General features: G+C 73.3%; 94 protein-coding genes, 2 tRNA genes and 2 riboswitches (2 of these 98 running past the window's edge). Of the genes, 63 read left to right on the forward strand and 33 right to left on the reverse strand.

What is annotated here, in order from left to right:
- The 5 genes from IQ279_RS05075 to IQ279_RS05095 all read left to right on the forward strand — a co-directional run.
- Positions 1-35, forward strand: the 3' end of a protein-coding gene (locus tag IQ279_RS05075; RefSeq protein WP_206347058.1) for a penicillin-binding transpeptidase domain-containing protein. It extends 1621 nt beyond the left edge of the window; the window shows 35 of its 1656 coding nt (coding positions 1622-1656); its start codon lies beyond the left edge, outside the window; the stop codon is at positions 33-35.
- Positions 36-249: 214 nt separating this feature from the next.
- Positions 250-900 carry a hypothetical protein gene (locus IQ279_RS05080; protein WP_206347059.1) on the forward strand — a complete coding sequence of 217 codons (651 nt, stop codon included), beginning with the start codon at positions 250-252 and terminating at the stop codon, positions 898-900.
- A 169-nt stretch (positions 901-1069) separates the two neighbouring features.
- On the forward strand, positions 1070-2890 hold the full coding sequence (locus IQ279_RS05085; RefSeq protein ID WP_206347060.1) for an ABC-F family ATP-binding cassette domain-containing protein: 1821 nt from the start codon (positions 1070-1072) through the stop codon (positions 2888-2890).
- A 242-nt stretch (positions 2891-3132) separates the two neighbouring features.
- The gene (locus IQ279_RS05090) at positions 3133-5049 is read left to right on the forward strand and encodes an outer membrane protein assembly factor BamB family protein (RefSeq protein ID WP_206347061.1); all 1917 of its coding nucleotides are present in this window, start codon (positions 3133-3135) and stop codon (positions 5047-5049) included.
- A gap of 253 nt (positions 5050-5302) precedes the next feature.
- Positions 5303-6004 carry a response regulator transcription factor gene (locus IQ279_RS05095; protein WP_206347202.1) on the forward strand — a complete coding sequence of 234 codons (702 nt, stop codon included), beginning with the start codon at positions 5303-5305 and terminating at the stop codon, positions 6002-6004.
- Between the two features lie 61 nt (positions 6005-6065).
- Here the strand turns inward: IQ279_RS05095 and IQ279_RS05100 are convergent, their stop codons facing one another.
- Complete coding sequence (locus IQ279_RS05100; RefSeq protein ID WP_206347203.1) at positions 6066-6353, reverse strand: hypothetical protein; 288 nt, start codon at positions 6351-6353, stop codon at positions 6066-6068.
- 239 nt (positions 6354-6592) lie between these two features.
- On the reverse strand, positions 6593-8266 hold the full coding sequence (locus IQ279_RS05105; RefSeq protein WP_206347062.1) for a sodium:solute symporter family protein: 1674 nt from the start codon (positions 8264-8266) through the stop codon (positions 6593-6595).
- A 118-nt stretch (positions 8267-8384) separates the two neighbouring features.
- Here IQ279_RS05105 and galT point away from each other — a divergent pair, with 118 nt between their 5' ends.
- From galT to IQ279_RS05125, 4 genes are all read left to right on the forward strand, one after another.
- Positions 8385-9509 carry a galactose-1-phosphate uridylyltransferase gene (gene galT / locus IQ279_RS05110; protein ID WP_206347063.1) on the forward strand — a complete coding sequence of 375 codons (1125 nt, stop codon included), beginning with the start codon at positions 8385-8387 and terminating at the stop codon, positions 9507-9509.
- Positions 9506-10513 carry a UDP-glucose 4-epimerase GalE gene (gene galE, locus IQ279_RS05115; RefSeq protein ID WP_206347064.1) on the forward strand — a complete coding sequence of 336 codons (1008 nt, stop codon included), beginning with the start codon at positions 9506-9508 and terminating at the stop codon, positions 10511-10513. The genes galT and galE overlap by 4 nt, the downstream gene beginning before the upstream one ends.
- Positions 10514-10578: 65 nt before the next feature.
- Entirely contained in the window at positions 10579-11751 is a 1173-nt protein-coding gene (gene galK / locus IQ279_RS05120; RefSeq protein ID WP_206347204.1) for a galactokinase, read from the forward strand.
- Between the two features lie 362 nt (positions 11752-12113).
- Positions 12114-12863: a response regulator transcription factor gene (locus IQ279_RS05125; protein ID WP_206347065.1), complete on the forward strand. Its 750-nt coding sequence runs from the start codon at positions 12114-12116 to the stop codon at positions 12861-12863.
- A gap of 34 nt (positions 12864-12897) precedes the next feature.
- On the opposite strand, the gene IQ279_RS05130 is transcribed toward IQ279_RS05125, so the two are convergent.
- Positions 12898-13392: a MarR family winged helix-turn-helix transcriptional regulator gene (locus IQ279_RS05130; RefSeq protein ID WP_206347066.1), complete on the reverse strand. Its 495-nt coding sequence runs from the start codon at positions 13390-13392 to the stop codon at positions 12898-12900.
- A gap of 71 nt (positions 13393-13463) precedes the next feature.
- Between IQ279_RS05130 and IQ279_RS05135 the strand changes: the two genes are divergently transcribed.
- Both IQ279_RS05135 and IQ279_RS05140 read left to right on the forward strand, forming a co-directional pair.
- Entirely contained in the window at positions 13464-14297 is an 834-nt protein-coding gene (locus IQ279_RS05135; RefSeq protein WP_206347067.1) for a methyltransferase domain-containing protein, read from the forward strand.
- 132 nt (positions 14298-14429) lie between these two features.
- A complete protein-coding gene (locus tag IQ279_RS05140; protein ID WP_206347068.1) occupies positions 14430-14801 on the forward strand; it encodes a VOC family protein in 372 nt (123 codons plus the stop codon).
- A 38-nt stretch (positions 14802-14839) separates the two neighbouring features.
- Here IQ279_RS05140 and IQ279_RS05145 read toward each other — a convergent pair whose 3' ends face one another.
- Positions 14840-15508: a TetR/AcrR family transcriptional regulator gene (locus IQ279_RS05145; protein WP_206347069.1), complete on the reverse strand. Its 669-nt coding sequence runs from the start codon at positions 15506-15508 to the stop codon at positions 14840-14842.
- Between the two features lie 7 nt (positions 15509-15515).
- Positions 15516-16526 (reverse strand): acyl-CoA desaturase, encoded by a 1011-nt coding sequence (locus tag IQ279_RS05150; RefSeq protein WP_206347070.1) that lies wholly within the window; start codon positions 16524-16526, stop codon positions 15516-15518.
- 339 nt (positions 16527-16865) lie between these two features.
- Between IQ279_RS05150 and ppc the strand changes: the two genes are divergently transcribed.
- Positions 16866-19595: a phosphoenolpyruvate carboxylase gene (ppc, locus tag IQ279_RS05155; protein ID WP_206347205.1), complete on the forward strand. Its 2730-nt coding sequence runs from the start codon at positions 16866-16868 to the stop codon at positions 19593-19595.
- Between the two features lie 160 nt (positions 19596-19755).
- On the opposite strand, the gene IQ279_RS05160 is transcribed toward ppc, so the two are convergent.
- The 9 genes from IQ279_RS05160 to IQ279_RS05200 form a co-directional block, all read right to left on the reverse strand.
- Complete coding sequence (locus tag IQ279_RS05160) at positions 19756-20604, reverse strand: LAVTG motif-containing sortase-dependent surface protein (protein ID WP_206347071.1); 849 nt, start codon at positions 20602-20604, stop codon at positions 19756-19758.
- A gap of 211 nt (positions 20605-20815) precedes the next feature.
- Positions 20816-21370, reverse strand: a complete 555-nt coding sequence (locus tag IQ279_RS05165; protein ID WP_206347072.1) for a hypothetical protein — start codon at positions 21368-21370, stop codon at positions 20816-20818.
- Between the two features lie 98 nt (positions 21371-21468).
- Positions 21469-22059, reverse strand: coding sequence for an aminoacyl-tRNA hydrolase (gene pth, locus IQ279_RS05170; RefSeq protein ID WP_206347073.1), 591 nt, complete (start codon positions 22057-22059; stop codon positions 21469-21471).
- A 117-nt stretch (positions 22060-22176) separates the two neighbouring features.
- Positions 22177-22767 carry a 50S ribosomal protein L25/general stress protein Ctc gene (locus IQ279_RS05175; protein ID WP_206347074.1) on the reverse strand — a complete coding sequence of 197 codons (591 nt, stop codon included), beginning with the start codon at positions 22765-22767 and terminating at the stop codon, positions 22177-22179.
- Positions 22768-22992: 225 nt separating this feature from the next.
- Positions 22993-23970 (reverse strand): ribose-phosphate diphosphokinase, encoded by a 978-nt coding sequence (locus IQ279_RS05180; protein ID WP_206347075.1) that lies wholly within the window; start codon positions 23968-23970, stop codon positions 22993-22995.
- Positions 23971-24060: 90 nt separating this feature from the next.
- On the reverse strand, positions 24061-25527 hold the full coding sequence (glmU, locus tag IQ279_RS05185; protein ID WP_206347076.1) for a bifunctional UDP-N-acetylglucosamine diphosphorylase/glucosamine-1-phosphate N-acetyltransferase GlmU: 1467 nt from the start codon (positions 25525-25527) through the stop codon (positions 24061-24063).
- Between the two features lie 198 nt (positions 25528-25725).
- On the reverse strand, positions 25726-26724 hold the full coding sequence (locus tag IQ279_RS05190; RefSeq protein WP_206347077.1) for a coiled-coil domain-containing protein: 999 nt from the start codon (positions 26722-26724) through the stop codon (positions 25726-25728).
- A 240-nt stretch (positions 26725-26964) separates the two neighbouring features.
- Positions 26965-29394 carry an SUKH-4 family immunity protein gene (locus tag IQ279_RS05195; protein ID WP_206347078.1) on the reverse strand — a complete coding sequence of 810 codons (2430 nt, stop codon included), beginning with the start codon at positions 29392-29394 and terminating at the stop codon, positions 26965-26967.
- A gap of 6 nt (positions 29395-29400) precedes the next feature.
- Complete coding sequence (locus IQ279_RS05200; RefSeq protein WP_206347079.1) at positions 29401-30405, reverse strand: SMI1/KNR4 family protein; 1005 nt, start codon at positions 30403-30405, stop codon at positions 29401-29403.
- Between the two features lie 282 nt (positions 30406-30687).
- Between IQ279_RS05200 and IQ279_RS05205 the strand changes: the two genes are divergently transcribed.
- Positions 30688-31194, forward strand: a complete 507-nt coding sequence (locus IQ279_RS05205) for a YwqJ-related putative deaminase (protein ID WP_206347080.1) — start codon at positions 30688-30690, stop codon at positions 31192-31194.
- Entirely contained in the window at positions 31191-31703 is a 513-nt protein-coding gene (locus tag IQ279_RS05210) for an SUKH-3 domain-containing protein (protein WP_372445070.1), read from the forward strand. Before IQ279_RS05205 ends, IQ279_RS05210 begins: the two co-directional genes overlap by 4 nt.
- Positions 31704-31754: 51 nt before the next feature.
- On the opposite strand, the gene IQ279_RS05215 is transcribed toward IQ279_RS05210, so the two are convergent.
- Positions 31755-33146 (reverse strand): sensor histidine kinase, encoded by a 1392-nt coding sequence (locus tag IQ279_RS05215; protein WP_206347081.1) that lies wholly within the window; start codon positions 33144-33146, stop codon positions 31755-31757.
- 179 nt (positions 33147-33325) lie between these two features.
- Between IQ279_RS05215 and IQ279_RS05220 the strand changes: the two genes are divergently transcribed.
- The 8 genes from IQ279_RS05220 (at position 33326) to IQ279_RS05255 (ending at position 46476) form a co-directional block, all read left to right on the forward strand.
- The gene (locus IQ279_RS05220) at positions 33326-34021 is read left to right on the forward strand and encodes a hypothetical protein (protein WP_206347082.1); all 696 of its coding nucleotides are present in this window, start codon (positions 33326-33328) and stop codon (positions 34019-34021) included.
- An 11-nt stretch (positions 34022-34032) separates the two neighbouring features.
- Positions 34033-34104, forward strand: a tRNA-Gln gene (locus IQ279_RS05225).
- Positions 34105-34548: 444 nt separating this feature from the next.
- A complete protein-coding gene (locus IQ279_RS05230) occupies positions 34549-35337 on the forward strand; it encodes an ABC transporter ATP-binding protein (RefSeq protein WP_206347083.1) in 789 nt (262 codons plus the stop codon).
- The gene (locus tag IQ279_RS05235) at positions 35334-37910 is read left to right on the forward strand and encodes an ABC transporter permease (protein ID WP_206347084.1); all 2577 of its coding nucleotides are present in this window, start codon (positions 35334-35336) and stop codon (positions 37908-37910) included. The genes IQ279_RS05230 and IQ279_RS05235 overlap by 4 nt, the downstream gene beginning before the upstream one ends.
- A 306-nt stretch (positions 37911-38216) precedes the next feature.
- Entirely contained in the window at positions 38217-41786 is a 3570-nt protein-coding gene (gene mfd / locus IQ279_RS05240; RefSeq protein ID WP_206347085.1) for a transcription-repair coupling factor, read from the forward strand.
- A gap of 117 nt (positions 41787-41903) precedes the next feature.
- Positions 41904-42887 (forward strand): aldo/keto reductase, encoded by a 984-nt coding sequence (locus tag IQ279_RS05245; protein WP_206347086.1) that lies wholly within the window; start codon positions 41904-41906, stop codon positions 42885-42887.
- A gap of 201 nt (positions 42888-43088) precedes the next feature.
- Positions 43089-44420, forward strand: a complete 1332-nt coding sequence (locus IQ279_RS05250) for an ATP-grasp domain-containing protein (RefSeq protein ID WP_206347207.1) — start codon at positions 43089-43091, stop codon at positions 44418-44420.
- Positions 44421-44448: 28 nt separating this feature from the next.
- A complete protein-coding gene (locus IQ279_RS05255) occupies positions 44449-46476 on the forward strand; it encodes a CocE/NonD family hydrolase (protein WP_206347087.1) in 2028 nt (675 codons plus the stop codon).
- Between the two features lie 76 nt (positions 46477-46552).
- Here the strand turns inward: IQ279_RS05255 and IQ279_RS05260 are convergent, their stop codons facing one another.
- Entirely contained in the window at positions 46553-47170 is a 618-nt protein-coding gene (locus tag IQ279_RS05260; RefSeq protein WP_206347088.1) for a DUF4352 domain-containing protein, read from the reverse strand.
- A gap of 188 nt (positions 47171-47358) precedes the next feature.
- On the opposite strand from IQ279_RS05260, the gene IQ279_RS05265 reads away from it, so the two are divergent.
- The 5 genes from IQ279_RS05265 (at position 47359) to IQ279_RS05285 (ending at position 53443) form a co-directional block, all read left to right on the forward strand.
- On the forward strand, positions 47359-48531 hold the full coding sequence (locus IQ279_RS05265) for an N-6 DNA methylase (protein ID WP_206347089.1): 1173 nt from the start codon (positions 47359-47361) through the stop codon (positions 48529-48531).
- Between the two features lie 167 nt (positions 48532-48698).
- Entirely contained in the window at positions 48699-49388 is a 690-nt protein-coding gene (locus tag IQ279_RS05270; protein WP_206347090.1) for a hypothetical protein, read from the forward strand.
- Positions 49385-50800 carry a serine/threonine-protein kinase gene (locus tag IQ279_RS05275; RefSeq protein WP_206347091.1) on the forward strand — a complete coding sequence of 472 codons (1416 nt, stop codon included), beginning with the start codon at positions 49385-49387 and terminating at the stop codon, positions 50798-50800. Before IQ279_RS05270 ends, IQ279_RS05275 begins: the two co-directional genes overlap by 4 nt.
- A gap of 179 nt (positions 50801-50979) precedes the next feature.
- A complete protein-coding gene (locus IQ279_RS05280) occupies positions 50980-51963 on the forward strand; it encodes a glycosyltransferase family 2 protein (protein WP_206347092.1) in 984 nt (327 codons plus the stop codon).
- Positions 51964-51994: 31 nt separating this feature from the next.
- Positions 51995-53443, forward strand: coding sequence for a polysialyltransferase family glycosyltransferase (locus IQ279_RS05285; RefSeq protein ID WP_206347208.1), 1449 nt, complete (start codon positions 51995-51997; stop codon positions 53441-53443).
- A gap of 208 nt (positions 53444-53651) precedes the next feature.
- Here IQ279_RS05285 and IQ279_RS05290 read toward each other — a convergent pair whose 3' ends face one another.
- Positions 53652-54857, reverse strand: coding sequence for an acyltransferase (locus IQ279_RS05290; RefSeq protein ID WP_307792216.1), 1206 nt, complete (start codon positions 54855-54857; stop codon positions 53652-53654).
- 300 nt (positions 54858-55157) lie between these two features.
- On the opposite strand from IQ279_RS05290, the gene IQ279_RS05295 reads away from it, so the two are divergent.
- The 6 genes from IQ279_RS05295 (at position 55158) to IQ279_RS05320 (ending at position 61968) form a co-directional block, all read left to right on the forward strand.
- A complete protein-coding gene (locus IQ279_RS05295) occupies positions 55158-55808 on the forward strand; it encodes a SurA N-terminal domain-containing protein (protein ID WP_206347093.1) in 651 nt (216 codons plus the stop codon).
- A gap of 135 nt (positions 55809-55943) precedes the next feature.
- Complete coding sequence (locus tag IQ279_RS05300; RefSeq protein ID WP_206347094.1) at positions 55944-57347, forward strand: hypothetical protein; 1404 nt, start codon at positions 55944-55946, stop codon at positions 57345-57347.
- A complete protein-coding gene (locus tag IQ279_RS05305) occupies positions 57344-59662 on the forward strand; it encodes a polysaccharide pyruvyl transferase family protein (RefSeq protein ID WP_206347095.1) in 2319 nt (772 codons plus the stop codon). The genes IQ279_RS05300 and IQ279_RS05305 overlap by 4 nt, the downstream gene beginning before the upstream one ends.
- On the forward strand, positions 59659-60729 hold the full coding sequence (locus IQ279_RS05310) for a nucleoside triphosphate pyrophosphohydrolase (protein ID WP_206347096.1): 1071 nt from the start codon (positions 59659-59661) through the stop codon (positions 60727-60729). The genes IQ279_RS05305 and IQ279_RS05310 overlap by 4 nt, the downstream gene beginning before the upstream one ends.
- A gap of 28 nt (positions 60730-60757) precedes the next feature.
- Positions 60758-61120, forward strand: coding sequence for a DUF6479 family protein (locus IQ279_RS05315; RefSeq protein WP_206347097.1), 363 nt, complete (start codon positions 60758-60760; stop codon positions 61118-61120).
- Positions 61121-61248: 128 nt separating this feature from the next.
- The gene (locus IQ279_RS05320) at positions 61249-61968 is read left to right on the forward strand and encodes a lysoplasmalogenase family protein (protein ID WP_206347098.1); all 720 of its coding nucleotides are present in this window, start codon (positions 61249-61251) and stop codon (positions 61966-61968) included.
- A 623-nt stretch (positions 61969-62591) separates the two neighbouring features.
- Here the strand turns inward: IQ279_RS05320 and IQ279_RS05325 are convergent.
- The 3 genes from IQ279_RS05325 to IQ279_RS28455 form a co-directional block, all read right to left on the reverse strand.
- Positions 62592-62999, reverse strand: a complete 408-nt coding sequence (locus IQ279_RS05325) for a DUF4190 domain-containing protein (protein WP_206347099.1) — start codon at positions 62997-62999, stop codon at positions 62592-62594.
- A gap of 565 nt (positions 63000-63564) precedes the next feature.
- Positions 63565-63687: a hypothetical protein gene (locus IQ279_RS28450; protein ID WP_277402493.1), complete on the reverse strand. Its 123-nt coding sequence runs from the start codon at positions 63685-63687 to the stop codon at positions 63565-63567.
- A gap of 5 nt (positions 63688-63692) precedes the next feature.
- Positions 63693-63818 (reverse strand): hypothetical protein, encoded by a 126-nt coding sequence (locus IQ279_RS28455; protein ID WP_277402494.1) that lies wholly within the window; start codon positions 63816-63818, stop codon positions 63693-63695.
- A 299-nt stretch (positions 63819-64117) separates the two neighbouring features.
- Here IQ279_RS28455 and IQ279_RS05330 point away from each other — a divergent pair, with 299 nt between their 5' ends.
- Together IQ279_RS05330 and IQ279_RS05335 are read left to right on the forward strand one after the other, a co-directional pair.
- Positions 64118-66082, forward strand: a complete 1965-nt coding sequence (locus IQ279_RS05330; RefSeq protein ID WP_206347100.1) for a M48 family metalloprotease — start codon at positions 64118-64120, stop codon at positions 66080-66082.
- A gap of 86 nt (positions 66083-66168) precedes the next feature.
- Positions 66169-67608: an MFS transporter gene (locus tag IQ279_RS05335; RefSeq protein WP_241027574.1), complete on the forward strand. Its 1440-nt coding sequence runs from the start codon at positions 66169-66171 to the stop codon at positions 67606-67608.
- Positions 67609-67678: 70 nt separating this feature from the next.
- Here IQ279_RS05335 and IQ279_RS05340 read toward each other — a convergent pair whose 3' ends face one another.
- Positions 67679-68107 carry a DUF4190 domain-containing protein gene (locus IQ279_RS05340; RefSeq protein WP_206347102.1) on the reverse strand — a complete coding sequence of 143 codons (429 nt, stop codon included), beginning with the start codon at positions 68105-68107 and terminating at the stop codon, positions 67679-67681.
- A 146-nt stretch (positions 68108-68253) separates the two neighbouring features.
- Between IQ279_RS05340 and IQ279_RS05345 the strand changes: the two genes are divergently transcribed.
- The 7 genes from IQ279_RS05345 (at position 68254) to IQ279_RS05375 (ending at position 75716) form a co-directional block, all read left to right on the forward strand.
- Positions 68254-69519 carry a cytochrome P450 family protein gene (locus IQ279_RS05345; protein WP_206347103.1) on the forward strand — a complete coding sequence of 422 codons (1266 nt, stop codon included), beginning with the start codon at positions 68254-68256 and terminating at the stop codon, positions 69517-69519.
- 195 nt (positions 69520-69714) lie between these two features.
- Positions 69715-70698 carry a transglycosylase family protein gene (locus IQ279_RS05350; RefSeq protein ID WP_307792221.1) on the forward strand — a complete coding sequence of 328 codons (984 nt, stop codon included), beginning with the start codon at positions 69715-69717 and terminating at the stop codon, positions 70696-70698.
- Positions 70699-70933: 235 nt separating this feature from the next.
- Positions 70934-71104: riboswitch (cyclic di-AMP (ydaO/yuaA leader) on the forward strand.
- Between the two features lie 6 nt (positions 71105-71110).
- Positions 71111-71821 (forward strand): LysM peptidoglycan-binding domain-containing protein, encoded by a 711-nt coding sequence (locus IQ279_RS05355; protein WP_206347105.1) that lies wholly within the window; start codon positions 71111-71113, stop codon positions 71819-71821.
- Positions 71822-72084: 263 nt separating this feature from the next.
- Positions 72085-73374, forward strand: a complete 1290-nt coding sequence (eno, locus tag IQ279_RS05360; RefSeq protein ID WP_206347106.1) for a phosphopyruvate hydratase — start codon at positions 72085-72087, stop codon at positions 73372-73374.
- Between the two features lie 175 nt (positions 73375-73549).
- On the forward strand, positions 73550-74068 hold the full coding sequence (locus IQ279_RS05365) for an FtsB family cell division protein (protein WP_307792222.1): 519 nt from the start codon (positions 73550-73552) through the stop codon (positions 74066-74068).
- Between the two features lie 104 nt (positions 74069-74172).
- Complete coding sequence (locus tag IQ279_RS05370) at positions 74173-74730, forward strand: DUF501 domain-containing protein (RefSeq protein ID WP_206347107.1); 558 nt, start codon at positions 74173-74175, stop codon at positions 74728-74730.
- Positions 74727-75716 (forward strand): Ppx/GppA phosphatase family protein, encoded by a 990-nt coding sequence (locus IQ279_RS05375; RefSeq protein ID WP_307792223.1) that lies wholly within the window; start codon positions 74727-74729, stop codon positions 75714-75716. The genes IQ279_RS05370 and IQ279_RS05375 overlap by 4 nt, the downstream gene beginning before the upstream one ends.
- Before the next feature lie 52 nt (positions 75717-75768).
- Here the strand turns inward: IQ279_RS05375 and IQ279_RS05380 are convergent, their stop codons facing one another.
- Positions 75769-76227, reverse strand: coding sequence for a hypothetical protein (locus tag IQ279_RS05380; protein ID WP_206347108.1), 459 nt, complete (start codon positions 76225-76227; stop codon positions 75769-75771).
- Between the two features lie 446 nt (positions 76228-76673).
- On the opposite strand from IQ279_RS05380, the gene IQ279_RS05385 reads away from it, so the two are divergent.
- Entirely contained in the window at positions 76674-78056 is a 1383-nt protein-coding gene (locus tag IQ279_RS05385; RefSeq protein ID WP_206347109.1) for an NAD(P)/FAD-dependent oxidoreductase, read from the forward strand.
- Positions 78057-78479: 423 nt separating this feature from the next.
- Here IQ279_RS05385 and IQ279_RS05390 read toward each other — a convergent pair whose 3' ends face one another.
- The gene (locus IQ279_RS05390; RefSeq protein ID WP_206347110.1) at positions 78480-81014 is read right to left on the reverse strand and encodes an ABC transporter permease; all 2535 of its coding nucleotides are present in this window, start codon (positions 81012-81014) and stop codon (positions 78480-78482) included.
- 71 nt (positions 81015-81085) lie between these two features.
- The gene (locus tag IQ279_RS05395) at positions 81086-81877 is read right to left on the reverse strand and encodes an ABC transporter ATP-binding protein (protein ID WP_206347111.1); all 792 of its coding nucleotides are present in this window, start codon (positions 81875-81877) and stop codon (positions 81086-81088) included.
- 375 nt (positions 81878-82252) lie between these two features.
- Between IQ279_RS05395 and IQ279_RS05400 the strand changes: the two genes are divergently transcribed.
- The 3 genes from IQ279_RS05400 to IQ279_RS05410 all read left to right on the forward strand — a co-directional run bounded on the left by IQ279_RS05400 (position 82253) and on the right by IQ279_RS05410 (position 84128).
- Positions 82253-82334 (forward strand) — tRNA-Leu (locus tag IQ279_RS05400).
- Positions 82335-82713: 379 nt separating this feature from the next.
- Positions 82714-83583 (forward strand): Bax inhibitor-1/YccA family protein, encoded by an 870-nt coding sequence (locus IQ279_RS05405; RefSeq protein WP_206347112.1) that lies wholly within the window; start codon positions 82714-82716, stop codon positions 83581-83583.
- 188 nt (positions 83584-83771) lie between these two features.
- The gene (locus tag IQ279_RS05410; RefSeq protein WP_206347113.1) at positions 83772-84128 is read left to right on the forward strand and encodes a hypothetical protein; all 357 of its coding nucleotides are present in this window, start codon (positions 83772-83774) and stop codon (positions 84126-84128) included.
- Here the strand turns inward: IQ279_RS05410 and IQ279_RS05415 are convergent.
- The 3 genes from IQ279_RS05415 to IQ279_RS05425 all read right to left on the reverse strand — a co-directional run bounded on the left by IQ279_RS05415 (position 84112) and on the right by IQ279_RS05425 (position 87949).
- On the reverse strand, positions 84112-85101 hold the full coding sequence (locus IQ279_RS05415) for a hypothetical protein (RefSeq protein WP_206347114.1): 990 nt from the start codon (positions 85099-85101) through the stop codon (positions 84112-84114). The genes IQ279_RS05410 and IQ279_RS05415 overlap by 17 nt on opposite strands.
- Before the next feature lie 312 nt (positions 85102-85413).
- A complete protein-coding gene (locus IQ279_RS05420) occupies positions 85414-86634 on the reverse strand; it encodes an acetyl-CoA C-acetyltransferase (protein ID WP_206347115.1) in 1221 nt (406 codons plus the stop codon).
- A gap of 223 nt (positions 86635-86857) precedes the next feature.
- Complete coding sequence (locus IQ279_RS05425) at positions 86858-87949, reverse strand: SGNH/GDSL hydrolase family protein (RefSeq protein WP_206347116.1); 1092 nt, start codon at positions 87947-87949, stop codon at positions 86858-86860.
- A 215-nt stretch (positions 87950-88164) separates the two neighbouring features.
- On the opposite strand from IQ279_RS05425, the gene IQ279_RS05430 reads away from it, so the two are divergent.
- From IQ279_RS05430 to IQ279_RS05440, 3 genes are all read left to right on the forward strand, one after another.
- Positions 88165-89574: a cystathionine beta-synthase gene (locus IQ279_RS05430; protein ID WP_206347117.1), complete on the forward strand. Its 1410-nt coding sequence runs from the start codon at positions 88165-88167 to the stop codon at positions 89572-89574.
- Positions 89575-89896: 322 nt separating this feature from the next.
- Positions 89897-90820: a MurR/RpiR family transcriptional regulator gene (locus tag IQ279_RS05435; protein ID WP_206347118.1), complete on the forward strand. Its 924-nt coding sequence runs from the start codon at positions 89897-89899 to the stop codon at positions 90818-90820.
- A 206-nt stretch (positions 90821-91026) separates the two neighbouring features.
- Positions 91027-91653 carry a hypothetical protein gene (locus IQ279_RS05440; RefSeq protein WP_206347119.1) on the forward strand — a complete coding sequence of 209 codons (627 nt, stop codon included), beginning with the start codon at positions 91027-91029 and terminating at the stop codon, positions 91651-91653.
- Here the strand turns inward: IQ279_RS05440 and IQ279_RS05445 are convergent.
- A complete protein-coding gene (locus IQ279_RS05445) occupies positions 91634-93211 on the reverse strand; it encodes a type III PLP-dependent enzyme domain-containing protein (protein WP_206347120.1) in 1578 nt (525 codons plus the stop codon). The two genes, IQ279_RS05440 and IQ279_RS05445, sit on opposite strands and share 20 nt — an antisense overlap.
- A gap of 111 nt (positions 93212-93322) precedes the next feature.
- Between IQ279_RS05445 and hutU the strand changes: the two genes are divergently transcribed.
- Genes hutU through hutI form a run of 4 tightly spaced genes read left to right on the forward strand, consistent with a single transcriptional unit; the run spans position 93323 to position 98875 of the window.
- Entirely contained in the window at positions 93323-95029 is a 1707-nt protein-coding gene (gene hutU, locus IQ279_RS05450) for a urocanate hydratase (protein WP_206347121.1), read from the forward strand.
- A 23-nt stretch (positions 95030-95052) separates the two neighbouring features.
- Complete coding sequence (locus tag IQ279_RS05455) at positions 95053-96261, forward strand: allantoate amidohydrolase (RefSeq protein WP_206347212.1); 1209 nt, start codon at positions 95053-95055, stop codon at positions 96259-96261.
- A gap of 56 nt (positions 96262-96317) precedes the next feature.
- Entirely contained in the window at positions 96318-97664 is a 1347-nt protein-coding gene (locus tag IQ279_RS05460) for a formimidoylglutamate deiminase (RefSeq protein WP_307792230.1), read from the forward strand.
- Positions 97664-98875, forward strand: coding sequence for an imidazolonepropionase (gene hutI / locus IQ279_RS05465; protein WP_206347122.1), 1212 nt, complete (start codon positions 97664-97666; stop codon positions 98873-98875). The genes IQ279_RS05460 and hutI overlap by 1 nt, the downstream gene beginning before the upstream one ends.
- Before the next feature lie 207 nt (positions 98876-99082).
- Here hutI and IQ279_RS05470 read toward each other — a convergent pair whose 3' ends face one another.
- Positions 99083-99997, reverse strand: a complete 915-nt coding sequence (locus IQ279_RS05470; RefSeq protein WP_206347123.1) for an RNA polymerase sigma factor SigF — start codon at positions 99995-99997, stop codon at positions 99083-99085.
- Between the two features lie 256 nt (positions 99998-100253).
- On the opposite strand from IQ279_RS05470, the gene IQ279_RS05475 reads away from it, so the two are divergent.
- The 3 genes from IQ279_RS05475 to IQ279_RS05485 all read left to right on the forward strand — a co-directional run bounded on the left by IQ279_RS05475 (position 100254) and on the right by IQ279_RS05485 (position 102334).
- The gene (locus IQ279_RS05475) at positions 100254-100637 is read left to right on the forward strand and encodes an STAS domain-containing protein (RefSeq protein ID WP_206347124.1); all 384 of its coding nucleotides are present in this window, start codon (positions 100254-100256) and stop codon (positions 100635-100637) included.
- 214 nt (positions 100638-100851) lie between these two features.
- Entirely contained in the window at positions 100852-101367 is a 516-nt protein-coding gene (locus IQ279_RS05480) for an ATP-binding protein (RefSeq protein ID WP_206347125.1), read from the forward strand.
- Between the two features lie 136 nt (positions 101368-101503).
- The gene (locus tag IQ279_RS05485; RefSeq protein ID WP_206347126.1) at positions 101504-102334 is read left to right on the forward strand and encodes a hypothetical protein; all 831 of its coding nucleotides are present in this window, start codon (positions 101504-101506) and stop codon (positions 102332-102334) included.
- A gap of 60 nt (positions 102335-102394) precedes the next feature.
- Here the strand turns inward: IQ279_RS05485 and IQ279_RS05490 are convergent, their stop codons facing one another.
- A complete protein-coding gene (locus IQ279_RS05490; RefSeq protein ID WP_206347127.1) occupies positions 102395-103894 on the reverse strand; it encodes a peptide MFS transporter in 1500 nt (499 codons plus the stop codon).
- Between the two features lie 420 nt (positions 103895-104314).
- Between IQ279_RS05490 and IQ279_RS05495 the strand changes: the two genes are divergently transcribed.
- Positions 104315-104992: a response regulator transcription factor gene (locus IQ279_RS05495; RefSeq protein ID WP_206347128.1), complete on the forward strand. Its 678-nt coding sequence runs from the start codon at positions 104315-104317 to the stop codon at positions 104990-104992.
- A gap of 97 nt (positions 104993-105089) precedes the next feature.
- Positions 105090-106430 carry a sensor histidine kinase gene (locus tag IQ279_RS05500; RefSeq protein ID WP_206347129.1) on the forward strand — a complete coding sequence of 447 codons (1341 nt, stop codon included), beginning with the start codon at positions 105090-105092 and terminating at the stop codon, positions 106428-106430.
- On the opposite strand, the gene IQ279_RS05505 is transcribed toward IQ279_RS05500, so the two are convergent.
- The gene (locus IQ279_RS05505; protein ID WP_206347130.1) at positions 106356-106898 is read right to left on the reverse strand and encodes a GtrA family protein; all 543 of its coding nucleotides are present in this window, start codon (positions 106896-106898) and stop codon (positions 106356-106358) included. The genes IQ279_RS05500 and IQ279_RS05505 overlap by 75 nt on opposite strands.
- Positions 106899-107030: 132 nt before the next feature.
- Here IQ279_RS05505 and IQ279_RS05510 point away from each other — a divergent pair, with 132 nt between their 5' ends.
- From IQ279_RS05510 to IQ279_RS05525, 4 genes are all read left to right on the forward strand, one after another.
- Positions 107031-108200, forward strand: a complete 1170-nt coding sequence (locus tag IQ279_RS05510) for a 5-(carboxyamino)imidazole ribonucleotide synthase (protein WP_206347131.1) — start codon at positions 107031-107033, stop codon at positions 108198-108200.
- Complete coding sequence (gene purE, locus IQ279_RS05515; protein ID WP_206347132.1) at positions 108197-108742, forward strand: 5-(carboxyamino)imidazole ribonucleotide mutase; 546 nt, start codon at positions 108197-108199, stop codon at positions 108740-108742. Before IQ279_RS05510 ends, purE begins: the two co-directional genes overlap by 4 nt.
- A gap of 1 nt (position 108743) precedes the next feature.
- Positions 108744-109940: a dipeptidase gene (locus IQ279_RS05520; RefSeq protein ID WP_206347133.1), complete on the forward strand. Its 1197-nt coding sequence runs from the start codon at positions 108744-108746 to the stop codon at positions 109938-109940.
- 284 nt (positions 109941-110224) lie between these two features.
- Positions 110225-110445, forward strand: a riboswitch (cyclic di-AMP (ydaO/yuaA leader).
- Between the two features lie 4 nt (positions 110446-110449).
- Positions 110450-111760, forward strand: coding sequence for a transglycosylase family protein (locus IQ279_RS05525; RefSeq protein ID WP_206347134.1), 1311 nt, complete (start codon positions 110450-110452; stop codon positions 111758-111760).
- A 191-nt stretch (positions 111761-111951) separates the two neighbouring features.
- Here the strand turns inward: IQ279_RS05525 and IQ279_RS05530 are convergent, their stop codons facing one another.
- Both IQ279_RS05530 and IQ279_RS05535 read right to left on the reverse strand, forming a co-directional pair.
- Positions 111952-112332 (reverse strand): VOC family protein, encoded by a 381-nt coding sequence (locus IQ279_RS05530; protein WP_206347135.1) that lies wholly within the window; start codon positions 112330-112332, stop codon positions 111952-111954.
- A gap of 294 nt (positions 112333-112626) precedes the next feature.
- On the reverse strand, positions 112627-113967 hold the full coding sequence (locus IQ279_RS05535) for a UDP-glucose dehydrogenase family protein (protein ID WP_206347136.1): 1341 nt from the start codon (positions 113965-113967) through the stop codon (positions 112627-112629).
- Between the two features lie 203 nt (positions 113968-114170).
- Here IQ279_RS05535 and IQ279_RS05540 point away from each other — a divergent pair, with 203 nt between their 5' ends.
- Positions 114171-115343: the 5' portion of an acyl-CoA dehydrogenase gene (locus IQ279_RS05540; protein ID WP_206347137.1), read on the forward strand. It continues 6 nt past the right edge of the window; 1173 of the gene's 1179 nt are visible here — the first part of the coding sequence; its start codon is at positions 114171-114173; the stop codon falls past the right edge of the window.

Consider the following 115343-nt stretch of genomic DNA (forward strand, 5'->3'; position numbering starts at 1 on the left):
CGGTCGTCCGCCAGGTGCTCAACTCCGTCGGCTGACCCCGCCCTTCGGCACCCGTACGGCCCGCGCGGGACGGCATCGCGCGGGCCGTACCCGTCCCGGGGAGGAGGTCTGACGGGACTCCGGGCGGGGCGGCGCGTGAACTCTGTGTGACGGACACCTCCCCGAAGCCGTCGCGGAACGATACGGTACGGCCCCGAAACGCAAGGCCGACGCCGCGTGAGAAGGCGGCTTCGGAAGAAGGGGGGGCCCGTGCCCACTGACTACGCGTGCCAGGCGGCGGCCGAACAGGCCGCCCGCGGCATCGCGCCCGTACGGGCGCTTCTGCTGCCCGCCCAGCGATCCGCTCCTGCGCAGCAGGAAGAGGTCCCGGTCGTCATCCGGTCGTTCATGGGCCCCGGTGCGGGCGGCAGGCCGCCCGCACCGGAGGACTCCGCGCCGCGCGTCGAGCCCGTCGGCGCCCCCATGGGCGCCGCGGTCCTGCTGAGCTTCCTCGACGGCCTGCGGGCGGACCTGAGCGGTGCGCTGGTCGACTGGTACTCCTCGATCTCCGCGCAACTCCCCGTGACGCTGGGCGCGCCGGACGCGGAGCCGTCGGAGCGGAGCCCGGCGCGGCTGCCGAACGGCTGGCAGTCCCTGGCCGATCTGCAGAGCAACGCCCAGGACGTGCTGACCGTCCTGTCGAGCCGGCCGCGCGACGGCCGGCAGGTCGGGCCCGCGGAGCTGAGCTGGCGGCTGGCCCTGCTGGAGGACGCGTTCTCCGGTGCGCTGCGCCGGATGGGCGTCCCGGAGCAGCCGGCGGCGGACTGCGCCGCCGAGCTGGCGACCGCCACCGGCTCGCTGTTCGGCCTCAACCGGCCGACCCCGCGCTCGGCCCCGGCCCAGCACAGCCCGTCGTACTGAGCCGGCGGCCTCCGCGGGGCGCCCGCGGCGGCTGCGCGGGGCCGCGGCCGGTGGTGCGGTCGGCGTGGGGCGGGCATGAGCGTGCCCACCCGGGCTGCGACTAGGCTGAGAGGCTGACCAGCCCACCCGAAGACCACACCAGCCCGGCGCGCCGGGCAGCGGGAGCCCCATGGCCACGAACCTCGTCAATCTGGAAGCCGTCGGCAAGGTGTACGGCACCCGTGCGCTGCTGGACGGCGTCTCCCTCGGCGTCAGCGAGGGAGACCGGATCGGCGTCGTCGGGCGCAACGGCGACGGCAAGACCACCCTCGTGCGCATCCTGGCGAAGCTGGAGCCCGCCGACGACGGCCGGGTCACCCACACCGGCGGGCTGCGGCCGGGAGTACTCACCCAGCACGACTCGCTCGACCCGGCCGCCACCGTCCGGCACGAGGTCATCGGCGACATGGCCGACCACGAGTGGGCCGGGAACGCCCGCGTCCGCGACATCCTCACCGGACTCTTCGGCGGCCTGGACATGCCCGGCTTCCCGCAGGGCCTGGACACCGTCATCGGCCCGCTGTCCGGCGGCGAGCGGCGGCGCATCGCGCTGGCGAAGCTGCTCATCGCCGAGCAGGACCTGATCGTGCTGGACGAGCCCACCAACCACCTCGACGTCGAGGGCATCGCCTGGCTCGCCGGGCACCTGCGCGCCCGGCGCTCGGCGCTGGTCTGCGTCACCCACGACCGCTGGTTCCTGGACCAGGTGTGCACGCGGATGTGGGACGTGCAGCGCGGCACCGTCCACGAGTACGAGGGCGGCTACAGCGACTACGTCTTCGCCCGCGCCGAGCGCGAGCGCATCGCGGCCACCGAGGAGGCCAAGCGGCAGAACCTGGTCCGCAAGGAGCTGGCCTGGCTGCGGCGCGGCGCCCCGGCCCGCACCAGCAAGCCCCGCTTCCGCGTCGAGGCCGCCAACGAGCTGATCGCCGACGTGCCGCCGCCGCGCGACAGCGCCGAGCTGATGAAGTTCGCGAACTCCCGGCTGGGCAAAACCGTCTTCGACCTGGAGGACGTGACGGTCCAGGCCGGGCCCAAGGTGCTGCTCAAGCACCTGACCTGGCAGCTCGGCCCCGGCGACCGGATCGGCCTGGTCGGCGTCAACGGCGCCGGCAAGACCTCGCTGCTGCGGGCGCTGGCGGACGCGGCGTACAGTGGCGGCGAGAAGCAGCCGGCCGCCGGCCGGATCAAGGTCGGCAGGACGGTGCGGCTGGCGTACCTCTCCCAGGAGGTCGCCGAGCTCGACCCCGCCTGGCGCGTGCTGGAGGCCGTGGAACGGGTGCGCTCGCGCGTCGATCTGGGCAAGGGGCGCGAGATGAGCGCCTCCCAGCTGTGCGAGCGCTTCGGCTTCGGCAAGGACAAGCAGTGGACGCCCGTCGGGGACCTCTCCGGCGGCGAGCGCCGCAGGCTCCAGATCCTGCGGCTGCTGATGGACGAGCCGAACGTGCTGTTCATGGACGAGCCGACCAACGACCTGGACATCGAGACCCTGACCCAGCTCGAGGACCTGCTCGACGGCTGGCCCGGCTCACTGGTCGTCATCTCCCACGACCGCTACTTCGTCGAGCGGACCACGGACCGGGTGCACGCGCTGCTGGGCGACGGCACGCTGCGGATGCTGCCGCGCGGGCTGGACGAGTACCTGGAGCGCCGCGAGCGGCTGCGGCAGGCCACCACCGCGCCCGGCGCCCCGGCCGCGGCTCCGGCGGGGCAGGCGGCCCGGCCCGCCGCCAAGTCCGCCGCCCTCTCGCGTGCGGCGCAGAAGGAGTTGCAGCGCATCGAGCGCAGGCTGGAGCGGATCGAGGAGCGCCAGACGGCGCTGCACGCCGAGATGGCCGAGCACGCCACCGACTTCGAGAAGGTCGCCGGGCTCGACGCCGAGCTGCGCGAACTAGCCGATGAGCGCGACGACTTGGAGACGCGCTGGTTGGAACTGGCCGAGGAGGGCTGACCGGAGGCGAAAGGGGAGGCCCCGGCGGACGATAACGGCCAGGTCGCGGGCCGGTCTCACCTGATGGCCCGGAGCGGGAACCGGAGGCGGCTTCACGGGTGTCCGGTGATAGAAAGAATTTCCTTCCGACCGTCGGCGCCAGGAGCCGGCAACAGCCGAGAAGTGGCGGGCCGTGTCCGAATCGCCCTGCCCCATGGGGGCGAGGGGCTGGGCAGCCGGTCCGCGCGTGAATGAGGAAACCCATGTCGCAGCCGCCTCCGCCACCAAATCAGCCGCCGTCCGGCGGCTTCGGCCCCCCTCCGGAGCAGCCGGACGACGGACCGGAGCAGCCGGAGGGGGCGGATCAGCAGGAGCAGCAGGAGAAGCAGGACCAGCCGGAGAAACCCGAGGAGCAGGCGCAGCCGGAGAAGGCGGAACAGGGGAAGGCTCCGCGGGTTCCGCTGTCCAAGGCGCCGCAGCCTCCGGCCGACCAGCCGGATCGGCCGGGGCAGCCGCCGCAGGCCCCTCCTCCGGGCCCGCCTTCGTACGGCTACCCGCAGCAGCCCGGCCAGTTCGGCCAGGCGCCGCAGTTCGAGCCAGGCCTGCCCCCGTCGTACGGATATCCGCAGCAGCCGGGTCAGACGCCCCAGGCGCCGTACGGCCAGCCCCCGGCGTACGGGCAGCCTCCCGCGTACGGCCAGCCTCCCGCGTACGGACAGCAGCCCGGATACGGCCAGTACCCGACGCAGCCCATGTACGGCGGCGGTGTGCAGCCGCCCGGCGGCGGTGGCGGCAAGAACGCCAAGATTCTGGCCGTCGTCGCCGCGGTCGTCGCGGTCCTGCTCGTCGCGGGCGGCGGCGTCTGGTTCCTGACCAAGGACGACGGCGGCACCGAGGCCAGGAAGGGCGACAAGGGCACCACCCGGGGCGCGGACGGCGGCTCGGACGACTCCGGCGGCTCCGGTGACTCCGGCGGTTCCGGCGGCGAGAAGGGCCTGATCGACGCCGAGCTCGCCTGGACGGTCGACCCGCCCGAGGTGGACAAGCAGGACATCATCGCGGAGACGCCCGGCACGTGGTTCGTGGGCGACAACCTCGTCAAGGCCACGACGAGTTCCACCACGGCCTACGACATGAGGACCGGCAAGACGGCATGGTCCATCGACATGCCCCGCCCCAAGGACTGCACCGCCGCCTTCGAGATGTCGGAGAACAGGACCGTCGTCCAGTACGGCCGGCGCTGCGAGTTCGTCATGGGCATCGACTTGGCCGCGGGCAAGAAGCTGTGGAACAAGGAACTGCCGTCCAAGCGCGACAGCTCCTCGGAGTTCAGCTACACGGAGATGGCGGTCAGCGGCGACATCGCCGCGGCGTCCTGGATCGGTAACGCGGTCGGTTACGACCTGGCGACCGGCAAGGAGCTGTGGCAGCAGGAGGAGGGCTCCGACTGCAAGGACCGCGGCTACTCCGGCGGCGGCCAGCTCGTCGCCAAGCTGGAGTGCGGCTTCGGCGGCTCGCAGAAGGTCCAGGGAGTGGGCCCGGGCGGCAAGAAGAAGTGGGAGTGGGAGGTGCCCGACGGCATCGACGTCCGCAAGGTCCTCTCCACCGACCCGCTGGTCCTCGGGGTCAACGCCGGCGGCGAGTCCAGCATCGACATCACCGACGTGATGGTCCTCTCGGACAGCGGCAAGCTCAAGGAGAAGATCACCATCAAGAAGGACCGACACGAGCTGGGCTGCCGGGGCATCACGCTCAGCAACTGCCCCGGCACGGTGGTGGACGGCGAGACCATGTACATCTCCTCGAAGCCGCACCAGGGCGGCGAGTACGGGCAGACCAGCGAGATCATCGCCTTCGACCTCACCACGGGGAAGTCGAAGTGGCTGGGGGAGCCGATATCGGGCGGCCGGATCGTCCCGGTCACCGTGGAGGACGGCGCGCTGCTCGCCTACGAACTGCCCGGCTACGACAAGCCGGGGCAGGTCGTCGCGCTCGACCCGGGCAACGGCAAGCCGTCCCCGCGGATGAAGCTGCCGGCCGACAGTGTGAAGAAGGAGTACGACATGGCCAACGGCTCCGATGTACACCCGTTCTGGAAGGACGGCCACTTCTTCCTGGTGAACCACAGGTTCTACGCCTCCGCCGGTCTGAGCGACCTGGCGATAGCCGCCTACAGCTGAGGTTCCGAGGCCCTGCCCGGCCCCTGCGGCGGTCCGCCGCCAGCGACGGCCCCGCGCCCCTCCCCGTGGAGGGACGCGGGGCCGCCCGCTCGGGTCCGAGGGAGTTCCCGCCGGTTCTTGCCGGAAGGGACGCGGGACGCCGGGGGAGCGTGTAGCTTCCGGGGGCAAGACGGAGCCGGGCGGCTCGCAGGGCCGTACGGGAGCGCGGCCCTGCCCCGGAGGACCGGGCCCGATGGAACCGACAGGGGTGTGGATGACCGTGCGGCTCATGGTGGTCGACGACCACCGTCTGCACGCCGAGGCGCTCGCCTCGGCGCTGAAGTTGCGCGGGCACCGGGTGCTCGCGGCCGCCGCGCCGGCCGCGGGGGCGGCTGAGCTGGTGGTCAGCAGGGCCCCCGAGGTGTGCCTGTGGGGCACCGCGTCGCCCGCCGAGCCCGGTGCGTTCGACCCCGTGGCCAGGATCAGGCGGGAGCGGCCGCAGACCGCCGTGGTGGTGCTGGGCCCGGTGCCCAGCCCGCGGGGGATAGCGGCGGCGTTCGCGGCGGGGGCGTCGGGCTACATACGGCACGACGAGCGGATCGAGGGCGTCGAGCGCGGCATGGTCAGGGCACGTGCCGGGGAGGTGGCGGTGGCGCCGCAACTGCTGCGGGCCGCCTTCGCGGAGCTGCTCAACCCGAGGGCCGAGCCGGACGACGAGGGCGTCAGGCTGCTGCGGATGCTCACCCCGCGCGAGGCCGAGGTGCTGGTGCGGGTGGCGGAGGGGGAGGACACCCGGGCGATCGCGACGGGCATGGGGATCGCGCCCAGCACGGCCCGTACTCATGTGCAGCGGGTACTGATGAAGCTCGGGGTCGGATCGCGGCTGGAGGCGGCGGCGCTGGCGGCCCGCACCGGGCTGCTGGACCGGGTGGCCGGCGGGCACGGAGGCACGGACCGGGGCGCGGGGCCGGGCTGACGCGCCGGCCCCGCGCCCGTATCCGCTGTGCCCCGGCCCGTGCGGCGGCGGACGGCGCCGGTCAGCCCTCCGCGGGCGGCCCGGCTCCGGGGCCGCCGCCTTCGGCCTCCCGCCGGGACGGCGGCGGAACCGTCGGGCTCAGCCGCAACCAGAGCAGGAACAGCAGTCCCAGCACCAGCATCGACAGCCCGGCCCAGAGGTTGATGTTGACGTCCTGGGCCTTGGCCAGGTCGGCGTCGGAGACGAAGAACCCGGCGATGGTGACCAGGAGGCCGTAGACCACGAACAGCACGCCGATGACACGGCGGATGTCGAACAGCCGGGCGGCGCTGGCCGACCGCTCCTCCAGGTCGCGCTCCTCCTCCCGCCAGTCCGGCTCCGGATCGCCCTTGCCGGCGCCGGGGACACCGGGGTCGGCGGGGTCGGCCGGGTCCGGGGGACCGGAGGGGGTGCGGGGGTCCGAGGGGCCGCGGTACTCGTGGGCGCCGTGCGGACCGCCCGCACCGTCGCCGCCGTTGCCCTCGTTGCCGCTGTTGCCGTCGTTCGTCACGGTGGATCACATCCTTCGCTGTGCGGTGCGCGGGGCGCTCAGAAGGAGAAGGGGAGGTAGCAGAGGGCGGCGAGGATGATCGCGCCCCAGCCCAGCAGCGCGGGCCTGCGGTACCAGGCCTCGTCGCCCTCGGCCGGGGGCTCGGCCACACCGGGGGCCCGGGTGCCGTACACCAGGCCGGCCAGCCGCTCGACGGGCTTGGGCCTGGTGAGGGGGGTGACGACCACGACGACGAGCGTGCCCACGACGAAGGCGACGATGGCGGAGACGAAGTTGGCGCCCTGGTCGGTGGGGATGTCGAGCAGACCGCCCCGGTAGAACCAGAAGTAGTTGACCATCGCCGCGACGGTGCCCGCCAGCAGCCCCCAGAAACCGGCCGCGGCCGTCATCCGCTTCCAGAACATGCCGATGATGAAGACGGTGAACAGCGGCACGTTGAAGAAGGAGAACAGTGTCTGGAGGTAGTTCATGATGTTGCTGAACGTCGCCGCGATGAACGCCGTCCCCATGCCCAGCAGCACGCCGATCGCGGTGACCACCCGCGCGGTGACCACGTAGTACGAGTCCGGGCGGCCCTTGACCAGGTAGGGCCGCCAGATGTCGTTGGTGAAGACGGTGTTGAAGGCGGAGACGTTGGCGGCCATGCCGGCCATGAAGGCGGCGAGCAGGCCGGTCACCGCGATGCCCAGCACACCGTTGGGCAGCAGGTCGCGCATCAGCAGGGGGACCGCCTCGTTGTACTCCAGGCCGTCGCCCTGCCCGATGTCCGGCGCCACCACCAGCGCCACCAGACCGGGGATGACGACGATCGCCGGGATGAAGATCTTGGGGAAGGCGGCGATCAGCGGGGTGCGCTGGGCGGCGGAGAGGTTCTTGGCCGACAGGGCGCGCTGGACCTCGGCGAAGTTCGTCGTCCAGTAGCCGAAGCTCAGGGCGAAGCCGAGGCCGAGCACGATGGTGAGCCAGTTGGCGCCCAGCGGGTTGTCCGAACCGATGCCGGTCCCGCCCCAGGCGGAGACGAAGTTGTCGCCCTGCGAGGCGGTGAGCGAGTCGCTCAGCCCGCTCCAGCCGCCCACGCGGACCAGGGCCAGGACGGTCAGCGGGATCAGTCCGGCCAGGATCACGAAGAACTGCACGACCTCGTTGTAGATGGCCGAGGACAGGCCGCCCAGGGTGATGTAGAGCAGCACGAACAGGCCCGAGACCACGATGGACACCCACTGCGGCCAGCCCAGCAGCGCCTCCAGCACGATGGCCAGCGCATAGAGGTTGACACCCGCGATCAGCACCGAGGCGGCCGAGAAGAGGACGCCGCTGAGCAGGTGGGACGAGGACCCGAAGCGGTGCAGCAGGAACTCGGGGACCGAGCGCACCCGGGACCCGTAGTAGAAGGGCATCATCACCAGGCCGAGGAAGACCATCGCAGGGATGGCGCCCACCCAGTACCAGTGCACGGTGTAGACGCCGTACTGCGCGCCGTTGGCCGCCATGCCCAGGATCTCCAGCGCGCCGAGGTTCGCCGCGATGAAGGCGAGGCCGGTGACCCAGGCGGGCAGCGAGCGGCCGGAGAGGAAGAAGTCCAGGCTGGTCCTGATGCTGCGCCGGGCGGCGAACCCGACTCCGAGGACGACGAGGAAGTAGATGGCCAGGATCGTGTAGTCCAGGGCGTTCGTGGGGAGCCGAAGGTCCTGGGCCAGCTGGTACGACGGCATGAGCAGGTCGCCTCCGTGGCGTGACGGGACCGCTGCGGGGGAGGCCCCTTGACGTCAATGTTCACTCATGATTTTTTATGTTCGATTATGTTTGGGTCGCAGTATAGGGAGACCCCAGGTGAAAAAGACCCCGACCCGCCTCGCCGACGGCCGTGAACTCGTGTACTACGACGTTCGTGGCGACGACGGCGCCACGAGAGGCGATGCCGTGGACCGGCGTCCCCTGGCCGCCGTCGCCGCGGCATCGGAGATCCGCCACGACCCCCTGCTCGGTGAATGGGTCGCGGTCACGGCCCACCGCCAGGCCCGCACGTACCACCCGCCGGCCGACGAATGCCCCCTGTGCCCGTCCCGGGACGGCCGTATGACGGAGATCCCGGCCGAGGACTACGAGGTGGCCGTCTTCGAGAACCGCTTCCCCTCCCTGGCCGGCCCCCCGGGGCCGGAGGAGGCCGAGGACGGAGGAGGCCTGTTCGTCCGGGCGCCGGGCGCCGGGCGCTGCGAGGTGGTGTGCTTCACCTCCGACCACGACGCCTCCTTCGCCGATCTCACCGAGGAACGGGCCGCCCTGGTCCTGGACGCCTGGACCGACCGCACCGCCGAGCTGTCGGCGCTGCCGGGCGTGCGCCAGGTGTTCTGCTTCGAGAACCGCGGCCGGGAGATCGGCGTCACCCTCGGCCACCCCCACGGCCAGATCTACGCCTATCCCTTCGTCACCCCGCACACCGAGCGCACCCTGCGCTCGGCCGCCGCCCACCGGGAACGCACCGGCGGCAACCTCTTCGACGACGTCGTGTCCGCCGAGCGCGCCGACGGACGGCGCGTAGTGCTGGAGACCGGCCACTGGACCGCCTTCGTGCCCCACGCCGCGCGCTGGCCGTACGAGGTGCACCTGTACCCCCGGCGGCGGGCGGCGGACCTGACGGAACTGGGCGAGGACGCCCGCGCCGAGTTCCCCGGCGCCTACCTGGAGCTGCTGCGGCGCTTCGACCGGATCTTCGGCCCCGGCGAGCCGCCCGCCCCCTACATCTCCGGCTGGCACCAGGCACCGCTGGGCCCGGACGGTGAGAAGGACTGGGCCGGACGGGCGGACTTCGCACTGCACCTGGAACTCTTCACGATCCGCCGCACGTCCGGGAAGCTGAAGTACCTGGCGGGCTCGGAGTCGGGCATGGGGGTCTTCATCAACGACGTGCCGCCCGAGACCGCGGCGCGGCGGCTGCGGGAGGTGGCGAGCCGGTGAGCGGCACGTATCTGGTGACCGGCGGGGCCGGCTACGTCGGAAGCGTCGTCGCGGCGCACCTGCTGGAGGCCGGGCACCGGGTGACGGTGGTGGACGACCTGTCCACCGGCTTCCGCGCGGGCGTGCCGGCGGGCGCGGACTTCGTACAAGGACGCATCCAGGACGCCGCCGACTGGCTGGACCCCTCCTGTGACGCGGTGCTGCACTTCGCGGCCAGCTCCCAGGTCGGCGAGTCCGTCGTCCGCCCCGAGAAGTACTGGCACAACAACGTCGGCGGCACGATGGCGCTGCTGGACGCGATGCGCGGGGCCGGGGTGCGCACCCTGGTCTTCTCCTCCACCGCCGCCACCTACGGCGAGCCGGAGGAGATCCCCATCCGCGAGGACGCCCCCACCGCCCCCACCAACCCCTACGGCGCCTCCAAGCTCGCCGTCGACCACATGATCGCCGGCGAGTGCGCCGCCCACGGCCTGGCCGCCGTCTCGCTGCGCTACTTCAACGTGGCCGGTGCCTACCGCGGCGCGCACGGCACCCTCGGCGAGCGGCACGAACCCGAGTCGCACCTCATTCCGCTGGTGCTCCAGGTCGCGCTCGGGCAGCGGGAGGCGATCTCGGTCTACGGCGACGACTACCCCACCCCCGACGGCACCTGCGTACGCGACTACATCCACGTCGCCGACCTCGCCGAGGCCCATCTGCTGGCGCTGGACGCCGCGCAGCCCGGGGAGCACCTGGTGTGCAACCTGGGCAACGGCAGCGGCTTCTCCGTCCGCGAGGTGATCCGCACCGTCCGCGAGGTCACCGGCCACCCCGTCCCCGAGAAGACGGCGCCGCGCCGCGGCGGCGACCCGGCGTTCCTGGTCGCCTCGGCGGAGCGGGCCAGGCGGCGGCTGGGCTGGCGGCCCTCGCGCACCGACCTGAAGGACATCGTCGCCGACGCCTGGGCCTTCGCCCGGGGCAGGGCGCTGGACGCCGCCGGCGGCGGTGAGGGGAGCGGAACGTGAACGGGCCACTGGACCCCGGGGCGGACGCCGGGACCGACGCCGGGACCGAGGCCGAGGCGGAGGCGCTGAACGCGGCCCAGACGGCCGAGGCCGCCGACGGCTTCCGCGCGGTCCACGGCGGCGAGCCCGCCGGGATCTGGGCCGCGCCGGGCCGCGTCAACCTCATCGGCGAGCACACCGACTACAACGACGGCTTCGTCATGCCGCTGGCCCTGCCGCACACCACCCGGGTGGCGGCGGCCCGCCGCGACGACGGCGTGCTGGGCCTCCACTCGGCAGAGGTGTCGGGCGGCACGGTGCGCCTGCGGGCCGAGGAGCTCGCCCCGGGCGCGGCCGACGGCTGGGCCGCCTACCCGGCCGGGGTGGTGTGGGCGCTGCGCGAGGCCGGCCTGCTGTCCGGCCGGGAGGGGGGCGCCGACCTCTACATCCGCAGCGATGTGCCCACCGGCGCGGGCCTGTCCTCCTCGGCCGCGCTGGAGGTCGCCACGGCGGTGGCCCTGAACGACCTGTACGGCCTGGAGCTCGCCCCCGAGCGGATCGCCCTGCTCTGCCGGCGGGCCGAGAACGAGTTCGTCGGCGTCCCCTGCGGGATCATGGACCAGATGGCGTCGGCCTGCTGCGCGGCCGGGCACGCACTCCACCTCGACACCCGGGACCTGACCGCCCGCCAGATCCCGTTCGACCTGGCCGCCGGGGGCCTGCGGCTGCTGGTGGTGGACACCCGCGTCAAGCACGCGCTGGGCGACGGCGAGTACGCCCGGCGCAGGGCGGGCTGCGAGGAGGCCGCGACGGCCCTGGGGGTGGCGGCCCTGCGCGACGTCCCCCACGGGGAGCTGGACGCGGCGCTGGCCCGGCTGGCCGATCCGGCGCTGCGGCCCCTGGTGCGCCATGTGGTCACCGAGAACCGGCGGGTGGAGGAGGTCACCGGCCTCCTGGACGCGGGCGACCCCCGCTCGATCGGCCCGGTCCTGACCGCCGGGCACGCCTCGCTGCGCGACGACTTCGCCGTCTCCTGTCCCGAGCTGGACCTGGCGGTGGAGACGGCGAACGCGGCGGGCGCGCTGGGTGCCCGGATGACCGGCGGCGGCTTCGGCGGTTCCGCGGTCGTCCTGGTGGAGGCCGCCGGTGCGGAGGAGATCGGCACGGCGGTCGCCGAAGCCTTCGACGCGGCGGGCCACCTGGCCCCGCGGCTGTTCGAGGCGGTCCCCTCGGCGGGAGCGCGCCGGCTGTACGGCTGAGAGCGCCGGCCCGCGGGCCGGGCGCGCGGTGCGGGATGCGGCGCGCCGTGCGGTGACCGCGATGTGCCGGAAGCGGTCGGTCCGCGCCGTACCGGACGCCACCGACCGCGCACGTCCGGTCGCCGCGAGCCGCGGGGCCGGTCGGTTTTCGACAATCGGCCTCCCCGGCCGTATCCCGGCCGTACGCTGATGGACGGCACCGGCCGCCGGGGGCCGGTGCGCACCAGGGGGCGGCACACGCCGGACGCGGCGCACGGGGGCCGGGTACGAGCAGGGGCACGGCGGCGGGCGTGCGGCCCGCCCGGTCCCGTACCGGGTGCCGCGCCCGGTGCGGGCGGGCCTTTCGGCGGCAGGGGGTGTGCGTGCAACGTATCCGGGTTCTCGTGGTGGACGACCACCGCATATTCGCCGAGTCCCTCGCCGCGGCACTCGCGGTGGAGCAGGACGTGGAGGCGGCCGCGGCCGGCAGCGGCCCCGCGGCGCTGCGTGCCCTGGAACGGGCGGCGGCCGACGGTCGCCGCTTCGACGTCCTGCTCATCGACGCCGACCTCGGGGGCGCTGCGCCGGAGGCCGCCGAGGCGCCGGCGCCCGGTGCGGCCGCCGACGCGTCGACCGCGTCCGGCGGTATCGCCCTGGTCTCACGGGTCCGCACCGACCATCCCGAGGCCCGCACCGTGGTGCTCGCCGAGCGCGACGACCCGCGCCGCGCGGCCGCCGCGCTCCAGGCGGGGGCGTCGGGCTGGGTCGCCAAGGAGTGCTCGCTCTCCCGGCTGCTGCAGGTGGTCCGGGGGGTGCTGCGCGGCGAGACGCATCTGCCGCCCGCCCTGCTGACCGGGGTGCTGCGCGAGCTGACCGCGACGCGCAGGCACCGCACCGAGAGCGAGCGGCTGGTGGAGTCGCTGACCCCGCGCGAGCACGAGGTGCTGCGCTGCATGGTGGCCGGGCTGGGCCGCAAGGCGGTCGCCGAGCGGCTGTACCTCTCCCCGCACACCGTCCGCACCCATATGCAGAACGTGCTGGGCAAGCTGGGGGTGCACTCCACGCTGGCCGCGGTGGCGCTGGCCCGCAAGGCGGGCGTCGGCCCGGTGGACCTGGAACATGTGACGACCTAGTCCCACTCCCCTCCGGGCCCGTGCCGCGGCCCTGTCAGGGGAGGTTGTCGAAGGGCGCGGTGAGCTGCCGCAGCAGCCCGGCCAGCTCCGCCCGCCGGCTGGAGGGGAGTTCGGCGAGGATGGCCCGCTCCTGCTCCAGCAGACCGGCCAGGGCCCGGTCGGCCCGGTCGCGTCCGGCCTCCGTCAGCCGGACCAGCACGCCGCGCCGGTCGCTGGGGTCGGGCAGCCGTCCCACCAGCCCCTTCTTGGCCAGCCGGTCGATGCGGTTGGTCATGGTCCCGGAGGTGACCAGGGTCTGGGTCAGCAGCTGGCCGGGGGAGAGCTGGTAGGGCGCGCCGGCCCGGCGCAGCGCGGTCAGCACGTCGAACTCCCATGGCTCCAGCCCGTGTTCGGCGAAGGCGATGCGGCGGGCCCGGTCGAGGTGGCGGGCGAGTCTGCTGACCCGGCTGAGCACCTCCAGGGGCTCCACATCGAGATCGGGGCGCTCGCGGCGCCACGCTGCCACCAGTCGGTCGACCTCGTCCTCCATATGGACAGTGTAGTAGTTCTGTCGACGTGAAGTCTCTTGATGTCGAGACAAATCTGGCGGACCCTGCTGCCATGGAATCCGCCGACCCGCTCCGGCGCACCGGCACCCCGGTGTGGGATCCCGCGCAGTACCGCCGCCACACCGGCCACCGTCTGCGTCCGCTCCACGACCTGCTGGCCCGCGTCCCCCCTCTGCCCTCGCCCCGGCCCCGCATCGCCGACCTGGGCTGCGGCCCCGGAGACGCGACCGCGCTGCTGGCCGAGTACCGGCCCACGGCCGCCATCACCGGCTACGACCTGTCCGAGGCGATGCTCGCGGAGGCCCGCGCTTACGCCGGGCCCACCTCCGGGGGCGGTGCCGTGGACTTCGCCCGCGCCGACCTGGCCTCCTGGCGCCCCGGTGAGCCGCACGACCTGATCGTCTCCAACGCGGCGCTGCACTGGTGCCCCGGACACATCACCCGTTTCCCCGACTGGATCGCGGCGCTGCGTCCCGGAGGCGTCCTGGCCTTCCAGGTCCCCGGCAACTTCGCCGCTCCCGGGCACACCCTGCTCGCCGACCTGTGCGCCTCCCCGCGCTGGCGCGACCGCCTCGGAGCCGGAACCCGCCGCACCCCCGTCGCCGAGCCGGTCGAGTACGCCGAGGCGCTGGCGGCGTCCGGCTGCGAGACGGACGTGTGGGAAACGACGTACGTGCACGTCCTCACCGGCGAGGACCCGGTGCTGGAGTGGATGAAGGGCGCCGCCCTGCGCCCCGTCCTCACCGCGCTCGACTCCGACCCGGCCGCACGCGGGGCCTTCCTGGCCGAGTACCGCGACCTGCTGCGCGAGGCCTACCCGCCCGGCCCCCACGGCACCCTCTTCCCGTTCCGCCGGATCTTCGCCGTCGCCGTCAGAAGTACCTGAGGGCGCGAGCACCCCGCGAACCCGCCCGGAACCCACCGCCCGGAACCCACCGCCCGGAACCCACCGCCCGGAACCCACCGGGCGGAATCCACCGCCCGGAACCCACCGGGCGGAATCCAGAGAGGAGACACCGTGATCGAGGCGCTCGACCACGTACAGCTCGCCGCTCCGCGCGGATCCGAGGAGGCCCTGCGCGCCTTCTACACCGGGTTGCTCGGCATGGCGGAGACTCCCAAGCCGCTCGCCCTCGCGGCCCGCGGCGGCTGCTGGTTCGAGGTCGGCTCCGTCCGGCTCCACCTCGGAATCGAGGACGGCTTCCGGCCCGCGCTCAAGGCCCACCCCGGCCTGCGGGTGAGGGACGCCGAAGCCCTGGCCGCCCTGGCCGCCCGCCTGGCGGACGCCGGCCACCCGGTCACCTGGGACGACTCCGTCCCCGGTGTGCGCCGCTTCCACAGCGCCGACCCCGTCGGCAACCGGCTGGAGTTCCTCCATACGCACGGGTGATCGGGTGCGGAACGGGGAGGGGACCCGGTCGCGGGGCTTCAGCTGCGGCGGTGGCCTATCAGGCGCGGCTTGGGCTCCAGGCCGTCCAGCCCGTGCCAGGCGAGGTTCACCAGATGGGCGGCCACCTCGGGCTTGTCGGGTTTGCGGGCGTTCAGCCACCACTGGCCCGTCAGGGCCACCATGCCCACCAGGGCCTGCGCGTACAGCGGGGCCAGCTTCGGGTCGAAGCCGCGCGCCTTGAACTCCAGGCCCAGGATGTCCTCCACCTGGGTGGCGATGTCGCTGATCAGCGAGGCGAAGTTGCCCGTCGACTGGGCCACCGGCGAGTCCCGCACCAGGATGCGGAACCCGTCGGTGTACTGCTCGATGTAGTCCAGTAGCGCGAACGCCGCCTGCTCCAGCAGCTCGCGCGGATGACCGCCGGTCAGTGCCCCCGTCACCATGTCCAGCAGCCGCCGCATCTCCCGGTCGACCACGACCGCGTACAGCCCCTCCTTGCCGCCGAAGTGCTCGTAGACCACCGGCTTGGAGACCCCGGCCTTCGCCGCGATCTCCTCCACCGACGTGCCCTCGAAGCCGCGTTCGGCGAAGAGCGCGCGACCGATGTCCAGCAGCTGCTCGCGGCGCTCCTCCCCCGTCATCCGGCGGCGGGTCCGCCGGGTGGGTCGTGAGAGCCTGCCCTTGGTACTGCTGTCGTCGGTCGCCACTCCTCCATCATGCCGCTTCGGCGGCTTCCTCCCGGCGGCGGGCGTCGATCCGCTTCCGCGACGGCCAGCGCACGTCGTACGCCCAGCCGGCCTTCTCGAACCAGCGGATCAGCCGGGCGCTGGAGTCGATCTGGCCCTTCAGCACACCGTGCCGGGCACAGGTCGGGTCCGCGTGGTGCAGGTTGTGCCAGGACTCCCCGCAGGAGAGCACCGCCAGCCACCACACGTTGCCCGAGCGGTCGCGCGACCTGAACGGGCGCTTGCCCACCGCGTGGCAGATGGAGTTGATCGACCAGGTGACGTGGTGCAGCAGCGCCACCCGCACCAGCGAGCCCCAGAAGAACGCGGTCAGCGCACCCTGCCAGCTCATCGTGACCAGCCCGCCGACCACCGGCGGAAGGGCCAGCGACACGGCCGTCCACAGCACGAACTGGCGGGAGACGCGGCGGATGACCGGGTCCTTGATCAGATCCGGGGCGTACTTGTGCTGCGGCGTCTGCTCCTCGTCGAACATCCAGCCCACATGGGCCCACCACAGGCCCTTGAGCAGAGCGGGGACGGTCTCGCCGTAGCGCCACGGGGAGTGCGGGTCACCCTCGGCGTCGGAGTACTTGTGGTGCTTGCGGTGGTCGGCGACCCACCGCACCAGCGGACCCTCCACGGCCATCGACCCGGCGATCGCCAGCGCGACGCGCAGCGGCTTCCTCGCCTTGAAGGCGCCGTGGGTGAAGTAGCGGTGGAAACCGATGGTGATGCCGTGGCAGCCCAGGAAGTACATGCCGACCAGCAGCCCGAGGTCCAGCCAGCTCACCCCCCAGCCCCAGGCGAGCGGAACGGCGGCCACCAGGGCGACGAAGGGGACGGTGATGAACAGCAGGAGGGTGATCTGTTCGACGGAACGGCGCTGCTCGCCGCCGAGCGTGGCCGAGGGGAGCGGTTCCCCGGGCGCCGCGGCGGATTCGGCTGTGCCCGCTGTGTCTTGGGATTTCGTGCGAAGCACGTCCGGACTGATCGTCATAGAGAACTCTCGTTTGAAGCTGGGGGACGGGGGGTGCGTTACTTACGGTCCCGTAACCTACGCAATCGTAAGTATGGCAGCCGTGAGTGTGGGGGCAAGAGGGCCGCATGGTGGACTGGATGATCCGCACACTTCGGGGGCGGCATATCCTGGGGGTCGTCGGACAACGCGGTCCGTGACCTGCCAGAAGCATCGCCGCAAGGAGCCGCACCTGTGAGCAGTGCCGACACCTCCCCGAACCCGGTTGGCAAGAACCCTTCCCCGGCCGGAGAGGTCCCCCCGGCGGGCCGTCCGGGTACCCCGGACGCCCGAAAGGAATCCAGCGCCCCCGAAGCCCCACTGGAGGCCACTCCCGAAGCCCGTGCCGAGACCAGCGCCGCCCTGCGGGCCGACATCCGCCGGCTGGGCGACCTCCTCGGCGAGACGCTCGTCCGCCAGGAGGGCGCCGAGTTGCTGGAGCTCGTCGAGCGAGTACGCGCCCTGACCAGGACCGACGGCGAGGCCGCCGCCGCCCTGCTCAGCCGCACCGACCTCGCCACGGCCACCAGGCTCGTACGGGCCTTCTCGACCTACTTCCACCTCGCCAACGTCACCGAACAGGTGCACCGCGGCCGTGAGCTGCGCGCCCGGCGGGCCGCCGAGGGCGGAAACCTCGCCCGCACCGCGGACATGCTCAAGGACGCCGACCCCGCCCACCTGCGGGAGACCGCGGCGAACCTCGGTGTGCGCCCGGTCTTCACCGCCCACCCCACCGAGGCCGCCCGCCGGTCGGTGCTCACCAAGCTCCGCAAGGTCGCCGAGCTGCTGGAGAACACCGACCCCAACGAGCGCCGCCGCACCGACCTGCGGCTCGCCGAGAACATCGACCTGATCTGGCAGACCGACGAGCTGCGCGTGGCCCGCCCCGAGCCGGCCGACGAAGCGCGCAACGCCGTCTACTACCTCGACGAGCTGCACCGCGACGCCGTCGGCGACGTCCTGGAGGACCTCGCCGCCGAGCTGGAGCGCGCCGGAGCCCCGCTCCCGCCCGCCACCCGCCCGCTGACCTTCGGCACCTGGATCGGCGGCGACCGCGACGGCAACCCCAACGTCACCCCCGCCGTCACCTGGGAGGTGCTGCTGCTCCAGCACGAGCACGGCATCACCGACGCCCTGGAGCACGTCGACGAACTGCGCGCGGCCCTGTCCAACTCCATCCGCATCAGCGGCGTCACCGACGAGCTGCGGGAGTCCCTGGACCGCGACCTCGAACTCCTGCCGGAGATCAGCCCCCGCTACAAGCGCCTCAACGCCGAGGAGCCCTACCGGCTCAAGGTCACCTGCATCCGCCAGAAGCTGCTCAACACCCGCGAGCGCCTGGCCGAGGGCGACCCGCACGTGCTCGGCCGCGACTACCTGGGCACCGGCGAACTCCTGGCCGACCTGGAGCTGGTCCAGAACTCCCTGCGCGAGCACCGCGGCTCGCTGGTCGCCGACGGCCACCTGGAGCGCGTGCTGCGCACCCTGGGCGCCTTCGGCCTCCAGCTGGCCACCATGGACGTGCGCGAGCACGCCGACGCGCACCACCACGCCCTCGGGCAGCTCTTCGACCGGCTCGGCGAGGAGTCCTGGCGCTACGCCGACATGCCCCGCGACTACCGGCGGCGGCTGCTGGCCAAGGAACTGCGCTCCCGCCGCCCGCTGGCCCCGCAGCCCGCGCCGCTGGACGCCGCCGGAGCCAAGACCTTCGGTGTCTTCACCACCGTCCGCAGGGCGCTGGACACCTTCGGCCCCGAGGTCATCGAGTCCTACATCATCTCCATGTGCCAGGGCGCCGACGACGTCTTCGCCGTCGCCGTCCTCGCGCGCGAGGCGGGACTGATCGACCTGCACGCCGGCTGGGCCCGCATCGGCGTCGTGCCGCTGCTGGAGACCACCGACGAGCTGCGCATCGCCGACGAACTGCTGGACTCGATGCTGTCCGACCCCTCCTACCGGCGCCTGGTCGCCCTGCGAGGCGACGTCCAGGAGGTCATGCTCGGCTACTCCGACTCCTCCAAGTTCGGCGGCATCACCACCTCCCAGTGGGAGATCCACCGGGCCCAGCGGCGGCTGCGCGACGTCGCCCACCGCCACGGGGTGCGGCTGCGCCTGTTCCACGGCCGCGGCGGCACCGTCGGCCGCGGCGGCGGCCCCACCCACGACGCGATCCTCGCCCAGCCCTGGGGCACCCTGGAGGGCGAGATCAAGGTCACCGAGCAGGGCGAGGTCATCTCCGACAAGTACCTCATCCCCTCCCTGGCCAGGGAGAACCTGGAGCAGACGGTGGCCGCCACCCTCCAGGCGTCCGCCCTGCACACCGCGCCCCGCCAGTCCGACGAGGCGCTGGCCCGCTGGGACGCGGCGATGGACACCGTCTCCGAGGCCGCCCACAGCGCCTACCGCGCGCTGGTGGACGACCCGGACCTGCCCGCGTACTTCTTCGCCTCCACCCCCGTGGACCAGCTCGCCGACCTCTACCTCGGCTCCCGCCCCTCGCGCCGCCCCGACTCCGGAGCCGGCCTGGACGGGCTGCGGGCGATCCCGTGGGTGTTCGGCTGGACCCAGTCGCGGCAGATCGTGCCCGGCTGGTTCGGCGTCGGCACCGGCCTGAAGGCGGCGCGCGAGGCCGGGCTCGACAGCGTGCTGGACGAGGCCTACGGGCGCTGGCACTTCTTCCGCAACTTCCTGTCCAACGTCGAGATGACGCTGGCCAAGACGGACCTGCGGATCGCCCGGCACTACGTGGAGACGCTGGTGCCGGCCGAGCTGCGGCACATCTTCGCCACCATCGAGGCCGAGCACGAGCTGACGGTGCGCGAGGTGCTGCGGATCACCGGCGAGCGGGAGCTGCTGGACGCCCAGCCGGTCCTCAAGCAGACCTTCGCCATCCGCGACGCCTACCTGGACCCGATCTCCTACCTCCAGGTCACGCTGCTGGCACGGCAGCGCGAGGCCGCCGAGCGCGGCGAGGAGCCCGATCCGCTGCTGGGCCGCGCCCTGCTGCTGACGGTCAACGGCGTCGCGGCGGGCCTGCGCAACACCGGCTGACGCGCGCCGCGCCCCGCACCCTGTCCGCGTCCCCGGGACGCGGACAGGGTGCGGACGGGGCGCGGACGAGCGTGTGAACGGCGAAGGGGCCCTCTCCCGGCCGGGAGAGGGCCCCTTCGTCCTGTCCGCGGCCGTGCGTCTCGCGCAGGACCTGCGGGAATCAGCCCTGGGTGGCCTTGCGGCGGCGCATCACCAGGTAAGCGCCCGCGCCCAGCAGCGCCGCGGCGGCCGCCGCGAGCGCGGCGACGGGGGCCTCGGAACCGGTCTCGGCCAGGTTGCCGCCCTCGCCCGTCGAGGCACCCGGCTCCTCGCCGCCGGCGACGCCCTCGGTGGTCTCGCCGGTCGAGCCCTCGGCGGTGGACCCCTCGGTGCCGCCGGTGGTCTCCTCGCCACCGGCGGCGCCCTCGGTGGTCTCACCGGTGGTGCCTTCGGTGGTCTCGCCCGTGGTGCCCTCGGTGGTGCCCTCCGTGCTGCCGCCGGTGGTCTCCCCACCGCCGCCGGTGGTGGTGCCCGCGGTGGTCTCGCCCGTGGAGCCGGTGGTGGTGCCCGCGGTGGTTTCACCGGTGGTCTCGCCCGTGGAGCCGCCGGTGGTGTCGGTGGCGGGGCAGGTGTGGGACAGGTTGAACTTGTCGTCCTTGACGCTGCCCTTGATCTCGGCCTCGATGTCGACGAGCTTCGCCCCGGGCTCGGAGGCCACGTAGGCGTGCTTGTCGGACGGCGGGCCGAACTCGGTGATCGTCTGGGTGCCGCCGGGCTCGAAGGTGACCGTGAGCTTGACGAACTCGGGCTTGTCCTTGCCGCCGCCCGGCAGGACGAAGTGCCAGCCGTCCTTGTCGGCCGGGATGCTCTCGGGGCACTCGCCCCTCTCGAACTCGGCCGCGGTGATGGGCAGCGGCTGACGCAGTTCGGGGGAGGAGGATCCCGTCGCGAAAGCGGGGGCGGCCGGAGCAAGCGCCATGCAGGACGCCGCGACCACAGCTGCCGCACGCGTGGAAGTGAGAATGCGCATGAACTACCACCTTTGGTGGCGGGGGACATCTGGGACGTGTGGGGGAAGAGAGGGGGGTGGGCGTAGCTTTTCCCGCCGCATGGAACCGGTCAAGCGCGCTACGCCGCATCTGTCCCCATGTGTCACCTCTGCCCCAGAGGGTGTCGTGTAACAATCAGATCAATATCAAGATCGAAATGCTTAGGGGCGCGCAAAACCGGGAGGGCGCGGCTCAGAGCAGCGTGAACGCCACCCCCATCAGCGCGACCCCCAGCAGCCCGGCCCCCCATGCGGCGCGCCGCATGCCCAGGCCGCCCCCGATCACCGGCGATGCCAGCACCAGAGCACCCGCCAGCGGCAGCCATGCGTACAGCACACCGGCGGTACCGGTGCGCACCACCTCGGCCCTGCCGGACCCGTCCGGCCCGTCCGGACCCTCCCGGCCCGGCCACAGCGCCACCGGGAGCCGCTCACCGGCCTCGTACGACACCGGCGCCTCGACGGCGACCTCCGCCCGCGCGCCCCCGCCGCCGCCCTCCGGCGCGAACGGCCCCGTGCACGTCCACCCGTCGCACTCGGCGACGGTCATCGTGCCGCGCACCGCACCGCGCTCGGCCACCGCCTGCCGGGTCCCGTCGAGGGAGACCCACACGCCGGCCATCAGCAGCACCGCCGCGACCACGCCCATCAGCGCCGCCCTCGCCAGCAGCAGCAGGCCGTACGCGCTCTCACCGGCCCGGCGCACCCGGCTGCGCCTGACGGAGGTGCCCAGGAACCCAGGAGACATGGCGGGATCCTGGGGCACGGGGAAGCGGAAGGTCAACCTCCGCGCGCCCCCCGGCGTACGCCCGAGAGCCCGTCCTCCGGGCGCGGCCCGGGCCCGGCTCAGGAGTTGTACGTGCCCTGCGCCCGCTCCAGACCGTCCACCAGCAGACACTCCACGGCGTCCGCGGCCCGGTCCACGAAGTAGTCGAGCTCCTTGCGCTCGGCGGCGGAGAAGTCCTTCAGCACGAAGTCGGCCACCGGCATCCGGCCCGGCGGGCGGCCGATGCCGAAGCGCACCCGGTGGTAGCCGGGACCGAGCGACTTGGTGATCGACTTCAGCCCGTTGTGGCCGTTGTCACCGCCGCCCGTCTTCAGCCGCAGCACCCCGTAGTCGATGTCCAGTTCGTCGTGGACCACGACCAGACGCTCCAGCGGCACCTTGTAGAAGTCGCGCAGCGCGGTGACGGGGCCGCCCGAGAGGTTCATGTACGACATCGGTCTGGCCAGCACCACACGGCGGCTCCCGGGGCCCGGAGCGCCCAGCCGACCCTCCAGCACCTGGGCCCGCGAGCGGTGCGCCCTGAACTTCCCCCCGATCCGCCCGGCCAGCAGATCGGCGACCATGAACCCCACGTTGTGCCGGTTCGCCGCGTACTCCGGGCCGGGGTTGCCCAGGCCCACCACCAGCCAGGGGGCGTCGGCGTCGCTCATCGTCGTCTCTCTCCTACAGCAGACCTACCGCGGACCTACAGGGGAAACACCACGGCCGCCGGCCCGCGCCCACGGCGCGGGCCGGCGGCCGGAGAAGAAGGGGGCGAACCCCGCGGATCACTCCGCGGCGCCCTCGCCCTCGGCGCCCTCGCCCTCCGCGGGCGCCTCGGCCTGCGCGGCCAGCACGTTGAGGACGACGGCGTCCTCCTCGACGGCCAGCGAGGAGCCCTTGGGCAGCGGAATGTCCTTGGCCAGCACGGAGTCGCCGGCGGCCAGACCCTCGACGGAGACGGTCACGGACTCCGGGATGTGGGTGGCCTCGGCCTCCACCGGCAGCGTGTTCAGCACGTGCTCCAGCAGGAACTGGCCCGGGGCCAGGTCGCCCTCGGTGTGGACCGGGATCTCGACGGTGACCCGCTCGCCCCGCTTGACGACCAGCAGGTCGATGTGGACCAGGAAGCCGCGGATCGCCTCGCGCTGCACGGCCTTGGGGATCACCAGCTCCTCGCGGCCCTCGACGTCCAGCGTGATCAGCACGTTCGAGGTCTTCAGGGCCATCATCAGGTCGTAGCCGGGAAGGGCCACGTGCACCGGCTCGGTGCCGTGCCCGTAGATGACACCGGGGACCTTCTCCTCGCGGCGGAGCCTGCGGGACGCGCCCTTGCCGAACTCCTTGCGGATCTCGGCGGAGATCTTGACGTCAGCCATGACGCACTCCTCGTCTCTCAAGTCGGTTCTGTGGCGGTTGCCAGAGCTACTCGGCCACGACTGACCTGCTGCGAAGAGCGCGTCGATAACGGATCACCGTGCCACCGCGGACACGGCTCCCTCGCCGAGCAACTCCACGAGTCTACCGCCCCGGCAGAGCGGGAGCGGACACGGCGGGGGGCGCCGTACCGGACACCCGCCCGGCACGGCGCCCCCGCCGAACCGTTACGCCTGCTCGTCGAAGAGGCTCGTCACCGAGCCGTCCTCGAACACCTCGCGCACCGCGCGGGCGATCGTCGGCGCCATCGACAGCACCGTGATCTTGTCGACGTCCACCTCGCTCGGCGTCGGCAGGGTGTTGGTGAAGATGAACTCGCTCACCTTGGAGTTCTTCAGCCGGTCCGCCGCCGGGCCGGACAGCACACCGTGCGTGGCCGCCACGATCACGTCCTCGGCACCGCCCTCGAACAGCGCGTCGGCGGCCGCGCAGATCGTGCCGCCGGTGTCGACCATGTCGTCCACCAGCACACACACCCGGCCCCGCACATCGCCGACGACCTCGTGGACGGTCACCTGGTTCGCCACGTCCGGGTCGCGGCGCTTGTGCACGATCGCCAGCGGCGCGCCCAGCCGGTCGCACCAGCGGTCGGCGACCCGCACCCGGCCCGCGTCCGGCGAGACCACCGTCAGCTTCGAGCGGTCCACCTTGCCGCCCACATAGTCCGTCAGCACCGGCAGCGCGAACAGGTGGTCGACCGGGCCGTCGAAGAAGCCCTGGATCTGATCGGTGTGCAGATCGATGGTGAGGATCCGGTCGGCACCCGCCGTCTTGAGCAGATCGGCGATCAGCCGCGCCGAGATCGGCTCACGGCCGCGGTGCTTCTTGTCCTGCCGCGCGTAACCGTAGAACGGCACGATCACGGTGATGCTCCGGGCCGAGGCCCGCTTGAGCGCGTCCACCATGATCAGCTGCTCCATGATCCACTTGTTGATCGGAGCGGTGTGGCTCTGCATCAGGAAGCAGTCCGCACCACGGGCCGACTCCTGGAAGCGCACATAGATCTCGCCGTTGGCGAAGTCGAACGCCTTCGTCGGGACCACGCCGACACCGAGCTGCCCCGCGACCTCCTCCGCCAGACTGGGGTGGGCGCGGCCGGAGAAGAACATCATCTTCTTCTGGCCGGTCGTCTTGATCCCGGTCACAACACAATCTCCTTGCGAGCATCGATTCGTCGGGGCGCACCACGGTGTGCGCTTCTCACGGTACGCCCTGCCCAGCGCACTTCCGCCAGGTCATCCCTGGGTCACGGGGCCGTCGCCGTCCTCCCGCGCGGCGGCCTGCGCCGCCCGCGCGGCCGCGCTCCCGGGACGCTTGCGGGCCACCCAACCGGCGATATTGCGCTGCTGGCCGCGCGCGACGGCCAGCGAACCGGGCGGCACATCCTTGGTGATCACGGACCCGGCGGCGGTGTACGCCCCGTCCCCGACCGTGACAGGAGCCACAAACATGTTGTCCGACCCCGTCCGGCAGTGCGAGCCGATCGTGGTGTGGTGCTTGTTCACCCCGTCGTAGTTCACGAACACGCTCGCGGCACCGATGTTCGAGTACTCGCCGATCGTCGCGTCGCCCACGTACGACAGATGCGGCACCTTCGTGCCCTCGCCCACCTCGGCGTTCTTCATCTCCACATACGTCCCCGCCTTCGACTTCGGCCCCAGCCGAGTCCCGGGCCGCAGATACGCGTACGGGCCCACCGAAGCGCCCGGGCCGATCTCCGCCGCCTCCGTCACCGCGTTGGACACCACCGCGCCCTCGCCGACGACGGTGTCCGCCAGCCGGCAGTTCGGCCCGACCTCGCAGCCCGCGCCCAGACGGGTGGACCCCAGCAGCTGCGTACCCGGGTGCACCAGCGCGTCCGGCTCGTACGTCACCGTCACGTCCAGCCACGTCGACGCCGGATCCACCACCGTCACACCGGCCAGCATCGCCCGCCGCAGTAGCCGCTCGTTCAGCAGCCCGCGCGCCTCGGCCAGCTGCACCCGGTTGTTGATCCCGACGATCTCCCGGTGGTCGCCCGCCACACACGCGCCCACCCGGTGCCCCTGGGCGCGCAGAATCCCCAGCACGTCCGTCAGGTACTCCTCGCCCTGGCTGTTGTCCGTGCCGATCCGGCCCAGCGCCTCGGCCAGCAGCCGCCCGTCGAACGCGAAGACACCCGAGTTGATCTCCCGGACCGCCCGCTGCTCCTCGGTGGCGTCCTTGTGCTCCACGATCGCCGTCACCGCGCCGTCCTCGGCGCGCACGATCCGCCCGTAACCGGTCGCGTCCGGCACCTCGGCCGACAGCACCGTCACCGCGTTGCCCTGCCCGGCGTGCGCCTCGGCCAGGCGGGACAGCGTCTCGCCGGTCAGCAGCGGGGTGTCGCCGCAGACGACCACCACCGTCCCCGACGGGCGCACCCCGTCGGCCGCCAGCGCCTCAAGCGCCGTGCGCACCGCGTGCCCGGTACCCCGCCGCTCGGTCTGCACCGCCGTGCGCGCCTTCGCGTCCAGCGCCGCCAGATGCTCGGTGACCTGCTCGCGGCCGTGGCCGACGACCACCACCAGCTCCTCGGGATCCAGCTCACGGGAGGCCGCCACCACATGACCCACGAGCGACCGCCCGCAGATGTCGTGCAGGACCTTGGGCCTGGCGGACTTCATGCGGGTGCCCTCACCCGCTGCGAGGACGACGACGGCTGCCGGGCGGTTGGCGCTCACGGGTGTGCCCTTCGGCTTCGGGACGGAACTTCGGACGTCTTGTGGACGGATGGCGGGACGGGCTGCCGGACCGACACGGAACCCACCCGGAGGACCACTTCCGCACACCCGGCGGCCACCGCCGGTTCGCGGGAGGGACCGCGGTGAAACCGCGCGGGAAGGTGTGGTGTCATCCGCAGGATACCCGGGGGGACCCGGTCATTCCGCCGGTGCCCCCTGGCCCGGCACCGTCGCGCCGCCCGTACCACCGGGGCCCTCCGGACCACCCGCACCCTCAGCGCCCCCCGGACCCCCCGCGGCATCCGCGTCACCCGTGCCGCGCCCGGTGATCGCCGCCAGACTCGCACGCACATGCGCCATGTGCTGCCGCACCGCCTCCCGCCGCTGCTCGTGCCCCCGCACGATCCGCTCCGTCTCCCGCTCCACACGCTCCTGCCGCAGCCGCGCCCGCGCCAGCAGCTCCGCCGCCCGCTCCTCGGCCTCCGCCTGAAGCCGCCGCGCGTCCTCCTCCGCCCCGGCCGCCTCACGCCGCGCCCGGTCCAGAACCGCCTCGCCCCGCCCCGACAGCTCGGCGACCCGCTCCTCCACCGCCGCCTCGCGCGCGGCCAGCTCCGCCTCCCGCTCCCCGGACTCCTGCGCCTGCTTCCTCTCCTGCGCCAGCAGTAGCGCCTCACAGCGCTCGGCCATCTCCCGCAACTCGCGCCCGCCGGCCTCCAACAGCTCCCCGGCCTCCGCACGCGCCTTCGACACAAGCTCACCGGCCCGCTCCCGAGCCCGCCCCAGCAGCGCCTCCGCCGACTCGTCCGCCTCCCGCCGCACCCTGGCCGCACCCTCGTGCGCCGCCTCCCGCCGCGCCCGTGCCCCGGCCTGCGCCCGCTCCAGCACCCGGCGCGACCCCTCACGCGCCCGCTCCCGCAACTCCCCGGCCTCGGCCTCCGCCTCGGACAGGATCAGCCGGGCCCGCTCGCCCAGCGCCTCGTACGTCTGAGGAGGCAGCGCCGCGACCACCCCCCGCAGCCGGTCCGCCTCCGCCTCCAGCTCACCGGCCAGCACCCCCAGCCGGGTCAGGCGCTCCCGCGCCTCCTCCAGATCCCCGTAGAGCCCGCCGGCGAAGCGGTCGACCTGATCGGGCCGGTAACCGCGGCCCCGTACGACGGCGAAACCATGAGGCGACCTGGACGCGGACGACGCAGACATCGTGAACCCCAACCTTCACACAATCCGGCGGACATCCCACCCAGCATGCGCCATGAGACCCCACACGCCGCAACCGACACAAACCATGCGAACACCCACGGAAGCGTGATCCTCCCGGCACGCCCCCCGACCGGAGGAACAGCACGGGAACAGCGGTGCCCGGCCCCCGCTCGGCGGGGACCGGGCACGAACACACCGGCGGAGACCGGTGAACGGCGACCGGCGACTACGGCGAGGCGACTACAGCAACCCGTCCCACATCTGCTCGAGCAGCACCGACCACCAGTTCTCCGGACCGGCCAGAGCCGCCGGATCCAGACACGCCAGCATCCCCTGGAAATCCACCGTCCAGCGGCCCGCCTGCTCCGGCGTCAGCCCGTACCGCAGCCGCCACATCCGGCCCAGCAGCGCCATGCACCGCACGAACTCCGGCAGACCGCTGTTGACGAACCGCGCCGCCGCCGGCCCGCCTCCCGCGGGAGCCTCCAGCGGCACCGCCACGATGTGCGCCGTGCCGTACTGCACACACAACTGGCGCCCGTAGTCGTTGCCCATCACCAGATACGAGGCCGCGTCCGCCGCGGACGCCACCCCGCGCTCCTGCGCCAGCTCCGCCAGCGTCGGCACCGGCCGCCCCGGCTGCGCCTGCACCCAGAAGAACGGACCGAACTCCACCGGCAGACCCGCCCACATCAGCGTCTGCGCCACCACGTCCGGCACACCCTGCCGGGAGACCGCGCGCTGGTCGAAACGGAACACCGCCTGCGGCCCGAACGCCTGCACCAGCTCCTGCGCCACCCCCTCCGGCCCGACCGGCGGAGCCGGCTGGATCAGATGCGGCGGCGGCAGCGGCACCCGCACCGGCGCCGGACGCGCCGGACCGTCGGCCACCTGGTGCAACTCGCCCTGATGCTCTATCAGATGACGCACACCCTGACGGCGGGAGGCCACATCACGCCCGTACGGCGCGGTATGGCTGATCCGCACCTGCGGCCAGGACTCCCGCACCATCCGCGCACAGTAACCACCCGGAACGTCACAGCACTCCAGCTCCGTGTGCAGCTCCAGCACCTGCTGCGGCGGAACGTTCATCGCCCGCAGCTCGTGCAGGATCTGCCACTCCGGATGCGGAGTACCCGGAGCCGAACGGCGGATCAGCTGCTGCTCGGAACCGTCCGGCGCGCGATAGCGCAGCACCGCCATGTAGCCCGGCCCGACCATCGGCACACCGGACGGCTGCTGCGGATAGCCGTACGACGGCGCACCCGGCGCACCCGGCGGCGGGAGAGTCCCCGGAGCGGCCGGACCCCCCGGACCGGCCGGACCCCCCGGAGCTGCCGGACCGGCCGGCCCAGGACCGCCGGGGCCCGCCAGCACCGTCGCCGCATGGTGCACCCCGCCTCCCGGAGCGGCCGGAGCACCCGGCGCGGGCGTGCCGGCGCCCCCCTGGGCCGCCACCTCGTCCGCCGACACCAACTGCGTCGGCGCATAGGCCGCACCACCGGACGAACCCCCCGGCGAAGCCGCCTCCGCACCACCGGGACGCGCCCCCGGAACACCCGGCTCCCCGGGCGGCGGCGGCACGGACGGCCCACCGCCGCGCTTCGGCGCACGACTGGTGGCCACATCCCCCGGCGCACCCGGCTCCCCGGGCGGCTGCGGAGCACCCGGCGGGGGAGTCCCCGGAGCGGCCGGCGTAGGAGCACCAGGACCGCCAGGAGCACCAGGACCGCCAGGACCGCCAGGAGCGCCGTGAGCGCCGGGACCGCCCGCCGACGGATCGGCCGGCATCGTCGCCGCGTGGTGCACCCCGCCCGGCGGGGTCGCCGGAGCCGGCGGCTGCTGCGGCCGCCGGTCCCGCCCCTCCCCGCCGTCCCCGGCCCCCGGAGCCTGCGCGGCACCCTCCGGAAGATCCTGCGGACCACCGACCGCCGGGGCCACCGTCGTCCTCGGCAGCGCACCGCCCTCCGGCAGCAGCGCCGTCTTCGCCTCCGCGCTTCCCCCGAGCGCCTGATCCGGCCCGCCGTCCTCGTCGTCACTCCCGCTGATCGGCGGCGCGAACACCGTCACCGGCGGCCCCACCGTCCCCACACCGCTCCCGCTGGTGTCCGCCGCGTCCCACGGCGAACCCGAACCGGAACCGGGATCGGAACCGGAAACCGGCGCAGGAGGAGGCGTGGGCGCGGAAGCGGAGGCGGGCGCGGGCTCCGGAGCGGAGGAAGGCGCCGGCGACACGGAACCGCCCGACGCCCCGTCCGACCCGTCCGAACCCCCCGGACCGGTGGCCTCCCGGCGACCCGGAATCCCCAACTGGTCCGCCGCCTCCTGCAACCACTCCGGCGGCGTCAGCAGAAACGACGTCGCCTCCAGATCCACCCGCCGCGGCGGATCCGCCGCCACCGGCCCGGCCGAGGCCCCGTACTCCTCCTCGTACCGCCGGATCACCTCACCCACCGGCAACGCCGGCCACAGCGTCGACTCGCCGCTGTCCCGCGCGATCACCAACCGCTGCCGGCCACCACCCGACGACGGACCCTCCCGCCGGTCCTCAGCCCACGCCACGAAACCCAGATCGAACTCCCGCACCCGCACCTCACGGTGCTGATACGCCGGAACACCACCGTTGACCCAGCGCTCCGCACGCTCCTGCGCCTGCGCGAACGTCACCATCGAGCCTCACCCCTCCACCGGAACGGCACGCGCGAACCCGCCGTCCACCATCAGGCCGGCCACGGTCTCCAACTCCGGCGGATTACCCGCCAACCGCAGCAGGAAGTCGTCGAAATCCGCGCCGCACGGCAGCAGAAGCCCCGCCACCCGCTCCCGCACCGACAGCCCGTCCCGGTCCCGCGCATCGTCGTACGCACAGAACCACACCGACCCCGGCGCCTCACCGCGCACCTTCACCGCGACGACCCCGCCCTGCACGAAGGCCACACCCAGATAGTCCTTCGTCAGGTGATCCCGCAGACACTTGTTCACGTACACCAGATCGTTGACCGCCGCCCCCTCACGCACCGTGAAGAACGGCTGATCCACCAGCAGCCCCAACTCCGCGTCCAGCGCCACCCCCGCCGGCGCACAACCCCCCGCCGCCTTCAGGAACGACCGGTACGCCTCCGGCAGCCGGTACCCCAGAGTCTCCTCCGCGTCCAGCACCTGCTCCTCGGACACCGCAACCCCGTGCGGCACCTCGAAGTGCACCGGACGCGTCTCCTGCAACGGCCGCGTCCCCCGCTTCCCGTGATCCACCACAGCCGTCGCCAGACCACCGTGATGCCGCAGCAGAGCCTTCACCTCCACCGGCACCAACTCCAGCCGGCGGCCCCCCGCCACGTGATGCCACGTCCAGCCGTGCGGAGTCGCCACCGACGGCGACTCCGCCCACAACTCATGGCCCTCCGCATGCATCGCCGCGTTCGCCGACACATGATCGGTCAACCGCAACTCGTCCGCACCGAAACCCTCCGGCGGCTCCGCGATCTCCACCGCCGCACGCGCGAACGGCGAGAAATCCGGATAACCCCGCTCGTCCACCCGCACACCACCCGGATACCGGGCAGCGCGCACCGGATCCGGAAAACGCACGACCTGACCGGCATAGGCCGCATTCGGCGGCACGGACCCCTCCCCGGAACGGGAACCGGGAGAAACCCCCAACCCAGGCCTACCTGTCGTCATGGCGGTGCCCCCTGCTGGCAACTGGCTTACGGGCGCCGATGGGCGCTGACGGGCACAGCCTATGCGCAACCCCCGCCACCGGTCCCGCCCCGCCCGCCCACCCCGCCACCCACCCCGACGATCAACCCACCACCCCGGCACGGCACACTCACAACACGCCCCCACCAGGCCCGGACACGCCCAGCGACATGCCCCGAAACCAACCCCGCTTTCCCAAAAGCCCATGCGTTTGGCACCCTGAACCAACGCCATCGGGGGGATGCGCGGGGAGGAAACCCAACCATGCACGCCACACAACACAACACCGCCGAACACCCCTCGGACCCCCGCATCGGCTGGGGCGCACCCGACGACACCACCCCCGTCCCGCGCCACCGCCGCGACGGCATCATGCCCACCGTCGCCGCCGCCCTCTCCGTACGCGGCCACACCCTCACCTGCACCGCCGGCAAGGCCGACAACCCCCCGGCCCTCCACCCCCTCGTCCAGGACCACCTCGACACCCTCACCACCCCCCAACGCGAACGCCACACCGGACGCTGCCCCGAAGCCGTCCTCATCTCCCGTCACCTCACCACCGCCGAAGCGGCCCGGAGCAAACGCGCCAGCCGCAAACCCCTCAGCACCGGCGAAGCCCGCAAAGCCCTCAAAGGCGCCAAGATCACCACCCGGCGCATCCGCGAGGACGGCGACCCCGCACACGGCACCTACGCACCCCCCTGCCGCTCCTGCACAGCCCTCCTCGCACACTTCGGCGTACGCCCCGTCGACCCCGCAGGAGAACGGTGAACACCCCCATCCCCCGCCCCCGCGACACCACCACCCGCTTCCCCGTCCCCGTCGACGCCGCCCTCCGCGCCGCCGGCTGGACACCCGGACGCCACCACATCGCACAAGCCGAGATCTGGGCCGACACCCTCAAAGCCCACAGCTCACCCACCGGACACCAGCACGCCGTCTTCCCCGCCGCCGTCGAAGCCTGGGCCGAATTCGGCGGACTCCACATCGTGAGCACCGAACCCGGCCGCCACATCGCCCCCACGGCCGTCCGCATCGACCCCCTGCACGGCCTCCACTGGCCCCGCACCCTCAACGACCTCGGACGCGCTCTCGACACCGCCATCGCACCCCTCGGCGAAGAGGACAACGGCAACGCACTCCTCGCCATCGACGAACAAGGCCGCGTCTACAGCATCGACCACACCGGCGACTGGTACCTCGGCCCCACCCTCGACGCCGCCCTCACCACCCTCGTCACCGGCACCAACCCCAGACGCCTCACCCGCGACCCGCAATGACCACCGGGGCGGGGCCCCGGCCCCCGGCCGGCCGCCGCCCCGCCCATGGCATCAGCCCCGGTCCGGAATCACCGCCGACACCCGGAAACCCCCCGCCTCCGTCGGCCCCGACACAAACCCCCCACCCAGCGCCGCCACCCGCTCACGCATCCCCACCAGACCGTTGCCCCCACTGGGCAACCCCGCCCCCCGCACACCCTCCGCCGGCGCCTCGTTCTCCACCAGCACCGCCACCTCACCCGCACGACGCGCCAACCGCACCCGCGTACGCGCACCCGCCGCATGCTTGTGCACGTTCGTCAACGCCTCCTGCACCACCCGGTACGCCGTCTGCTCCACCCGCCACGCATACGAACGCACCTCCCCCTCCACCGACAACTCCACCGACATCCCCGCCGCCCGAGACTGCCCCACCAGCGCATCCAGCTCACGCAGACAAGGCCCACCGGACTCCTCCGAATCCTCCGACGGGCCCCGGCCCGCGGCCACCTCCACGACCTCCGCCACCCGCGCCAACGGCCGCACCGCCTCCACAACCCCCGCCGACACGCTCCCCGGCGCATCCCCCGACGCCTGCGCGGACCCCGACGGCTTCGCCTCGTGCGACCGCAGCACACCCAGCATCGTCCGCAACTCCGTCAGCGCCTGCCGCCCCATGTCCCCGATCAACACCGCGTTCCGCGACGCCTTCTCCGGATCCTTCCGCGCCACCGCCTGCAACGCCGCCGCATGCACCACCATCAGACTCACCCGGTGCGCCACCACATCGTGCATCTCCCGCGCGATCCGCGTCCGCTCCTCGTTGCGCGCCCACTCGGCACGCTCCTCCGCACGATCCGCCAGCAGCGACAACTCCCGCTCCAGACCGTCCGCACGCTCCCGCAGACTCTCCACCAGCCGCCGCCGCGCCCCCACGTACAGCCCCAGCAGCACCGGCGGCGCCGTCACACCCACCGACATCAGCACCGACACCAGCGGAACGAACCACACCGGCGGGTCGTAGCCGTAGTCGTCCCGACCCACGTTCCGCTGAAGCTCCACGGCCGCCACGATCAGCGACCCCAGCCCCTGCATACCGGCCAGCAGAGCGATGATCCGCCGCGGCACGTCCGACGCCGCCAGCGTGTACAGCCCCACCGTCCCCAACAGGAAACCCATCTGCGCCGGCGTGACCGCGATCGCCACCAGCACCACCGCGATCGGCCACCGCCGCCGCAACACCAGCACCAGCCCCGCCAGCGCGCCCAGCGCCACCGACGAACCCACCGGAATGCCGGCCTCACGCGCGAACGGAACCCCCTGCGCCGCGCACTCCGCACCCGACACCAGCGCGAGCCCCACATCCAGCACCGCACTCCGGCGCCGCGTCCACCACAGCGGCCCCCGAGGCGCGTCACCCCGGCCCTGGTCACGGGCCTCGACACTTTCCCCCGTCTCGGTCATACCGCCCAGCCTACGACCGGCCGCCAGGTGTTTTCGGGGCGGCTCCGCACGCGGAGAACCGTGCGCCTGCCGGCGGGCGTGACGACGCACGCGGTTATGGAAAAGCTACTTTTCACCCGAACCGCTGAATCATCCAGATTTTCGAACCACGCACGCTTTTGCGGGTCCAGGATGGCGCCATGGTTCAAGCCAAGACGGAGATGAAGGAGCGCGCCCGCGCCCTGCGCCGCGCGGGCCGCACATACGACGAGATCGTGGCGGAGCTGGGGGTGTCGAAGAGCTCGGTGTCGCTGTGGGTGCGGGATCTGCCGAGGCCGAGGCGTGCTGAGCACGCCCGCGCGATGGCGGAGGCGCGTTGGGAGCCTTACCGGCGTAAGCAGGAGGTCTTGCGGCAGCAGACGAAGGCGATGGCGGCCGGCGAGATCGGTCGTATGACGGACCGGGAACTGTTCCTGGTAGGGGTCGGCCTCTATTGGGCCGAAGGGACGAAGAGCAAGCCGTACCGCCTTGAGGAACGAGTCACCTTCGTGAACAGTGATCCGGGGGTGATCACGCTGTATCTGAGGTGGCTGGCGCTGCTCGGTGTGGAGCCGGAACGGTTGCGCTTCCGCGTCATGATCCACGAGTCGGCAGATGTCGAGGGAGCCGAGCGCTACTGGGCTGACCTCGTCGGAGTGGAAGTGAACGCGCTGGAGAAGGCCACACTCAAGAAGCACAACCCCGTGACGGTGCGCAAGAACACCGGCGAGGCGTATCACGGCTGCCTTACGGTGAGGGTTCTCGGCAGTGCCGACCTTTACCGTCGCATCGAGGGCTGGTGGTACGGCATAGTGGTGGAGGCCGGTTCGGACAGCCAGCAGAAATGTCCGAATTAGGGCTTTTGCTATCCCCTGTGGTGTAATTGGCAACACTATCGGTTTTGGTCCGATCATTCCAGGTTCGAGTCCTGGCGGGGGAGCTCAAAGTTCGAATGAAGGGCCCCGACCACCGATCGGGGCCCTTCGTCGTACCCGCGAGCGGCCCGGCTGTCCGGCGGGTCCGCGCCGGGTTGAGGTTGACGTAAGGGGAAAGGGCATCCTCGGGACCGAGTCCCCTAGGGGGCGGTACCCCCTTCCACCTACCCGCGGCTCGTCCCCTGGCAGGACGAGGGCGGGCGGATCGCTCCCTAGGCTGCTTGATGCAGGGTGCCGCACGGGTGGGGTGGTGCTGGCCCCCGCACGGATACGGCACCGCGCACCATCGCGGTGCCGGGCCGGGCGCGGCAGGCTCTTCGCGTAAGCCGGAGCAAGACCCGGATCAGATCCAGAGCAGGACCCAGTCAGTTCAGCGCCGGTCGGCGCCGCGGGCCTCGGGGGAGGCCCGGCCCGGTGCGGTCGGTGGAAGTCGATATAGGAGACATACCGTGACAACGGCTGTAGTGAATCCCAGGACCGGGGGCAGTGGAGGAAGTACGGCTGTTGCCGCGCGGGCGCGGCAGGTCGTCAAGGCGTACGGCGCCGGCGAGACGCGTGTGGTGGCGCTCGACTCGGTGGACGTGGACATCGCGCGGGGGGCGTTCACGGCGATCATGGGCCCGTCGGGTTCGGGCAAGTCGACGCTGATGCACTGCCTGGCGGGGCTGGACGCGGTGTCGTCGGGGCAGGTGTGGATCGGGGAGACCGAGATCACGGGACTGAAGGACAAGAGGCTGACCCGGCTACGCCGGGACAAGATCGGTTTCATCTTCCAGGCGTTCAATCTGCTGCCCACCCTGACGGCGCTGGAGAACATCACGCTGCCGATGGACATCGCCGGCCGCAAACCGGATCGGGAGTGGCTGGACCGCGTGGTGGAGACGGTGGGCCTGTCGGGGCGGCTGAAGCACCGGCCCAACCAGCTCTCCGGCGGCCAGCAGCAGCGCGTGGCGGTCGCCCGCGCCCTGGCCGCCCGGCCGGAGATCATCTTCGGCGACGAGCCGACCGGCAATCTGGATTCGCGCGCGGGTGCGGAGGTGCTGGGTTTCCTGCGGCGTTCGGTGGACGAGCTGGGTCAGACGATCGTGATGGTGACGCACGACCCGGTGGCGGCGGGGTACGCGGATCGGGTGCTGTATCTGGCGGACGGGCGCATCGTGGACGAGATGCTGCGGCCGTCGGCGGAGGCTGTGCTGGACCGGATGAAGGCGTTCGACACGTTCGGGCGGGTGTCATGACCATTCTGAGGACTTCGCTGCGGAATTTCGTGGCGCACAAGGGCCGGATGCTGCTGAGCGGTGTCGCGGTGGTGCTGTCGGTGGCGTTCGTGTGCGGGACGCTGGTGTTCACGGACACGATGAACACGACGTTCGACCGGTTGTTCTCGCAGACGGCCGCCGATGTGACGGTTTCGTCGAAGGACGCGGGCAGTGGTGAGGCTCCGGCGACGGGGCGGCCGGCGACGGTGCCGGGTTCGCTGGTGGAGGAGCTCGAGGGGGTCGAGGGGGTCGCCTCGGTCTCGGGTGGTGCGTTCAGCACGGGTGTGACGGTGGTGAACGCCGAGAACGAGAACATGGGGTCGTCGACGGGTGCGCCGACGATCGCGAGCAACTGGACCTCCATCGACGAGAGGTCGATGGAGGTCACCGAGGGCCGGCTGCCGCGTGGTCCGGGTGAGGTGATGGTCGACGCGGACACGGCCGACAGGCATGGTCTGGAGCTGGGTGAGGAGCTGCGGACGATCTCGGCGCTGGGTGATTTCCGGTCAGAGATCGTGGGTGTGGCGGCGTTCAGGTCGACGAATCCGGGCGCGACGGTGGTGTATTTCGACACCGGCACGGTGCAGGAGAGGTTGCTGGGGGATTCGGACGTCTACACAGATGTGTATGTGACGGCGGCCGGGGGTGTGAGCGACGGGGAGTTGAAGGAGCGTGTCGTCGCGGAGCTGGGTTCGGGTGAGTACAGGGTCTGGACTCAGGAGGAGTACGCGGCGGAGGGCCAGGACGAGATCGGGTCGTTTCTGGATGTGATCAAGTACGCGCTGCTGGGTTTCGCGGGGATCGCGTTGCTGGTGGGTGTGTTCCTGATCGTGAACACGTTCTCGATGCTGGTGGCGCAGCGGACGCGTGAGATCGGTCTGATGCGGGCGATCGGTTCGAGCCGTCGGCAGGTGAACCGGTCGGTGCTGGTGGAGGCGGTGCTGCTGGGTGTGCTGGGCTCGGTGGTGGGTGTGGCCGCCGGTGTGGGTCTGGCCGTTGGGCTGATGGAGCTCATGGGCCTGGTGGGTATGAATCTGAGTACGGACGATCTGACGCTGCGGTGGGTCACGCCGGTGGTCGGTGTGGTGCTGGGCGTCGTGGTGACGGTGCTGGCGGCGTATCTTCCGGCGCGGCGTGCGGGCCGGGTGTCGCCGATGGCGGCGTTGCGGGACGACGGTCTGCCGGCGGCGGGGGGCCGGGTGGGCCGGGTCCGTTCGGGTGTGGGTCTGGTGCTGACGCTGGCCGGTGCGGGTGCGCTGGTGGTGGCGGCGGGGTCGGACGAGGCCGCGGGCGGGTCGCTGTTCCTGGCCGTGGGTGTGGTGCTGACGCTGGTGGGTTTCGTGCTGATCGGTCCGCTGCTGGCGGGTGGTGTGGTGCGGGTGCTGGGCGCGGTGGTGCTGCGGGTGTTCGGTCCGGTGGGGCGGATGGCGGAGCGGAACGCGCTGCGCAATCCGCGTCGTACGGGGGCGACGGGTGCGGCGCTGATGATCGGGCTGGCGCTGGTGTCGTCGTTGTCGGTGGTGGGTGCGTCGTTGGTGGCGTCGGCCGGTGACGAGCTGGACCGTTCGGTGGGCGCGGACTTCATTCTGCAGTCGGGTGCGGGTCAGCCGGTGGTGCCGGAGGTCGTGGAGCGGGTGCGTGCCACGGAGGGTGTGGCGCATGTCACGGAGTACCGGTGGCTGGAGGCGCGGCTGACGGGGCCGGACGGGGAGTCGGTGAAGGAGTCGGTGACGGCGGCCTCTCCCACGTATGCCGAGGATCTGCGGGTGGAGACGGTGGCGGGTGAGCTGCCGGCGGCGTACGAGCGGGATTCGATGTCGGTGCCGGAGGACTTCGCGAAGGCGCACGGTGTGCGGGTCGGCGACCTGGTCGAGGTGGATTTCGCGGCCGGTGGCACGGCGGAGCTGGTGGTGCGGGCGGTCACGGCGTCGGACACGAGCGTGGACCAGGGTGCGATGTATCTGAGCACCGCGACGGCCGAGCGGTATGTGCCCGGGGACCGGATGCCGCTGAACATGATGTTGTTCGCGAAGGCGGAGGAGGGTCAGGAGGATGCGGCGTACGCGGCTCTGAAGGGGGAGCTGGAGGCGTTTCCGCAGTACGAGGTCCGTAATCAGGCGGATTACAAGGAGCTGCTGGAGGACCAGGTGGGGCAGTTGCTCAACATGGTCTACGGGCTGCTGGCGCTGGCGATCGTGGTGGCGGCGCTGGGTGTGGTGAACACGCTGGCGCTGTCGGTGGTGGAGCGGACGCGTGAGATCGGTCTGATGCGGGCGATCGGGCTGTCGCGGCGGCAGTTGCGGCGGATGATCCGGCTGGAGTCGGTGATGATCGCTCTGTTCGGTGCGCTGCTGGGTCTGGGGCTGGGCCTGGGCTGGGGTGTGGCGGCGCAGCGGTTGCTGGCGCTGGAGGGGCTGAAGGTGCTCGAGGTGCCGTGGCCGACGATCGTGGGGGTTTTCTTCGGGGCCGCGGTGGTGGGTCTGGTGGCGGCTTTGGTGCCGGCGTTCCGGGCGGGCCGGATGAATGTGCTGAACGCGATCGCCACGGAGTAGGCGGGGTGGTCCGTGAGGGGCCCGCGGGGGTTGTGGTGCGGCCCGGTCGCGGTGGGTGCGGTGTCGCGCTCGCCGGGGCCGGGCCGCGGTGCTGTGCGGGTGGCGGGCCGGCTGTGGGCGGGTGGCCGGGGCGGCGGTTCGTGGTGGCGGCCCGGGGGCTGGGCGGGCGGTGGAAGGGCGAGGCAGGGGGGTGCCGGTCGTCGTAGGCTGGGACCCCCGGCCCGCTCGGCGTGTCGGGTTGTTGGTGTTGTCCGGGGCGCCGGTGCGGGTGCCTTTGTTGTCCAGCCTCTGGGATGGAACGTCTCGATGAGTCTCACCGGTCTTCTTGATGCGGTCGTGGTGGATCCGGCGCTGGCGGAGGCGGTGCGGGCCGCTGCGGAGGGGCGTCGGCGCGAGGTGGATCTGGTGGGTCCGCCGGCCGCGCGGCCGTTCGTGGTGGCGGCGTTGGCGCGGTCGTCGGGGCGTCCGGTGCTGGCGGTGACGGCGACGGGGCGTGAGGCGGAGGATCTGGCGTCGGCGCTGCGGTCGCTGATGCCGTCGGGCCGGGAGGGTGAGGTGGTGGAGTTCCCGGCGTGGGAGACGCTGCCTCATGAGCGGCTTTCGCCCAGGTCGGACACGGTGGGGCGCAGGCTGGCGGTGTTGCGCAGGCTGGCGCATCCGAGTGCGGGCGATCCGTCGGCGGGGCCGGTGAGTGTGGTGGTGGCTCCGGTGCGGTCGGTGTTGCAGCCGCAGGTGAAGGGTCTGGGGGATCTGGAGCCGGTGGGGCTGCGTGCGGGGCAGCAGGCGGAGCTGGACGCGGTGGTGGACGCGCTGGGGGCGGCGGCGTACGCGCGGGTGGAGTTGGTGGAGAAGCGGGGTGAGTTCGCGGTCCGGGGCGGGATTCTGGATGTGTTCCCGCCGACGGAGGAGCATCCGCTGCGGGTGGAGTTCTGGGGGGACGAGGTCGAGGAGATCCGTTACTTCAAGGTGGCCGATCAGCGGTCGCTGGAGGTGGCGGAGCACGGGTTGTGGGCGCCGCCGTGCCGTGAGCTGCTGCTGACGGATCAGGTGCGGGCGCGGGCGGCGGAGCTGGCCGAGGCGCATCCGGAGCTGGGTGAGCTGCTGGGGAAGATCGCCGAGGGTATCGCGGTGGAGGGGATGGAGTCCCTGGCGCCGGTGCTGGTGGACGACATGGAGTTGCTGCTGGACGTGATGCCGTCGGGGAGCATGGCGGTGGTGTGCGATCCGGAGCGGGTGCGCACGCGGGCGGCGGATCTGGTGGCGACCAGCCAGGAGTTTCTGCAGGCGTCGTGGGCGGCTTCCGCGGGTGGGGGTGATGCGCCGATCGATGTGGGTGCGGCGTCGCTGTGGGGGATCGCGGATGTGCGGGACCGGGCGCGTGAGCTGGGGATGCCGTGGTGGTCGGTGAGTCCGTTCGCCCTGGGTTCGGCGGAGGCCGGGGAGGCCGCGGACGCGGGGGCGGATTCGCTGACGCTGGGGATGCGGGCTCCGGAGAGTTACCGGGGAGACACGGCGCGGGCGCTGGCGGACACCAAGGGGTGGCTGGCGGACGGCTGGCGGTGTGTGTTCCTGACGGAGGGGCACGGTCCGGCGGTGCGCACGGTGGAGGTGCTGGGGGGTGAGGGGATCGCGGCGCGGCTGGAGCCGGAGCTGGGGGAGGTCGCCCCGTCGGTGGTGCATGTGTCGTGCGGGACGCTGGAGAGCGGGTTCGTCGATCCGGGTCTGCGGCTGGCGGTGCTGACGGAGACGGATCTGTCGGGCCAGAAGGCGGCGAGCCGGGATCTGGGGCGGATGCCGGCGCGGCGGCGCAAGACGATCGATCCGCTGACGTTGCGGCCGGGTGACTACATCGTGCACGAGCAGCACGGTGTGGGCCGGTATGTGGAGATGGTGCAGCGCACCGTGCAGGGGGCGACGCGCGAGTATCTGCTGGTGGAGTACGCGCCGGCGAAGCGGGGGCAGCCGGGGGACCGGTTGTTCGTGCCGACGGACCAGCTGGAGCAGATCACCAAGTACGTGGGTGGTGAGCAGCCGTCGCTGCACCGGCTGGGGGGTGCGGACTGGACGAAGACGAAGGCGCGGGCGAAGAAGGCGGTCAAGGAGATCGCCGCGGATCTGATCAGGCTGTATTCGGCGCGGATGGCCGCTCCGGGGCATGCGTTCGGTGCGGATTCCCCGTGGCAGCGGGAGCTGGAGGACGCGTTCCCGTACGTGGAGACGCCCGATCAGCTGACCACGATCGCCGAGGTGAAGGAGGACATGGAGAAGTCGGTTCCGATGGACCGGCTGATTTGCGGCGATGTGGGTTACGGCAAGACGGAGATCGCGGTGCGGGCGGCGTTCAAGGCGGTGCAGGACGGCAAGCAGGTGGCCGTGCTGGTGCCGACGACGCTGCTGGTGCAGCAGCATTTCGGGACGTTCTCGGAGCGGTACGCGCAGTTCCCGGTGAAGGTGCGGGCGCTGTCGCGGTTCCAGTCGGACGCGGAGGCGAAGGCGGTCCTGGAGGGGCTGCGGGACGGCTCGGTGGACGTGGTGATCGGCACGCACCGGCTGTTCTCGTCGGAGACGAGGTTCAAGGACCTGGGTCTGGTGATCGTCGACGAGGAGCAGCGTTTCGGTGTGGAGCACAAGGAGCAGTTGAAGAAGCTGCGGGCGAACGTGGATGTGCTGACGATGTCGGCGACGCCGATTCCGCGGACGCTGGAGATGGCGGTCACGGGTATCCGGGAGATGTCGACGATCACCACGCCGCCGGAGGAGCGGCATCCGGTGCTGACGTTCGTCGGCGCGTACGAGGAGCGGCAGATCGGTGCGGCGATCCGGCGTGAGCTGCTGCGCGAGGGCCAGGTGTTCTACATCCACAACCGGGTGGAGTCGATCGACCGGGCGGCGGCGCGGCTGCGGCAGATCGTTCCGGAGGCGCGGATCGCCACGGCGCACGGGCAGATGTCGGAGGCGGCGCTGGAGAAGGTGGTGGTGGACTTCTGGGAGAAGAGGTTCGATGTGCTGGTCTCCACGACGATCGTGGAGTCGGGTATCGACATCTCCAACGCCAACACGCTGATCGTGGAGCGGGGGGACATGTTCGGTCTGTCCCAGCTGCACCAGTTGCGGGGCCGGGTGGGCCGTGGCCGGGAGCGGGGGTACGCGTACTTCCTGTATCCGCCGGAGAGGCCGTTGACGGAGACGGCGCACGAGCGGCTGGCGACGATCGCGCAGCACACGGAGATGGGTGCGGGCATGTATGTGGCGATGAAGGACCTGGAGATCCGCGGGGCGGGCAATCTGCTGGGCGGGGAGCAGTCGGGTCATATCGCGGGGGTCGGTTTCGACCTGTATGTGCGGATGGTGGGGGAGGCGGTGGCCGACTACCGGGCGGCGCTGGAGTCCGGTGGTTCCGGGGGCGCGGCGGAGGAGGCGCCGCCGGAGGTGCGGATCGAGCTTCCGGTGGACGCGCATGTGCCGCACGACTACGCGCCGGGGGAGCGGCTCCGGCTGCAGGCGTACCGGGCGATCGCGTCGGCGAACTCGGAGGAGGACATCGCGGCGGTGCGCGAGGAGCTCGCCGACCGCTACGGTCCGCTGCCGGAGCCGGTGGAGAATCTGCTGCTGGTGGCGGGGTTGCGGATGCTGGCGCGTTCCTTCGGGGTCACCGATATCACGCTGCAGGGTTCGAACGTGCGGTTCGCGCCGGTGGAGCTGCGGGAGTCGCAGGAGCTGCGGCTGAAGCGGCTGTATCCGCGGTCGGTGGTCAAGGCCGCGGCGGGGCAGGTGCTGGTGCCGCGTCCGGCGACGGCGCGGATCGGGGGGAGGCCGGTGGTGGGGCGTGAACTGCTGGCGTGGACGGGGGAGTTCCTGACCACGGTGCTGGGCTGACCGGCGGGCCGGTCCGGGGGTTGTTCCGGAGGCCGGTCCTGGGAGCGTTCCCGTAGTCGGTGACCTGCGAGGACCGGCCCGGTTCGCCGGGCCGGCCGGAACGTAGGATCGGGTGCCATGGAGCAGCGAGTACTGGGCAGGACGGGCCGTGAGGTGTCCGTCGTGGGACTGGGTACCTGGCAGCTGGGTGCCGACTGGGGGCAGGTGCGCGAGGAGGACGCGCTGGCGGTGCTGGACGCCGCGGTGGAGTCCGGGGTGACGTTCCTCGACACCGCCGACGTGTACGGCGACGGCCGCAGCGAGCGGCTGATCGGCCGTTTCCTGGCGGAGCGGCCGGGGGCGGACGTGTTCGTGGCGACGAAGATGGGCCGCCGGGTGGATCAGCTGCCCGGCAACTACAACCTGGCCAACTTCCGGGCCTGGACGGACCGGTCCCGCACGAACCTGGGCGTGGAGACCCTGGACCTGGTCCAGCTCCACTGCCCGCCGTCCGAGGTGTACTCCTCGGACGAGGTGTTCGACGCGCTGGACACCCTGGTGGCGGAGAAGCGGATCGCGGCGTACGCGGTGAGTGTGGAGACGTGCGCGCAGGCGCTGGAGGCGATCGCGCGGCCGGGCACGGCGAGTGTGCAGATCATCCTCAACCCGTTCCGGCTCAAGCCGCTGGAGGAGGTCCTTCCGGCGGCGGCCGAGGCGGGGGTGGGCGTCATCGCGCGGGTGCCGCTGGCCTCGGGGCTGCTGTCGGGCCGCTACACCCGCGAGACGGTGTTCTCGCCGGACGACCACCGCAGCTTCAACCGGCACGGTGAGGCGTTCGACCAGGGCGAGACGTTCTCGGGGGTGGACTACGAGACGGGTCTGGCGGCGGCGGCGGAGTTCGCCGAGCTGGCGCCGGAGGGGATGACGCCGGCGCAGACGGCGCTGCGCTGGGTGATCCAGCAGCCGGGGGTGACCTCGGTGATCCCCGGTGCGCGCAGCACCGGGCAGGCGCGGGCGAACGCGGCGGCGGCCGGGCTGCCGTCGCTGCCGCGGCAGACGCTGGAGGCGGTCGCCGCCCTGTACGACCGCAGGATCCGTGCGCAGGTGCACCACCGCTGGTAGGGGTGCCCGCGCAGCGGACGGGCGGCGGGGCCGGCCGGAGTGGATGGCGGCCGACCCCGTCGCCCTTTTCTCCCTCTTCACGCCGTTGGCGCCCTTTCTCCCCACTTCTTCCTCGAGGGTGTCGATGACCCCGTGTGGGTGAATGCTCACCGTTGTCCCGGGTAGCCGGAAGGACTCCTGAGGAACCGGCACGAGGGAGTCATCTCAGTGAGCCAGGCGAACGTCTTCGTCATCGGACTGGACGAGGAGAACATCGAGACGCTGCGCGCGGTGCCGCACGCGGTGGAGTACCGCTTCCACCCCCTGCTGAGCGTCGAGGAGCTCCAGCACGGCGAGATCCCGGTGGCCGATCTGCTGGAGAAGGCGTGCAAGGAGCTGGACGCGTTCGACGGCGGCATCGACGCCATCGTCGGCTACTGGGACTTCCCCGTCAGCACGCTGGTGCCGATCCTGGCCGAGCGCTACGGGACGCGCGCCACCAGTCTGGAGTCGGTGGTCAAGTGCGAGCACAAGTACTGGAGCCGGCTGGAGCAGCAGAAGGTCGTCGACGAGCATCCGCGCTTCGCGCTGGTGGATCTGGAGGGCGAGCCCCGCCCGCCCGAGGGCCTGCGTTTCCCGATGTGGCTGAAGCCGGTGAAGTCCTACTCCTCGGAACTGGCCTTCGGGGTGAAGGACGAGGAGGAGTTCGCGGCGGCGGTGGCCGAGATCCGCGAGGGTATCACCCGTATCGGCCGGCCCTTCGAGTACGTGATGCGCCGCCTCCAGCTTCCGCCGGAGGTCGCCGAGGCCGGCGGGCAGGCCTGTCTGGCCGAGGAGTCCCTGGAGGGCGTCCAGGCCGCGGTGGAGGGTTATGTGTACGACGGCGAGGTCACCGTCTACGGCGTGCTGGACTCGATCAACTACCCCGGTACCTCCTGCTTCCTGCGCCACCAGTACCCCGCCTCCCTGCCCGAGCCGGTGCAGCTGAGGCTGCGGGACGTCTCCCGGCGGGTGATCGAGCAGATCGGCATGGACTGGGCCACGTTCAGCATCGAGTTCTTCTACGACGCGGCCAACGACGAGATCAGCCTGCTGGAGATCAACCCGCGCCATTCGCAGTCCCACGCCGAGCTGTTCGAGTACGTCGACGGCGTGCCCAACCACCACGCCATGCTCAGCCTCGCGATGGGCCGCGACCCCGACCTGCCCTACCGCGCGGGCCCCTACGCGGTGGCCGCCAAGTGGTACCACCGCCAGTTCGCCGACGGGCTGGTGACGCGGGTGCCGACGGCCGAGGAGGTCGAGCGCGTGGAGCGCGAGGTGCCCGGCGTGCGGATCACCGTCAAGCCCGAGGAGGGGCAGCGGCTGTCGGACATGCCCGGCCAGGACAGCTACAGCTTCGAGCTGGCGCACGTCTTCGTCGGAGCCGACAGCGAGGAGGAGATGCGGGCCAAGTACGACCGCTGCCTGGCGATGCTGCCGTTCGAGTTCGCCGAGGAGGGCGACGGGGACGGAGGCCGGGAGAGCGGGAGCGAGTCCGAGCGGGCCGCCTGAGCGGGCGGGGAGAGGAGGTGGTCCGGCCGTGCGCCATGTGACCAGCCTGCCGTACGCGATCAAGGAAGAGGAGCACGTGTGGATCCCGGTCTCCGACGGGACCCGCCTGGCGGCCCGGATCTGGCGGCCGGTCTCCTCCGACGGCGAACCGGTGCCCGCGGTGCTGGAGTACATCCCCTACCGCAGGCGCGATCTGACCTCGGTGCGCGACTCGATCCACCACCCCTACATCGCGGGCCACGGCTACGCCTGCGTGCGGGTGGACATCCGCGGCACCGGCGAGTCCGAGGGGGTGCTGCGCGACGAGTACCTGGAGGTGGAGCAGACCGACGCCGAGGACGTGCTGGCCTGGCTCGCCGAGCAGCCCTGGTGTGACGGGCGGACGGGGATGATGGGCATCTCCTGGGGCGCCTTCGCCGCTCTCCAGGTCGCCGCCCGGCGTCCGCCGAGCCTGGGGGCGATCGTCATCTCCTCCTTCACCGACGACCGGTACGCCGACGACATGCACTACATGGGCGGCTGCCTGCTGTCGGACAACCTGGCCGAGGCGGGCACGATGTTCGCCTACGGCACCTGCCCGCCGGACCCGGCGCTGGTGGGCGAGCGGTGGCGCCGGATGTGGCTGGAGCGGCTGGAGAACACCCGGCCGTGGGCGCTGGAGTGGCTGCGCCACCAGCGGCGCGACGACTACTGGCGGCACGCCTCGGTCTGCGAGGACTACTCGGCGGTGAACGTGCCGGTGCTGGCCTCCAGCGGCTGGGCGGACGGCTACTCCAACGCCGTCACGCGACTGCTCCGGAACCTGGACGTGCCCCGCAGGGGCCTGATCGGGCCGTGGTCGCACAAGTACCCGCACCTGGGGCAGCCGGGCCCGGCCGTCGGCTACCTCCAGGAGGTGGTGCGCTGGTGGGACCACTGGCTCAAGGGCGCCGACAACGGGGTGATGGAAGGGCCGATGCTGCGTGCCTGGATGCAGGAGAGCGTGCCGCCCTCGACCTCGTACGAGGAGCGGCCCGGCCGCTGGGTGGGCGAGCCGTCCTGGCCGTCGCCGCACATCACCCCCACCGTGCTGCCGCTGGGCGCGCACCGCCTCCACCGGCCGGAGGAGGAGCCCCGGGAGGCGGAGCTGACGGTGCAGTCGCCGCTGTCGGTGGGCCAGTTCGCCGGCAAGTGGGCCTCCTACAACGCGCCGCCGGACCTGCCCTACGACCAGCGCGAGGAGGACGGCGGGTCGATGGTCTTCGACACCGAGCCGCTGGCCGAGCGGGTGGAGATCCTGGGCGCGCCGAGCGTGGAGCTGGAGCTGTCGGTGAGCGAGCCGGTGGCGATGGTCGCGGCCCGCCTGTCGGATGTGGCCCCCGACGGCCGCGCCACCCGCGTCACCTACGGGCTGCTCAACCTCACCCGGCTGGGCGGCCACGAGGCGGAGCCCGCGCCGCTTCAGCCCGGCCGCCGCTACCGGGCGACGGTGCAGCTCAACGGTGTGGCGCAGGCCTTCCCGCCGGGCCACCGCATCCGGCTGTCGCTGTCGACCTCGTACTGGCCGCTGGCCTGGCCGCCGCCGTGCCCGGCGCTGCTGAGCGTGTACGCGCCCGGCAGTTCCCTGACCCTGCCGGTGCGCCCGGTGGCGGAGTCCGACGAGGTGGCCGGGGAGCCGTTCGGCGAGCCCGAGGGCGCCGAGCCGGTCCGCACCCGCCAGGTCGAGCCGCCCGAGCAGCGCTGGGAGGTCTCCCGGAACCTGGTGGACTACGGGTCGGCACTGGAGATCGTCAAGGACGGCGGGACGGTCCACTTCGAGGAGATCGACCTGGACGTGCGCCGCCGCGCCTACGAGCGCTACGACTCGGCGGCCGACGACTTCACCTCGGTCCGGGGCGAGTCGCAGTGGACGATGGAGTTCTCGCGCGGCGACTGGAACGCACGGACGGTGACCCGCACGGTGCTCAGCTGCACCGAGGAGGAGTTCGTGGTCGACGCCACGCTGGACGGGTACGAGGGGGAGCGCCGGGTGTTCTCCCGCACCTGGAACGAGACGCTGCCCCGCGACCACGTCTGACCGCGTGCCTCCGCTCCCTTCCGGGCCGGGTCTCCCGGGCCGGAAGGGAGCGGAGCCGGGGGCCGGGGAGCGGGGCTCAGAGCTTGAGCGACCACTGGGCCGGCTCCGTGGTGAAGTCCAGCAGATCGACCTCGACGTCGAGGTTCCCGGCGCTGGCCGGGGCGTCGAAGGCGAACCGCGCGGTGGCCTTCTTGCCCGGCAGCAAGTTGCCCTCGAAACCGGAGCCGATCTCGTCGTCGAAGACCTGCTCGGCCTCCACGCCGTTCTCGCCGGCGCGGGCGGAGAGGGCGATCAGGCCGATGTCGGTCTTCTTGTCGCCGGTGTTCTCCAGGGTGACGGTGATCTGGTGGGCCTTGTTGCCCTCGGTGTGGCCGAGGGCGTACTCGCCCGGGGTGTAGGAGGACGCCTCGGAGACGGTGATCTTCAGGCCGCTGCTGTAGGAGGCGGTGTCGCCCGCGGACAGCGGACCGTCCCCGCGCTCCTGTCCGGCCTCCGCGCCCTTCCCGCCCTCGGAATCCTCTGCGTCCTCGGCGCCCTTGGAGTCCTGGCCCTTCGTGTCGCCGCCGGACGAGGCCTTGGTGACGGTCGGCTCCTCGGCCGCCCCGCAGGCGGTCATACCTCCCGCGGCGAGGACGGCGACGGCCGCGGCGGCGATCAGACGCTTGCGGGCGGTGCGGGACTGCTGTGCGGGCATGCGAGAACCTTCCGGGCACGCCGGGCCGGGCGGCCCGGACCTTCGAATCGGTGCGACCACTACAGCAAACCTTGTGAATAGAGTCAACCGACATAGAGTTGTCAAGTGAAGTCAACTCTTGTTGTAACCGTCCGGGCTGTCACGTCACGAGCCCGCCCGGGCGCTCGGCGCGGGGAGGAGCCGGCCCGATGGCGGACGAGACGACACAGGCCACCGCTGCCGCTCGGCCGGCCGGGGACGAGCACCCACCGCGCGTCCGCGGCGGTCCTCTCCGGGCAACGTTGCGTGAGCGGGCCTGGCAGGAGATCGCCGCCGCCCCCGGCGGAGCCGCCGCCGCCCTGGTGCGCGCCGGTGAGGAACTGCTGCTGGGCGGCGGGCGGCCCGTTCCCGGCCCGCTCGGCGAACTCGCCGGTGAGCTCGGGGCCGCCGGGGCGTACTCCTTCCTGCTCGACCGCCACCTCGATTGCCGCCTCGGCCCCACTCCTCGCGGGGCCGCCCACGCCCCGCCCGGCACCGCCGGGCTAATGGCCGCCCTGGCCGGCCCTGCGGCCACCGTGCTCGACCCCGTCTGCGGGTCCGGTGCCCTGCTCGCCGCCGCCTTCGGAGCCGGCGGCCGCACCCGGCCCGCACGGCTGTGCGGTCAGGAGACGGACCCGTGCCTCGTTCGGCTTGCCGCCCTCCGCCTCGCGCTGCTCGGCGCCACCGCGCAGGTGCGCATCGGCGACGCCCTGCGCAGCCCCGCCCCGAGTGCGGACGGCCCCGGCGCGCTCGTGGACGCCGCGCTCTGCCGGCCGCCGTCCGGCGAACGGGACTGGGAGTGCGAGGAGTTGGCGTACAACCCCCGCTGGGAGTACGGACTGCCCGCACGCGCCGAGTCCGAACTGGCCTGGGCGCAGCACTGCCTGTCCCGGCTGCGACCGGGCGGCACCGCCGTGCTGCTGATGCCCCCCGCCACCGCATCCCGGCGCACGGGCCGCCGGGTGCGCGCCGCCCTGCTGCGCCGGGGAGCGCTGCGCGCGGTCGTCGCGCTGCCCGCCGCGGCCGCACGCCCGGGCGGCCCCCCGCCGCACCTGTGGGTGTTGCGCAGGCCGGGCGGACCGGAGGGAGCCCCCGCGGCCCGGCTCCTGCTCGTCGACGCCGGAGCCCGCCACCGGGCCGGGGAAGGGCACCGGACGCCGCCCCGGGAGGAGCCGCACCGCATCGTGCTGGATGCCCGGCGGACCTTCGAGCGCCACGGAGGGGTTTCCGGGGAACCCGGCGTCAGCGCCTGCGCCGCCGTCATCGGCCTGCTCGACGAGCACGTGGACGTGTCGCCCGGCCGGCACCTGCACGCGGCCGGGAAGACCGCCGCCCCGGGGTGAGGGCCCGGGCCGGGGGCCGGGCCGGAAGCCGCCCGCACCGCCGCGCCACGGGCCGGGACGCGGCCGGGCATCGGAACGGTATCGGCCCGCGAACACCGGACCGTACTGTCCGCGGCGGTGTATACCCTTCGCACCGAACGACGTCGCAACAGGGAGTCAGAGCGCTGATGTACGGTCCGCCGGCCACCCCGCCCTCCGCACCGTCCCGCCGCGGACCCGGGGCCGGGGGCATCGCGCTGCGAGTGCTCTTCGCCTCCTTCCCGGTGTGGTCGCTGGGGCTGCTGGCCTGGGTCCCGTCGCTGCGCTTCGCGATCATCCGCAGAAGGCCCCTGGACTGGGCGGTCCTCGCGGTGAGCGTGGTGCTGACCGTTGCCTACGTGGTGCTGCTGGTCAACGTCCCCGAGAGCGAGCCGGGTGAGGACGGCACGGCGCAGGCCGGGGCCGGTCTGTACATATTCCTGCTCATCGTCGGCTCCGTGGTCCACGCCGTCCTCGGCGACCGCTTCCCGCGCGACCCCGCCCCGGACCGGGCGGCCGCGTCCGTGCCGGGCGCCCCTCTGCCGGGCGGCCCCCACGCATCCGCCCACCCGGCCCCGCCCGCCCCCCGGTCCCCCGGGTTCGCCGACGCGCCCACCGCCTACGGCCACCCGCGCCCCCCGGCGTACGGCTACCCCCAGCAACCCCAGCCCCAGCCGCAACCCCAGCCCCAGTCCCCGCCCGCACAGCCTCCGCAGTCGCCGCGCATGCGCCAGGTCGCCTCCGAGCTGGACGAGCTCGGCGAGCTGCTGCGGGGGCGCGACGGGCACGAGGACGGACACGGCGGAGGGCACGGCGGCGACGGGCGGTACGGCCGGTGAACGGACGCCTGATCTCCGGCCGCTACCAGCTGACCGAACCGCTGGGGCAGGGTGCCATGGGCCAGGTCTGGGGAGGCCAGGACCTCGGCCTCGGCGGCCGCCGGGTCGCCGTGAAGCTGATGCACTCCGGGCAGGTCGCCTCCCTGTCCGGCGGTACGGACCCGGATGAGCTGCGCGAGCGGTTCGAGCGCGAGTGCCGCGTCACCGCCCAGATCGACCACCCCGGCCTGGTCGCCGTCCACGACGCGGGCCGGGACGGCGACGAGCTGTACCTGGTGATGCAGCGCCTGGAGGGCAGCGACCTGCGCGACCACCTCGCCGAGCGGGAGCCCTACCCGCCGCAGTGGGCCGTGGCCGTCGCCGCCCAGATGTGCTCGGCCCTGGCAGCCGTGCACGAGGTCGGCATCGTCCACCGGGACCTCAAGCCGGGCAACGCCATCGTGCGGCCCGACGGCCGGGTGGTCATCCTCGACCTGGGTGTCGCGGCCGTGCGGTCGGCCGGGGACACCACCCGGCTGACCCGCACCGGCTCCCTCATCGGCACCCCCGTCTACATGGCGCCCGAGCAGGCCATGGGCGGCAGCCCCGTCGGCCCCCGCTCCGACCTGTACGCGCTGGGCGTGCTGCTGTACGAACTCCTCACCGGCCAGGTCCCCTTCAACGCCCCCGAGCCGACCGGGCTGCTGTACAAGAAGCTCCACCACACGCCCCCGCGGGTGCGCGAGCTGCGCCCGGACGCGCCCGCCGAGCTGGACGAGCTGGTGTGGCGGCTGCTCGACAAGGAGCCCGACGGGCGCCCCGCGGACGCCCACGAGGTGTACGCCGCCCTCGCGCCGCTGCTGCCCCGGCCCGGTCAGGACGGCCCCGCCCCGCCGCTGGACCCGACCCGCCCGTTCCGCCGGCCCATGGCCCCCTGGCCGCCGCGTGGCCGGGCCGCGGGCCCGCCGCCGGCGCCGGGCCCGGAGCCCACGGTGGTCGTACGGCCCTCCGCGCCCCCGCCCGGTCCCGGAGCCGGGCCCGTGTACGGCACCCCGCCGCCGTCCGCCCCCGGCTCCCCCGCCGGTCCCGGTCCCGCCCCCGGCTTCGGACCGCCCCCGCCGCCGGCCGATCTGGGCGCCACCCTGGAGGAGGTCCGCACCCTGCTCTCCTCCGGCCACTACACGCGCGTCGCCGACCTGCTCGGCGACGCCCTTCCGGCCGCCGTCGCCGAGCACGGGGCGCACTCGCCCGTCGTCCGCAGCCTGCGCAAGCAGTACGCGGCGGTGCTGCTGGACACCGGCCAGTACGCGCGGGCGCTGCCCGAGATCAGCCGGCTCGCCCAGGAGTACGCCGCCGAACGCGGCCCGTACGACCCGGTGGTCGTCCAGCTCCGCCAGGACGAGGCGCTGTGCCTGGAGCGGCTCGGCCGCTGACCGGGGCGGCCGGGCCCGGTCGGGAGGCCATCCACCGGGCGTACGTTCAGAGTTCACCCGGGTGTCCCCTCGAAGGCACCCGGTGTGACCGGCACGTGACTACCCTCCGCCCGAGGGGCCGGCGGCCGTGGACCGCGGGCGTCCGGCCCGCCGCCCTGTCCGCAGCGTCTGGAAACCACGTGCCGAAGCTCTCAGTGATCGTCCCCTTCCACAACGTCCAGGAGTACGCGCAGGACACCCTGCGCAGCCTCGCGGCCAACGCGCGACCGGGTACGGAGTTCGTCCTGGTCGACGACTGCTCCACGGACGCCACCGCGGAGATCCTCGACCGGGCCGTGAACGACCTGCCGCGCGCCCGTCTGGTGCGGCACGAGGAGAACCGGGGGATCGCGCAGGCCCGCAACACCGGCATCGAGGCCGCCGAGGGCGAGTACCTGACCTTCCTCGACGGCGACGACTGGTACGCGCCCGGCTATCTGCGGGAGCTGCTCCACGCCGCCGAGGAGCTGGACTGCGACTTCGTGCGCACCGACCATGTGCAGTCCACCGGACGCGACCGCACCGTCAAGCGGGCCCCGGCCCGGCGGCGGGACGCGGTGCTGAGCACCAGGGACGCCATCGCGCCGGCCGAGATGGAGACGATGGTGGACTACCCCTTCGTCTGGGCCGGGATCTACCGGCGCGGCCTGTTCGAGACCGGCGGCGACGGCCTGGGCATGCGGTTCACCACCCATCTGCGCACCGCCGAGGACCGCGTCTTCACGTGGCAGCTCCACCTGCGGGCGAGGACGTTCGCGACGGTCGGCCTGCTCGGCGTCTTCTACCGGCGCGGGGTCACCACCTCGCTGACCCAGATCCGTGACGCCCGGCAGCTGGACTTCATACCGGCCCACGACCTGATCCTGGCCGAGGTCGCCGCCGACCGGGAGGCCGAGCGCTTCCTGCCCAAGATCGTGCGGACCTACTGCGCCATGATCGCCTTCCACGCGGCGAACGCCCACCGCTACGAGCCGGCCGCCGCGCGGCGGCTCAAGCACGAGTCGGCGGCGGCGCTGCGCCGGATGCCGCGCGAGGTGCTGGAGCGGACCCTGACGTCGATGGACCACGAGCGCGCCAGAACGCTGCGGCGGCTGCTGGGCGGCACGGCACGGAAGGCGGCCTGACATGGCTGGCACCACGGACATCACCGGCGCCATGGACACCGCGGACGCCACCGGCGGGAGCGGAAGCGGCGCGGGCGGGGGCACCCGCGTCCAGATCTTCGAGGTCTCCACCCTCTACGGCGCCGCCACGCTCGCCGCCGCCCTGGACGCGGGCCTGTTCGGGCCGTGGCACCGGACGCGGCGCGTACTGCTGGTCTCCAACAACGCCGAGGTCCCCGAGACCGCCTCCCGGCTGGACGGCATGCGAGGCTGGCACCGGCTGGCCGCCCGTTTCGACCGGGTGATCGACTGGAACGACGCCATCCGCCCCCACCACCCCAGCACCTGGGGCCCGGCGGGCAGAGACTGCCCGCTGTGGGAGCGGATGTTCCGCGCGAGCTGGGGCCTGGGCGACGGGCCGGTCGACCTCGTCGTGGAGTCCGTGCACGTCAGCCCGGCGAGGGCGCTGGCCTCGATCTTCGCCGGCGCCTCCGTCCACGTCTACGCCGACGGCCTGATGAGCTACGGCCCCACCCGCGAGAAGCTGCCGCAGGCCCTGGCCTGCCGCGTCCAGCGGCTGCTCCACCTCGATCTGGTGCCCGGCCTGACGCCGCTGCTGCTGACCGAGTACGGGGTGCCGTCCGAACTGGTGCCGAACGGGGTCTTCCGCTCGGTCCTGGACGAACTCGACGACGCCGCCGGGGGGGACGACGGCCTGGACGCCGAACTCGACCCGGACGGCGAGGGCATGCCCACCGCCGTACTGCTGGGCCAGTACCTGGCTGCACTGGGCATCCTCACCGCGGACGAGGAGGAGGCGCTGCACGAGCGGATGCTGCGCGGCGCCGCCGCGGCCGGGCACCGCACGGTCCTCTTCAAGCCCCACCCCACCGCGCCCGCCCGCTACTCCAGGGTGCTGGAGAAGGCCGCCGCCGACACCGGGGTACGGCTGGTGGTGCCGAAGCGGCCGATGCTGGCCGAGACCGTCTTCCGGCGGTGCCGCCCGAAGCTGGTCGTGGGCTGCTTCTCCACCGCGCTGCTCACCGCCTCCGCCCTGTACGGCGTGCCCGTCGCCCGGGTGGGCACCGGGCCGCTGCTGGACCGGCTGACGCCGTACCAGAACAGCAACCGCGTCCCGCTGACGCTCGTCGACGCCCTCGTGCCCGATCTGGAGGCACCGGGGGAGGGGAAGGGCCCGCGCGGTGAGGTGGTCACCGAGTCCGCGGAGGCGGTGCGGCGGGCCGAGCCGCTGGTGCGGGCCGTCGGGTACTGCATGCAGGCCGAGCGCTACCCCGCCCTGCGGGCCGAGGCCGAGGAGTGGCTGGCGGCCCGTCTGGACGACACCACGGTCCGCTACTTCAAGCGGCGCCGGCTGACCGCGCTCGGCCTGCCCGGAGGGCTCGCGCCCGGCCTGGTGCGCCGTCTGCCCGGCAGTGACCACGCGCTGCGCGCCGCGCGCCGGGTCAGGCGGGCTGCGGCCGCCCGCGCCCGCGGGAAGTGAGCGGCCCCGGTGTCCGGAGCCGGACCACGGCTCCGGACACCGGGGCTCCGGATACCGGGCCCGTGCTGACGTGCACCGCGCCCGATGAGTGTCCGAGCCGCACCTGAACCGCGCCCGGACAGGACCGCGGACCACGCGCTGTGAACCGGCGCGGGGGCCGGGCCGGAACCCGCCGGGGCTCCGGCCCGGCCCCGTGGTCCCGTGCCGGCTAACCCAGATACCTGCGCAGCCCCAGCCGCCCCCACAGCAGGCTCGCGCCGAACGACACCACGACGGTGGCGGCCAGCAGCACCACGAACAGCGGCCCGGCCACCGCCCCCGGCACGTCCGCGGAGACCAGCGGCTCCACGATCGCCGAGATCACCATCACATGCACCATGTAGGCGCCCAGCGCCGCCCCGGCCAGCTTCGACAGCGACGGGATCCACCGGTCCGGCACCCGCACCCGGGCGACCATGAGCAGCACGCAGCCGGTCATCACGGCGACCAGGAGGTGCGCGTTGGGGATCACGTAGTGGACCCGCGTGTGGTACCAGAGCACCCCGGCCATCGTCAGCGCCATCGGCACCGCCCACACCCACCGGCGGCCCGCCAGGCGGCCCAGGGCCCCGGCCGGGAGGGCGAACAGCATCGCGCCGCCCAGCGCGTACGCCACCTGGTAGACGCCGAAGCCCCAGCCGAAGCGCGGCAGGTCCCAGCCGGTCCACCGCTCCAGGTCGCCCATCAGGGAGGGCGCCGACGCGAGCACCAGCAGCACCGCGCCCAGGCCCCACGGCCGCTTCCCGGCCCGCACGAGCACCACGAAGGCCAGGGCGGCGATCAGCGGGATGTAGGCGTACATGAACCACAGGTGGTAGGCGGGCCGCACCGAGCCGAACAGGGCCTCCACCGCCAGCCGCGACACCGGCCCGTCGTTGGTGCCCCACGCCCGGCCCCACAGCAGGTACAGGGCCGTCCAGACGAACAGCGGCACCGAGTTGCGCACGATCCGCCGCCACATGCGGCGGCTGTCGCGCGGCGGCGCGCCGACCAGCACCGCCCAGCCCGCGATGGCGAAGTACATCGGCACCGCGAACGGGTTGAGCGCCTCCACGACGTGCCCGGTCCAGTAGGCGCCGGGCCCGTTCGCCTCCTGCCGGCCGACCGCGGCGATGAACACCCCGCCGACGTGGCCCAGCATCACCGCGACCGAGCAGATCAGCCGCATCAGGTCGATGTCGTGCCGGTGCTCGCGCGGCGCGGGTCCCGCGGCGGGCTCCGCGGCGGGCTCGCGCCCGGGAGCGGGGGAGGGCGGGTGGACGGCGGGCGCCGGGACCCCGGGGAGGGCCGCTTCCCGCGTGAGGTCGCTCTGCCCGGAGCCCGCGCCGGCGTCGGGGCCGCGCTCCGGGGACTGCACGGCTGTTTCGTTGGACACGGAGGCCACTCTCGGGCACCCGGGTGTACGGAGCGGTAACGACCGGCGAACACTGCCCGAGCCGCCCCCCCCCGTCCCGCCCCGCCACCCCGCACGTCCTGCGGCCCGTCCCGCCGCCCGGCCCCGGGACGAGCGGTACGTATCCCCCCGGCCGTCCGCTCGTTTGCCGAAACAGTGCCGAAACGGTGGTGGGAGTCACGCCGACTGCCTAGCATCGATCATCGCCGGGACGGCATTGCACAGGTGTTCCCCCCAGCACCGTCCACACCATCCGTTCCACAGCCGCACTCAGGAGGCTCAATGTTCCGCCGCAGGACCTCGCTCTCCCTCTCAGCCGCGGTGACGGTGCTCATCGCGGCGCCGCTGCTGACCGCGTGCGGCAGCGAAGCCCACCCGGGTGCGGCGGCCGTCGTCGGCGGCGAGCGGATCACCATGGACCAGGTGCAGTCGCAGGTGCGGGCCGTACGGGCCGCGCAGGGCGAGTCGGACCGCAGCGCCGAGCTGGTCCGGAACACCGAGCAGCTCACCCGCGGTACGGTCGGCTCCCTGGTCTTCGAGCGGGTGCTGGAGCGGGCCGCCGACGACGCCGGGGTGACGGTCGACCGCGGCGAGGTCCAGCGGGCGCGCGAGGAGGCCGAGCGCAACGTGGGCGGCCCCGAGCAGCTGGAGGCGATGATGCTCCAGCAGCGGGCCGTGGCGCCCGACGAGATCGACCAGGCGGTGCGCTCCCAGCTGCTGGTGCAGAAACTGGCCGGGAAGCTGGGCGCCAACCTCCAGACGCCGCAGGGCCAGCAGGAGATCACGCGGGCGCTGACCGAGGCCTCCGAGAAGCTGGACGTGACCGTCAACCCGCGCTTCGGCGCCTGGGACGACGAGCAGATCACCCTGACCGACGCCGAGGAGCCGTGGATCAGGAACGTCTCCAGCCCCGAGCCGCAGCAGCCCGCCTGACGGCCGCCTCCGAACCGACCCGCCGGTCCCCGCCGAAGGTTCCGTCGCTGTTCACCCGGAAGCCGACGCGGCGTCACACACGCCGCGCGGCGGTCGGGCACTGTTCGGCCTCCCGCCGCCGAACAGTGGAGAGACATGAGGACGAAGAGGCCCGGGGCCGCGCCGCGGGCGTGGCCGGGGATCCCTCGCCTGCGGCCGGGCGCCGCGCGCGAGGCCGAGGCGCGCACCGCGATCACCGGATGCGTCCGCGCCTGTGCGGACCGACTCACCGAACTCACCGGGCTGTCCGCCGGGTCCGGCGGACGGCCGGACCCGGGGCGCACCCGTCTGGTCGCCGCGTTCGCCGCCCTGATCGCCGCGCACACCGCCCGCACCGGGACCACCGGGAGCTCCTCCGGCCCGGCCGCGGACAGGGCCGGCAAGGAAGCCTTCGACACCCTGCTGCGCGCCGGTGACGCGGCGCTCGACGCGGCATCCGACGCGGCGGACGCCCGCGACCTCCGGCTCGCCCTCCTCCTGTCCGACACCGCTCTGACCGTCCGCCGCAACTCCAGGGCCGCCTGGCTGCTGCGCGCCCGCGCCCTGGAGGGACTGGGACGCCGTGCCGAGGCCGCCGGGGCGTACGAGCGCCACCTCGCCCTGTCCGAGCCGGGCCCGGGCGCCCGTGCCGCCGCCGCCCACCTGGTCACGCTCACCGAGCGGCAGAAGTGCCTGACCGACGCCCTGCGGCTGTTCCCCGCCGACGACTGCCCCGAGGCCCGCGCCTTCGCCGGGGCTGCCGGAGGCGACCTGCCGGCGTCCGAGGTCCGCGCCGCCTTCACCGCCTACATGGACCACCGGCTGCGCGAGCGCGGCGCGGCCGACCCCGCCGTACGGGACCTCGCCGCGCTGTACGCCGCGTACTGCCGGCTGGACGGGCGGGACCGGATGCCCGACCCGCTCCTCGGCGGCGGCAGCGCCGGCAGCGGTCCGGGCGGGGCCGGCGACGGGGAGCCGCTCGCGGTCGGCGACCTGCGCAACGCCGTGGCGGGCCGGACGGTGTGCCTGGTGGCGAACAGCCCCCGGCTCGCCGACCACGTGCCGGACGCCGGGATCGACGCCTACGACCTCGTCGTCCGCTGCGACGCCTTCCCCCTGGACGTACCTGGAGCGGGGGAGCGCACCGACATCCACGCCCTCTCCCACCGCACCACTGCGCGCCTGGACCACCGGGTCGGCATCCGGCTGGTGTTCGGCGACCCGGCCGACGAGTGGCTGAGCGCGGTACGGCGGCTGGTCCCCGGCGCGCAGCGCCGCGTCGGCGACGCCTCGCTCCGCCACCCGGTGACCGATCCGTCGCTGATCGGCGAGAGCGCCGCGGGATCCGGCCCGACCACCGCCTTCACGGTGCTGCGGCTGCTGGACTTCCTGGACGTCTGCCCGGTCGTCGACCTGATCGGCTTCGGCCTGCCGGGCCCCGGCCGGCTCCGCCCCGCCGAACGAGCCTGGGCGGAGGCCCGGGCCGAGGACAGCACACGGACGAGGATCTCCCTGCGATGACCGCCTCCCCCACCGCCGGCACCGAAGCCGCCGAAGCCGCCGACGCCACCGCCGCCCTGACCGGCAGGCGCCGTATCGCCTTCGCCTGCCACGCCGACGAGGACACCCTCCCCGGCCTGCTGACCCTGCTGCGCAGCCTGGCGCTGACCAACCCCCGCGTCTGCGAGGACTTCCTCCTACTCCACCCCGGACTGCCCGAATCCGCCCTGGACGCCGCCCGGCGCCTGCACCCCCGGATCACCGCCCGCGGAACACGGCTCGGACGGTGGGAGGCACTACGGGCGCACGAGTACGACACCGTGATCGTGCTGGGCCCTGACATGGTGGTGCTGGACGACATCGGCCCCCTCCTGCGGCTGCGCCACGGCGTGGGCGCGGCCTTGCAGCTCCCCATGCCCTCCGGCGAGCCCCGCGTCCAGGCGGACGAGGGCCTGCTGGTCCTCCAGAGGGAACGGCTCGACGACTCCACCCGCGCCCTGCTGGCCGGCGACGGCGTACCCGGATGCGTGGTGCCCCTCGACGACCGCCACGACCTGCCCGTCCGGCGCCTGCACGGCGGCCTGCCCGTGCCCGGGGGCACGGTGGTCCTGCGGTTCGGCGGTGCGGAGGACCCGGGCGCCGGGGACGGGGAGGAGTACGCCCCCGCGATACGCGCCCGCGCCCGCTACGAGATGGCCGACGACGACTTCCGCACCGCCTACTGCTCCCTGCCCGGCCCCAAGCACCCGGCCCTCCTCGCGCACCTCGCCCGCCCCCTGCTGGAGCGCGGAGCCACCGTCGACCTGGCCCGCGCCCTCGCACTCGTCCACACCGAGGAGGGCCGCTACCGCGAGGCCGTCGAGGTGCTGCTGTCGGTCACCCCCCGGGCCGACCAGCCGCGCTTCCACGAGACGCTGGGCAGCGCGCTGATGGCCGAGTCCCGCCACGCCGAGGCCGAGACCCATCTGCTGCTGGCCACCGCCTCGCCCGCGGTCGCGCCGAAGGCGTTCAGCCGGCTCGCGCGGCTGGCGTGGCTGCGCGGCGACGACGACGCGGCCCGCGCGTACGCCCGCGAAGGGCTCGACGCCGAACCCGTCAACCGCACCTGCCGCGACCTGGCCCTGCTGCCCGGCGAGCCCGCGCCCGACGTCCCCGGCGACGGGCAGCTCGCGCATGTGGCGCTGTTCGCCTCCGGCCAGGAGAACGCCGGCGACAAGGTGCTCCCCGAGGCCGTACGACTGTGCTTCGGCGCCGACACCGGGCCGCGCCGCTGGCTGCCGGTTCCGGTGCACCGCCTCTTCGACGAGGTGGCCCTGGAGCGCGTGAACGCCCGCCGCGCCCTGGTCGTCGGCGGCGGCGGGCTCTTCCTCCCCGACACCTGGCCCAACGGCAACAGCGCCTGGCAGTGGAACGTCCCCGACGCGATGCTGGAGCGGATCACCGTGCCGCTGGCGGTCCTCGCGGTCGGCTACAACGTCTTCGACGGCCAGGAGTACCGCCGAACCCGGTTCACCGAGAGCCTGCGGGCCCTGGTGGAGAGATCGGCGTTCTTCGGCCTGCGCAACCACGGCTCGGTCGAACGCGTCCGGGCGCTGCTGCCCCCCTCCCTGCGGGAGAAGGTGCGCTACCAGCCGTGCCCCACCACCGTGCTGCGCAGGCTCTCGCCCGGCTGGACCGACCCCGTGCGGCGCGACGACACCGTGCTGGTCAACTGCGCGTACGACCGCGCGGGCCTGCGCTTCGGCCACGACTACGGCCACTTCCTGGCCGAGATGGCCGCCGCGGTGCGCGAGCTGGGCAGGCGCGCGGAGGTGCGGTACGCGCCCCACACGCCCGCCGACGAGCGGTTCGTGCACGACCTGCGCCGGGAGCACGGCATCGCGCTGCCAGTCGAGCCGCTCTACGACCTGCCCAACGCCGAGATCTACGAGCGCTTCCGCCGCACCCGCCTGGTCGTCGGGATGCGCGGGCACGCCGGGATGATCCCCTTCGGCTGCGGCACCCCGGTCCTCAGCCTGATCTCGCACCCCAAGCTGGCGTACTTCCTGGCCGACATCGACCGCCCCGGGTGGGGGCTGTCCGTGCACGACCGGGACCTGGGCGCGAAGCTCGCCGAGCGGGCCGCGGCCCTGTTGGGCGACCACGACGCGGCGGTGGCCGACGTCCTGGGGCGGCAGCGGCTGCTGTGGGAGACCACCCGCGCCAACCTCGCCGAGCTGGAACGGTGCCTGGGCGTCCCGGTGGAGGCCGCCCGCCTCACCGGCCCCGGCGCACTGACCCCGGCGCACCGGTCCCCGTACGGGGACCGGCCCCCATCGGTTACGTTCGGGGCGTGAACCTCTCCAGTCCCGCGCCGGCCCCCGCCACCGGCCGCATCGTCCTGCTCACCACCAGCCACCGCGTCGCGCCCGGACTGCTGTCCTGGCCCGCCTGGCAGGCCCTGCGCACGGCCGATCGCGTCCTGTGCCCGGACCCCGGCCACCCGCAGCTCCCGTACGTCCGGGACGCGGGCGTCGAGGTGGAGACCGCCCGGCCCACCGCCCGCGAACTGGTGGACGCCTGCACGGGCGCGGACGGCGGCGACGGCGCTCCGGCGGCGGGAGGCGGGCGGACGGTGGTGGTCCTCGCCGGAGCCGAGGGCGAACCGGAGCTGACCGACGGGCTGGCCCGCATGGCCGGATCCGGCCGCGAGGCGATGCCGGAGCTGGAGCTGCTGCCCGGCTCCTACGATCTGCCCGGCGCCCGCCTGCTGGACCTGGTGCAGGTGATGGACCGCATCCGCGCCGAGTGCCCCTGGAGCGGCACCCGCACCGGCGAGGACCTGGTCAAGTACGGCGTCGAGGAGATGTACGAGCTGGTCGAGGCCATCGAGGAGGGCGACCGAGAGGCCCTGCGCGAGGAGCTGGGCGACGTGCTGCTCCAGGTGGTCTTCCACGCCCGCATCGCCCAGGACGACCCCGACGAGTCGTTCTCCGTCGACGACGTGGCCGCCACGATCGTGGAGAAGCTGGTCCACCGCCACCCCCACGTCTTCGGCGACGAGACCGCCGAGACGCCCGAGGAGGTCAAGGCGCACTGGCTGCGCACCAAGGCGGTCGAGAAGCGGCGCGAGTCGGTCACCGAGGGCATCCCACTGGGCCAGCCCGCCCTCGCCCTGGCCGCGAAGCTGGCGGGCCGGGCCCGCGCCGCGGGCGTCGACGCCCTCCCGGCCGGCGAGGGCGCAGGCTACGAACTGCTGGCCCTGGCCGCCCGGGCCGAGGCCGAGGGCACCGACCCCGAGACGGCCCTGCGGGCGGCGGCCCGCACCTACCGGGACGCCATACGGGCGGCCGAGAGCGCGCTTGGGGCGGGCACGGCGGCTCCTGGAGCCGGGGACCGGCAGGAGCCGCCCCGGGCCGAGTGACCGGGCCGCACGGGGGTACCCGAAGGCCATGAACGGCATCTACGCAGCGGATCACATCCCACTGGCCGCTTCCGATCTGACGATCGGCATCGGCCCCCTGATCGCGGGAATCGTGGTGGCGGGCCTGCTGGTCCTGGCCGTGGTGTACGGGCTGCGGATCCTCAACCGCGGCGACGAGGGGATCTCCACCCCGACCGAGTGCCCGGACGAGCCGATCGTCTACGAGGACGGCGTCCGGGACGACGAGGCGCTGCCCCGCGACGGCAGGCGCCGGCTCCCCTACGAGCTCCAGGAGCACGAGGACACCCATCCCGTCGATCTCGACAAGCGCCCCACCTGGAGTCCCGGCAGCAGCGGCGGCTTCGGCTCCGGCGGTCCCGGTCACACCTGATCCTCCGGCCGCGCCGGGCCGCGACTGATCGCGCCGGACCGTACCGGGCCGTTTCCGGCCACATCCGACTGCTTCCGGCCGGGCCGGGCCGTTGAAGCGCGCCGCCGGGGCCGCCAGACTGTGCCCCCATGACGATCTTCGCGACGGCTCTGGAGCGCGGCGCGCGCCGCACCCGCCGGGCGGCGGCCCGGCTCACCCGCCCCGACGGGCACGGCAGGGGCGCACTGGTCGCCTTCGGCGCGCTCGCGGCGGCCGACCTGCTGGCCACCGCCCGCCGCCCGCGCGGCGCCGCCCGCGCCGGCAAGCCGCTGCTGATGCCGGCGCTGGCCGCCCACGCGCTGCGCCGCCGCGAGACGGCGGACACCCCCGCCCCGAAGACCCTGCTGGCGGGACTGGCCTGCGCCGCGGCCGGCGACACCGCCCTCCTCGCCGACGAGTACGAACCCGCCTTCCTCCTGGGCATGGCCGCCTTCCTGGGCACCCAGGTCAGCTACACGGCCGGCTACGTGCGCCAGGGCGCGCTGAAGGGCCTGCGCCGCCGCCCCTGGATCGCGGCGGCCGGCCTGGCCGGCTGGGCCGCGGCCAACGCCGCCATCGCCCCGGGTCTGGAGAAGCGGCTGCGCCTGCCGGTGGCGGGCTACAGCCTCGCCCTGACGGCCATGGCCGTCACCGCCCTGGGCACCGGCGCCCGCGCCGGCACGGGCGCGCTGGCCTTCCTCGGCTCGGACCTGCTCATCGGCCTCCAGGCCGCCGGGCACGTCTTCCCCGGCCAGGAGGTCGCGATCATGGCGGGCTACCTCTTCGGCCAGTACCTGATCACCACCGGCTGGCCCGTCACGCCGGTGTGACACGCGCGGCTCATGCCGCACCGGGCGAGGGGAGGGCCGCTCCCCACGCCCGGTAGGGCCGACGGCCCGTGTACCGACCGCACCGAGACGGCCCGGGCAGCACCGTCCCTGTCCTCGGAACCCTGCCCGGTCCTCGTCGCCAAGGTCTTTCGGGCCCACACCCCGTCCGGGGCGGTCAACCGCCCCGCCACGCACGGCGCGCATCCTCCAGTGGGGCACCGGGCAGTGGTCCTGCGCGGCGCTCGTGGTCCTCCACCACCTCCCGCGCCCTCAGCAGCGCGGACCGGTGTTCCGCCGCGGTGTCCGCGGAGCCGGGGAGACCACGGGCTCCGGTACGGTCATCGATTCCCCCGGTCGCCGAGCGCCGCGTGGCGGCCGCCGCGTGGCGACCGGTTTCTTCGCCGTCCCTCGGCGGATCCGGGACCGTCCGGCGGAACCGTCAGCGGTCATGAACCCATTACGCCACACACGGTCGGGAGGGAGTTCAGCTTCTCGGCTTCCGCGCACCGGGGAGCGCGGGAGATGCCGTTGTGCGCTCCGTTCCGGCGTGCCCGAGGTCTTCGCCGGCCCGTGGGCCGGCGAAGACCTCGGGGTGCACACGGCGTGCCGCGCACGCTTCCGGCTCAGCGCCGCTCCAGCTCGTCGCGGAAGTCCCGCTCGCACTGCTGCTCCTCGGCCGCGCTGTCGGCGTTCCGCAGGCACTCGTCCAGGTTGCCGAACTCCTCGGAGTTCAGGAAGGAGACCCCGGCGGCGATGACGGCGACGGACGCCACCAGCGCGATGGCGCCCGTGATCGCGCCGATCAGGGCCATCGCGCCGTTGGTCGCCTCGCCCCTCCTGACGCGGCGGTGGCCGACGACGCCCAGCACGATGGCCGCGATGCCCAGCAGCACACCGCCGATGAGGGTCCAGAACAGCAGCAGTCCGGCCACGCCGACCACGAGGGCGGCGATGCCCAGCCCGTTGCGGGGCGGCCGCCCGGCCGGCCCCGGGGCGCCGGGGTGGCCCTGCGGAGAGGAGTACGAAGCCACTGCGAGTCCTTTCGGTCGGGTGAGTCGGGTGAGTCGGGTGAGTCGGGTGAGGGGAGGGGAGGGGAGCGCGTCACCCCGCCGCGGGTTTCCGGCGGCTTTGCCCGGAGGGGCGCCGGTGTGGGAACCCGCTCTCCCGCACACATACGGGGAACTGTCAGCAGCCCTGTGCGCGAAGCGTGTTGGCCGGACAACCGGCTTCCCTCCGGCCACCGCCGCAAACGGGCTCCCGGCCGGGACGGCCGGGAGCGCCACGGGGTCAGTCCGCGATCCGGACCCCTTGCAGGGCGGCGAGCACGACGAGGCCGGCCCATGTCGCTCCCCGTACCCACCCAGGCCTTTCCGCCGCCGGCGGGTCCGGCGGCGAGGAGCGTGAGGGTCAGCGAGACGCCGAAGGCGGAGCCCAGGGCGTCGCGGACCCCTCGCCACCCGTCCGCGCCGCCCGCCGCATGCGATGCGAGCAGGGCGGAGGACCAGGCGGCGAGGAGGGCGCCGGTGATGACCGCGAGCCACCGCACGACGCCGGTGCCCGGCTCCCCCTCCTCCCGCAGCTCCCTCTCCCCTCCGGTCACCGCCTGCCCCTGAAGACCAGGATCAGCACCACCGTGATCACGGTGAGGGCCAGCATGAGGACGCCCATGGACGGCACGTCCGTGGGCGGCCGGTACTTGCTGATCGCATAGTGCGGCACGGGCTTCACCTCCTTCCGCCCGTGGCGACGTACAGGACGACCGCGAGCGAGGCGAGGAAGACCGCCAGGACGATCCACTCGTAGCCCCGGGGCACATGGAGCGCCCCCGAGGTGATCGCGTGCAGTGGCATCCCGGCCTCCCGTCCTCCGCTCGGCGCTGGTGGACGGAGTGCCCGCACAGCCGGTGCGCAGGGGGCTGTTTCAGGACATTCCCGCGTGGTGGTGACACGCCGCGGGCGGGTGCGGGCGGGCGCCGGGTGCGCAGGTGGCCGGGGCCCTGCCCGGCGAGCACGGCCTGGGGGCTCGCGCCGCCGATGGCGCACTTCCGACTCGCGCCGCGCCGCCGGTGGGAACGATGACGGCGAGGGCCGCGCGACGCGGTGCCGTGCGGGGGAGGGGGCGGACGGGGATGCGGATGACGCCGGGGGGCTTGGCGCGGACCGCGCTGGCCCTCGTTCTGGTGGGGGGCTTCCACGTGGTGTCGTGGGCGCTGGTGCTGGGCTACGCGGTTCTGGCGGCCTTCGTGCTGTGGATACTTCTGGTCGACGGCATGCGTATGACCACACCCGCGCCGCTGTACGCGGTCGCCTTCGGCCTGCCGGCCGTGCTGGCGGTGCTGCGCGGGATGTTCTCCGGCGGGCACGCCCCGGCCGCCCGCGGGGGCCGGGCGGTCACCCGGCGGCAGGCCCCGCGGCTGTGGGAGACGGTCACCGGCCTGGCGCGTGCGGTCGGCGCGCCCGAACCGACCGAGATCCGGCTGACGCTGGAGGCCAACGCCTCCGTCGGCGAGGACACCCGTTTCGGCGCGGGAGTGGCCGCCCGGCGCATGGAGATCGGCGTACCGCTGCTGGCGGGGCTGAGCGAGGACGAGCTGCGGGCGGTCCTCTGCCACGAGCTGGGCCACTACGCGCGCCGGCACACCCGGTTCGCGGCCACCGCCCACCGGGGCTCGGCCGCCCTGCGCACGGCGCGCGACGGCATCACCGAGGCGGCGGGGGGCAACGTCCTGGTGGCGTCCTACACGGGTTACCAGCGCTGGGTGCTGGGGGTGTACGCGTGGCTGTTCGACGCCGTCACCTTCGTCGTGCGGCGGCGGCAGGAGTTCCAGGCGGACGCGGCCGCGGCGGCCGTCGTGGGGCGGGAGGCCACGGCTTCCGCCCTGACCGCCGTCCACGCCGTCGGCGCGGCCTGGGCCGACTACCGGGCCCGGTTGCTGGACCCCATGGCCGGGCGCGGGCTGACCCCCGACGACCCGCTGCGCCCCTTCGCCGGGATGCTGGCCGATCCCGAGTACGCCGAGGCGCTTGAGCAGTGGCGGCGCAGGATGCCGGAGCCGCCCCGCTCCCGGCTGGACTCCCATCCGCCGCTGAGCCGCCGCCTGGCCGCCCTCGCCCGCGACGAGGGCGCCGCCGGCGCGCCGCCCGCCCCGAGGACGGGTGCGGCTGCGGACGCCGCGTACCTCCGGCTTCCCGAGGGGGTGTGGGGTTCCCTGCTGCGTCCGCTCCTGCCGCCGTCGGGGCCGCGCAGGCTGGGACAGCCGTGGCGGGAGTGGCTGGACGACGCCGCCGAGGCGCAGATGGTCCAGGCCGTCGAGGACCTGCGCGAGCCCCTGGCCCGGCTCCGCGGGCCGGACGTGCCGCCGGAGCCCGCCGTGGACACCGTACTGGGACTGCTGGAGGACGGGCGCGGTGCCGAGCTGGCCGAGTCGCTGCACGAGGCGGGCTGGGGCGTGGACCAGTGGGGCCTGCCGGGATCGCCCGCGCAGGCGCTGGAGATCCTGGTGGGCCAGGGGCTCGCGGGCGCCGGGCGGGCTGGGTGGAGCCTGCGCTGGACGGAGCCCGGCGTCCTGGTCGTCCACGACGACGAGGCCCGGGAGACGGTGGAGCTGGCGCGGACGGCGGCGGCCGATCCCGGGGCCGTGCCCCTGCTGCGCACCCGTCTCGTCCTGTGCGGCGTCAACACCGCGGCCCCGCTGGACCGCACCGGCCCGATGGCCCGTCCGCCCGGCCCCGCCACCGGTACCGGTTCCGGAGCCGGGGCCGCCACCGAGAAGTCCGGCAGGCTGAACGGCAAGCCGGGAATGCTGGTGGCCGCGGTGGCGGTCCTGGCGGTGTTCACCTGGAACCTGCTCACCGGGGACGACGTGACACAGCGGCCCTCCATACCGGGCACACCGGTCGCCCCCCTCCCCTCGCGTCCCTCTTCGCCCCTGCCGTATCCGTCGGCCCCCGCGCCCCTTCCGACCGGCCCGACGGCGGAGTGCGGGCCCGGGGAGATCCGCCTGGCGGGCGGCTGCGTACCGTTCGGCGACCTCGTCGCCACACCGGGGCCCGTCGCCACCCCGCTTCCGGCCGTCACGCCGGCCCCCGGCGCCGCGCTCCGGTCGCCGCGGTGAGCGGGCCGGAGCGGGTGGGCCGCCGAAGGACGCATACCCGGCGGCCGTGGCCGGGCGGCCGGTGGCGGCTCCTTAGCATGGGTGCCATGGACAAGCGTCCGGCCGAGGCCGAGAAACCCCAGGCGACACCGGCGCCCGGCCCGGTCAGGGCACCGTGGCTGATCGTGCTCGCCGCGTGCGCGGGCCAGTTCCTCGTCGTCCTCGACGTCTCCGTCGTCAACGTGGCGCTGCCGTCCATGCGGGCCGGGCTGGGGATGGACGCCGAGCAGCTCCAGTGGGTGGTCAACACCTACACGCTGACCTTCGCCGGGTTCATGCTGCTCGGCGGGCGGGCCGGCGATCTCTTCGGGCGCAAGCGCGTGTTCCTGGCCGGACTCGGCCTGTTCACCGCCGCCAGCCTCGCCGGCGGCCTCGCGCAGGAGCCCTGGCAGCTGCTGGCCGCGCGGGCCGTGCAGGGGACGGGCGCCGCCGTCCTCGCTCCGTCCACCCTGACTTTGCTGACCACCTCCGTCCCGGAGGGGCCGGCCCGCGCCCGGGCCATCGGCACCTGGACGGCGGTGGGCGCCGGGGGCGGCGCGGCGGGCGGGTTCGTCGGCGGTGTGCTCACCGACGCGCTGTCCTGGCGCTGGGTGCTGCTGGTCAACGTGCCCATCGGCGTGCTCGTGCTGCTCGCGGTGGCCCTCCGGTTGTCGACGGACCATCCGGCCGGCGGCGCCCGGCGCCTCGACGTGCCCGGCGCGGTGCTGGTCACCGGCGGTCTCGGCGCGGTGGCGTACGGCATCGTGCAGACGGAGGCGGCCGGCTGGACGGAGCCGGTCACGCTCGTGCCCCTGCTGGGCGGGCTGGCGCTGCTGGGGGTGTTCGTCGCGGTGGAGTCCCGGGCCGGGGCGCCGCTGATGCCGCTGCGCCTGTTCCGGCTGCCGTCGGTGTCGGCGGCCAACGCCGCGATGTTCGTCTGCGGCGCGGCGCTGGTCTCCTCCTGGTACTTCATGTCGCTGTACATGCAGAACGTGCTGCTCTACACGCCCCTCCAGGCGGGGCTGGGGTTCCTGCCGCACTCGCTCAGCGTCGTCGCCGGGTCCAAGCTCGCGCCCCGGCTGATGCACTGGGCCGGGGCCCGGAACACCGCGCTGACGGGCGTGGCGCTGGCGGCGTGCGGCTTCCTGTGGTTCAGCTCGGTCATGGCCGCCGACGGCGGATACGCGGCCACCGTGATGGGGCCCGGGGTGACGACGATGCTCGGCACCGGGCTGCTGGCCACCCCGCTGGCCTCCCTGGCCACCTCCGGCGCCCCGCACCGGGACGCGGGCGTGGTCTCGGCGATGGTGAACACCTCCCGCACCATGGGCGGCTCCCTGGGCCTGGCGGTGCTCTCCACCGTCGCCGCCTCCCGGATCACCGGTGAGACCCCGGAAACCCTCGCCCCCGGCTACGCCCTGGCCTACCGCACCGGTGCGGTGGTCCTGGGGTGCTGTCTGCTGCTGGTCGCGCTGACACTGCCGGGGGAGGGCCGCCGGACCCGGTGAGGCGGAGGTGCGGCGGAGGGGGCGCGGAGTCACGGACCCGCCGGCGGGCGGGCGCGGGCCGCGCACGCCCTCACCAGTACCGGTCGCGCAGGTCGTCCACGCACTCCTGGCTCTCGGCGGAGGTGTCGGCGTTCCGCATGCAGTCGCGGAAGTCGTCGACCTCGTCGGAGTTGAGGAAGGCCACCGCGGCGGCGATGACGGCGGTGGAGAGGGCCAGCCCGATGAAGCCCGTGATCGCGCCGATCAGGGCCATCCACCCGTTGGTCGCCTCGCCCCGCTTGACGCGGCGGTAGCCGACGACGCCGAACACGACCGCCAGCACCCCCAGGACCACGCCGAGGAGGGCGGTCCAGAACATCACCAGGGCGATCAGGCCGAGCACGAGGGCGGCGACGCCCATCCCGTCGCGGGGCCGTACCGGGGGCTCCGGGAGCGGCTCGGGCGCCGGCTCCCCGTAGTGGCCCCAGTCCTGCGGAGGAGGGTAGGAGTGCGAGGGCACTATGTCCTCCTTTCGGAGGTTTCGCGGTATCCGTCCTTCCGCCGTACCCGTCCGCCGGGCCGCCATGCCGCCGCGGGCCCGGCCCGGCGGGCGGGCTGCCCGGACCCCCCGGCCGGGCGTGCGCGGGCCGCGTTAGCGTCGGAGGCGTGGACCACGAGAACGCCGGCGCCGACCGCACCCCGCCCCCGCCCGAGCTGTTCTCGCACGAGTTCGCCACCGACCCCTACCCCGCGTACGCGTGGCTGCGCGAGCACTCGCCCGTGCACCGCACCGCGCTGCCCAGCGGCGTGGAGGCGTGGCTGGTGACGCGGTACGCGGACGCGCGCGAGACGCTGGCCGACCCGCGGCTGAGCAAGAACCCCGCCCACCACAGCGAGGCCGCGCACGGCAAGGGGAAGGTGGGGATCCCGGGCGAGCGCAGCGCCAACCTGATGACGCACCTGCTCAACATCGACCCGCCCGACCACACCCGGCTGCGGCGACTGGTCTCCAAGGCGTTCACCCCGCGTCGGGTGGCGGCCTTCGAACCGCGGGTGCGGGAGCTGGCCGACCGGCTCGTCGACGGCTTCGCGGAGCGCGGGAGCGCCGACCTCATCCACGAGTTCGCGTTCCCGCTGCCGATCTACGCCATCTGCGACATGCTCGGCGTCCCGGCCGAGGACCAGGACGACTTCCGCGACTGGGCGGGCATGATGCTGCGTCACGGCGGCGGTCCGCGCGGCGGGGTGGGCCGGGCGGTGAAGCGGATGCGCGCGTACCTGGCCGACCTGATCCACCGCAAGCGCGGCGACCTGGGCGACGACCTGATCTCCGGTCTGATCCGGGCGAGCGACCACGGCGAGCACCTGACGGAGGACGAGGCCGCGGCGATGGCGTTCATCCTGCTGTTCGCCGGTTTCGAGACCACCGTCAACCTCATCGGCAACGGCACCTACGCGCTGCTGCGCCACCCGGAGCAGCGGCGGCGGCTTCAGGACGCGCTGGCGGCGGGCGACACCGGGCTGCTGCGGACGGCGGTGGAGGAACTGCTGCGCTACGACGGGCCGGTGGAGCTGGCCACCTGGCGGTTCGCCACCGAGCCGCTGGAGATCGGCGGGCAGCGGATCGGCGCGGGCGACCCGGTGCTGGTGGTGCTGGCCGCCGCCGACCGCGACCCGGCGCGGTTCGCCGATCCGGACACCCTGGACCTCACACGCGGTGACAATCCCCACCTCGGGTACGGCCACGGCATCCACTACTGCCTGGGAGCGCCGCTGGCGCGGCTGGAGGGACAGATCGCTCTCGCTGCCCTGCTGGAACGCCTCCCCGACCTGCGGCTCGCGGCGGAACCGGCCGATCTGCGATGGCGGGGCGGTCTCATCATGCGCGGACTGCGCGAACTGCCGGTGGAGTTCGAGCCGGTGCGCGGGTGACGCACAGTCATACATGTGATCTGTGCGTGATCTGCGAGACATTGACTTGTGATGATCGGCCCGGTGGCGCTACGTTCAGCCGTCAACCGCGCAACCCTGTCATCTGTCCACGCACGAGAGGCCCCACACATGCTTTCCGGGAACGGTAGACACCGCCGCCCCCGCCAGGCTCCCGCCATCTTCGTCACGGCCGGAGTGACCGGTGCGGGATTCGCCATCCCCCTGCTCGGGGCGGGGGGCGCGCAGGCGGCGGACCTCGACACCTGGGACCGGGTCGCGCAGTGCGAGAGCGGCGGCCTGTGGAGCGCCGACACCGGCAACGGCTACTACGGCGGCCTTCAGCTCACCCAGGAGATCTGGGAGCGGTACGGCGGTACGGCGTACGCCGAGCGCCCCGACCTCGCCAGCCGCAGCCAGCAGATCGCGGTGGCCGAGAAGATCCTCGCCGACCGGGGTCCGGAGGCCTGGCCCTCCTGCGGCGTCAACGCCGGACTGCGCCACGACACCACCGGCGAGGCCCCGGCCATCGACCCGGACAACCTCCTGCCGGAGGACGACGCGCGCGACGGCGGGAGCGGAAAGGGCGGGGGCCTCCTGGACGGCATCCTGCCGGGCGGCGACGAGGCGCAGGAGGAGTCCCCGGCCGACGGCGGGGGAGAACCCGGATCCGGCGGCAGTGCGAAGGACGGCGCCGCCGAGGACACCGCCGAGGACACCGCCGAGGACACCGCCGGGGACGGTGACCGCGACGAGCGGAAGGCGTCGGAGGGCGACGACGCCGGAGACGGCGGGGCCGAGGACGGTGGCGTTAAGGACACCGGCGCCGGGGAGGGCACCGGAAAGCACCGCGGCGAGCGCGACCCGCGCGAACTGGAACTGGAACGGGGCGCGGAGAGCCGGGCGCCGGAGGGCCGGGAGGCCGCCGGTGACGAGCGGTCCGGGGAGACCGCCGACCGCTCCGCCCGTGCCGAGCGTCCCGCGCTGGCGGGTACCGTGAGCGGTCTGGGCGCCCGCGGGAGGGACGAGAGCTACCTGGTGCGTCCCGGCGACTCGCTTGTGACGATCGCACAGGAGCAGAACGTCCCGGGCGGCTGGAGCGGGCTGTACGAGAGCAACGAGGACGTCGTGGGCGAGGATCCGGACCTGATCCTGCCGGGACAGGAGCTCACTCTCGGATGAGTGCGGACGGCCCTGCGGGATGACCCTCCCGGGCGACTGCGGCGTGTCGTTCCTGTCCGGCCTAACGCTCCTCACCTGACCTGCGGGTTCCAGCCGTGCGGGCGTCAGAAAGGGTGAATTGCCGATTTCTGACATGCTTTGAGACACATGCCCCGGTGTGCTTACCGTCATCTCGCTCGCACCGCGAGTGCCACCGACCGCAGCGCCGAATCCTGCCGGCGGCCGGTGGGCAGTCGTCGCGTCAGCGCCGAGGGCAGGAGCGGGGGAACCAGGTAGGCGCCGCTCCGGACCGCACGGTCCGGAGCGGCTTGGGGTGAAGTCGCCCGGGGTTCCGCGCCCCGGACGGCCGGGCTTGCTCACTGCCCGAACCCGACAGCTCACCTCGCAGGCGTCGGTGAGATAAGGGACGTCCATGCTGTTCACCGGCAAGGGGCACGACAGTCGCACCGCCAGGGCCGTCCGCGCGGCCGCGCTGACGGGCGCCGCGGGTGCCGCCATCGCCGTTCCGGTGGCGGGCGCGCCGGGCGCCTCGGCCGCGTCCGTCGACACCTGGGAGCGGGTGGCCCAGTGCGAGTCCGGCGGCGACTGGTCCATCAACACCGGCAACGGCTACTACGGCGGTCTGCAGTTCTCCCAGTCCAGCTGGGAGGCCGCCGGCGGCACCCGGTACGCGCCGCGCGCCGATCTGGCCACCAGGGAGCAGCAGATCGCCGTGGCCGAGCGACTGCTGGCCATGCAGGGCCCGCGCGCCTGGGCCTGCGCCGGGAAGGGCGGCCTCACCGCCGGCGGCCCCGCGGCCGAGGTGGACCCGGACGGCGGCCGCTCCGGCGCCGGGCGGGGGCACTCCGGGTCCCAGTCCCAGAAGCAGTCGCAGTCGCAGTCCCAGTCCCAGAAGCAGTCGCAGTCGCAGTCCCAGGAGCAGGTCCGGCCGCAGGGCGCCTCCGAGCGGGCCGACGGCCGCCAGGGCGGCGCCGAGTCCGGCTACACGGTCAAGTCCGGCGACACCCTGCGCGCCATCGCGGCCGCCCACGGCACCACCTGGCAGCAGATCCACCAGGACAACACCGACGTCATCGGCGACGACCCCAACCTGATCTTCCCCGGCCAGCAGCTCCGGGTCTGATCCCCTGCTGTGCCCGCCCCGGCGCCACTTCCGTCACCCGGCGGCGCCACCCCGGTGCGGTGTGTCACCTCCTTTCGCGGAGGGCGCGCCGCACCGGGTTTATTCAATTTGGAAACAAAATGCTCCCGCCCTCTCTGAGCTGCGATTTCACCCGTCGTTCCGCCGTATGGCACGGGCTGTCGGCGAGGTGGCGTGCGCGGGCCGGATAGGCTCAGGGCACTGAGACCCGACACACATGCCCGACACACACGAAGGAGACCCTCGTGCCGTCCATCGACGTCGTAGTGGCCCGCGAGATCCTCGACTCGCGAGGCAACCCCACGGTCGAGGTCGAGGTCGGCCTCGACGACGGCAGCACCGGCCGTGCGGCCGTTCCGTCCGGCGCCTCCACCGGCGCCTTCGAGGCCCTGGAACTGCGTGACGGGGACAAGGGCCGCTATGGCGGCAAGGGCGTCGAGAAGGCCGTCCTCGCCGTCATCGAGCAGATCGGCCCGGAGCTGGTCGGCTACGACGCCACCGAGCAGCGCCTGATCGACCAGGCGATGTTCGACCTGGACGCCACCCCGGACAAGTCCTCCCTCGGCGCCAACGCCATCCTCGGCGTCTCGCTGGCCGTCGCCCACGCCGCCTCCGAGGCGTCCGACCTGCCGCTGTTCCGCTACCTCGGCGGACCGAACGCGCACCTGCTGCCGGTGCCGATGATGAACATCCTCAACGGCGGCTCGCACGCCGACTCCAACGTGGACATCCAGGAGTTCATGATCGCGCCGATCGGCGCCGAGTCCTTCTCCGAGGCCCTGCGCTGGGGCACCGAGGTCTACCACACCCTCAAGAAGGTGCTGAAGGAGCGCGGCCTGTCCACCGGCCTGGGCGACGAGGGCGGCTTCGCCCCGAACCTCGGCTCCAACCGCGAGGCGCTCGACCTCATCCTGGAGGCGGTCAAGCAGGCCGGCTACACCCCCGGCCAGGACATCGCCCTCGCCCTGGACGTGGCCGCCTCCGAGTTCCACAAGGACGGAAAGTACGTCTTCGAGGGCCAGGAGCGCACCGCCTCCCAGATGACCGACTACTACGCCGAGCTGGTCGAGGCGTACCCGCTGGTCTCCATCGAGGACCCGCTGTTCGAGGACGACTGGGACGGCTGGAAGACCATCACCGAGCGCCTGGGCGACAAGGTCCAGCTCGTCGGTGACGACCTGTTCGTCACCAACCCCGAGCGCCTGGCCCGCGGCATCGAGGAGAGCGCCGCCAACGCCCTGCTGGTCAAGGTCAACCAGATCGGCTCCCTGACCGAGACGCTGGACGCCGTCGAGCTGGCCCAGCGCAACGGCTTCAAGTGCATGATGTCCCACCGTTCCGGCGAGACCGAGGACGTCACCATCGCCGACCTGGCCGTCGCCACCAACTGCGGCCAGATCAAGACCGGCGCCCCGGCCCGCTCCGAGCGCGTCGCCAAGTACAACCAGCTGCTGCGCATCGAGGAGATCCTCGACGACGCCGCGGTGTACGCCGGGCGCTCGGCGTTCCCGCGGTTCCGTTCCGCGGACCGATGAGCGCAGCCGCTCCGCGGAGTGGTAGGCGCGACCCGCCTCCGCGGAGCGGCGGGCACGGCCGCCGGAGCGGCCCCGCCGCCGTCCCGTACGGTGGCGGGGACGCGGCGGCATACGGCGACGGCACCGGGACGACGGCGCGACGGCACGGCGACGACAGGGCAGCAGGGGAGGCGGGGTGGCCGCGGAACGGGACAGGTTCTCCACCGCGACCAGGCTCAGGGCACTGGGCGCACAGGCGGCCGAGCGCGTCTACCGCGCCCAGAACCGCCGGATGCGCGCCCCCCGGCGCAGCCGGCTGACCGGCCGCGCCGCACTGCTCGTCATGGTCCTGTGCTCGCTCGTCGTCGCCCTGGCCTACCCCATGCGGCAGTACGTCTCGCAGCGCGCGGAGATCGAGGAGGAGCGGCGCCTGGTCGAGGAACTGCGCGGCCGGGTCGAGGAGAAACGCGATCTGAAGGCCCGCTGGAAGGACCCGGCCTACGTCGAGCGGATGATCCGCGAGCACCTGCTCTACGTGCGCCCCGGCGAGACCGGCTACGTCCTTCCGCGCGGCACGGCCGACCGCACCGGTGGAAGCGCCTCCCGTTCCCGCCGCACCGCCGAGCCCGGTCCCGGCGAACAGGCCTGGTACCGGCACCTGTGGGACGGCGTGGACGCGGCGGACGCCTCTGGCGCCGGGAGAAAGCGCCCCTGAGCCCCGGAACGGCCCGGACACGCTCCTCCGCCCCCCGCCGGAACCCGATTCGTCCCGCCGGGCCCCCGCACCCGGCCCCGACACCCCTGAGGCATCCTGGCCACATGGAAACGCCCCCGCCCCGTACCGAGCCCACCGCGCCGACCGAAGCCGACGTCGAGGCATTCCAGCAGCAGCTCGGCCGCCCGCCGCGCGGTCTGCGCGCCATCGCGCACCGCTGCCCCTGCGGGCAGCCCGACGTGGTGGAGACCGCGCCGCGGCTGGAGGACGGCACGCCCTTCCCGACCACGTACTACCTCACCTGCCCGCGCGCGGCCTCCGCGATCGGCACGCTGGAGGCCGAGGGCGTGATGAAGGAGATGACCGAGCGGCTGCGCACCGATCCGGAGCTGGCCGCCGCGTACCGCCGGGCGCACGAGGACTACATCGCGCGCCGCGATGCCGTCGAGGTGCTGGAGGGCTTCCCCAGCGCGGGCGGGATGCCCGACCGCGTCAAGTGCCTGCACGTCCTGGTCGCCCACTCGCTGGCCGCGGGTCCGGGCGTCAACCCGCTGGGCGACGAGGCGATCGCCATGCTCCCGGAGTGGTGGCGCAAGGGACCGTGTGTGAGCACGGCCGGGAACGCCGGGGACACCGGGAACGCGGGGGAGGAAACGCAGTGACGAACGCGGTGAACGGTACGGTGAGCGGCACGGCGGTCAGGGTCGCCGCCATCGACTGCGGCACCAACTCCATCCGCCTGCTCGTCGCCGACATCGACCCGGCCACCGGCGAACTGACCGACCTCGACCGCCGGATGACCATCGTCCGCCTCGGCCAGGGAGTGGACCGCACCGGGCGGCTGGCCCCCGAGGCCCTGGAGCGCACCTTCGCCGCCTGCCGCGAGTACGCCGAGGTGATCCGAGCACACGGCGTCACCCCGGGGCGCACCCGCTTCGTCGCCACCTCCGCCTCGCGCGACGCCGAGAACCGGGACGACTTCGTGCGCGGCGTCGTGGACATCCTGGGCGTCGAGCCCGAGGTGATCACCGGCGCCCAGGAGGCCGAGTTCTCCTTCACCGGCGCGACCAGGGAGCTGGCGGGCGCGCCGCACCTGGCGGGGCCTTACCTGGTGGTGGACATCGGCGGCGGCTCCACGGAGTTCGTGGTGGGCGACGACGGGGTGCGGGCCGCCCGCAGCGTGGACGTCGGCTGCGTCCGGCTGACCGAGCGCCATCTGCTGCGCGACGGCGCGATCACCGATCCGCCCACACGGGCGCAGATCGCCGCGATGAGGACGGACGCCGAGGCCGCGCTGGACCTGGTGGAGGAGACCGTTCCGCTGGCCGAGGCGCGGACGCTGGTGGGGCTGGCCGGCTCGGTCACCACCGTCGCCGCCGTCGCGCTGGAGCTGTCCGAGTACGACCCGTCCGCCATCCACCACTCACGGATCGGCGCCGAGAAGGTCGCGGAGGTCACCGCGCGCCTGCTGGCCGCCACCCACGACGAGCGCGCCGCCATCCCCGTGATGCACCCGGGCCGGGTGGACGTGATCGGCGCGGGCGCCCTGGTCCTGCAGGCGGTCATGGAGCGCACCGGGGCCCGGGAGGTCGTGGTCAGCGAACACGACATCCTCGACGGCATCGCCCACTCCCGCGCCGCGCGCTGACCCGGCGCCGGACCCACGGCGCCGCGGCGCCGGGCCGCTGACGGGCCGGCGCTCACGTCCTGCGCGGGAGCGGCCTGTACGGGACCAGGCCCTCGCCCGGCACGGCCCGGAGTGCCGCCTGCCAGACCAACGGCGGGCACTCCCCGCCGTTGGGCGTGCTCCGCCTCAGGGTGACCTCCGTCCGGTCGTCGAGCAGGGTGTGCCCGTCGGGGGCGGTGGCGGTGAAGCGCACCGGCACGGTCGCGGGCCCGATGTCGTCGTCCAGGTGCACGGAGAGCATCCCGAAGGGGTCCCGCGCGGTCGCCTCCCGCTCCGTGCAGTCGTCCCGTACGCACAGCCTGACGGTGGTGCCGCTCCCGCCCCTGCCCCCGGCCGCGTCCGCGGCCAGGTCGGCGGGCTCCCAGTCCACCCGGACTCCGGACTCGGCGCCGACGAGTGTGCATATCCGGCCCTCGCCCGGCGCGGCGCACCCCGCGGCCAGCAGGATCGGCAGCAGTGCGAGACGGCGCATCAGGTCCCCTCCCCGTCGGTGGAAACACCATGTCAGAGGCACGGGGCCGGCGGTACCGGTCGTTCCCGCGCACCCCCGTGAAGGCGTGGTCGGGGCGTCGCGGAAGACCCCGCCGGGAAAGTTCGTGAAGTTCTTCACAAGGAAAAGCACGTCGACAGGCGATATTACCTGCCGGTAGTGGCGATTCAGGGTCCCCGCGGCCCGGAATGGATGGTTCCGGTGATGCCGGAGCGCCGGGCCCCTCTGCCGCGGCGGCCGCGCCGATCGGCTCTTCTGGGGCGCGATTGCGCAGCTCGCAGCGGGTGTTGAACGTTCTGTGAGGTGATCCGGTTCCCGGTCGCGGGTGTGGTTCCGGTCACGGGTCGGCGGAGTGTAGCAGAAGAGGACGAGGTGCTTGTGAAGGCCCTCACGAGGGGTCCCCCGAACGGCAGGGGATACTCGAAGGCATGAGCACCACGGAGCGTCCGCGAATCCTCGTAGTGGGTGGCGGGTACGTCGGTCTGTACGCAGCGCGCCGCATCCTGAAGAAGATGCGGTACGGCGAGGCGACCGTCACCGTCGTCGACCCGCGCTCGTACATGACGTACCAGCCCTTCCTGCCGGAGGCAGCAGCCGGGTCCATCTCCCCGCGCCACGTCGTCGTCCCGCTGCGGCGCGTGCTCCCCGGGGCGGAGGTCCTCACCGGCCGCGTCACCACCATCGACCAGGACCGCAAGGTCGCCGTGGTCTCGCCGCTGGTCGGCGAGTCCTACGAACTGCCCTTCGACTACCTGGTCGTCGCGCTCGGCGCGGTCTCCCGCACCTTCCCGATCCCCGGCCTGGCCGAGAACGGCATCGGCATGAAGGGCGTGGAGGAGGCCATCGGCCTGCGCAACCACGTCCTGGAGCAGCTGGACAAGGCCGACTCCACGAACGACGAGGCCGTCCGGCGCCGGGCGCTGACCTTCGTCTTCGTCGGCGGCGGCTTCGCCGGGGCCGAGACCATCGGCGAGGTCGAGGACATGGCGCGCGACGCGGCCAAGTACTACAACAACGTCCGCCGCGAGGACATGCGCTTCGTCCTCGTCGACGCCGCGGACAAGATCCTCCCCGAGGTCGGTCCCGAACTCGGCAAGTGGGGTCTGGAGCACCTCCAGAAGCGCGGCGTGGAGGTCTACCTGTCCACGTCCATGGAGTCCTGCGTCGACGGCCACGTGGTGCTCAAGAACGGCCTCGAGGTGGACTCCGACACCATCGTGTGGACCGCCGGCGTCAAGCCGAACCCGGCGCTGGCCCGCTACGGCCTGCCGCTGGGCCCGCGCGGCCACGTGGATACCGGGGCGACGCTTCAGGTCAAGGGCTCCGACTACATCTGGGCCGCGGGCGACAACGCCCAGGTGCCGGACCTCGTCGGCCGCGACGCGGGCAACGAGAACGCCTGGTGCCCGCCGAACGCCCAGCACGCGCTGCGCCAGGCCAAGGTGCTCGGCGACAACGTGATCTCGGGCATGCGGGGCTTCCCGCAGAGCGAGTACCGCCACGCCAACAAGGGCGCGGTGGCCGGCCTCGGCCTCCACAAGGGCGTCGCGATGATCGCCCTGGGCAAGCGGGTCAAGCTGAAGCTCAAGGGCCGTCTGGCCTGGTACATGCACCGCGGCTACCACGGCCTGGCGGTACCGACCTGGAACCGCAAGATCCGGGTCTTCGCGGACTGGACGCTCGCGATGTTCCTCAAGCGCGAGGTCGTCTCCCTCGGCGCCGTGGAGAACCCGCGCGAGGAGTTCTACGAGGCCGCGGCCCCGGTCTCGGCCGCCGTACGGGATTCCCGGCCCAAGGCCAAGGCCTCCTGACCGCACGGTCCCCCGACCGGGCACCGGCGCACGCGGCACGCACCGCAGGGGCGCCCGCCCCTCCCGCACAGGGAGGGGCGGGCGCCCCTCGGCGTTCTGGGCCCGGCGTCCTCGCGCGGGGCGCGCGCCCGGTACACCGGAACACTCACCGCCCGCCCGCCCGTACGCACACACCGGCGCACGGCGGTACCCGTACGAGCCGGCTCCCGGACGGCGCACGCTCACCGGGTCACCTCAGGGCCCGGTGAACCGGCCGCCGGAATCCGGTGAAGCCGCCGCGCCCGGCACCGGAACCCATGTGGCCCACGCGGGCCCGGCCCGCGAGCGCGAGAGCCCGCGCAGGCGTAAGGGTCCGGACCGCCGAGCGGTCCGGACCCCGTGGCCGGGGTGCCGGGCGCGGTGCGCGCCGCGCCCGGCACCGCGTCATTCGGTCTTGATGGCCTCCAGCATGTTCAGCCTCGCCGCCCGCCGCGCCGGCCACAGCGCGGCCAGCACGCCCACCAGCGCGGCCAGCGCCAGGAAGACGCCCATCCGCTCCCAGGGCAGCACCAGTTCGTAGGTGGGTATCAAGGAGGCGATCAGCTCTCCGGCCGCCCAGCCGAAGAAGACGCCCAGGCCGACGCCGAGCACCCCGCCGAACAGGGAGATCACCAGCGACTCCAGCCGGACCATCCGCTTGGTGCCGCGCCGGTCCAGGCCGATCGCCCGCAGCATCCCGATCTCCTGCGACCGCTCGAAGACCGACATGGCCAGGGTGTTGACCACCCCGAGCACCGCGACGACCACGGCCATGGCCAGCAGCCCGTAGAGCATGTTCAGCATCAGTGTGATCATCTGGGCGATGGACTCCGAGACGTCCTCCTCGTCCTGCACGAGAACAGCCGGGTTGTTGCCGAGGGCGTCCGCCAGAGCGGACTTCGCCGACTCGCTCGCGCCGCCCTCGGTGGCCACCAGTACCTGCATGCTGGTGACCTTCTCCAGATGCGGGTCCAGGGCGGCGGTGTCGAGCATGACGCCGGTCATCATCTCGTTGTCCCGGTACACGCCCCCGACGGTCAGCTCACCGCGTTCGCCGTCCTCGTGGACCACCTCGAAGGTCGAGCCGGTCCTCCAGCCGCGCTCCTTCGCGGTGGCGGTGTCCACGATGACGCTCTCGCCGCCCAGGCCCGCGAACGAACCCTCGGTGAAGTCGAGTTCGACCAGCTCACCGAAGCCCTCGCCGTCGACGCCCGTGAGGACTTCGTACTCATCGCCGATGCGGGAGAGGGAACTGCGCATCGGACTGAGGGCCGTGACCTCGTCCTGCTCGGCCAGCGTCCGCTCGACCTCCGGCGACAGTGGCCTGTAGTTGGCCATCGAGACCACGTAGTCGGCCTTGAGCGCCTCCGTGGCCATCTTGTCGACGCCCTTCTGGACGCTGCTCGCTATCACGGTCAGACCGGTGATCAGCGTGAGGCCGATCATCAGCGCCGCGGCGGTGGCGGCGGTGCGGCGCGGGTTGCGCACGGCGTTCAGGCGCGCCAGCTTGCCCGACACCCCGGCCGTGCGCATCACGGGCGAGGTCAGTGCGATCACCGGACGCGACAGCAGAGGCGTCAGCACGAACACGCCGATCACCAGCAGCCCGGCGCCCGCGCCCATCGGGATCTTGCCGTCGTCCATGCCGGTGGCGGCCAGCACCAGCACGGCCCCCGCACCGGCCAGGACCGCGCCGATGGTGTTGCGCACGACCAGACCGCGGACGGTGGAGGGCGCGTGCACACTGCCCATCGCGGCGACCGGCGGAACCTTCGCGGCGCGACGGGCGGGCAGCCAGGCCGCGACCACGGTGACCTTGATGCCGACGACCAGCGAGGCGATGACCGCGGCCGGGGGGACGATCAGCGGGCCGTCCGGCACGGTGAGACCGAGGGAGCCCATCAGCGAACGCAGCCCGGCGCCGATCCCGATGCCCGCCAGCAGGCCGATCCCCGCGGCGATCGCGCCGACGACCACGGCTTCCACCAGCACCGAGCGGGTCACCTGGCGGCGGCTCGCGCCGACCGCGCGCAGCAGCGCCAGCTCCTTGGTGCGCTGGGCGACCAGCATGGTGAAGGTGTTGGCGATGATGAAGACACCGACGAAGAGGGAGATTCCGGCGAACACCAGCAGTCCGGTGCGCATGCCCTCCATCTCCGCCTCGATCATCCTCGCCTGGTCGTCGGCGAGCGACTGCCCGGTGACGGCCTCGGCCTGCTCGGGCAGGACCTTCTCGACGCTCTTCCTCAACTCCCCCTGGTCCACGCCTTCGGAGGCGGTCAGCACGACCTCGCTGTACAGGCCGGGCTGGGAGAACAGCTCCTGGGCGGTGGCGGTGTCGAACAGCACCAGGGTGCCGCCGGCGGCGACGTTGCCGTCGTCGGTGTCGAAGACGCCGGTGACCTTCTCCTCACGGACCGGGCCGCTGACGGACAGCCGCACGGTGTCGCCGACTCCGTAGCCGGTGCGCCCGGCGGTCGCGGAGTCCAGCGCGATCTCACCGGCACGCTGCGGAGCCCGGCCCTCGCGCAGGTCGTAGCGCGGGTCCTCGCCCGATCCGTCCGGGCCGGTGTCGTAGTTGCCGCCCTGGGTCGACCAGCCCTCGCCGACCAGCTTGCCGTCCTTGCCGGCGAGGGCGGCGAAGCCGGAGACGGCTCCGGTGGCGTGCTCGACGCCAGGCAGCTCCCGTGTCCGCTCCAGCAGTTCGCGGGGAAGGTCCGAGGGGCCGCCGGGGTCGGCCTCGTCGCTGGAGAAGTCGGGGCGGACGACCACGTCGACGGCCTCGAAGCCCTTGGCGGAGCTTCTCGCGAAGGCATCGGAGAGGGTGGCGGTGAAGACCAGGGTGCCGGCGACGAACGCCACGCCGAGCATGACGGCGAGCGTGGTCATCAGCAGTCTGGCCTTGTGCGCGAGCACGTTGCGCAGGGCGGTACGGAACATGGGGGCTCGTGATCCTGGAGATAGGTGTGGAGGCGCGGCGGGTCGGGGTGTCGGGGCCGGAACCCGGCCGGTCAGCTGGTGCGGCCCCGGGCGTCGAACGCCTTCATGCGGTCCAGCACGCCCTCGGCGGTGGGATCGGCCATGTCGTCGACGATCCGGCCGTCGGCGAGGAAGACGACCCGGTCCGCGTACGAGGCGGCCACCGGGTCGTGGGTCACCATGACCACCGTCCGGCCCAGCTCCCGCACCGAGTTGCGCAGGAAGCCGAGCACCTCGGCACCGGCGCGCGAGTCGAGGTTGCCGGTCGGCTCGTCGCCGAAGATGATCTCCGGCCGGGCGGCCAGGGCGCGGGCGACCGCCACGCGCTGCTGCTGGCCGCCGGAGAGCTGGTTGGGGCGGTGCCCCAGCCGGCCCGCCAGGCCGACCGTCTCCACCACCTTCTCCAGCCACTCCCGGTCCGGTTTGCGGCCGGCGATGTCCATCGGCAGCGTGATGTTCTCCAGCGCCGTCAGGGTGGGCAGCAGATTGAACGCCTGGAAGATGAAACCGATCTTGTCCCGGCGCAGCCGGGTCAGCCTCTTGTCCTTCAGGGAGGACAGCTCGGTCTCACCGATCCAGGCCGAGCCGGAGGAGAACGAGTCCAGACCGGCCATGCAGTGCATCAGCGTCGACTTGCCCGAACCCGACGGGCCCATGATCGCGGTGAACTGACCCCGCCGGAAGTCCACGGTGACGGAGTCGAGTGCCACCACCTTCGTCTCACCCTGGCCGTAGACCTTGCTCAGGTCCACGGCGCGGGCGGCCGCGGCGCCGGCGGCGGCGGAGGGCGCGGAGAGAGTGTCGGACGGGGTGCTGGTGGTCACGGGAGGGGGCTCCTGTCACAGCGGCTTGACGGGGACCCCTCCATCGTCCGTGCGAAACCGGCCACCGGCGTCCACCCCCGAACCGGTCTCGGAGGGAGCCTGCGGGGGGACCGGGGAGGCCCGTGTCATCCCTGAGGAGGAGAGGACACCCCGATGCCTTCCTGTGGCTGGGCAGCGACTTTCCGTCATTCCTGACGGCGGCGCGGGGGCGCGTGATCCTCTTTGAAGAGGGGCGCGCGCCGCTGATGCTGCATCAGTTGCCAATAAAATCAGACAACCTGGAGTCGAAAGCCCGTTGTCCGAACGAGCGCCGCGGATAGGCTCGTTCAGCGTCCAGGGGAGGGCCGTAGCCAGTCGTGCGGTCCATGAGCCGGTGCCCGGATGGTGGAATGCAGACACGGCGAGCTTAAACCTCGTTGGCCTACAGGCCGTGCCGGTTCGAATCCGGCTCCGGGCACGCCGGCCCTCGCACGGCCCCTGTCGGGGGCACCGCTCGGCCCGGTGATCTCCTCGCCGCTGCGCGCGGAGTCCCCGCTGCGGCCGGGCACCGCCGACGGCTGGACGGCCGAGGGCGGCACCGTGCTGCGGCGCGGGACGCTGACCCTGCTGCCCGCCCCGCACGTGACGGACCTGTCTCCGGTCGCGGCGCGCGGGAGGGCGCGCCGTTCCGCCGAACGGGCGTACGGAAGCCCTCTGGCGGGGTATCACCGGCACGACGCCGGGTACCGGAACAATCACGACTCCTTCCGTCGTTCTCGCCAGTGCACTACCGTGCGGTCTTTGCTAAAGCATTACTCTTGAGGAAGGGCCGCGCGGTGCGGCCATGGAGGAGTGAGATGAGGAGCAGTAACCCGGTCTTCTCGCGACGGGGATTCAGCCGAGACAACGGCTACGCCGGTTTCAACGCCACGCAGCAGCCGCAGGCCGGGAACCCGTACGCCGCCAACCCGTACGCGACCGGCGCCCAGCCCACCAACCCCTACGCCCAGCAGCCCCAGACGGCAGGGCAGCCGGGCTTCCCGCCCACCGCCGCCCCGCCGCGGGCGGGCCGGATGACGATGGACGACGTCGTCGCCCGTACGTCGATGACGGTCGGCCTGGTCGTCGCCATGGCGGCTGTGGCGTGGATCACGGACCTGTCGCTCGGCCTGGCCCTGGGCGCGATGCTGATCGCGCTGGTCCTGGGGCTGGTGCAGTCCTTCAAGCGCAAGGCGTCGCCCCCGCTGATCCTGGCCTACGCAGCCTTCGAGGGCCTGTTCCTCGGAGCCGTCAGCAACTACGTCGACAGCTACATCGCCGACGGTGCGGCGATGCAGGCGGTGCTGGGCACCATGGCGGTCTTCGCCGCGGTGCTGTTCATGTACAAGGCCCGCATCATCCGCGTCACGCGGCGCTTCTACCGCTTCGTGATGGCCGCGGCCATCGGCTTCGTCCTGCTGATGGGGATCAACCTGCTGTTCGCCGTCTTCGGCGGCGGTGACGGCCTCGGCTTCCGCAGCGGCGGCCTGGGCATCCTCTTCGGCGTCATCGGCATCGTGCTCGGCGCCGCCTTCCTGGCCCTGGACTTCAAGCAGGTCGAGGACGGCATCGCCTACGGCGCCCCCCGCGAGGAGTCCTGGCTGGCCGCGTTCGGCCTGACCCTGACCCTGGTCTGGATCTACCTGGAGTTCCTGCGGCTGATCGCCATCCTGCAGAGCAGCGACTGATCCGGCTGTCCGGCCCCGGCCTCCCGGCCGGACCGGACGCGGGACCTGTGAGGGGCCCCGGGGCATCTGCCCCGGGGCCCCTCCGCGCGTGCCGTGCGACTCCTGTAGGCCTCCCGCGTGCCACCCGTGCGTTCCGCCCGCCGGCGGCCCGTTGGCGGCGGTGTGCGCGGGGCGCATAGGGTTGCGCCGTGCTCGACGTCACCCCCCTGCTGACCGCCGTGGACCGCTTCGCCGACCGGCTGCGGGCCATGCCGCACAGCGCCCTGGCCCGGGGTGCCGCGGCCGAGGGGCTCGAACTGGCCGGGGAGTTGGCCGGCCGCGCCCAGCGCCTGGAGTTCCCCGGCCGCCCCACGCGCCCCCTGCCCGGCGCGGGCCTCTTCGCCGCCGGAGACCAACTCGCGGTGGCCGGGCACGACCTGGCGGAGGCGCTGCGGGCGGCCGGGGAGCGGGCCGGGGCCGGGTCCCGGGAGCTGGCCGAGGCCGTGGCGCTGGTGGAGGCCGCCGAGTCCGCGGCGCTCGAAGCGGCGTTCAGACCGAGGCGATGACCCGGTCGGCCAGGACGTAGACGCTCTCCCGGCCGCACGCGAAGGTGAGGGCGTACGCGCCGAGGACGCCCGATCCGCCCAGCAGCACCGGCTCGGCGCCCTCGCGCACCGCGGCGGCGAGCCGCTCGGCGGTCTCGCGGTGGCCGGGCGTCATGCAGACGGTGGTGCCGTCGGCGAAGACGTAGACGTCCAGCGTGCCCAGCAGGCCGGGCCGTACGTCGGCCAGTGGTGTGCGGCACTCGGCCAGTTCGGCCAGCCGCAGGCGGGTGGACTCGTGGTCGGTGGCGCCGTCGGCGCGGTCGGAGCCGCGGTCGGCGGTGTCGGAGTCCTCGAAGTCGTCGGGCTCGGTCGCGGGGCCGGGGACGACGGGCTCGCCGTTCAGACCGTAGCCGGGGTGGGAGGGATGGCGGCGGCGTGCCGCGGCCAGCTCCGCGGAGTCGGCCTCCGCCGTGTCCCCGGTCTCCCCGGCCTCCTCGAAGTCCTCGGAGCCGGGTGCGGCGGGCCGCCGGAGGTCCGGCCCGGAGGCGGCCCCCTCCCGGTCCGTCTGGTGCGGTACGAACGCCTCGCCCTCGTGCGTACCGCTGCCCAGGGCGCGCTCCAGCAGCGCGTCGAGCAGTGCCGGGTCGGGACCGGCGCCCTCGTGCTCCGCGCCGCGCCCGTCGGGCAGGAGGCTCTCGGCACGGTCGTCGCGTGCCTCCTGGGCGGCCCAGAAGGCGCGGGCCTCGGCCAGCTCGCGCTCGCGCTCCTCCGCGAGGGCGTCGGCGACGGCGGACCGGATCTCCTCGGTGTCCGGGGAGGTGCGCGCCGGAGGGACGAAGGCGTGCGCCAGGGCCGCGCGCGCCTCGGCCGCGGCCAGCCGCGCCCGCAGCTCGGCGAGCCGGCGGCGCAGGCCCAGGGCGGTGTGCAGGGCGGCGCCGCCCAGAGCCGCGGCGACGGCGGCGGCCAGCAGCAGGATGAGGGATATGGCGCTCACTGACGTACTCCCGGTTGGAACTCCGATCCCTGAATTCCTATCGCAGCCGGAGGGGAATCTCCTGTCGAGCGACGTGCCGGGCACCGCCAAAAGGGCGTGCGCGGACCTCTGTGCGGACCAATGGAACCCCTGTGAGCAGGAAAGACGGCGAGCCCCCAGGACATAGATCACATCCTGGGGGCTCTTCGGTCTCACCGGTGCATCGACGGCGCACCGACGGTGAGTCAGATCACACCGCGCGCCGGTCGGGTGTGTCGCGTGCCACGCCGGAGGCGGGGGCGCCGGGCCGGTGCGGTACGCGCCGGGGCCGGTTCAGCTGAGGCGCTCGATGACCATGGCCATGCCCTGGCCGCCGCCGACGCACATCGTCTCCAGGCCGAACTGCTTGTCGTGCCACTGGAGGGAGTTGATCAGGGTGGTGGTGATGCGGGCGCCGGTCATGCCGAAGGGGTGGCCGACGGCGATGGCGCCGCCGTTGACGTTGAGCCGGTCCTCGTCGATGCCCAGGTCCCGGTAGGAGGGGATCACCTGGGCGGCGAACGCCTCGTTGATCTCCACCAGGTCGATGTCGCCGATGGTCATGCCGGCCAGCTTCAGCGCCCGCTTCGACGCCTCGACCGGGCCCAGGCCCATGATCTCGGGGGACAGGCCGGAGACGCCGGTGGAGACGATCCGGGCCAGCGGGGTGATGCCCAGCTCGCGCGCCTTGGTGTCGGACATGATCACCAGCGCGGCGGCGCCGTCGTTGAGCGGGCAGCAGTTGCCCGCGGTGACCAGGCCGTCGGGGCGGAAGACGGGCTTGAGGCCCTGCACGCCCTCCAGGGTCACGCCCGCGCGCGGACCGTCGTCCTTGGAGACGACCGTGCCGTCGGGCAGGGTGACCGGGGTGATCTCGCGCTCCCAGAAGCCGGAGGCGATGGCCTTCTCGGCGAGGTTCTGGGACCGCACGCCGAACTCGTCCATGTCCTGCCGGGTGACGCCCTTGAGGCGGGCGAGGTTCTCGGCGGTCTGGCCCATGGCGATGTAGACGTCCGGCAGCTCGCCGTCCTCGCGCGGGTCGTGCCAGCCCTCGCCACCGGACTCGGCACGGGCGGCGGTGCGCGCCTCGGCGTCGGCGAAGACCGGGTTGTGGGTGCCGGGCATGCCGTCGGAGGTGCCGTTGACCGAGCGGGAGACCGTCTCGACGCCGGCCGAGACGAACACGTCCCCCTCGCCCGCCTTGATGGCGTGCATGGCCATGCGGGTGGTCTGCAGCGAGGACGAGCAGTAGCGGGTGACGGTGCAGCCCGGCAGGTGGTCCATCCCCATCTGGACGGCGACGACCCGGCCGAGGTTGTGGCCCTGCTCGCCGCCGGGCAGGCCGCAGCCCAGCATCAGGTCGTCGATCTCGGCCGGGTCCAGCTGCGGCACCTTGTCCAGCGCGGCCTTGACGATGCCGGCGGTCAGGTCGTCCGGGCGGACGTCTTTGAGCGAGCCCTTGAAGGCGCGTCCGATCGGCGAACGGGCTGCTGAGACGATCACGGCTTCGGGCATCACGGCTCCAGGGAACGAGGGCGGAGGGCTGTGGATGCTTGGAAACTACCGTTCCGTAAGGCGGCGGTCACGACTCGCCACGTGTGATCCGGGCCTCTTTTCTAAGCGCTTGCTCAGTTCTACCCGTTCGCCGGACCACTCCGGACGGCTCCGGGCCGCTCCGGACCCTTCCGCTCCGCGCCGGGCTCGCGCGAACCCGACGCGGAGCGGTACAGCCGCGCGGTCACCCGGCGCCCGCCGGCTCGGGCGCCCCGGGCCGCTCGGCCACCGCGATCACCCCGGCCACCGGCAGCCGCCTGCGGAGGCGGCGTCTCAGCAGTGCCAGGGGGCCGTGCGTCCCCGAGACCTCGGTGCCGCCCTCGCCGGCCGCGGCCGCCGCGGCCGCCGCGACGGGGAGGGCCTCCTCGCGGCGTGCGGCACCGAGGCCGCCGGGGCACCCGTCCTCCTGCGGCCCCTCGGGCCACAGGCCCAGCGCGGCGCAGAGCGTGGGCAGGAAGGCCATGGCCGCGGTCGCGTAACCCTCCGCCGAGGGGTGGTAGTTGTCGGGGCCGAACAGTTCCCGCGGGTTCGCCTCGAACTCCGGGCCGAGCAGGTCGCCCAGCGAGACCGTCCATCCGCCCCGCTCCACCACCGCGACCGTCTGGGCCGCCGCGAGCCGGCGGCTCATCCGGCGGGCCAGCCAGCGCAGCGGCTGGGCGACCGGCTCGACCGTGCCCAGATCCGGGCAGGTCCCCACCACGACCTCGCAGCCGGCCGCCCGCAGCCGCGTCACCGCGTCCCGCAGCAGCCGCACCGAGACGGCGGGCGGCACACGGTGGGTGACGTCGTTCGCGCCGATCATGACGACACACACGTCGGGAGCGCCGTCGCCGTTGATGCCGCCGTCCTCCAGCAGCCGGGACACCTGGCGGTCCAGGTCGTCCGAACAGGCCCCCGAGACCGCCACGTTGCGCAGCCGCACCGGCCGCTCGGCCACCGCGGCCAGCCCCGCCGCCAGCAGCGCGCCCGGGGTCTGCCTCGGCCGGTGGACGCCCTGCCCGGCGGCGGTGGAGTCCCCGAGCACCGCCAGCCGCAGCGGTGTGGCCTGCGCGCCCGGTCCGACGGAGGCGACGGCCGTGCCGTACACCCCGTCCGCCGGCGGCGGCACGTCGTCCGAACCGCCCACCCGGCGCCGCGCCAGCCGTGCCTGGGCCATCAGCAGGCCGACGGCCGCCCCGCCGAGCAGTCCGGCTCCTCCGCCGCCGTACGCCGCGGCGGTCGCGATCCTGCGCGCCACTCTCGCCCCGGACACCGGTCCGGGCACAGCCCTCGCCATCGGCCCCTCCGTTCCGCCGCGCCCCCGCAGCCTCCTCGCACCCCGTACGCGCGCCCTGTGCGCCCGGCGCGCGGTCCGTGCGGTGCCCGCACGTCACTATGAGTGTCATGCCCAGTGCACTGCGCTGCGCAACGCGCGTCAACACCGCTCCGGCGTCCCCCTAGGCTGGCTGTACGGGCAGGCGACGGCGACTGCCCCCGAATGCGGAGAACCAGGTGCAGTATTACGATTCGATGATCGAGCTTGTCGGCAACACCCCGCTGGTCAAGCTGAACAGTGTGGCGGCGGGGATCCGGGCCACCGTTCTGGCCAAGGTCGAGTACTTCAACCCGGGCGGTTCGGTGAAGGACCGGATCGCGGTCCGGATGATCGAGGCCGCCGAACGCTCCGGCGAGCTGAAGCCGGGCGGCGTCATCGTCGAGCCCACCTCCGGCAACACCGGGGTGGGGTTGGCGATCGTGGCCCAGCAGAAGGGCTACCGCTGCGTCTTCGTCTGTCCGGACAAGGTGTCCACGGACAAGATCAACACACTGCGCGCGTACGGCGCCGAGGTCGTGGTCTGCCCCACCGCGGTCGATCCAGAGCACCCCGACTCCTACTACAACGTCTCCGACCGGCTGGTACGCGAGACGCCGGGCGCCTGGAAGCCGGACCAGTACAGCAACCCGGACAACCCGCGCTCCCACTACGAGACCACCGGCCCCGAGCTGTGGGAGCAGACGGACGGGAGGATCACCCACTTCGTGGCCGGCATCGGCACCGGCGGCACCATCAGCGGCACCGGCCGCTACCTCAAGGAGGTCTCCGGCGGGAAGGTGCGGATCGTCGGCGCCGACCCGGAGGGCTCGGTGTACTCCGGCGGCTCGGGGCGCCCCTATCTGGTGGAGGGCGTCGGCGAGGACTTCTGGCCCAGCGCCTACGACCGCGAGGTGACGGACGAGATCGTCGCCGTCTCCGACAAGGACTCCTTCCGGATGACGCGGCGGCTGGCCCGCGAGGAGGGCCTGCTGGTCGGCGGCTCCTGCGGCATGGCCGTGGTCGCGGCGCTGCGCGTGGCCGAGGGGCTCGGGGAGGACGACACGGTCGTCGTCCTGCTGCCGGACGGCGGGCGCGGCTACCTCTCGAAGATCTTCAACGACGAGTGGATGGCGGACTACGGCTTCCTGGAGGAGGGCGAGCCCACCCAGGCCCGCGTCGGCGACGTGCTGCGCCGCAAGGACGGCGAGCTGCCCTCGCTGGTCCACATGCACCCCGAGGAGACCGTCGGCGAGGCCGTCGAGGTGCTGCGCGAGTACGGCGTCTCGCAGATGCCCGTGGTCAAGCCCGGCGCCGGGCACCCGGACGTGATGGCGGCCGAGGTCGTCGGCTCGATCGTCGAACGCGACCTGCTGGACGCGCTGTTCACCGGGCGCGCCAAGCTGGAGGAGCCGCTGGAGGCGCATATGAGCGCGCCGCTGCCGCAGGTCGGCTCGGGCGAGCCGGTCGCCGACCTGATGGCGGTGCTGGAGGGGGCCGACGCGGCGATCGTGCTGGTGGAGGGCAAGCCGACCGGAGTGGTAAGCCGCCAGGACCTGCTGGCCTTCCTCGCCCGGGGCACCGGGGCCGCAGGCGGCGGGGCGGAGTAGGTACCGGGCCGTCACGGCCCGGAAAAACGCGGTTAACACCCGTCGGGCACCGTGGTGTCCAACGGCGCGGAGGGCCTCCGGAGCGGCTCCCGGACTCCTCCCGGCGCCCGGGACGCGGGCCAGGCCCGGCCGCGCGTCCTCGCGGGGACCGCCGTCGTCCCGCCCCCGGTGTCCGCACCGGGGTGTGGCGGTCCCCGCGCGACTTCTCGTACGGCTTCCCGCGTGCCGCCCTGCTGCGGGCCCGCCCGCTCCGTCCCGCCCCGTGGGTCCACCGCTCCACCGCGGCCCGGCCCCGCGGACCGGGCCGGCACTGAATAGGCTTATGCGGAGCAGGAGAGTCCTGAAGAGGGCGGAGGGGCAGGTGGGCACGGTGAGCGGTGCGGGCGCGCGACTGCTGAGGATGTTCGAGGGGCACCGGCTCACCCCCACCCAGCGGCGGATCGCCCACTGCATGGTGCGGCGCGCGGAGGACGCCCCGTTCCTGTCCAGCGTGGAGCTGGCGGAGCTGGCCGGCGTCAGCCAGCCGTCGGTGACCCGCTTCGCCGTGGCACTGGGCTTCGACGGCTACCCGGCGCTGCGCAGGCATCTGCGCGAGGCCCTGCCGGCGCCCTCGGCGGGCGGCGCTCCCGGCGCCGGAGCGGAAGGAGCGGAGGGAGCGGAGGGCGGCGCGGCGGGCAACGCGTACCAGCAGGCCGTGCACGCCGAGATCGAGCACCTGCGGCAGCTCGCGGCCCTGCTGGCCGATCCCGCCCCCGTCGCCGAGGCCGGGCGGCTGCTGGCCGCCTCCCGCCCGCTGCCCGTCCTGGGGCTGCGGGCCGCCGCCGCGCAGGCCCGCGGCTTCGCGTACTTCGCCGCCAAGGTGCACCCGGACGTACGGCTGCTGGACGAGGGCGGCTCGATGCTGGACGACCGCCTCGACGCCGCGGTGCGGGCCGGGGCGAGCGCGCTGCTGTGCTTCGCGCTGCCCCGCCATCCGCGCGAGACGGTGGCGGCCCTGGAATGCGCCCGGGAGGCCGGGCTGCGGATCGTCACCGTCGCCGACAGCGTCTTCGCGCCCGTCGCCCGCCCCGGCGACCTGCTGCTGCCCGCCGCCGTCGGAACCACGCTGTCCTTCGACACCGCCTGCTCGCCCATGATGCTGGGACGGGTGCTGCTGGAGGCGATGTGTGACGAACTACCCGACGCGCAGGCGCGGCTGGAGGAGTTCGACGCGCGCGCCGCCCGGCGGGGCCTGTTCGCCGAGTGACCGGTCCGGCCTGCCGGGGCGACCGGTCGGGTCCGGCCGGCCGGGGCCCGGGAGCGCGCCGGACGCCGGACGGGATCCGCCGTTCTCTCAGGCGAATCTCATCATCCCTCAGTACGCTTTCGCACCGGGCGAGCCGTCGCGCGGTGACGCGGTGGCGGCACACAGCCGAACGGAGAACGTCGCCGAAGGGAACGAGGAGGGCTGCCGTGGGAAGGGGAACGTACGCGCTGGCGAGGGTCGCGGTGTACACGCGGACCGCGGGTATCGCGCTGTGGTGGACCGGTCTCGTGGCCGCGGGCGTCGGCCTGGCGGTGCCGGGGCTGACCGGGCGGCGCGCCGGGATCCTGGGCGGGGCCGCGCTCTTCCTCGTGGCGGCCGCCGCGGCCTTCCTGGCGCGCCGCCGCCGCTGCACCGGGCTGATCAGGACGTCGACCGCGGCGGGCAAGTGGGTGGTGCTCCACGACCGGGCGGTGACCGTGCGCGGCTGGCTGCGCAGGCGCCGCTGGTGGCTGGCCGCCGCCTTCCTGGCCGCCGCGGCCTCGTCCCTGGCCGCTCCGGCCGCCGGCGGTCTGCTGCTGGCCGGGGCCGGCGCGGGCCTGTGGGCCAAGGCGGTGTGGCTGGGCCGCTGGGAGCGGCGCAACGAGAAGCTGCTGTGGGTGCGTCCGGAGTGGGCGGACGGGCGCAGCCCGTCCCGCGGGGACGTGCGCGGCTGGATGACCACCGGCCCGCTGGCCGGGGACGCCGCGCCGGGCGGCGCCCGCCGCCGGTCCCCGGTGCCGGGTGCGGCCCGGGAGCGCCGCCCCCGGGCGCGGGTCACGGCCGCGGCGCGGTGAGCGCGTCGCGCTGAGCGCCGCCGGACGCGGCGACGAGGTCCTCCAGGGTCTGGGGCGGGCGCACGGTCGCGAAGCGCACGCCGTCGATGTCGATGTCGCCGTCACCTTCGCCGTTGTTGCCGTTGCCGTTGCCGTTGCCGCTGCCGCTGCCGCCGTCCGCCCCGGCCGCCGGGGCGGACGCGGTGTCCCCGGTGGTGAAGCCGTACACGCCCGGCCTGGGCAGGCTGTTGTAGTCGAACGGGGTGGAGAAGTAGTACGCCCCCGTGTCCAGCAGCGCCACCAGATCGCCGGAGGCCAGCTCCGGCAGTTCCCTGCCGCGCGCCACGAGGTCGCCGGCGAAGCAGCACGGCCCGGCGATGTCCTGCGCCACGGGCGCGCCCCGCCTGGGCCGGCCCAGGCGGTCGTAGGCGGCGACCCGCAGCGGCCAGGCCTCGGGCGCGAAGACCGTCCGCACAGCGACCTGGGCGCCCGCGTGGGTGACCGCTATCGGGCGGCCCCCGGAGCTCTTGGCGTACTCCACCCGGGCCAGTACCAGCCCGCACTTGGCCAGCACCGACCGCCCGAACTCGGTGACCAGCCCGTAGCGCCCGTCGAACAGGCCCGGGACGGTGTCGCGCAGCAGCCGGGCGTACTCGGCGAAGGTGGGGGAGACCTCCTCGGAGTCGAAGTTGACCGGGAGGCCGCCGCCGATGTCGAGGGTGTCGATCCGCCGTTCCCCGGCGGCCCGGTTGATCTCCTCGGCCAGCTCGTAGGTGGCGGCCACGCCCGCGGCCATCTTCTCCAGCGGCATGCCCTGGGAGCCGACGTGGCAGTGCAGCCGGGTGATCCAGGGGCGCTCCACACAGGCGCGTACGACGAACTCGCGCGCCCCCTCGTCCTGGAGGGCGAACCCGAACTTCGAGGTGGCCGTCGCGGTGCTCATCGCGTCGATGCTGCCGCCGCCCAGCTGCGGGTTGACGCGCAGGCCGACCGGCGACGCGGACCTGCCTTCGGGGAGGGAGGGCAGGGCGCCGGGGGCCATCAGGGCGTCCAGGCGCTCCAGCTCCTGGCGGTTGTCCGCGTTGAGCGCGATGCCCAGCTCCAGGGCCTCGCGCAGCTCGCCCGTTGTCTTGGCGGGCGAGTCCAGGACGATGCCCTCAGGCCCGACCCCGGCGGCCCGGGCCAGGGCCAGCTCGCCGGGGCTGGCGACCTCGCAGCCCAGCCCGCAGTCGGCGAGCAGCCGCAGCACGGGGACCAGGGAGGAGGCCTTCACCGCGAAGGAGTGCAGCACGGGCTGGCCGGGGGCCGTCACCTCGTCGAAGGCGGCGTGCAGGGCGGCGGCCGTCTCCCGTACGGACGCCACGTCCAGCAGGGCCGCGACCGGGTGCTTGTCCGAGAGCAGCCCGCGGGCGACGGCGGCCCGTACCGCGGCGTCGCGACGGGCGGCGGCCGCGGCGGCCCGCGGGCTGCCGCAGGACCCGGAGGCGGAGGCGGCGGCCTCGGCGGAGTCCCGGGCCTCGGCGGAGTCCGGGGCCGCGAGGGACTCCGGCCGGACGGCGGCGTGGTGCGTGTAAGCCATGCACACAAGACAAACACGGCCGGAGCAGGCGGACGACACCACCCGTTGACTAGTTCTATTCAGTGAATAGAGTTGATGTAGTAACCAATTCAGATCCGGAGGCAGGGGACCATGGCAGACCTCTCAGGGCCCTCAGGGCCGCGAACCGTACGGGCCCCGCGCGGCCCGGGGCTGACGGCCCGGGGCTGGCAGCAGGAGGCCGCCCTGCGGATGCTGCGGAACAACCTCGACCCCGAGGTCGCCGAGCACCCCGAGAAGCTCGTCGTCTACGGCGGCACCGGCAAGGCCGCCCGCGACTGGCGCTCCTTCGACGCCATGGCCCGCACCCTCACCACCCTGGGCCCGGACGAGACGATGCTCGTCCAGTCCGGCCGCCCGGTCGGCGTGCTGACCACCCACGAGTGGGCGCCGCGCGTGCTGATCGCCAACTCCAACCTGGTGGGCGACTGGGCCAACTGGGAGGAGTTCCGCCGTCTGGAGGCGCTCGGGCTGACCATGTACGGCCAGATGACGGCCGGATCGTGGATCTACATCGGCACCCAGGGCATCCTCCAGGGCACCTACGAGACCTTCGCCGCCGTCGCCGCCAAGCGCTTCGGCGGCTCGCTGGCCGGAACGATCACCCTCACCGCCGGGCTCGGCGGCATGGGCGGCGCCCAGCCGCTGGCGGTCACCATGAACGGCGGCGTGGTCATCTGCGTCGACTGCGACCCGCGCGCCATCGAGCGCCGCATCGAACACCGCTACCTCGACGTGCGTGCCGAATCCCTCGACCACGCCCTGCGCCTGGCCGGCGAGGCCCGCGACGCCCGGCGCCCGCTGTCGATCGGCGTGCTGGGCAACGCCGCCGAGGCCGTGCCGCGCCTGCTGGCCATGGGCGCGCCGGTCGACATCGTCACCGACCAGACATCCGCCCACGATCCGCTGGCCTACCTGCCGCTGGGCGTCGACTTCGCGGACATGGCCTCCTACGCGGCCGCCGAGCCCGCCGACTTCACCGCGCGGGCGCGGGAGTCCATGGCCCGGCACGTGGAGGCGATGGTCGGTTTCCAGGACGCCGGCGCCGAGGTCTTCGACTACGGCAACTCCATCCGCGGCGAGGCGCGACTGGCCGGCTACGAGAGGGCGTTCGCCTTCCCCGGCTTCGTGCCCGCCTACATCCGGCCGCTGTTCTGCGAGGGCAGGGGACCCTTCCGCTGGGCCGCGCTCTCGGGCGATCCGAAGGACATCGCGGCCACCGACCGCGCCGTGCTCGACCTCTTCCCCGAGAACGAGTCCCTGGCCCGCTGGATCCGGATGGCCGGGGAGCGGGTGCACTTCCAGGGCCTGCCCGCCCGCATCTGCTGGCTCGGCTACGGGGAGCGCGACCGGGCCGGGGAGCGCTTCAACGACATGGTGGCCTCCGGCGAGATCTCCGCGCCGCTGGCCATCGGCCGTGACCACCTGGACTGCGGCTCGGTGGCCTCGCCGTACCGCGAGACCGAGGCCATGCTCGACGGCTCCGACGCCATCGCCGACTGGCCGCTGCTCAACGCCATGGTCAACGTGGCCTCCGGGGCCTCCTGGGTCTCCATCCACCACGGCGGCGGCGTCGGGATGGGCCGCTCGATCCACGCAGGCCAGGTCACCGTCGCCGACGGCACACCGCTGGCCGGGGAGAAGATCCGGCGGGTGCTCACCAACGACCCGGGCACGGGCGTCATCCGCCATGTGGACGCCGGGTACGAGCGCGCCGAGGAGGTCGCCGCCGAGCGCGGTGTGCGCGTCCCGATGCGCGAGGACGGCGCGGACGGCGGCGGATCCGGGAGCGCCTCGTGAGGCCGGGCGCCTCCTTCCACCAGATGTGGCGGGAGCTGCTGCCCGTCGGGCGGTCGGCGGCCACCGGCGGCTACCGGCGCCACGCCTGGACCGGGGCGGACGCCGAGTGCCGGGCGTGGTTCCGCGAGCAGGCCGAGGCGCGCGGGCTGGCGTACGAAACGGACCGCAACGGCAACCAGTGGGCCTGGCTGGACGGCTCCGCCGGGGCCGCCGGGGACGCCGTGGTGACCGGCTCGCACCTGGACTCCGTGCCAGACGGCGGCGCCTTCGACGGGCCGCTGGGCGTGGTGTCGGCCTTCGCCGCCCTCGACGAGCTGCACGGCAGGGGAGTGCGCCCGGACCGGCCGCTGGCCGTGGTCAACTTCGCCGACGAGGAGGGCGCACGCTTCGGCCTCGCCTGCGTCGGCTCCCGGCTGGCCGCCGGACAGCTCACCGCCGGGCAGGCCCGGGAACTGCGCGACGACGACGGCGTCCCGCTGCCGCGGGCCATGGAGCGCGCCGGGCACGACCCCGACGCGATCGGGCCCGATCCCGAACGGCTCGCCCGCATCGGCGCGTTCGTGGAACTCCACATCGAGCAGGGCCGCGACCTCGCCGTGCGGGACGCTCCCTCCGGCGGGAACGCGGTGGGCGTCGCCTCCGCGATCTGGCCGCACGGCCGCTGGCGGTTCGACTTCCACGGCGAGGCCAACCACGCCGGGACCACTCGTCTGGAGGACCGCCGCGACCCGATGCTCACCTACGCCAACACCGTCCTGGCCGCCCGTAAGAAGGCCCGGCTGGCCGGGGCGCTGGCAACCTTCGGCAAGGTCGCCGTCGAACCGAACGGCGTCAACGCCATCGCCTCCCTGGTGCGCGGCTGGCTCGACTCCCGCGCCCCCGACGAGGAGACCCTGGCCGCCGTCGTCGCCGAGATCGAACGCTCGGCCGCCGAGCGCGGCGCGCGCGACGGTGTGCGGGTGGACGTCACCCGGGAGTCCGCCACGCCCGTGGTGGAGTTCGCCCACGGGCTGCGCGACCGCATCGCGGCCCGGCTCGGCGGCGCGCCCGTACTGCCCACCGGCGCGGGGCACGACGCGGGCATCCTCTCCGCCGAGGTCCCCACCGCCATGCTCTTCGTGCGCAACCCCACCGGCGTCTCGCACTCGCCCGCCGAGTCGGCCGAGGAGGACGACTGCGTCGCCGGGGTGCGGGCGCTGGCCGATGTGCTGGAGGACCTGGCGTGTCCCTGACCTCCGACTCCCCGTCTCCCGGTTCTCCGGCCTCCGGCGCACCACGCCCCGAGGCCGTGTACTGGGCCGAGCATGCCTGGATCGGCGGCACCGTCGAGCCCGGCACGGTGATCGAGACGGCCGAAGGCCGGATCACCGCCGTGCGCACCGGGGTGCCCGCCCCGCCGCCCGGGGCCGAGCCGCTGCGCGGCCTGACCGTCCCCGGCCTGGCCAACGCGCACTCCCACGCCTTCCACCGCGCCCTGCGCGGCACCGTGCAGATCGGCTCCGGCACGTTCTGGACATGGCGGCAGGTGATGTACTCCGTCGCCGACCGCCTCACCCCAGAGAGCTACTTCGCCCTGGCCCGCGCCGTGTACGCCGAGATGGCACTGGCCGGCATCACGGCCGTCGGCGAGTTCCACTACCTGCACCACGCCCCCGGCGGCGCCCCCTACAAGGACCCCAACGCCATGGGGCACGCCCTGATGGCGGCGGCCGCCGAGGCCGGCATCCGCATCACCCTCCTCGACACCTGCTACCTGGCCTCCGGCCTCCTGTCCGCCCGCCGCGGCGGCGCCCTGGACCGCCACCAGCTCCGCTTCGGCGACGGCAGCGCCGCCGCCTGGGCCGAGCGGGCCGCCGCCCTGCGGCCGCCGGGCGGCCACGCCCGCGTGGGCGCCGCGATCCACTCGGTGCGCGCCGTGCCCGCCGCCGAACTGGCCGCCGTCGCCGACTGGGCCCGGGAGCGGGACGCGCCCCTGCACGTCCACCTCTCCGAGCAGCCCGCCGAGAACGACGCCTGCCTGGCCGTCCACGGCCGCACCCCCACCCGGGTGCTGGCCGACCACGGCGTGCTCGGCCCCCGTACCACCGCCGTCCACGCCACCCACCTCACCGACGCCGACATCGACCTCCTGGGCGGATCCGGCACAGGTGTGTGCATGTGCCCCACCACCGAGCGCGACCTCGCCGACGGCATCGGCCCGGCCGCCGCGCTGATGCGGGCGGGCTCGCCGCTGTGTCTGGGCAGCGACAGCCACGCCGTGATCGACCTGCTGGAGGAGGCCCGCGCGACGGAACTGGACGAGCGGCTGCGCACCCGCGCCCGAGGCCACTGGACCGCCTCGCAACTGCTGCGTGCCGCCGGCGAGTTCGGCCATGCGGCCATCGGCTGGCCGGAGGCGGGACGGCTGGAGGCGGGCCGGCTCGCCGACTTCGCCACCATCGCCCTGGATACCGTGCGCACCGCCGGGCCTCCGCCCCGGCTGGGGGCGGAGACGGCGGTGTTCGCCGCCACCGCGGCCGATGTGCGCCACACGGTCGTCGGCGGTCGCCATGTGGTGCGCGACGGGGTACACCGGAGCGTGCCGGACGTCCCCGCGGCCCTGACGGAAGCCATCCAGCAAGGAGCAGCCCGCTGATGAGCACCTCGAGCACCCCCGCCGACACCCCCGCCGGCATCCTCGTCACCAACATCGCCACCCTCGTCACCAACGACCACCACTGCTGTGAAGCCGCCGAGGACACCCCCCTCGGCCTGATCCGGGACGCGGCCGTCGTCATCGAGGGCGACCGCATCGCCTGGGTCGGTACGGAAAGTGAAGCACCCGCCACCGACAGTCGTGTCGACGCGGGCGGCCGGGCGATGATCCCCGGCTTCGTCGACTCCCACTCCCATCTGGTCTTCGGCGGCGACCGCACCGAGGAATTCGGCGCGCGCATGTCCGGCCGCCCCTACTCCGCCGGCGGGATCCGCACCACCGTCGAGGCCACCCGGAAGGCCACCGACGAGCAGCTCGCCGCCAACCTGGCCCGCCACGTGCGCGAGGCGCTGCGGCAGGGCACCACCACCCTGGAGACCAAGTCCGGCTACGGCCTCACCGCGAGGGACGAGGCGCGCGCCCTGCGCATCGCCGACGACCACGTGGACGAGGTCACCTACCTCGGCGCCCATGTGGTGCCCCCGGAGTACGCCGACGACCCGGACGGCTACGTGGACCTCGTCACCGGCCCGATGATGGCCGCCTGCGCCCGCTGGGCCCGCTGGGTGGACGTCTTCTGCGAGCGGGGCGCCTTCGACGGCGACCAGGCCCGCGCCGTCCTCACCGCCGGAATCGCCCACGGCCTGGTCCCGCGCGTCCACGCGGGCCAGCTCGGGCCCGGCCCCGGCGTACGGCTCGCCGTGGAGCTGGACGCGGCCTCGGCCGACCACTGCACCCACCTCACCGACTCCGACGTGGACGCGCTGGCGAACAGCCGCACCGTCGCCACGCTGCTGCCCGGCTGCGAGTTCTCCACCCGGTCGCCCTACCCCGACGCCCGCCGTCTGCTGGACGCCGGCGTCACCGTCGCGCTGTCCACCGACTGCAACCCGGGCTCGTCGTACACCAGCTCCATGCCCTTCTGCGTCGCGGTGGCCGTCCGCGAGATGGGCATGACGCCCGACGAGGCCCTCTGGTCCGCCACCGCGGGCGGCGCCGCGGCCCTGCGCCGTATCGACGTCGGCCGGATCACCCCCGGCGCCCGCGCCGATCTGGTGCTCCTGGACGCGCCCTCGCACGTCCACCTGGCCTACCGGCCCGGTGTGCCGCTGACCGCGGCCGTCTGGCAGCGCGGCACGCGCGTGCTGTGAGCGGGCGGCCCGCGCCGCCGTGCGGGGCCCTCGCGCCGGGGCCGCCGTCACGCCGACGGGCCCGTACGGGGTGTGGTCCCCGTACGGGCCCGTCGGTCGTCCGAAGGCCCCTCCAAGGTCAAGGGCGGGTCAAAAAACCTGAAGGGTGATTTCGATAGGCCATATGAGTGATGGAACGGGGCACCCGTCCGGTCGGGCGGGTGCGGGTCACTCCTCGACCAGCAGCCCCTTGCGGAGCTTGCCCAGAGTCCGCGAGAGCAGCCGGGAGACGTGCATCTGGGAGATGCCCAGCTCCTCGCCGATCTCGGACTGGGTCATGTTCGCCACGAAGCGGAGGGAGAGGATTCTGCGATCACGCGGCGAGAGTTCGGCGATCAGCGGCTTGAGGGACTCCACGTACTCGATCCCCTCCAGGCCGTGGTCCTCATAGCCGATGCGGTCGGCGAGCGCGCCCTCGGTCTCGTCCTCGTCGGGCTGGGCGTCGAGGGAACTGGCGGTGTACGCGTTGCTCGCGGCCATGCCCTCGACCACCTCCTCCCGGCTCAGCCCCAGGCGGTCGGCCAGTTCGCCGACCGTCGGGGAGCGGTCGAGCTGCTGGGCCAGTTCGTCCCCGGCCTTGGCCAGGTCCAGGCGGAGTTCCTGGAGGCGCCGGGGGACGCGCACCGACCAGGAGGTGTCGCGGAAGAAGCGCTTGATCTCGCCCACGATCGTCGGCATGGCGAAGGTCGGGAACTCGACCCCGCGGCCGATCTCGAACCGGTCGATCGCCTTGATCAGGCCGATGGTGCCGACCTGGACGATGTCCTCCATGGGCTCGCTGCGGGAACGGAACCGGGCGGCGGCGAACTTCACCAGCGCGAGGTTCAGCTCGACCAGGGTGTTGCGGACGTACGCGTACTCGTGCGTGCCCTCCCGCAGCGTCTCCAGACGCTCGAAGAGGGTCTTGGACAGGACTCGCGCGTCCAGCGGCCCCACCTCGTCGTACGGCGGGACCTCGGGCAGGCCGAGCAGGCCGGACAGGTTCTCCGCCTGTTCCGGGCCGACCTCCGGGAACCCGCTTCCGGGCCCTTCGGGCCGGAGGGCCGACGAGGTGACGGGCGATCCGTCGAGCCGGGGTGACATGGTGCCTCCATCGTGTTCGGCATATGGCTGCCGAAGCCGTTCCTGCACTACGGGGTGCGGCGCCTCCGAGCCGACGTGTTTTAGTGGTCCCTCCTACGCCTACCTGCTCCCGAGGGAGGATGGCAAGTGCTGGATGCCCGAATATGCACCGATGTGCTGGTTGCGCGGCTACCGGTTGCGGCTGTAAGGGCGTAGGGTTCGAACGTCCATCTCCGGACGGCAGTGATCGGTTACTGGGAATGTTGAAGGGGTGTACATGGACCGCGGGGTGCCCGGCAGCACCAGCCACCGGGGTCGACTGACGGTCGACGTACAGCGCCACGGCGCGAGCCTGGTGGTGACGCCTGACGGCGAGCTCGACCACCACACCGCCGATCTGCTGCGAGAACCGCTGGAGCGCTCGCTGGAGGACGGGGACAGGCTGCTCGTCGTGGACTGCTCGAAGCTGGAGTTCTGCGACTCCACCGGACTCAACGTCCTTCTGGGCGCCAGGCTGAAGGCCGAGGCGGCCGGAGGCGGGATCCACCTGGCCGGCATGCGGCCGGTCGTCGCGAGGGTGTTCGAGATCACAGGCGCCGACGGCGTCTTCACCCTGCACGAGAGCCTGGCCGACGCGCTGAAGGAGACCGCGCAGCCCTGACGGCGCGGCTCCGGCCGTACGGACGCGGGGCCCGTGCGAACCACCCGTTTTCCGGCCCGTGACCAGAGTGTTACGTCCGAGCACGATTCCGTCCCGACAGACGGGTGTTCTCCCGCCCGCGCAGGGCAGGAGACTCCCTGGAATCTCTCCGAAACAGTTGTTCGCAGACCAGGCGAAGACCGATGAACTGGTCAACCGGTGAGGTGAAGCACTGATGAGCACCACCCGGCCGCAACCGGCGGGCGACCGCGGCCCGGAGCCGGAGGGCACAGCCGCGGCCGCAGCCGCACCGGTCGGTCAGGTGCGCGAGATGCGCCAGGTGAGAAGGCTGCGGCTGATGGGGGCGAGCGGTGCGGTCCCCCGGGCGCGCGACTTCACCCGTCAGGCGCTTCACGACTGGGGTTGGCTGCCCGCGGCCGGTCCCGAGGAGCGTGCCGCCGCCGAAGACGTCCTGCTCGTGGTCTCCGAGCTGGTGACGAACGCCTGTCTGCACGCCGACGGGCCCGAAGAGGTGCGCATAGGCTGCGGCCCCAAACTCCTGAGGGTCGAGGTGGCCGACCGCGGCGCCGGCCTCCCCTCGCCCCGTACCCCGCACCGCCCCGGGCGGCCCGGTGGACACGGCATGTTCATCGTCCAGCGGCTCTGCCTGGACTGGGGTGTGGTGCGCCACCCGGACGGCACGGCCGGGAAGACGGTCTGGGCCGAACTGGCCGGGCCGGACGCGGACTGAGAGCCGGGCCCGCCCCGTCGGCCGGCCTCCGCCGGAAGTACGATCCCCACCGCCGGGTCCCGCTCGGGGCCCGGTTCACTCGTGTCCGGGTACTCCCGGCGGGGGCGCGGACCACGGACGATCAGGGGTGGAGCACATGGCGGGGACGGCTGCCGCCGTACGGAGACGGGCCGGTCTGCCGGCCGCGGCGCTGGTGCTCGCCCTGACGGTGGCGGCCTGCGGTGGTGGCGGCGGCTCCCGGGAAGCCGGTGGCACGGGACCGTCCGGTGGCGCGGGGCCGTCATCCTCCCCCGAGGGGCAGCCCGCCTCCTCCGAGGGGGAGAAGGCGGGCGGGTCCGCCGCGCGGGAGGCCGCACTCGGACGACTGGAGGCCGCCGCCTTCGAGGCGGGCGGTACGGCGGCCTCCTACCTGGTCTCCCCGGTGACGGACGAGCCGCTGTGGGATCTCATGGAGTACCGCGCCGACCGTGCCGAGTGCCAGCCGCTGGTGAGCCTGGCCGCGGGGGCCGTCGACGACGACCCCGCGGCCGAGGTGCACCGGGAGGTGGAGCTCGACGACTTCGACGAGGACCCCATGGGCGGCCTCACGGGCCGCGGCGTCGCGGTGCAGCTGCGCTCCTACGGGCCGGGCGGAGCGGCCAGGGTGTTCTCGGCACTGCGGAAGGCGGGATCCGAGTGCGACGGCGGTTTCACGGAGGAGCGGGTGCTCGCGGAGGCCGTCTACCGGTCCGTCGAGCCGGTCGGGGCCCCCGAGGTGGGCGACGAGGCCGTGGCCTACCGGCTGCGGATCGAGGACGTGAAGGACGGGGAACTGGTCCTGACCGAGTATCTGACGGTGGTCCGCTCGGGATCGACCACGCTCTCCTTCCGGCTGGAGGCACTCTCCCCAGACGATCCGGGTCCGGTGCCGGACGACCTCGTGCGGGCCCAGTGGGAGGCGTTCGAGAAGAGCGGCGCCGGGGCCTGAACAGCCCGTCACCGGGGTCGGCAGAGGCCCGGGAGACCCCGGGGCCGGGGCCCGGGAGCGCTACTTCACGCCGCCCATCAGGGCCCGGATCCGCTTCCCGGCCGTCATGAAGGCGAAGCCCGCGGCCACGGCGACCACGCCCCACATGGTGTAGTACGCCGCGTCGCCCATCGGCTCGTTGAGCTGGGTCGCCCAGCCGTTGAGGGCGTTGCCGGTGGCGGTGGCGAGGAACCACAGACCCATGATCTGGCCGACGAACTGCTTCGGGGCCAGCTTCGTCGACAGCGACAGGCCCACCGGGGACAGGCACAGCTCGCCGAGGGTCTGCAGCAGGTACACGCTCAGCAACCAGAAGACCGTGACCTTGCCGGTCTCGCTGTTCGCCGCGGCGGCGCCCGCCAGGCCCATCAGCCCGAAGGAGCCGCCGATGAGCAGCATCGCCAGGGCGAACTTCATCGGGGCGCCGGGCTCGCGGTCGCGCTTGGCCAGCCACACCCACATGGTCGCGAAGAGCGGTGCCAGAACGATGATCATGACCGGGTTGACCGACTGGAACCACGAGGCCGGGAACTCCCAGCCGCCGATCATGCGGTCGGTGTCGTTGTTCGCGAAGATCGTCAGCAGCGAGCCGGACTGGTCGTAGATCATCCAGAACAGCACGGCGGTGACGAAGAACCACACGAACGCCTTGACGCGCGGGCGGTCCTGCTCGGTCAGCTCCGGGTTCCGGTACATCGAGGCGAAGTACAGGACGGGGACGACGACGCCGAGGACGGCCAGGAAGTTGACGATGTGCTCGATGTCGTACGTGCCCAGCGCCAGGTCCGCCAGCAGCGCCGCGGCGGCCAGACCGGTCCACAGCGCCACCTTGCGCAGCACCGCGCGCTTCTCCTCCGGCGTGGCCGGAGTACCGGGGCGGCGGCCCACATCGCCGAGGTAGCGGCCGCCCAGGACGTACTGGATCACGGCCAGCGTCATGCCGACGCCGGCGACGGCGAAGCCCAGGTGCCAGTCGACGTTCTCGCCGAGGTAGCCGACCACCAGCGGCGCGAACATGGCGCCGATGTTGATCGACATGTAGAAGATCGTGAAGCCGGCGTCGCGGCGGGCGCTGGACTGGCCCTCGTAGAGGCCGCCGACCATCGCGGAGATGTTCGGCTTGAGCAGGCCGGTGCCGACCGCGATCAGGCCGAGCCCGACGAAGAACGCCACATCGGACGGGATCGCCAGCGTGTAGTGGCCCAGTGCGATGACGATGCCGCCGACCAGGACCGCCTTGCGTGCCCCCCACAGGCGGTCGGCGACCCAGCCGCCGGGCATGGCGGCCATGTAGACGACGGCGTTGTAGACGCCGTAGATCGCCGCGGCGAGGGCCTCACGGCCCGCGAGGGGGCCTTCGAGTACGCCCGCGATCAGATAGAGGACGAGGATGGCGCGCATTCCGTACCAGGAGAAGCGCTCCCACATCTCCGTCATGAAGAGTGTGGCCAGACCGCGGGGGTGGCCGAAGAAGGTCTTGTCGGTGCTGCCGACGGAGTCCTTCGTCAGGCTGGACGCCATGGTGGTGGTTCCTTGCTCGGTCGGGACGCGCGCGATGTGGTGCGCACGCGCCCGGGCGGGTGGGTCGGCCCGGCTCCGCGCCCCCGTCCGCGCGTGCCTGTCACCGGCCGACAGTTCCTGCGGCGTCGCCGCGCGTCCGGGCCCCTGCGGGCCACGGACGGACCGGCTCTCCGGGACGGCCCCGCGTACGGGGTGTGTACGGTGGGTTCCTCGGTGGCGGGCCCCGGCGCATCACCGCGCCGAGGGCCACCGGATTCCGGACGGCGCCTCGGCCAGAGTACGACACCGCCTCCCGCGCGACCGGCCGGTGACGGGCGGCGAGAGGCGCATGTCACACGCCCTCCCGGGAACCGGGGGCGGCGCCGCCCGGGTTCCCGGCGACCCCTCCGGGCCCGCCGGGGCGAGGTCTACCATCAGGCCATGACCCGAGTACTGCTCGCCGAGGATGACGCCTCCATCTCGGAGCCGCTGGCCCGAGCCCTGCGCCGCGAAGGGTACGAGGTCGAGGTGCGCCAGGACGGCCCCGGCGCACTCGACGCCGGCCAGCACGGCGACATCGACCTGGTCGTGCTCGACCTCGGCCTGCCCGGTATGGACGGACTGGAGGTCTGCCGCCGACTGCGCAACGAGGGGCACACCTTCCCCGTCCTGGTGCTGACCGCGCGCGCCGACGAGGTGGACACCGTCGTCGGCCTGGACGCGGGCGCCGACGACTACGTCACCAAGCCGTTCCGGCTGGCCGAGCTGCTCGCCCGGGTGCGGGCCCTGCTGCGGCGGGGCGCCGTCGAGCCCGTGCAGCCCGCGGCCACCCACGGGGTGCGCATCGACGTCGAGTCGCACCGGGCGTGGATGGGGGACGAGGAGCTGCAGCTCACGGCGAAGGAATTCGACCTGCTGCGGGTGCTGGTGCGCGACGCCGGCCGCGTGGTCACCCGCGACCAGCTGATGCGCGAGGTGTGGGACACCACCTGGTGGTCGTCCACGAAGACCCTCGACATGCACATCTCCTGGCTGCGCAAGAAGCTCGGCGACGACGCGGCCAACCCCCGCTACATCGCCACGGTCCGCGGGGTCGGCTTCCGCTTCGAGAAGGACTGACGGCGGCCCGGGCCCGCACGGACCCGCACGGGCCCGCCGAAGACACCGCGAGGACACCGCGAAGACCGCAGCGACACCATGAAGGGCCGGCGCCGCCATGCGCAGACGTCTGATCAACTCCACGCTGGCCGTGGTCCTCGTCGTGATCGCGGTCTTCGGGGTCTCCCTGGTGATCGTCGAGACCCGCACCATCGAGGAGAGCGCCCACGAGAGCGTCCGCTCCGACGCCGCGCGGCTGGTCTCGGTCGTCGAGAGCCGCCTGGTCGCCGAGGAGAGCGTGACCGTCGCCTCCATGCGCTCCCAGGTCCCCCACGACCGCCATGTCCGCATCGAGCTGCCCGGGCAGCCGCCCATCGAGCTGGGCGAGCGCCCCGGCGAGGGCGCCATCGAGGGGCGCGCCACCGAGCCGGGCGGCGTCACCGTCACCGTCCGGCAGGACGATGACCGGGTCCGCGAGGAGGTGGGCCGCACCCTGCTGATCATCCTGGCGGTGGCGCTGCTGGCGGTGATAGCGGCGGTTCTGCTGGCGGTGCAGCAGGCCCGCCGTGTCGCGGCCCCCCTCACCGACCTCGCCGAGACCGCCGAGCGCCTCGGCTCCGGTGACCCCCGCCCCCGCCACCGGCGCTACGGCGTGCCCGAGCTGGACCGGGTGGCGGACGTGCTGGACGCCAGCGCCGAGCGGATCGCCCGGATGCTCACCGCCGAGCGGCGGCTGGCCGCGGACGCCTCCCACCAGCTGCGCACCCCCCTGACCGCGCTGTCCATGCGGCTGGAGGAGATCGTCGCGGCGGCCGACGCCATCGAGACCGCCGGCACCACGGACACCCGGAGCACCACGGACACCCGGAGCACCACCGGCACCACCGGCGCCGACAGGGCGGCCGCCTCCACCATCCGGGAGGAGGCGCTGGTCGGCCTCGCCCAGGTGGAGCGGTTGACCGACGTGGTGCAGCGGCTGCTGACCAACTCGCGCGACCCCCGCTCGGGCTCCGCGGTGGGCTTCGACCTGGACGAGGTGGTCAAGCAGCAGATCGAGGAGTGGCGCCCGGCGTACCGCAAGGCGGGCCGGGCCGTCGTCCACTCCGGCCGCCAGGGCCTGCGGGCGGTGGGCACCCCGGGGGCGGTGGCCCAGGTACTGGCCACGCTCATCGAGAACGCCCTGATGCACGGTGGCGGCGCGGTGGCCCTGCGTACCCGGATCGCCGGGAACCAGGTGGTGGTCGAGGTGACGGACGAGGGGCCGGGAGTCGATCCGGAGCTGGGGGCGAGGGTCTTCGAGCGCACGGTCAGCGGGCGCAACTCCACGGGCCTGGGGCTGGCCGTCGCCCGCGACCTGGCGGAGGCCGACGGAGGGCGCCTGGAGCTACTTCAGCAGCGCCCGCCGGTCTTCGCGCTCTTCCTCAGCCGTGAGGCCGACGAGCCGTCGGCGGGGGATTGACGCGGTGCGCCCCTCGCGGCCACCGGGGGCCCGCCGCTCCCCGCGGAAGACCCAGGTGCGGTACGCCCAGAAGCGGAAGACCGTGGCGACGCCGAGGCCGACGACGTTCCTGGCGATGTTGTCGGCCAGCGGCGAGGTCAGGTCCAGCCCGTAGTGCGAGACGGCCAGCGCGCCGTTCTCGATCACCAGGCCTATGCCGCTGAACAGCGTGAACAGGCCGGCCTCGCGGTGCATCCGGCTCTTGTCGGTGTGCCGGTAGGTCCAGTAGCGGTTGCCCAGGTAGTTGGTCCCGATGGCGACCGCGGTCGCCATCACCCCCGAGCGCACCGGGGCCAGGCCCAGGCCGTGGACGCAGAGGTTGAAGACGGCCACGTTGACGAGGAAGCCGAAGGCCCCCACCGTGCCGAACTTCGCCAGCTCACGCCGTAGCCGCAGCAGCCTGGAGCGCAGTGCGCGCCGTTCACCCATAGTGATCCACTCGCCCCGTTCTCTCGGCTCTCGCGCGGCCCCGCGGGGCCCGCCGTCGCGTCCCGGTCCGCCATGCTAGTCACGGCCCCGTACCGCGCCGGGTACCCGCCGTCCGGCCGATAGGCTACGGACGTGACATTTCCTGTGATCGGCATGGTCGGCGGCGGGCAGCTCGCGCGGATGACGCACGAGGCGGGCATCCCCCTCGGCATCAGGTTCAAGCTGCTCAGTGACACCCCGCAGGACTCCGCGGCCCAGGTGGTCCGCGACGTGGTCGTCGGCGACTACCGCGATCTGGACACCCTGCGCGACTTCGCCCGCGGCTGCGACGTGATCACGTTCGACCACGAGCATGTGCCCACCGAGCATCTGCGCGCCCTGGAGGCTGAGGGCATCCCGGTACGGCCCGGGCCCGACGCGCTGGTGCACGCGCAGGACAAGGGCGTGATGCGGGCGCGGCTGAGCGAGATCGGCATCCCCTGCCCCCGGCACCGGATCGTGGCGGATCCGGCCGACGTCGCGCGGTTCGCGCGGGAAGGAGCCGCGCGGGAAGGGGCCGCGCGGGAAGAGGAGGGCCGGCCGGTCGTCCTCAAGACCGTCCGCGGCGGCTACGACGGCAAGGGTGTGTGGGTGGTGTCCTCCGAGGCCGAGGCCGCCGAGCCGTTCCGGGCGGGCGTGCCGGTGCTGGCCGAGGAGAAGGTGGACTACGTCCGCGAGCTCGCCGCCAACGTGGTGCGCTCCCCGCACGGCCAGGCCGTGGCCTATCCGGTGGTGGAGTCGATCCAGGTGGACGGGGTGTGCGACACGGTGATCGCCCCGGCCCCCGGCCTGTCGCCGGAACTGTCCGCCCACGCCCAGGAGATGGCGCTGACGATCGCGCGGGAACTGGGTGTGATCGGGCACCTGGCGGTGGAGCTGTTCGAGACCCGTGACGGCCGCGTCCTGGTCAACGAGCTGGCCATGCGCCCGCACAACAGCGGTCACTGGACCCAGGACGGCGCGGTCACCTCCCAGTTCGCCAACCACCTGCGGGCCGTGCTCGACCTGCCGCTGGGCGACCCGCGTCCCCGCGCGCCGTGGACGGTGATGGCCAACGTGCTCGGCGGCGACTACCCCGACATGTACCAGGGCTATCTGCACTGCATGGCCCGCGATCCGCGGCTGAAGATCCACATGTACGGCAAGGACGTGAAGCCCGGCCGCAAGGTCGGCCACGTCAACACCTACGGCGACGACCTGGCGGACGTACGCGAGCGCGCCGCCCACGCCGCCGCCTATCTGCGAGGGACCATCACCGAATGAGCAACGCCCCCAGCCCCGCCCCCGTCGTGGGGATCGTCATGGGATCCGACTCGGACTGGCCCGTCATGGAGGCCGCGGCCGAGGCCCTGGACGAGTTCGAGGTCCCCTACGAGGTCGACGTCGTCTCCGCCCACCGCATGCCGCACGAGATGATCGCCTACGGCGACGAGGCGGCCGGACGCGGGCTGAAGGCGGTCATCGCCGGTGCCGGGGGAGCCGCCCATCTGCCGGGCATGCTCGCCTCCGTCACCCCGCTGCCGGTGATCGGCGTCCCCGTGCCGCTTCGGCACCTGGACGGCATGGACTCCCTGCTGTCCATCGTCCAGATGCCCGCCGGGGTCCCGGTCGCCACGGTCTCGGTCGGCGGCGCGCGCAACGCGGGCCTGCTGGCGGTCCGCGTCCTTGCGGCCCACGACGAGGAGCTGCGCGAGCGCATGGAGCGGTTCCAGGCGGAGCTGAAGGACCAGGCGCGGGAGAAGGGGCGGCGGCTGCGGGGCAAGGTCGCCGCGGGCGGCGCCGGTTTCGGCTTCGGAGGCAGGTGAGATGGGTCACTCCGCCGAGCTGCTGGCGCGGGCCAGGGAGCTGCTGGAGGCCCACCCCGTCGCCGACGGCCACAACGACCTGCCCTGGGCGCTGCGCGAGCAGGTGGCCTACGACCTGGACCGGCGCGACATCGCCGGCGACCAGTCGGCCCATCTGCACACCGACATCCCGCGGCTGCGCGCGGGCGGGGTGGGCGCGCAGTTCTGGTCGGTCTACGTGCGCACCGATCTGACGGGCGACGCCGCCGTCAGCGCCTGCCTGGAGCAGATCGACGTGGTGCGGCGGCTGGCCGACCGCCACCCGGCCGACCTCAGGCTCGCCCTCACCGCCGACGACATGGAGGCGGCCCGCGCCGAGGGCCGCATCGCCTCCCTGATGGGCGCCGAGGGCGGCCACTCCATCAACAACTCCCTGGCCACGCTGCGCGCCCTGTACCGGCTGGGCGTGCGCTACATGACGCTCACCCACAACGACACCATCGACTGGGCGGACTCGGCCACCGACACCCCGCGCCACGACGGCCTGACCCGCTTCGGGGAGGAGGTCGTGCGGGAGATGAACCGGCTGGGGATGCTGGTGGACCTCTCCCATGTGGCGCCCGCCACCATGCGCGACGCCCTGCGCGTGACGACGGCGCCGGTGGTCTTCTCGCACTCCTCGGCCCGCGCGGTGTGCGACCACCCGCGCAACATCCCCGACGACGTGCTGGAGCGGCTTCCGGTCAACGGCGGTGTGGCGATGGCCACATTCGTGCCGAAGTTCGTGCTGCCCGCCGCCGTCGCCTGGACCGAGGCCGCCGACGAGAACATGCGCGCCCACGGCCTCCACCCCCTGGACGGCACCGAGAGGGGCCTGGCGGTCCAGCGCGCCTACGAGGAGGCCAATCCGCGCCCGGTCGCCACGGCGGCGACGGTCGCCGACCACCTGGACCACATGCGCGAGGCCGCGGGCATCGACCACATCGGCATCGGCGGCGACTTCGACGGAACGGCCTTCACTCCGTCCGGTTTGAGCGATGTGTCCGGATATCCGTATCTGGTGGCCGAGTTGCTGGACCGCCGCTGGTCCGAGGCCGACCTCGCCAAGCTCACCTGGCGGAACGCGGTGCGCGTGCTCCGCGACGCGGAGGCGGTCGCCCGCCACGAGCGGACCAGGCGCGGCCCGTCCATCGCCACCATCGGACAGCTCGACGGGTAGTCCCCGGAGCCCCTCGTGATTCAACTCACGAGCCGGCCCTCCCCGGTGCGTCGCTCTGCGTGCCGGAGGAGGGCCTTCTGCGTTATCCGCCCAGGTAGCGGAGAGAAGTGACAACGCGTCAGATGCTGATGCCGCCACTCTTCGAGAGGTGAACGCAGCGGACAGTGATGGTCGGACGATCATCAAAGCCTTCGAAACGGGCGTCCTGTGACCCATCGGCTTGTATCGGCGGAAACGATATGCCTACCGTTCTGGCCGCGCCGTACGAATGTGCGGCGGCCCGCTGTCGAACGCCGAATCCTGTCAACGGCGGCGGGCTGGACCATCCACACCACCCGATGGCAGGAGCGGGGGACCCAAGGTAAGTCGCCGTCCCGGGCCGTGAGGCCCGCACGGGACGGCTTGGGGTGAAGCCATGCCGCGCGCCACGCGCCGCGGCACACATGGCCGGGCAACTCCAGCCCGAACCCGACAGCTCACCTCGCAGGCGTAGGAGAAGGAGCACACCTATGTCCGCACGCGGACGTCACCGTCGTATCCGCAACAGCCGCCTCACCCGTCTGTCGCTGGCCATCTCCGTGGGCGGCGCCGGCATGGCCCTTCCCCTGGTGACCGCCGGCGGGGCCAGCGCGGCCTCCGTCGACACCTGGGACAAGGTCGCCCAGTGCGAGAGCACGGGCAACTGGTCCATCAACACCGGCAACGGCTTCTACGGCGGCCTGCAGTTCACGCAGAGCACCTGGGCCGCCTTCGGCGGCACCGAGTACGCGCCGCGTGCCGACCTCGCCACCAAGGACCAGCAGATCGCCGTCGCCGAGAAGGTGCTGGCGGGACAGGGCCCGGGCGCCTGGCCCGTGTGCTCGGTCAAGGCCGGCCTGACCAAGGGCGGTCCCGCCCCGGCCGTCTCCCCCGACGGCCGGAGCAACCCGACCGAGCAGAAGGAGCAGGCCCCGGCCGCCGCTCCGAAGGCCGAGGCCAAGCCCGAGGCCGAGCCGAAGCAGGAGAAGAGCGAGCCCGAGGCCGCGCCGCAGCGCGCGGACCGCGGTGAGCGCGCCCACGGCCACAGCCACGACCACGGCACCGGCGAGGGCACCTCCTACGAGGTCGCCGGCGGCGACACCCTCTTCAAGATCGCCGACGCCCAGGGCGTCCAGGGCGGCTGGGAGCGCATCTACGAGGACAACCGCCAGGTCATCGGCGACAACCCGAACCTGATCTTCCCGGGCCAGGAGCTCACCCTGGGCGGCGCCGCCGCCCAGCAGAAGGCCGCGGCCAAGCCCGAGGCCAAGCCGGCCCCGAAGCCCGGGAAGGCGGAGAAGGCCGAGAAGGCCGAGAAGAAGGCCGCCCCGAAGGCCGAGAAGGCCGAGGCCGTGCAGCAGTCGGCCGAGCGTGCCGACCGCAGCGACCGCGGCGCGGTCACCGGCTACACCGCCCCGGTGAACGCCGCCCCGTCCGGCTCCTACAAGGCCTCGGGTGCCCGCTGGTCCAACGGTCACACCGGTGAGGACTTCGCCGCCGCCTCCGGCACCCCGGTGAAGGCCGTCACCAACGGCACCGTGGTCTCCGCCGGCTGGGGCGGTGCCTACGGCAACCAGGTCGTCATCCGCCACGAGGACGGCCGGTACAGCCAGTACGGTCACCTGTCCTCGCTGTCGGTCAGCGCCGGTCAGACGGTCGGCACCGGCCAGCAGATCGGCGCCGTCGGCTCCACCGGCAACAGCACCGGCCCGCACCTGCACTTCGAGATCCGTACCGCCCCCGGTTACGGCTCGGACATCAACCCGCTGGCCTACCTGCGCGCCAACGGTGTCAGCATCTGAGGGTCCTGACCCTCACCGGCCCGGTCACCCGGGTCCGGCCCCCTGGCCGGACCCGGGACCGGATCCGGACGAGAGGCGGGCGGGGCAGGGGTGTTCGCACCCCTGCCCCGCCCGCCTCTTCTTCGTGCCTCCGCCCGCGCGCCCGGTTCACCGGCGCGCCCTGCCCGCTCACGCCCTCGCGGGCGGCCGGCTCACTCGACGCAGAGGCAGAAGGGGTGACCGGCCGGGTCGCGGTACACCCGGAAGTCGCGCTCGCCCCCGTCGCCCTGGAGGAGTTCGGCCCCCAGCTCCAGCGCCTCCCGCTCGGCCGCGTCCAACTCCCGGCGGGGCACGTAGAAGTCGAGGTGGAACTGCTGCGACCGCTCGGCGCTCGGCCACTGCGGCGGCACGTGGCCGCGCGCCTCCTGGAAGGCGAACGTCCGCCCCTTCAACGCGCCCGAGTCGAACGTCACCTCCACCCACCTGCCCTCGCCCTCGGCCTTCCCGCCCAGCAGCCGTGCGTAGAAGTCGGCGAGCTTCCCCGGCTCGGGGCAGTCCAGTACGAGGACGTCCCGCAGCGTGGTGATGGCCATGGTGCTCTTCCCTCCTGTGTCGTGGATCACTGCTCCTGCTACCCGGCCCGCCGCCTGTCGACGACTCCAGCCGAGGGTGCGCACCGCGGTGGCCGACGGCACCCGGACCCGCGTCGAGACGTGCGGGGCGCACGGCTGCCGCCGGGCGTACCACGACGGAAGCCCGGCCGGCCGCGGGCACCGTCGCACCATGGCCGTCCGCGGCAGCCGGGCGGGCAGACGCGGACGTACCGTGCACGGCGGCACGTCCTTAGGACCGGGCCGCCCCGAGACGGGGGGAGAGGGGGGCGGGCCTTACGCCGTCGGCCGGCCCAGCGCGCGGAAGGACCAGCCCGCCTTGCGCCACAGGGCCGGATCGAGGGTGTTGCGGCCGTCCAGGATGCGCTTGTGCGCCACGGACTGGCCCAGCGCCTCCGGGTCGAGCTCCCGGAACTCGCGCCACTCCGTCAGGTGCAGCACCACGTCCGCCCCGCGCACCGCTTCCGGCGCGCTGTCCGCGTAGCCGAGGGTGGGGAAGACCCGCCGGGCGTTCTCCATCCCCTTGGGGTCGTAGACCGTCACCTGCCCGCCCTGCAGATGGATCTGGCCGGCGACGTTGAGCGCCGGCGAGTCCCTCACATCGTCGGAGTCCGGCTTGAAGGTCGCGCCCAGCACCGCCACGCGCTGCCCCAGGAACGCGCCGCCCACCGTCTCGCGGGCCAGCTCCACCATGTGGGAGCGGCGGCGCATGTTGATCGAGTCCACCTCGCGCAGGAACGTCAGCGCCTGGTCCGCGCCCAGCTCGCCCGCCCGCGCCATGAACGCGCGGATGTCCTTGGGCAGGCATCCGCCGCCGAAGCCGATCCCGGCACGCAGGAACTTCCGTCCGATCCGGTCGTCGTACCCGATGGCCTCCGCCAGCTTCACCACGTCGCCGCCGGCCGCCTCGCAGACCTCGGCCATGGCGTTGATGAAGGAGATCTTGGTGGCGAGGAAGGAGTTCGCGGCGGTCTTCACCAGCTCCGCCGTCGGGAAGTCGGCGACGACGAACGGAGAGCCCTCGGCCACCGGCCCGGCGTACACCTCGCGCAGCAGTTCCTCCGCGCGCGCCGAGCGCACCCCCACCACGATGCGGTCCGGGCGCAGGGTGTCCTCCACGGCGAAGCCCTCGCGCAGGAACTCCGGGTTCCACGCCAGCTCCGCCGCGTCGCCCGCCGGGGCCAGCTCGGCCAGCCGCCTCGCCAGCCGGTCCGCGCTGCCCACCGGCACCGTGGACTTGCCCACCACCAGGGCGGGCCGCGCCAGATGCGGGGCCAGGGATTCCACCGCGCTGTCCACGTAGGACATGTCGCACGCGTACTCGCCCTGCTTCTGAGGGGTGTTCACACAGACGAAGTGGACGTCCCCGAACGCGCCCACCTCCTTCCAGGAGGTGGTGAAGCGCAGTCGCCCGGTCGAGCCCTCCACCCCGGCGACATGGCGGCGCAGCAGCTCCTCCAGTCCGGGCTCGTAGAACGGCACCCGCCCGGCGGAGAGCGTCTCGATCTTCTCCGGCACCACGTCCAGCCCCAGCACCTCGAAGCCCAGCTCGGCCATGGCGGCGGCGTGCGTCGCGCCGAGGTAGCCGGTGCCGATCACGGTGATCCTGAGGGCCATGGACTGCTCCTGGTGTGCGGGCGAAATGCTGCCCGCGAGCATATCCGGCCGCCGCCGGGGCGGGCGGGGCAGTGCGGGCCGGTGCGCGGAGGGCCGGCGCGGGGCCGGTGTCGGCAAACTCATGTATCCGCGGCGAGGGCGGACCACTAGAATTGTGTTACTTAACGGTAGTTAGCAGCAGCGCACCCAGGGAGTGAGACACCGTGGCGGGATCGACCGACTTCGACCTCTACCGTCCGTCGGAGGAGCACGACATGCTCCGGGAATCGGTGCGCTCGCTCGCCGAGGCGAAGATCGCGCCCTTCGCGGCCGAGGTGGACGAGCAGGGCCGCTTCCCGCAGGAGGCCCTGGACGCGCTGGTCGCCAACGACCTGCACGCCGTCCACGTACCCGAGTCCTGTGGCGGCGCGGGCGCCGACGCGCTCGCGACCGTCATCGTGATCGAGGAGGTCGCCCGCGTCTGCGCCTCGTCCTCCCTGATCCCGGCCGTCAACAAGCTCGGCTCCCTCCCGGTGATCCTGTCCGGTTCCGAGGAGCTCAAGAGCAAGTACCTCGCCCCGCTGGCCAAGGGCGACGCGATGTTCTCCTACTGTCTCTCCGAGCCGGAGGCCGGCTCGGACGCCGCGGGCATGAAGACCCGCGCCGTGCGCGACGGCGACTTCTGGGTGCTCAACGGCGTCAAGCGCTGGATCACCAACGCCGGCGTCAGCGAGTACTACACCGTGATGGCCGTCACCGACCCTGAGAAGCGCTCCAGGGGCATCTCGGCCTTCGTGGTGGAGAAGGGCGACGAGGGCGTCTCCTTCGGCGCCCCGGAGAAGAAGCTCGGCATCAAGGGCTCCCCGACCCGCGAGGTCTACTTCGACAACGTCCGCATCCCCGCCGACCGCATGATCGGCGAGGAGGGCACCGGCTTCGCCACCGCGATGAAGACCCTGGACCACACCCGCATCACCATCGCCGCCCAGGCCCTCGGCATCGCCCAGGGCGCGCTGGACTACGCCAAGGGCTACGTCGCCGAGCGCAAGCAGTTCGGCAAGCCGATCGGCGACTTCCAGGGCGTGCAGTTCATGCTCGCCGACATGGCGATGAAGCTGGAGGCCGCCCGCCAGCTCACCTACGCCGCCGCCGCCCGCTCCGAGCGCGTCAGCCTCGGCGCCGACGGCAAGGCGGAGGATCTGACCTTCTACGGCGCCGCGGCCAAGTGCTACGCCTCCGACGCCGCCATGGAGATCACCACGGACGCCGTCCAGCTGCTGGGCGGCTACGGTTACACCCGCGACTACCCGGTCGAGCGCATGATGCGCGACGCCAAGATCACCCAGATCTACGAGGGCACCAACCAGGTCCAGCGGATCGTGATGGCCCGCAACCTG

Source organism: Streptomyces verrucosisporus, from assembly GCF_017114865.1.
GTDB lineage: Bacteria > Actinomycetota > Actinomycetes > Streptomycetales > Streptomycetaceae > Streptomyces > Streptomyces fenghuangensis.

What these genes read in the sequence shown, in the direction of transcription:
- IQ279_RS05085 (WP_206347060.1), top strand. Translation starts at nt 1,070, where the DNA reads ATGGCCACGAACCTCGTCAATCTGGAAGCCGTCGGCAAGGTGTACGGC.
- IQ279_RS05090 (WP_206347061.1), top strand. Translation starts at nt 3,133, where the DNA reads ATGTCGCAGCCGCCTCCGCCACCAAATCAGCCGCCGTCCGGCGGCTTC.
- IQ279_RS05095 (WP_206347202.1), top strand. Translation starts at nt 5,303, where the DNA reads ATGACCGTGCGGCTCATGGTGGTCGACGACCACCGTCTGCACGCCGAG.
- IQ279_RS05105 (WP_206347062.1), bottom strand. Translation starts at nt 8,266, where the DNA reads ATGCCGTCGTACCAGCTGGCCCAGGACCTTCGGCTCCCCACGAACGCC.
- IQ279_RS05130 (WP_206347066.1), bottom strand. Translation starts at nt 13,392, where the DNA reads ATGGAGGACGAGGTCGACCGACTGGTGGCAGCGTGGCGCCGCGAGCGC.
- IQ279_RS05135 (WP_206347067.1), top strand. Translation starts at nt 13,464, where the DNA reads ATGGAATCCGCCGACCCGCTCCGGCGCACCGGCACCCCGGTGTGGGAT.
- IQ279_RS05150 (WP_206347070.1), bottom strand. Translation starts at nt 16,526, where the DNA reads ATGACGATCAGTCCGGACGTGCTTCGCACGAAATCCCAAGACACAGCG.
- IQ279_RS05160 (WP_206347071.1), bottom strand. Translation starts at nt 20,604, where the DNA reads ATGCGCATTCTCACTTCCACGCGTGCGGCAGCTGTGGTCGCGGCGTCC.
- IQ279_RS05165 (WP_206347072.1), bottom strand. Translation starts at nt 21,370, where the DNA reads ATGTCTCCTGGGTTCCTGGGCACCTCCGTCAGGCGCAGCCGGGTGCGC.
- pth (WP_206347073.1), bottom strand. Translation starts at nt 22,059, where the DNA reads ATGAGCGACGCCGACGCCCCCTGGCTGGTGGTGGGCCTGGGCAACCCC.
- IQ279_RS05175 (WP_206347074.1), bottom strand. Translation starts at nt 22,767, where the DNA reads ATGGCTGACGTCAAGATCTCCGCCGAGATCCGCAAGGAGTTCGGCAAG.
- IQ279_RS05190 (WP_206347077.1), bottom strand. Translation starts at nt 26,724, where the DNA reads ATGTCTGCGTCGTCCGCGTCCAGGTCGCCTCATGGTTTCGCCGTCGTA.
- IQ279_RS05195 (WP_206347078.1), bottom strand. Translation starts at nt 29,394, where the DNA reads ATGGTGACGTTCGCGCAGGCGCAGGAGCGTGCGGAGCGCTGGGTCAAC.
- IQ279_RS05200 (WP_206347079.1), bottom strand. Translation starts at nt 30,405, where the DNA reads ATGACGACAGGTAGGCCTGGGTTGGGGGTTTCTCCCGGTTCCCGTTCC.
- IQ279_RS05205 (WP_206347080.1), top strand. Translation starts at nt 30,688, where the DNA reads ATGCACGCCACACAACACAACACCGCCGAACACCCCTCGGACCCCCGC.
- IQ279_RS05215 (WP_206347081.1), bottom strand. Translation starts at nt 33,146, where the DNA reads ATGACCGAGACGGGGGAAAGTGTCGAGGCCCGTGACCAGGGCCGGGGT.
- IQ279_RS05220 (WP_206347082.1), top strand. Translation starts at nt 33,326, where the DNA reads ATGGTTCAAGCCAAGACGGAGATGAAGGAGCGCGCCCGCGCCCTGCGC.
- IQ279_RS05235 (WP_206347084.1), top strand. Translation starts at nt 35,334, where the DNA reads ATGACCATTCTGAGGACTTCGCTGCGGAATTTCGTGGCGCACAAGGGC.
- mfd (WP_206347085.1), top strand. Translation starts at nt 38,217, where the DNA reads ATGAGTCTCACCGGTCTTCTTGATGCGGTCGTGGTGGATCCGGCGCTG.
- IQ279_RS05245 (WP_206347086.1), top strand. Translation starts at nt 41,904, where the DNA reads ATGGAGCAGCGAGTACTGGGCAGGACGGGCCGTGAGGTGTCCGTCGTG.
- IQ279_RS05260 (WP_206347088.1), bottom strand. Translation starts at nt 47,170, where the DNA reads ATGCCCGCACAGCAGTCCCGCACCGCCCGCAAGCGTCTGATCGCCGCC.
- IQ279_RS05265 (WP_206347089.1), top strand. Translation starts at nt 47,359, where the DNA reads ATGGCGGACGAGACGACACAGGCCACCGCTGCCGCTCGGCCGGCCGGG.
- IQ279_RS05270 (WP_206347090.1), top strand. Translation starts at nt 48,699, where the DNA reads ATGTACGGTCCGCCGGCCACCCCGCCCTCCGCACCGTCCCGCCGCGGA.
- IQ279_RS05285 (WP_206347208.1), top strand. Translation starts at nt 51,995, where the DNA reads ATGGACACCGCGGACGCCACCGGCGGGAGCGGAAGCGGCGCGGGCGGG.
- IQ279_RS05295 (WP_206347093.1), top strand. Translation starts at nt 55,158, where the DNA reads ATGTTCCGCCGCAGGACCTCGCTCTCCCTCTCAGCCGCGGTGACGGTG.
- IQ279_RS05300 (WP_206347094.1), top strand. Translation starts at nt 55,944, where the DNA reads ATGAGGACGAAGAGGCCCGGGGCCGCGCCGCGGGCGTGGCCGGGGATC.
- IQ279_RS05305 (WP_206347095.1), top strand. Translation starts at nt 57,344, where the DNA reads ATGACCGCCTCCCCCACCGCCGGCACCGAAGCCGCCGAAGCCGCCGAC.
- IQ279_RS05315 (WP_206347097.1), top strand. Translation starts at nt 60,758, where the DNA reads ATGAACGGCATCTACGCAGCGGATCACATCCCACTGGCCGCTTCCGAT.
- IQ279_RS05320 (WP_206347098.1), top strand. Translation starts at nt 61,249, where the DNA reads ATGACGATCTTCGCGACGGCTCTGGAGCGCGGCGCGCGCCGCACCCGC.
- IQ279_RS28455 (WP_277402494.1), bottom strand. Translation starts at nt 63,818, where the DNA reads ATGCCACTGCACGCGATCACCTCGGGGGCGCTCCATGTGCCCCGGGGC.
- IQ279_RS05335 (WP_241027574.1), top strand. Translation starts at nt 66,169, where the DNA reads ATGGACAAGCGTCCGGCCGAGGCCGAGAAACCCCAGGCGACACCGGCG.
- IQ279_RS05355 (WP_206347105.1), top strand. Translation starts at nt 71,111, where the DNA reads ATGCTGTTCACCGGCAAGGGGCACGACAGTCGCACCGCCAGGGCCGTC.
- IQ279_RS05370 (WP_206347107.1), top strand. Translation starts at nt 74,173, where the DNA reads ATGGAAACGCCCCCGCCCCGTACCGAGCCCACCGCGCCGACCGAAGCC.
- IQ279_RS05380 (WP_206347108.1), bottom strand. Translation starts at nt 76,227, where the DNA reads ATGCGCCGTCTCGCACTGCTGCCGATCCTGCTGGCCGCGGGGTGCGCC.
- IQ279_RS05385 (WP_206347109.1), top strand. Translation starts at nt 76,674, where the DNA reads ATGAGCACCACGGAGCGTCCGCGAATCCTCGTAGTGGGTGGCGGGTAC.
- IQ279_RS05390 (WP_206347110.1), bottom strand. Translation starts at nt 81,014, where the DNA reads ATGTTCCGTACCGCCCTGCGCAACGTGCTCGCGCACAAGGCCAGACTG.
- IQ279_RS05405 (WP_206347112.1), top strand. Translation starts at nt 82,714, where the DNA reads ATGAGGAGCAGTAACCCGGTCTTCTCGCGACGGGGATTCAGCCGAGAC.
- IQ279_RS05420 (WP_206347115.1), bottom strand. Translation starts at nt 86,634, where the DNA reads ATGCCCGAAGCCGTGATCGTCTCAGCAGCCCGTTCGCCGATCGGACGC.
- IQ279_RS05425 (WP_206347116.1), bottom strand. Translation starts at nt 87,949, where the DNA reads ATGGCGAGGGCTGTGCCCGGACCGGTGTCCGGGGCGAGAGTGGCGCGC.
- IQ279_RS05435 (WP_206347118.1), top strand. Translation starts at nt 89,897, where the DNA reads ATGCGGAGCAGGAGAGTCCTGAAGAGGGCGGAGGGGCAGGTGGGCACG.
- IQ279_RS05445 (WP_206347120.1), bottom strand. Translation starts at nt 93,211, where the DNA reads ATGGCTTACACGCACCACGCCGCCGTCCGGCCGGAGTCCCTCGCGGCC.
- hutU (WP_206347121.1), top strand. Translation starts at nt 93,323, where the DNA reads ATGGCAGACCTCTCAGGGCCCTCAGGGCCGCGAACCGTACGGGCCCCG.
- IQ279_RS05455 (WP_206347212.1), top strand. Translation starts at nt 95,053, where the DNA reads ATGTGGCGGGAGCTGCTGCCCGTCGGGCGGTCGGCGGCCACCGGCGGC.
- hutI (WP_206347122.1), top strand. Translation starts at nt 97,664, where the DNA reads ATGAGCACCTCGAGCACCCCCGCCGACACCCCCGCCGGCATCCTCGTC.
- IQ279_RS05470 (WP_206347123.1), bottom strand. Translation starts at nt 99,997, where the DNA reads ATGTCACCCCGGCTCGACGGATCGCCCGTCACCTCGTCGGCCCTCCGG.
- IQ279_RS05475 (WP_206347124.1), top strand. Translation starts at nt 100,254, where the DNA reads ATGGACCGCGGGGTGCCCGGCAGCACCAGCCACCGGGGTCGACTGACG.
- IQ279_RS05480 (WP_206347125.1), top strand. Translation starts at nt 100,852, where the DNA reads ATGAGCACCACCCGGCCGCAACCGGCGGGCGACCGCGGCCCGGAGCCG.
- IQ279_RS05485 (WP_206347126.1), top strand. Translation starts at nt 101,504, where the DNA reads ATGGCGGGGACGGCTGCCGCCGTACGGAGACGGGCCGGTCTGCCGGCC.
- IQ279_RS05490 (WP_206347127.1), bottom strand. Translation starts at nt 103,894, where the DNA reads ATGGCGTCCAGCCTGACGAAGGACTCCGTCGGCAGCACCGACAAGACC.
- IQ279_RS05495 (WP_206347128.1), top strand. Translation starts at nt 104,315, where the DNA reads ATGACCCGAGTACTGCTCGCCGAGGATGACGCCTCCATCTCGGAGCCG.
- IQ279_RS05500 (WP_206347129.1), top strand. Translation starts at nt 105,090, where the DNA reads ATGCGCAGACGTCTGATCAACTCCACGCTGGCCGTGGTCCTCGTCGTG.
- IQ279_RS05505 (WP_206347130.1), bottom strand. Translation starts at nt 106,898, where the DNA reads ATGGGTGAACGGCGCGCACTGCGCTCCAGGCTGCTGCGGCTACGGCGT.
- purE (WP_206347132.1), top strand. Translation starts at nt 108,197, where the DNA reads ATGAGCAACGCCCCCAGCCCCGCCCCCGTCGTGGGGATCGTCATGGGA.
- IQ279_RS05520 (WP_206347133.1), top strand. Translation starts at nt 108,744, where the DNA reads ATGGGTCACTCCGCCGAGCTGCTGGCGCGGGCCAGGGAGCTGCTGGAG.
- IQ279_RS05525 (WP_206347134.1), top strand. Translation starts at nt 110,450, where the DNA reads ATGTCCGCACGCGGACGTCACCGTCGTATCCGCAACAGCCGCCTCACC.
- IQ279_RS05530 (WP_206347135.1), bottom strand. Translation starts at nt 112,332, where the DNA reads ATGGCCATCACCACGCTGCGGGACGTCCTCGTACTGGACTGCCCCGAG.
- IQ279_RS05535 (WP_206347136.1), bottom strand. Translation starts at nt 113,967, where the DNA reads ATGGCCCTCAGGATCACCGTGATCGGCACCGGCTACCTCGGCGCGACG.